Source organism: Variovorax boronicumulans, assembly GCF_040544675.1.
GTDB lineage: Bacteria > Pseudomonadota > Gammaproteobacteria > Burkholderiales > Burkholderiaceae_C > Variovorax > Variovorax boronicumulans_D.
On the sequence record NZ_JBEPKK010000001.1, the window covers coordinates 557,287 to 669,491 of the forward strand.

102 protein-coding genes (2 of these 102 only partly in view) are annotated in these 112,205 nt (G+C 67.2%); 50 read left to right on the forward strand and 52 right to left on the reverse strand.

Translation table 11 applies throughout. From position 1 onward, the window contains the following. Positions 1-34, forward strand: partial view of a 3-deoxy-8-phosphooctulonate synthase gene (kdsA, locus tag ABIC90_RS02600; protein WP_354352465.1) — the 3' portion only. The gene continues 818 nt to the left of window position 1, outside the view; the window shows 34 of its 852 coding nt (coding positions 819-852); its start codon lies off the left edge, out of view; the stop codon is at positions 32-34. Position 35: 1 nt separating this feature from the next. Here the strand turns inward: kdsA and ABIC90_RS02605 are convergent, their stop codons facing one another. The 6 genes from ABIC90_RS02605 to eat all read right to left on the reverse strand — a co-directional run bounded on the left by ABIC90_RS02605 (position 36) and on the right by eat (position 5,702). Continuing rightward, positions 36-365 carry a hypothetical protein gene (locus tag ABIC90_RS02605; RefSeq protein ID WP_354352466.1) on the reverse strand — a complete coding sequence of 110 codons (330 nt, stop codon included), beginning with the start codon at positions 363-365 and terminating at the stop codon, positions 36-38. Positions 366-430: 65 nt separating this feature from the next. After that, positions 431-1,684, reverse strand: coding sequence for a type II toxin-antitoxin system HipA family toxin (locus ABIC90_RS02610; protein ID WP_354352467.1), 1,254 nt, complete (start codon positions 1,682-1,684; stop codon positions 431-433). Further along, positions 1,674-2,018 carry a helix-turn-helix domain-containing protein gene (locus ABIC90_RS02615; protein ID WP_354352468.1) on the reverse strand — a complete coding sequence of 115 codons (345 nt, stop codon included), beginning with the start codon at positions 2,016-2,018 and terminating at the stop codon, positions 1,674-1,676. The genes ABIC90_RS02610 and ABIC90_RS02615 overlap by 11 nt, the downstream gene beginning before the upstream one ends. 64 nt (positions 2,019-2,082) lie before the next feature. Next, positions 2,083-2,868, reverse strand: coding sequence for an ethanolamine ammonia-lyase subunit EutC (gene eutC, locus ABIC90_RS02620; protein WP_354352469.1), 786 nt, complete (start codon positions 2,866-2,868; stop codon positions 2,083-2,085). Beyond that, positions 2,865-4,259, reverse strand: coding sequence for an ethanolamine ammonia-lyase subunit EutB (locus ABIC90_RS02625; protein WP_354352470.1), 1,395 nt, complete (start codon positions 4,257-4,259; stop codon positions 2,865-2,867). The genes eutC and ABIC90_RS02625 overlap by 4 nt, the downstream gene beginning before the upstream one ends. Positions 4,260-4,277: 18 nt before the next feature. Next, positions 4,278-5,702: an ethanolamine permease gene (gene eat / locus ABIC90_RS02630; RefSeq protein WP_354352471.1), complete on the reverse strand. Its 1,425-nt coding sequence runs from the start codon at positions 5,700-5,702 to the stop codon at positions 4,278-4,280. Between the two features lie 135 nt (positions 5,703-5,837). Here eat and ABIC90_RS02635 point away from each other — a divergent pair, with 135 nt between their 5' ends. Further along, positions 5,838-6,248 carry an FKBP-type peptidyl-prolyl cis-trans isomerase gene (locus tag ABIC90_RS02635; RefSeq protein ID WP_354352472.1) on the forward strand — a complete coding sequence of 137 codons (411 nt, stop codon included), beginning with the start codon at positions 5,838-5,840 and terminating at the stop codon, positions 6,246-6,248. Here ABIC90_RS02635 and argE read toward each other — a convergent pair whose 3' ends face one another. From argE to ABIC90_RS02675, 8 genes are all read right to left on the reverse strand, one after another. Next, positions 6,249-7,370, reverse strand: coding sequence for an acetylornithine deacetylase (argE, locus tag ABIC90_RS02640; protein ID WP_354352473.1), 1,122 nt, complete (start codon positions 7,368-7,370; stop codon positions 6,249-6,251). A 296-nt stretch (positions 7,371-7,666) separates the two neighbouring features. Then, entirely contained in the window at positions 7,667-8,215 is a 549-nt protein-coding gene (locus tag ABIC90_RS02645) for a Rieske 2Fe-2S domain-containing protein (protein ID WP_354352474.1), read from the reverse strand. Positions 8,216-8,244: 29 nt separating this feature from the next. Further along, complete coding sequence (locus tag ABIC90_RS02650; protein WP_354352475.1) at positions 8,245-8,970, reverse strand: alanyl-tRNA editing protein; 726 nt, start codon at positions 8,968-8,970, stop codon at positions 8,245-8,247. Positions 8,971-8,991: 21 nt separating this feature from the next. Beyond that, entirely contained in the window at positions 8,992-9,903 is a 912-nt protein-coding gene (locus ABIC90_RS02655; RefSeq protein ID WP_354352476.1) for a DMT family transporter, read from the reverse strand. An 82-nt stretch (positions 9,904-9,985) separates the two neighbouring features. Next, positions 9,986-10,285 carry a DUF1330 domain-containing protein gene (locus ABIC90_RS02660; RefSeq protein WP_354352477.1) on the reverse strand — a complete coding sequence of 100 codons (300 nt, stop codon included), beginning with the start codon at positions 10,283-10,285 and terminating at the stop codon, positions 9,986-9,988. A 59-nt stretch (positions 10,286-10,344) separates the two neighbouring features. Then, the gene (locus tag ABIC90_RS02665; protein ID WP_354352478.1) at positions 10,345-11,163 is read right to left on the reverse strand and encodes a hypothetical protein; all 819 of its coding nucleotides are present in this window, start codon (positions 11,161-11,163) and stop codon (positions 10,345-10,347) included. Positions 11,164-11,211: 48 nt separating this feature from the next. Continuing rightward, positions 11,212-12,204: a class I SAM-dependent methyltransferase gene (locus ABIC90_RS02670; protein ID WP_354352479.1), complete on the reverse strand. Its 993-nt coding sequence runs from the start codon at positions 12,202-12,204 to the stop codon at positions 11,212-11,214. Between the two features lie 232 nt (positions 12,205-12,436). Beyond that, complete coding sequence (locus tag ABIC90_RS02675) at positions 12,437-13,276, reverse strand: AraC family transcriptional regulator (protein ID WP_354352480.1); 840 nt, start codon at positions 13,274-13,276, stop codon at positions 12,437-12,439. A 286-nt stretch (positions 13,277-13,562) separates the two neighbouring features. Between ABIC90_RS02675 and ABIC90_RS02680 the strand changes: the two genes are divergently transcribed. Continuing rightward, positions 13,563-15,233, forward strand: coding sequence for an acyl-CoA dehydrogenase family protein (locus tag ABIC90_RS02680; RefSeq protein WP_354352481.1), 1,671 nt, complete (start codon positions 13,563-13,565; stop codon positions 15,231-15,233). Positions 15,234-15,309: 76 nt separating this feature from the next. Here the strand turns inward: ABIC90_RS02680 and ABIC90_RS02685 are convergent, their stop codons facing one another. The 10 genes from ABIC90_RS02685 to ABIC90_RS02730 form a co-directional block, all read right to left on the reverse strand. Beyond that, entirely contained in the window at positions 15,310-16,908 is a 1,599-nt protein-coding gene (locus ABIC90_RS02685; protein WP_354352482.1) for a glucan biosynthesis protein, read from the reverse strand. A gap of 207 nt (positions 16,909-17,115) precedes the next feature. After that, entirely contained in the window at positions 17,116-17,988 is an 873-nt protein-coding gene (locus ABIC90_RS02690) for a class I SAM-dependent methyltransferase (protein ID WP_354352483.1), read from the reverse strand. 100 nt (positions 17,989-18,088) lie between these two features. Next, positions 18,089-19,444 (reverse strand): carbohydrate porin, encoded by a 1,356-nt coding sequence (locus ABIC90_RS02695; protein ID WP_354352484.1) that lies wholly within the window; start codon positions 19,442-19,444, stop codon positions 18,089-18,091. Positions 19,445-19,577: 133 nt separating this feature from the next. Further along, positions 19,578-20,420: a 5-deoxy-glucuronate isomerase gene (gene iolB, locus ABIC90_RS02700; protein ID WP_354352485.1), complete on the reverse strand. Its 843-nt coding sequence runs from the start codon at positions 20,418-20,420 to the stop codon at positions 19,578-19,580. 1 nt (position 20,421) lies between these two features. Then, the gene (iolE, locus tag ABIC90_RS02705) at positions 20,422-21,348 is read right to left on the reverse strand and encodes a myo-inosose-2 dehydratase (RefSeq protein WP_354352486.1); all 927 of its coding nucleotides are present in this window, start codon (positions 21,346-21,348) and stop codon (positions 20,422-20,424) included. A 26-nt stretch (positions 21,349-21,374) separates the two neighbouring features. Continuing rightward, the gene (iolD, locus tag ABIC90_RS02710; RefSeq protein ID WP_354352487.1) at positions 21,375-23,237 is read right to left on the reverse strand and encodes a 3D-(3,5/4)-trihydroxycyclohexane-1,2-dione acylhydrolase (decyclizing); all 1,863 of its coding nucleotides are present in this window, start codon (positions 23,235-23,237) and stop codon (positions 21,375-21,377) included. Beyond that, positions 23,234-25,177 carry a bifunctional 5-dehydro-2-deoxygluconokinase/5-dehydro-2-deoxyphosphogluconate aldolase gene (locus ABIC90_RS02715; RefSeq protein WP_354352488.1) on the reverse strand — a complete coding sequence of 648 codons (1,944 nt, stop codon included), beginning with the start codon at positions 25,175-25,177 and terminating at the stop codon, positions 23,234-23,236. The genes iolD and ABIC90_RS02715 overlap by 4 nt, the downstream gene beginning before the upstream one ends. A gap of 36 nt (positions 25,178-25,213) precedes the next feature. After that, positions 25,214-26,227 (reverse strand): ABC transporter permease, encoded by a 1,014-nt coding sequence (locus ABIC90_RS02720; protein WP_354352489.1) that lies wholly within the window; start codon positions 26,225-26,227, stop codon positions 25,214-25,216. A gap of 34 nt (positions 26,228-26,261) precedes the next feature. Continuing rightward, positions 26,262-27,809, reverse strand: a complete 1,548-nt coding sequence (locus ABIC90_RS02725; protein WP_354352490.1) for a sugar ABC transporter ATP-binding protein — start codon at positions 27,807-27,809, stop codon at positions 26,262-26,264. Beyond that, positions 27,809-28,774, reverse strand: coding sequence for a sugar ABC transporter substrate-binding protein (locus ABIC90_RS02730; protein ID WP_354352491.1), 966 nt, complete (start codon positions 28,772-28,774; stop codon positions 27,809-27,811). The genes ABIC90_RS02725 and ABIC90_RS02730 overlap by 1 nt, the downstream gene beginning before the upstream one ends. Before the next feature lie 160 nt (positions 28,775-28,934). Here ABIC90_RS02730 and iolG point away from each other — a divergent pair, with 160 nt between their 5' ends. From iolG to ABIC90_RS02745, 3 genes are read left to right on the forward strand one after another with little or no spacing between them, the layout of a single operon-like run. Continuing rightward, entirely contained in the window at positions 28,935-29,939 is a 1,005-nt protein-coding gene (iolG, locus tag ABIC90_RS02735; RefSeq protein ID WP_354352492.1) for an inositol 2-dehydrogenase, read from the forward strand. 14 nt (positions 29,940-29,953) lie between these two features. Continuing rightward, entirely contained in the window at positions 29,954-30,988 is a 1,035-nt protein-coding gene (locus tag ABIC90_RS02740; protein WP_354352493.1) for a Gfo/Idh/MocA family oxidoreductase, read from the forward strand. 57 nt (positions 30,989-31,045) lie between these two features. Continuing rightward, positions 31,046-31,921, forward strand: a complete 876-nt coding sequence (locus ABIC90_RS02745; RefSeq protein WP_354352494.1) for a MurR/RpiR family transcriptional regulator — start codon at positions 31,046-31,048, stop codon at positions 31,919-31,921. A 15-nt stretch (positions 31,922-31,936) separates the two neighbouring features. On the opposite strand, the gene ABIC90_RS02750 is transcribed toward ABIC90_RS02745, so the two are convergent. Continuing rightward, complete coding sequence (locus ABIC90_RS02750) at positions 31,937-33,463, reverse strand: CoA-acylating methylmalonate-semialdehyde dehydrogenase (protein ID WP_354352495.1); 1,527 nt, start codon at positions 33,461-33,463, stop codon at positions 31,937-31,939. 106 nt (positions 33,464-33,569) lie between these two features. Here ABIC90_RS02750 and ABIC90_RS02755 point away from each other — a divergent pair, with 106 nt between their 5' ends. Then, entirely contained in the window at positions 33,570-34,514 is a 945-nt protein-coding gene (locus ABIC90_RS02755; protein WP_354352496.1) for a LysR family transcriptional regulator, read from the forward strand. 31 nt (positions 34,515-34,545) lie between these two features. Here ABIC90_RS02755 and ABIC90_RS02760 read toward each other — a convergent pair whose 3' ends face one another. After that, positions 34,546-35,652 (reverse strand): hypothetical protein, encoded by a 1,107-nt coding sequence (locus tag ABIC90_RS02760; RefSeq protein WP_354352497.1) that lies wholly within the window; start codon positions 35,650-35,652, stop codon positions 34,546-34,548. A 163-nt stretch (positions 35,653-35,815) separates the two neighbouring features. On the opposite strand from ABIC90_RS02760, the gene ABIC90_RS02765 reads away from it, so the two are divergent. From ABIC90_RS02765 to ABIC90_RS02805, 9 genes are read left to right on the forward strand one after another with little or no spacing between them, the layout of a single operon-like run. Beyond that, a complete protein-coding gene (locus tag ABIC90_RS02765) occupies positions 35,816-36,232 on the forward strand; it encodes a YjfI family protein (protein ID WP_354352498.1) in 417 nt (138 codons plus the stop codon). A 12-nt stretch (positions 36,233-36,244) separates the two neighbouring features. Then, positions 36,245-36,958 carry a PspA/IM30 family protein gene (locus ABIC90_RS02770; RefSeq protein WP_354352499.1) on the forward strand — a complete coding sequence of 238 codons (714 nt, stop codon included), beginning with the start codon at positions 36,245-36,247 and terminating at the stop codon, positions 36,956-36,958. After that, the gene (locus ABIC90_RS02775) at positions 36,955-37,311 is read left to right on the forward strand and encodes a hypothetical protein (protein ID WP_354352500.1); all 357 of its coding nucleotides are present in this window, start codon (positions 36,955-36,957) and stop codon (positions 37,309-37,311) included. The genes ABIC90_RS02770 and ABIC90_RS02775 overlap by 4 nt, the downstream gene beginning before the upstream one ends. 33 nt (positions 37,312-37,344) lie before the next feature. Beyond that, positions 37,345-37,989 (forward strand): ubiquinone biosynthesis protein, encoded by a 645-nt coding sequence (locus ABIC90_RS02780; RefSeq protein WP_354352501.1) that lies wholly within the window; start codon positions 37,345-37,347, stop codon positions 37,987-37,989. Positions 37,990-38,040: 51 nt separating this feature from the next. Continuing rightward, positions 38,041-40,209, forward strand: coding sequence for a hypothetical protein (locus ABIC90_RS02785; RefSeq protein WP_354352502.1), 2,169 nt, complete (start codon positions 38,041-38,043; stop codon positions 40,207-40,209). Between the two features lie 13 nt (positions 40,210-40,222). Beyond that, on the forward strand, positions 40,223-40,768 hold the full coding sequence (locus tag ABIC90_RS02790; RefSeq protein WP_354352503.1) for a zf-TFIIB domain-containing protein: 546 nt from the start codon (positions 40,223-40,225) through the stop codon (positions 40,766-40,768). 12 nt (positions 40,769-40,780) lie between these two features. Further along, positions 40,781-46,024: a DNA repair ATPase gene (locus ABIC90_RS02795; RefSeq protein ID WP_354352504.1), complete on the forward strand. Its 5,244-nt coding sequence runs from the start codon at positions 40,781-40,783 to the stop codon at positions 46,022-46,024. Next, the gene (locus ABIC90_RS02800; RefSeq protein ID WP_354352505.1) at positions 46,025-46,723 is read left to right on the forward strand and encodes a phospholipase D-like domain-containing protein; all 699 of its coding nucleotides are present in this window, start codon (positions 46,025-46,027) and stop codon (positions 46,721-46,723) included. It begins immediately after the preceding gene. After that, positions 46,723-47,496, forward strand: coding sequence for a hypothetical protein (locus ABIC90_RS02805; RefSeq protein WP_354352506.1), 774 nt, complete (start codon positions 46,723-46,725; stop codon positions 47,494-47,496). Before ABIC90_RS02800 ends, ABIC90_RS02805 begins: the two co-directional genes overlap by 1 nt. A gap of 10 nt (positions 47,497-47,506) precedes the next feature. On the opposite strand, the gene ABIC90_RS02810 is transcribed toward ABIC90_RS02805, so the two are convergent. Then, complete coding sequence (locus tag ABIC90_RS02810) at positions 47,507-47,653, reverse strand: hypothetical protein (protein WP_354352507.1); 147 nt, start codon at positions 47,651-47,653, stop codon at positions 47,507-47,509. Positions 47,654-47,926: 273 nt separating this feature from the next. Here ABIC90_RS02810 and ABIC90_RS02815 point away from each other — a divergent pair, with 273 nt between their 5' ends. From ABIC90_RS02815 to ABIC90_RS02825, 3 genes are all read left to right on the forward strand, one after another. Next, positions 47,927-48,484 (forward strand): sigma-70 family RNA polymerase sigma factor, encoded by a 558-nt coding sequence (locus tag ABIC90_RS02815; RefSeq protein ID WP_354352508.1) that lies wholly within the window; start codon positions 47,927-47,929, stop codon positions 48,482-48,484. A gap of 82 nt (positions 48,485-48,566) precedes the next feature. After that, positions 48,567-49,610: a FecR family protein gene (locus tag ABIC90_RS02820; RefSeq protein WP_354352509.1), complete on the forward strand. Its 1,044-nt coding sequence runs from the start codon at positions 48,567-48,569 to the stop codon at positions 49,608-49,610. A 70-nt stretch (positions 49,611-49,680) separates the two neighbouring features. Further along, positions 49,681-52,107 (forward strand): TonB-dependent siderophore receptor, encoded by a 2,427-nt coding sequence (locus ABIC90_RS02825; protein ID WP_354352510.1) that lies wholly within the window; start codon positions 49,681-49,683, stop codon positions 52,105-52,107. A 15-nt stretch (positions 52,108-52,122) separates the two neighbouring features. Here the strand turns inward: ABIC90_RS02825 and ABIC90_RS02830 are convergent, their stop codons facing one another. Continuing rightward, positions 52,123-52,689 carry a LuxR C-terminal-related transcriptional regulator gene (locus ABIC90_RS02830; protein WP_354352511.1) on the reverse strand — a complete coding sequence of 189 codons (567 nt, stop codon included), beginning with the start codon at positions 52,687-52,689 and terminating at the stop codon, positions 52,123-52,125. 106 nt (positions 52,690-52,795) lie between these two features. On the opposite strand from ABIC90_RS02830, the gene ABIC90_RS02835 reads away from it, so the two are divergent. The 4 genes from ABIC90_RS02835 to ABIC90_RS02850 all read left to right on the forward strand — a co-directional run bounded on the left by ABIC90_RS02835 (position 52,796) and on the right by ABIC90_RS02850 (position 57,119). Further along, positions 52,796-53,608, forward strand: coding sequence for a CoA transferase subunit A (locus ABIC90_RS02835; RefSeq protein WP_354352512.1), 813 nt, complete (start codon positions 52,796-52,798; stop codon positions 53,606-53,608). A gap of 1 nt (position 53,609) precedes the next feature. Continuing rightward, a complete protein-coding gene (locus ABIC90_RS02840; RefSeq protein WP_354352513.1) occupies positions 53,610-54,248 on the forward strand; it encodes a 3-oxoacid CoA-transferase subunit B in 639 nt (212 codons plus the stop codon). A gap of 194 nt (positions 54,249-54,442) precedes the next feature. Continuing rightward, entirely contained in the window at positions 54,443-56,602 is a 2,160-nt protein-coding gene (locus tag ABIC90_RS02845; RefSeq protein ID WP_354352514.1) for a TonB-dependent receptor plug domain-containing protein, read from the forward strand. A 19-nt stretch (positions 56,603-56,621) separates the two neighbouring features. Beyond that, positions 56,622-57,119 (forward strand): TlpA family protein disulfide reductase, encoded by a 498-nt coding sequence (locus ABIC90_RS02850; RefSeq protein ID WP_354352515.1) that lies wholly within the window; start codon positions 56,622-56,624, stop codon positions 57,117-57,119. Between the two features lie 43 nt (positions 57,120-57,162). Here ABIC90_RS02850 and ABIC90_RS02855 read toward each other — a convergent pair whose 3' ends face one another. After that, the gene (locus ABIC90_RS02855; protein ID WP_354352516.1) at positions 57,163-58,065 is read right to left on the reverse strand and encodes a LysR family transcriptional regulator; all 903 of its coding nucleotides are present in this window, start codon (positions 58,063-58,065) and stop codon (positions 57,163-57,165) included. Positions 58,066-58,255: 190 nt separating this feature from the next. Between ABIC90_RS02855 and ABIC90_RS02860 the strand changes: the two genes are divergently transcribed. Genes ABIC90_RS02860 through mmsB form a run of 4 tightly spaced genes read left to right on the forward strand, consistent with a single transcriptional unit; the run spans position 58,256 to position 63,029 of the window. Next, positions 58,256-59,779, forward strand: coding sequence for a CoA-acylating methylmalonate-semialdehyde dehydrogenase (locus ABIC90_RS02860; RefSeq protein WP_354352517.1), 1,524 nt, complete (start codon positions 58,256-58,258; stop codon positions 59,777-59,779). A 12-nt stretch (positions 59,780-59,791) separates the two neighbouring features. Continuing rightward, entirely contained in the window at positions 59,792-60,946 is a 1,155-nt protein-coding gene (locus ABIC90_RS02865; RefSeq protein ID WP_354352518.1) for an acyl-CoA dehydrogenase family protein, read from the forward strand. A gap of 35 nt (positions 60,947-60,981) precedes the next feature. After that, a complete protein-coding gene (locus ABIC90_RS02870) occupies positions 60,982-62,097 on the forward strand; it encodes an enoyl-CoA hydratase/isomerase family protein (RefSeq protein ID WP_354352519.1) in 1,116 nt (371 codons plus the stop codon). A gap of 35 nt (positions 62,098-62,132) precedes the next feature. Continuing rightward, complete coding sequence (mmsB, locus tag ABIC90_RS02875) at positions 62,133-63,029, forward strand: 3-hydroxyisobutyrate dehydrogenase (RefSeq protein WP_354352520.1); 897 nt, start codon at positions 62,133-62,135, stop codon at positions 63,027-63,029. A 69-nt stretch (positions 63,030-63,098) separates the two neighbouring features. On the opposite strand, the gene ABIC90_RS02880 is transcribed toward mmsB, so the two are convergent. Then, the gene (locus ABIC90_RS02880) at positions 63,099-63,398 is read right to left on the reverse strand and encodes a hypothetical protein (protein ID WP_354352521.1); all 300 of its coding nucleotides are present in this window, start codon (positions 63,396-63,398) and stop codon (positions 63,099-63,101) included. 268 nt (positions 63,399-63,666) lie between these two features. Here ABIC90_RS02880 and mltA point away from each other — a divergent pair, with 268 nt between their 5' ends. The 3 genes from mltA (at position 63,667) to ABIC90_RS02895 (ending at position 66,463) form a co-directional block, all read left to right on the forward strand. After that, positions 63,667-65,352 (forward strand): murein transglycosylase A, encoded by a 1,686-nt coding sequence (mltA, locus tag ABIC90_RS02885; protein WP_354352522.1) that lies wholly within the window; start codon positions 63,667-63,669, stop codon positions 65,350-65,352. A gap of 53 nt (positions 65,353-65,405) precedes the next feature. Further along, positions 65,406-65,861: a hypothetical protein gene (locus ABIC90_RS02890; RefSeq protein WP_354352523.1), complete on the forward strand. Its 456-nt coding sequence runs from the start codon at positions 65,406-65,408 to the stop codon at positions 65,859-65,861. A 146-nt stretch (positions 65,862-66,007) separates the two neighbouring features. After that, positions 66,008-66,463 carry an SH3 domain-containing protein gene (locus ABIC90_RS02895; RefSeq protein ID WP_354352524.1) on the forward strand — a complete coding sequence of 152 codons (456 nt, stop codon included), beginning with the start codon at positions 66,008-66,010 and terminating at the stop codon, positions 66,461-66,463. Positions 66,464-66,571: 108 nt separating this feature from the next. Here the strand turns inward: ABIC90_RS02895 and ABIC90_RS02900 are convergent, their stop codons facing one another. Beyond that, complete coding sequence (locus tag ABIC90_RS02900; RefSeq protein ID WP_354352525.1) at positions 66,572-66,730, reverse strand: hypothetical protein; 159 nt, start codon at positions 66,728-66,730, stop codon at positions 66,572-66,574. A 143-nt stretch (positions 66,731-66,873) separates the two neighbouring features. Then, the gene (locus tag ABIC90_RS02905) at positions 66,874-67,800 is read right to left on the reverse strand and encodes a LysR family transcriptional regulator (RefSeq protein ID WP_354352526.1); all 927 of its coding nucleotides are present in this window, start codon (positions 67,798-67,800) and stop codon (positions 66,874-66,876) included. Between the two features lie 102 nt (positions 67,801-67,902). On the opposite strand from ABIC90_RS02905, the gene metE reads away from it, so the two are divergent. Then, positions 67,903-70,248, forward strand: a complete 2,346-nt coding sequence (metE, locus tag ABIC90_RS02910) for a 5-methyltetrahydropteroyltriglutamate--homocysteine S-methyltransferase (RefSeq protein WP_354352527.1) — start codon at positions 67,903-67,905, stop codon at positions 70,246-70,248. A 157-nt stretch (positions 70,249-70,405) separates the two neighbouring features. Continuing rightward, positions 70,406-71,158, forward strand: a complete 753-nt coding sequence (locus tag ABIC90_RS02915) for a hypothetical protein (protein WP_354352528.1) — start codon at positions 70,406-70,408, stop codon at positions 71,156-71,158. Here ABIC90_RS02915 and ABIC90_RS02920 read toward each other — a convergent pair. After that, positions 71,100-72,611, reverse strand: a complete 1,512-nt coding sequence (locus tag ABIC90_RS02920) for a short-chain fatty acyl-CoA regulator family protein (RefSeq protein ID WP_354352529.1) — start codon at positions 72,609-72,611, stop codon at positions 71,100-71,102. The genes ABIC90_RS02915 and ABIC90_RS02920 overlap by 59 nt on opposite strands. Positions 72,612-72,725: 114 nt before the next feature. Here ABIC90_RS02920 and ABIC90_RS02925 point away from each other — a divergent pair, with 114 nt between their 5' ends. The 5 genes from ABIC90_RS02925 to ABIC90_RS02945 all read left to right on the forward strand — a co-directional run bounded on the left by ABIC90_RS02925 (position 72,726) and on the right by ABIC90_RS02945 (position 77,200). Continuing rightward, positions 72,726-73,139 (forward strand): acyl-CoA thioesterase, encoded by a 414-nt coding sequence (locus tag ABIC90_RS02925; protein WP_354352530.1) that lies wholly within the window; start codon positions 72,726-72,728, stop codon positions 73,137-73,139. Further along, positions 73,136-74,302, forward strand: a complete 1,167-nt coding sequence (gene prpC, locus ABIC90_RS02930; protein ID WP_354352531.1) for a bifunctional 2-methylcitrate synthase/citrate synthase — start codon at positions 73,136-73,138, stop codon at positions 74,300-74,302. The genes ABIC90_RS02925 and prpC overlap by 4 nt, the downstream gene beginning before the upstream one ends. 45 nt (positions 74,303-74,347) lie before the next feature. Further along, positions 74,348-75,811 carry a bifunctional 2-methylcitrate dehydratase/aconitate hydratase gene (locus ABIC90_RS02935; RefSeq protein WP_354352532.1) on the forward strand — a complete coding sequence of 488 codons (1,464 nt, stop codon included), beginning with the start codon at positions 74,348-74,350 and terminating at the stop codon, positions 75,809-75,811. Positions 75,812-75,815: 4 nt separating this feature from the next. Continuing rightward, positions 75,816-76,694, forward strand: a complete 879-nt coding sequence (locus ABIC90_RS02940) for an isocitrate lyase/PEP mutase family protein (RefSeq protein WP_354352533.1) — start codon at positions 75,816-75,818, stop codon at positions 76,692-76,694. Positions 76,695-76,858: 164 nt separating this feature from the next. Next, the gene (locus ABIC90_RS02945; protein ID WP_354352534.1) at positions 76,859-77,200 is read left to right on the forward strand and encodes an alpha/beta hydrolase; all 342 of its coding nucleotides are present in this window, start codon (positions 76,859-76,861) and stop codon (positions 77,198-77,200) included. Between the two features lie 94 nt (positions 77,201-77,294). Here ABIC90_RS02945 and ABIC90_RS02950 read toward each other — a convergent pair whose 3' ends face one another. The 6 genes from ABIC90_RS02950 to ABIC90_RS02975 all read right to left on the reverse strand — a co-directional run bounded on the left by ABIC90_RS02950 (position 77,295) and on the right by ABIC90_RS02975 (position 81,435). Next, positions 77,295-77,876 (reverse strand): DNA-3-methyladenine glycosylase I, encoded by a 582-nt coding sequence (locus ABIC90_RS02950; RefSeq protein WP_354352535.1) that lies wholly within the window; start codon positions 77,874-77,876, stop codon positions 77,295-77,297. Between the two features lie 22 nt (positions 77,877-77,898). Then, the gene (locus ABIC90_RS02955) at positions 77,899-78,216 is read right to left on the reverse strand and encodes a chaperone modulator CbpM (RefSeq protein ID WP_354352536.1); all 318 of its coding nucleotides are present in this window, start codon (positions 78,214-78,216) and stop codon (positions 77,899-77,901) included. 2 nt (positions 78,217-78,218) lie between these two features. Beyond that, on the reverse strand, positions 78,219-79,181 hold the full coding sequence (locus tag ABIC90_RS02960) for a DnaJ C-terminal domain-containing protein (protein WP_354352537.1): 963 nt from the start codon (positions 79,179-79,181) through the stop codon (positions 78,219-78,221). Positions 79,182-79,227: 46 nt separating this feature from the next. Next, the gene (locus ABIC90_RS02965; RefSeq protein WP_354352538.1) at positions 79,228-79,872 is read right to left on the reverse strand and encodes a histidine phosphatase family protein; all 645 of its coding nucleotides are present in this window, start codon (positions 79,870-79,872) and stop codon (positions 79,228-79,230) included. 37 nt (positions 79,873-79,909) lie between these two features. Then, positions 79,910-80,548, reverse strand: coding sequence for a CDP-alcohol phosphatidyltransferase family protein (locus tag ABIC90_RS02970; RefSeq protein ID WP_354352539.1), 639 nt, complete (start codon positions 80,546-80,548; stop codon positions 79,910-79,912). 143 nt (positions 80,549-80,691) lie between these two features. Further along, positions 80,692-81,435 carry a glutamine amidotransferase gene (locus ABIC90_RS02975; RefSeq protein WP_354352540.1) on the reverse strand — a complete coding sequence of 248 codons (744 nt, stop codon included), beginning with the start codon at positions 81,433-81,435 and terminating at the stop codon, positions 80,692-80,694. 149 nt (positions 81,436-81,584) lie between these two features. Here ABIC90_RS02975 and bla point away from each other — a divergent pair, with 149 nt between their 5' ends. Continuing rightward, positions 81,585-82,475 (forward strand): class A beta-lactamase, encoded by an 891-nt coding sequence (gene bla / locus ABIC90_RS02980; RefSeq protein ID WP_354352541.1) that lies wholly within the window; start codon positions 81,585-81,587, stop codon positions 82,473-82,475. Positions 82,476-82,484: 9 nt separating this feature from the next. On the opposite strand, the gene trhA is transcribed toward bla, so the two are convergent. Then, on the reverse strand, positions 82,485-83,108 hold the full coding sequence (trhA, locus tag ABIC90_RS02985) for a PAQR family membrane homeostasis protein TrhA (protein WP_354352542.1): 624 nt from the start codon (positions 83,106-83,108) through the stop codon (positions 82,485-82,487). Positions 83,109-83,318: 210 nt separating this feature from the next. Here trhA and ABIC90_RS02990 point away from each other — a divergent pair, with 210 nt between their 5' ends. After that, positions 83,319-84,320 carry a sialic acid TRAP transporter substrate-binding protein SiaP gene (locus ABIC90_RS02990; protein WP_354352543.1) on the forward strand — a complete coding sequence of 334 codons (1,002 nt, stop codon included), beginning with the start codon at positions 83,319-83,321 and terminating at the stop codon, positions 84,318-84,320. Positions 84,321-84,387: 67 nt separating this feature from the next. On the opposite strand, the gene ABIC90_RS02995 is transcribed toward ABIC90_RS02990, so the two are convergent. Then, positions 84,388-85,797: a GTPase/DUF3482 domain-containing protein gene (locus ABIC90_RS02995; protein WP_354352544.1), complete on the reverse strand. Its 1,410-nt coding sequence runs from the start codon at positions 85,795-85,797 to the stop codon at positions 84,388-84,390. Further along, positions 85,794-87,188 (reverse strand): DUF2868 domain-containing protein, encoded by a 1,395-nt coding sequence (locus ABIC90_RS03000; protein WP_354352545.1) that lies wholly within the window; start codon positions 87,186-87,188, stop codon positions 85,794-85,796. The genes ABIC90_RS02995 and ABIC90_RS03000 overlap by 4 nt, the downstream gene beginning before the upstream one ends. Before the next feature lie 458 nt (positions 87,189-87,646). On the opposite strand from ABIC90_RS03000, the gene tssE reads away from it, so the two are divergent. Then, a complete protein-coding gene (gene tssE, locus ABIC90_RS03005; protein ID WP_354352546.1) occupies positions 87,647-88,234 on the forward strand; it encodes a type VI secretion system baseplate subunit TssE in 588 nt (195 codons plus the stop codon). Between the two features lie 41 nt (positions 88,235-88,275). After that, on the forward strand, positions 88,276-90,156 hold the full coding sequence (tssF, locus tag ABIC90_RS03010) for a type VI secretion system baseplate subunit TssF (RefSeq protein ID WP_354352547.1): 1,881 nt from the start codon (positions 88,276-88,278) through the stop codon (positions 90,154-90,156). Between the two features lie 21 nt (positions 90,157-90,177). Here the strand turns inward: tssF and ABIC90_RS03015 are convergent, their stop codons facing one another. Continuing rightward, a complete protein-coding gene (locus tag ABIC90_RS03015; RefSeq protein ID WP_436318163.1) occupies positions 90,178-90,762 on the reverse strand; it encodes a TetR/AcrR family transcriptional regulator in 585 nt (194 codons plus the stop codon). 98 nt (positions 90,763-90,860) lie between these two features. Between ABIC90_RS03015 and ABIC90_RS03020 the strand changes: the two genes are divergently transcribed. Beyond that, positions 90,861-91,289, forward strand: a complete 429-nt coding sequence (locus ABIC90_RS03020; protein ID WP_354352549.1) for a VOC family protein — start codon at positions 90,861-90,863, stop codon at positions 91,287-91,289. Between the two features lie 49 nt (positions 91,290-91,338). Here ABIC90_RS03020 and ABIC90_RS03025 read toward each other — a convergent pair whose 3' ends face one another. Next, positions 91,339-93,243: an ABC transporter ATP-binding protein gene (locus ABIC90_RS03025; protein ID WP_354352550.1), complete on the reverse strand. Its 1,905-nt coding sequence runs from the start codon at positions 93,241-93,243 to the stop codon at positions 91,339-91,341. Positions 93,244-93,298: 55 nt separating this feature from the next. Beyond that, complete coding sequence (locus ABIC90_RS03030; protein WP_354352551.1) at positions 93,299-94,228, reverse strand: LysR family transcriptional regulator; 930 nt, start codon at positions 94,226-94,228, stop codon at positions 93,299-93,301. A 100-nt stretch (positions 94,229-94,328) separates the two neighbouring features. Between ABIC90_RS03030 and ABIC90_RS03035 the strand changes: the two genes are divergently transcribed. Then, positions 94,329-95,159 carry a DODA-type extradiol aromatic ring-opening family dioxygenase gene (locus tag ABIC90_RS03035; protein ID WP_354352552.1) on the forward strand — a complete coding sequence of 277 codons (831 nt, stop codon included), beginning with the start codon at positions 94,329-94,331 and terminating at the stop codon, positions 95,157-95,159. On the opposite strand, the gene ABIC90_RS03040 is transcribed toward ABIC90_RS03035, so the two are convergent. Next, a complete protein-coding gene (locus ABIC90_RS03040; RefSeq protein ID WP_354352553.1) occupies positions 95,138-96,625 on the reverse strand; it encodes a glycosyltransferase family 2 protein in 1,488 nt (495 codons plus the stop codon). The two genes, ABIC90_RS03035 and ABIC90_RS03040, sit on opposite strands and share 22 nt — an antisense overlap. Before the next feature lie 136 nt (positions 96,626-96,761). Here ABIC90_RS03040 and ABIC90_RS03045 point away from each other — a divergent pair, with 136 nt between their 5' ends. Continuing rightward, entirely contained in the window at positions 96,762-97,322 is a 561-nt protein-coding gene (locus ABIC90_RS03045) for a cytochrome b (protein WP_354352554.1), read from the forward strand. A 21-nt stretch (positions 97,323-97,343) separates the two neighbouring features. Here ABIC90_RS03045 and ABIC90_RS03050 read toward each other — a convergent pair whose 3' ends face one another. Then, positions 97,344-99,551: a prolyl oligopeptidase family serine peptidase gene (locus ABIC90_RS03050; protein WP_354352555.1), complete on the reverse strand. Its 2,208-nt coding sequence runs from the start codon at positions 99,549-99,551 to the stop codon at positions 97,344-97,346. Positions 99,552-99,716: 165 nt separating this feature from the next. On the opposite strand from ABIC90_RS03050, the gene ABIC90_RS03055 reads away from it, so the two are divergent. Beyond that, the gene (locus ABIC90_RS03055; protein WP_354352556.1) at positions 99,717-100,637 is read left to right on the forward strand and encodes an alpha/beta fold hydrolase; all 921 of its coding nucleotides are present in this window, start codon (positions 99,717-99,719) and stop codon (positions 100,635-100,637) included. Between the two features lie 3 nt (positions 100,638-100,640). Here the strand turns inward: ABIC90_RS03055 and ABIC90_RS03060 are convergent, their stop codons facing one another. Both ABIC90_RS03060 and ABIC90_RS03065 read right to left on the reverse strand, forming a co-directional pair. Then, on the reverse strand, positions 100,641-101,558 hold the full coding sequence (locus tag ABIC90_RS03060; RefSeq protein WP_436318167.1) for an aldo/keto reductase: 918 nt from the start codon (positions 101,556-101,558) through the stop codon (positions 100,641-100,643). 85 nt (positions 101,559-101,643) lie between these two features. After that, positions 101,644-102,780, reverse strand: coding sequence for an ABC transporter substrate-binding protein (locus ABIC90_RS03065; protein WP_354352557.1), 1,137 nt, complete (start codon positions 102,778-102,780; stop codon positions 101,644-101,646). Positions 102,781-102,896: 116 nt separating this feature from the next. On the opposite strand from ABIC90_RS03065, the gene ABIC90_RS03070 reads away from it, so the two are divergent. Next, positions 102,897-103,826, forward strand: coding sequence for a LysR substrate-binding domain-containing protein (locus ABIC90_RS03070; RefSeq protein WP_354352558.1), 930 nt, complete (start codon positions 102,897-102,899; stop codon positions 103,824-103,826). Here the strand turns inward: ABIC90_RS03070 and ABIC90_RS03075 are convergent. Both ABIC90_RS03075 and ABIC90_RS03080 read right to left on the reverse strand, forming a co-directional pair. After that, the gene (locus ABIC90_RS03075) at positions 103,797-104,423 is read right to left on the reverse strand and encodes a 2-hydroxychromene-2-carboxylate isomerase (RefSeq protein WP_354352559.1); all 627 of its coding nucleotides are present in this window, start codon (positions 104,421-104,423) and stop codon (positions 103,797-103,799) included. The two genes, ABIC90_RS03070 and ABIC90_RS03075, sit on opposite strands and share 30 nt — an antisense overlap. Further along, positions 104,420-105,253 carry a CmcJ/NvfI family oxidoreductase gene (locus tag ABIC90_RS03080; RefSeq protein WP_354352560.1) on the reverse strand — a complete coding sequence of 278 codons (834 nt, stop codon included), beginning with the start codon at positions 105,251-105,253 and terminating at the stop codon, positions 104,420-104,422. Before ABIC90_RS03080 ends, ABIC90_RS03075 begins: the two co-directional genes overlap by 4 nt. Positions 105,254-105,428: 175 nt before the next feature. Between ABIC90_RS03080 and imuA the strand changes: the two genes are divergently transcribed. The 4 genes from imuA (at position 105,429) to ABIC90_RS03100 (ending at position 111,983) form a co-directional block, all read left to right on the forward strand. Continuing rightward, positions 105,429-106,238 carry a translesion DNA synthesis-associated protein ImuA gene (gene imuA / locus ABIC90_RS03085; protein ID WP_354352561.1) on the forward strand — a complete coding sequence of 270 codons (810 nt, stop codon included), beginning with the start codon at positions 105,429-105,431 and terminating at the stop codon, positions 106,236-106,238. Beyond that, entirely contained in the window at positions 106,207-107,574 is a 1,368-nt protein-coding gene (locus tag ABIC90_RS03090; protein ID WP_354352562.1) for a Y-family DNA polymerase, read from the forward strand. Before imuA ends, ABIC90_RS03090 begins: the two co-directional genes overlap by 32 nt. Beyond that, entirely contained in the window at positions 107,567-110,962 is a 3,396-nt protein-coding gene (locus tag ABIC90_RS03095) for an error-prone DNA polymerase (protein WP_354352563.1), read from the forward strand. Before ABIC90_RS03090 ends, ABIC90_RS03095 begins: the two co-directional genes overlap by 8 nt. Positions 110,963-111,041: 79 nt before the next feature. Then, complete coding sequence (locus ABIC90_RS03100; protein WP_354352564.1) at positions 111,042-111,983, forward strand: hypothetical protein; 942 nt, start codon at positions 111,042-111,044, stop codon at positions 111,981-111,983. Between the two features lie 22 nt (positions 111,984-112,005). Here ABIC90_RS03100 and ABIC90_RS03105 read toward each other — a convergent pair whose 3' ends face one another. Continuing rightward, positions 112,006-112,205: the 3' portion of a phosphotransferase enzyme family protein gene (locus ABIC90_RS03105; protein WP_354352565.1), read on the reverse strand. Its footprint extends 814 nt past the window's final position; 200 of the gene's 1,014 nt are visible here — the last part of the coding sequence; its start codon lies off the right edge, out of view — the gene reads right to left on this strand; it ends in the stop codon at positions 112,006-112,008.

The window sequence follows — 112,205 nt, forward strand, 5'->3', positions numbered from 1 at the left end:
GAAGTCCTTCGCGCCCCTGCATATCCGAGCCTGAGTCAGGTCTTGCCGTCAGCCCGGTTCAGCTTCAGCCGGCGAATCTCGGCAAGCTGAAACCTGAAGGCATCAACCGCTTCCTTGGCCTTGGGTTCCCAGGTGTCGGTCTTCATGTGCGCGAGAACCGCTTCCAGCGCATCGCCGAGTTGCCCGATCTGCCGTCCGTAGCTTCCGACGTCATCCAGGATCTGCTGTTCCAGACCAGGGTCCGACGACTTGCCCATGTTGATGTTGATGAACCCCAGCTGTCCGTTGCTAATGCGGGTCAACCAGGTCCAGGGATTGATTTCCTGGCGCACATTGCCGGAGAGCGGCAAGTAGAAGTTCGGCATCGGAATCCTCCTGCGCAACCCGGCGGGCTGCTGCAACGAGGTCAAGCAAGAAGCTCGCCGAGCCGCTAAGCGCCGATGCGTTCCGCTTGCTGCTCGATGAAGGCCGCGACCCGCCGCACAAGCCCCCCGTCGCCGCCTGCTGCCGCCACGCTGCCCACCGCATGAACAGCGACCGTCTCGGCAATGGCAGCGATGATTTCTTCCGCAGCAGCCGCTGTCAGTCCGAAGTGCGGCGCCGCCTCGCGCGCCAGCGCAAGGCTCGATGCATGCTGCCCCGCAAGAATGGCCAGCTCCTGATACCCCGTGTGACCACCCAACTGCATCACCAGGTCGAAGGCCGGCGCCAGGCGCCACTGTCCGTCTTCGCCCTGCAGCGCGCCGTGGTTCTTCACGTGATCGTCGCTGTTGCCCACCACAAGGTTGAACACCATCCGCCTGAACAACTCGGCCAAGTCTTCCTGGGGCTGTGCCGAAATACGCCGCAGCAATTGCGCCAGTTCGACGTAGCTGCCCCGGCTGGAGTCATAGGGCACATCGAGCAGCGCCGAAGCCGAGAGGTAGTGAAAGCGGCGCTCGTCGGTCACCGGACCTGCGCGGTCGAAGCGCTCGACCAGCAGGGCGTGTCCTGACGCCAAAGGCTGCAGCAGAAAAGGCGGCACTGCGATGCCGCAGGCGTCGGCCAGCCAGAGCGTGGCCGCTTCGATCACTTCGACGTCGTGGTCGTCGCCGCGCGATGCGAACTTGGCGATGCAGCGCCGGCCCTCCAGCACAAATGCAGCCTTGGGGCGCGCACCGCCCAGGCTGCCGCCGCGCAGCAGCAGATGCATGTCGGGGCCGATGTCCATGCCATCCTCGACGCGGCGCGAGGCTTCGGCGAGCGCCTGAAGCGACCAGAGCGTGGCGGGCGGCTCCCCGCTGCGGATGGGCAGCGTTTCGGCAAACACCATCGCGCCGATGCGGTCCTCGTTGGTCAGGAGCAGTGCGTCGATGTCCGAGAGCGGCCGGCCCGCGCGAATTTCGAGCACCTTGCGACCCCAGCTGTCGGGCAGCGCATCGCGCAGCGTGAGCGGCATGGCGCCGCCGTCGCGGATGCGGCGCTCGGCGAGCCCGAAGGCGGCATCGCGCAGCGGCAGGTGCACAGGGTTGAGCGCAGCGGCTGCCGGATCTTCGAGGTAGCGCCGGCCATAGGCGAACTCGCCGGACTCCACAACGCCGCGGCGCGCGACCTTCATCAGGCCGGCCGGTTGCACCTCGTCGCCGGTGCGATGCGAGAGGCCGACGTAAATGCGCCGCTCGGCGTCGTGGCTGTCAGAAGTCACGCTCGTCCTCCGCAATCACCCCCGTCGCGCCTTGCGTGGCCGACCTGCGCACACGTCGCTTCGCCGCCAGTCCCGTAGGAGCCGGGGCCACGCTGTCTAGCGAGTCGATCTCGCCCAGAAGCCACAGCGCATGGGCCAGCAAGCCGATGCTGGTGCCGGGCTTGCCCGATTCGAGTGCGCGCAGGGTGTTGGGGGAGCACAGCAAGCGCTCGGCCATTTCGGCAATCGTCCATTCGCGATGCACCCTGTGCGCGCGAAGGCGCAGGCCCAGTCCTTCAAGGGGCGCGATGGTCTGCGAGGGCAGGGCGGAAAGGCTGTGGCTGCTTCTTGGCATCAATAAAATGACTATTAAACGGCTTAAAGATCATTTTATTGCGTATTGATTCATCTGGGAAGGCCTATCGCATGAGCCCCGGCGTCCGCGCATCGCGCTGCTCCAGTACCGCAAGGTCGCTCTCGTCCTTGAGCCCCACGCCTGTCAGCCCCCGGCGCAGCGACTCGCGCATCAACCAGGCCAGCTTGAACGCGGCAGCTTCGCAGGGCAGGCCTTCGGGCCGCACGTTCGAGATGCAGTTGCGCGCCGCGTCGTTCAGCCCGCGCTTGGGCGAATGCGTGAGGTAGATGCCCAGGCTGTCCGGTGAGCTCAGCCCCGGCCGCTCGCCGATGAGCATCACCGACAGCATCGCGCCGAACAGCTCGCCCACTTCGTCGGCCAGGGCCACGCGCGCCTGCGTGGCGATGACCACGGGCGCGTAGCGGGTGTCCGCCGGCAGGTGCGAGCGCAGCGCGGCCAGGAGCGGCGCGGCATGCCGTGCCACCGCCAGCGACGAGAGCCCGTCGCCGATGACGATGCATACGTCGCAGCCGTAGCGCCCGATGCCGCGCAGGCGTCCGTCGTCCGCGTCGTCGAGCTGGCGGCCCAGATCGGGGCGGCGCAGGTAGGTGGTGCGGTCCGCCGCACGGCTGCGTGCGCGGGCCACTTCCCAACGTTGTGCGCTCAGCGTGGCTTCGAGCGCGGCTACATCGAGCGCCGCATGGATCGCATCGCGCGCCATCGCATGCGCCCAGCCGAAGCGCAGCGTTTCATCGGTGGGCATCCCGGCGCCGGCTCGGCCGAGGGCCAGGCGTGCGGGGGTGGCGGAGCGCCATTGCGCCCAGGGGTTGGGGGTGACGGCGTCTGTCATCGCGCAAGGGCCTTGAGGCCGCTCATGTCGGCGAGCAAGCGGTTGGAGGAGGGCGGCGCAAGCTGGCCTGCCGCATCGGTGATCTGCATGCGCTGCAGCCAGGCCTCGAACTCGGGCGCGCGCTTCAGGCCCAGCGTCTGGCGCATGAAGAGCGCATCGTGGAACGAGGTGCTCTGGTAGTTGAGCATCACGTCGTCCGCGCCCGGAATGCCCATGATGAAGTTGATGCCCGCGGTGCCCAGCAGCACGAGCAGGGTGTCCATGTCGTCCTGGTCGGCCTCGGCGTGGTTGGTGTAGCAGATGTCGCAGCCGATGGGCAGGCCCAGCAGCTTGCCGCTGAAATGATCTTCGAGGCCCGCGCGAATGATCTGCTTGCCGTCGTACAGATACTCCGGCCCGATGAAGCCGACCACCGTGTTGATGAGAAAGGGCTTGTAGCGCCGCGCCAGCGCATAGGCGCGTACCTCGCAGGTCTGCTGGTCGACGCCGAAGTTGGCATTGGCCGAGAGCGCGCTGCCCTGGCCGGTTTCGAAGTACATGACGTTGTCGCCGATGGTGCCGCGCTTCAATGCAAGCGCTGCGGCATAGGCCTCGTCGAGCAGCTCGGGCGTCACGCCGAAAGAAAGGTTCGCCTTCTCGGTGCCCGCGATCGACTGGAACACCAGGTCCACCGGCGCGCCGGCTTCGGCAAGCTTGAGCGTGTTGGTCACATGCGTGAGCACGCAGCTCTGCGTGGGGATCTCGAAGCGCTGGATCACCTCGTCGAGCATGTGCAGCAACTGGCCCAGCACCGGCATGCTGTCGGAGGCGGGGTTGAGGCCGATCACCGCATCGCCCGCGCCGTACAGGAGCCCGTCGAGCGTGGACGCGGCCACGCCGCGCAGGTCGTCGGTCGGGTGGTTGGGCTGCAGGCGCACCGCCAGGTGACCGGGCAGGCCGATGGTGTCGCGAAAGCGCGTGATCACGGTGCACTTCTTCGCGACCGACACCAGGTCCTGGTTGCGCATGAGCTTGGACACGGCCGCGACCATCTCGGGGGTGAGCCCCGGCGCGAGCGCGGTGAGCGTGGCGGTCGTGGCTTCGTCGGACAGCAGCCAGTTGCGAAAGTCGCCGACCGTGAGGTGCGACACGGGCGCGAACGCGTCCGCATCGTGACTGTCGATGATGAGCCGCGTGATGTTGTCGCTCTCGTACGGAATGAGCGCTTCGGTCAGGAACTGCTTGAGCGGCGTGTCCGCCAGCACATGGCGCGCGGCCATGCGCTGCTGCGCGGTGGCCGCACCCACGCCCGCCAGGTAGTCGCCCGAACGCGCCGGACTGGCAACGGCCATGACCTGCTTGAGGTCGTCGAAGTTGAAGACTTGTCCCGCGATGGTGGTGCTGTATCGCATCGTCTTTCGCATCGCCCTTCAGGCGTGGGTGGTGGGCGAAGAAAGCATCTCGTCCGGCGCGGCCGCCTTGCGCTGCGCCGAGGTCATGAGAAAGTAGCCGTAGGCCGCAGCCATCAGCACCAGGAACAGCACCGTCAGCATGAAGTTGAACCACACCATCGCACCCAGGCACACCACGCCCAGCCCGAGCGCAATGGCCGGAAACACGGGGTAGAAAGGCGCGCGGTAGGGGCGCAGCAGGCCGGGCTCGCTCTTGCGCAGCTTGAAGAGCGCGGCCATCGAGATCAGGTACATCACGATGGCGCCGAGCACCGCCATGGTCACGATGTTGGCGGTGAGCGTCTGCCCGCCGAATTGCACCCACTCGTCGCTGAAGATGGCGATGACGCCGACCACGCCCCCGGCCAGCAACGCGCGGTGCGGCGTGTGGAAGCGCGGGCTCAGCCCTGCAAAGTAGGCGGGCAGATAACCGGCGCGCGCCAGCGCAAAGATCTGCCGCGAGTAGCCCATGATGATTCCGTGGAACGAGGCGATCAGCCCGAAGAGCCCGATCCACACCAGCATGTGCAGCCAGCCGCTGTTCTCGCCCACCACCACCTTCATGGCCTGGGGCAGCGGGTCGTTGATGTTGGCGAGCTTGCGCCAGTCGCCCACGCCGCCCGCGAAGATCATCACGCCGAAGGCCAGTACCACCAGCGTGACGATGCCGGTGGTGTAGGCGATGGGAATGGTGCGGTGCGGATCGCGCGCCTCCTCGGCCGCCATGGCCGCGCCCTCGATGGCCAGGAAGAACCAGATGGCGAAAGGGATGGACGCGAAGATGCCCGAGATGGCCGCGCCGTTGAGCACGTCGCCGCCGGCCCAGCCGTTGGCAACGAAGTTGGCCAGTGTCCAGCCGGGCGTGACCACCCCCATGAACACCAGGAGTTCGAAGATGGCCAGCACCGTCACGAAGAGCTCGAAGGCCGCCGCGATGCCCACCCCCACCCAGTTCAGCGCAATGAAGATCACATACGCCCCGAGCGCGAACCACTTGGGGTTGATGCCGGGAAACTGCACGTTCAGATAAGCACCGATGGCCAGTGAAATGGCCGGCGGCGCAAAGACGAATTCAATGAGCGTCGCATAACCCGCCACGAAGCCGCCCGTCGGGCCGAACGCGCGCCGCGCATAGGCAAAGGGCCCGCCCGCGTGCGGGATGGCGGTGGAGAGCTCGGTGAAGCTGAAGATGAAGGTGGTGTACATCGTCGCCACCAGCAGCGTGGCGACCAGAAAGCCGAGCGTGCCGGCGGTGTTCCATCCGTAGCTCCAGCCGAAGTACTCCCCCGAAATGACCAGGCCCACGGCAATGCCCCAGAGTTGCAGGGGGCCGAGCACCTTCTTCAGGTGACCGGTGCCGGATGGCGCGGACGATGCGGCCGGCGAGGCTTCGGTGGAACGCATGGGCTTCCTCTCTCTCTTGTGAATGTTGACAGTGCGCATTCACCAAAGCAAGGGCCGTTCCATTAGATACATCGACGTACAGCGGCCGCGGGGGCGCTGGCCATAATCGAGTCCTTTCAATCCCCGAGGTGTTTCGTGAAGTCCTTTTTCTGTGCCGCTCTCGTGTCCGTCCTTGCCGTTCCCGCAGCCTTTGCGCAATCCGCCCCGGTGACCACGCCCAGCGGCCTGATCTACCAGTCGCTCAAGGAAGGCACCGGCGCATCGCCCGCCGCCACCGACGCCGTCAAGGTTCACTACCGCGGCACCTTCCCCGACAGCGGCAAGGAATTCGACAGCTCCTACAAGCGCGGCGAGCCCACCGAGTTCCCGCTCAACGGCGTGATCCCGTGCTGGACCGAAGGCGTGCAGAAGATGAAGCCGGGCGGCAAGGCCAAGCTGACCTGCCCGCCGTCCATTGCCTACGGCGCGCGCGGCGCCGGCGGCGTGATTCCGCCGAACGCCACGCTCAACTTCGAAGTGGAGCTGGTGTCGGTCACCAAGCGCTGATCAACCGCGCGTTGCCACCGCCGCCCATGCGCCGGCCGATTGCATGAAGCGATCGGCCGCATGCAACTGGCTGGCGCTGATCCATTCGTCCGGCTGGTGCGCCTGGGCGATGGAGCCGGGCCCGCACACCACCGTCGAAATACCGACCTGCTGGAAGAAGCCCGCCTCGGTGCCGAACGGCAGGTCCGCCGCCGGCCAGAGCGCGCCCAGTTCGCGCGCCACCGAGACCGCCGCGTCGTTGTCGTGCGCCGACAGCGCCGGCACGCCGGCCACCTGCTCGGCCTGGACCGTGACGCCCGCCGGAAGGTCCGCCAGGGCATCGCGGACCGCATCGCGCACGCGCCGCACCGCCGCTTCGTCGTGCGGCCGAAACTCCCACAACACCTCGCAGCAGCCCGGCACGATGTTGAGGGCGGTGCCGCCGTCGATGCGGCCGATGTTGAGCGTGGCCTCGCTGCCCTCCGCGGCAAAGCCTCGGCGCAGCCCGGCCAGGCAAGTGACCAGGTAGGCGGCGGGCTCGATCGCGCTGGCACCGAGCGAGGGGTCGCTCGAGTGCGCGGGCAGCCCGCTGAACAGCGCCCGGTGCCCGAAGAAGCCGCGGTGCCTCACGCCGATGCGCATCTCGGTGGGCTCGCCGATGATGGCCAGCGCGGGCGCCTGCACCTGCGTCTTCAGGCGGCTCAAGAGCTGGGGAACGCCAAGGCATCCGATCTCTTCGTCGTAAGAGAACGCGAGGTGGATCGGCCGCTTCAAAGGCCGCCGCTGCCACGACGGCACGGCAGACAGGCAGGCGGCAATGAAGCCCTTCATGTCCGCCGCACCGCGGCCATGGAACCGGCCGTCGCGCTCGACCAGCGTGAAGGGGGCGGAGCGCCAGTGCTGGTCGGCCACCGGCACCACATCGCTGTGCCCCGAGAGCACCATGCCGCCCGCCGTGTCGGGCCCGATGCTGGCCAGCAGGTTCGCCTTGCATCCGTCTTCGCTGTGCACGAGCTGCACGTTCGCCCGGTGCGTCTCCAGGTAGTCGGCGATCCAGTGGACCAGGTCCAGGTTCGATCGATGCGAGGTCGTGTCGAATGCCACCAGGGTTCGCAGGATCTCGACGGTGGTCATGACAGTCATGTGCGGGTCGGGTGGTCTCAGTGGAACGGGGCGTGGGCTAGAAACAGCAGGAGTCGGTGTAGATATAGCAACAGCGCCACGGGGTCGACATCGGGCACCGTGCGCGTGAAGCTCAGGACTTCGGGGCTGGCTTGGCGGAGTGATTGCGTCATGGAGTGGCCTCGCTATGCGGCCAAGCATGGCAGGGGGCGACGCGGCGATATTGGCGAAAATTTGAAGCTGAAAGATGGGGCGCGAGACGGCGGCAATGCGTGTGAGGCTGCCTCCGGTCAGGCCGGTCAGGCCGGTCACTTCGGTCACATGGCGTCGAACAGCCTTCGGTACTCGTTCAGTGCAAGGCGCTCGATCGAAGGCGCGGCCCCGTCGTCTTGTGCAACCGCTTCCATCGCCGGGAGAACCTCCGGTATTGCAGGCTCCGCGCCGGGAATCAGGCAGGTCCAGGCAAGACCGTGGCGTTCCACCGCGGGAAACATCGTCAAGCTGAAGCATTCCGTGCCCTTGGGCGCCAGCTTCTCCGGCACCTTGCGGCACTGCCCGTCGGCGCCGAAGCGCAGGCCGTGGTAGGCGCACACCAACTCGTCGCCTTCGATGCGCCCTGCGCTCAGCGGCAAGCCGCGATGCGGGCACAGGTCGCGGCCGATGCAAATGCCGTCGGGCAGGCGATAGATGGCCAGCCGCAGGCCCAGCAGGCTCACCTGCCTCGGCTTTGCCGCTACCGCGTCGACGCGGGCGACCGGAAACCATTGCCGGGCCAGCGCGGTCCAGTCCTGCCCGGAGAACGCGCAGTCCGGCGGCAGGAATCCTTCGGGCAGGGGGAGGGCGCGCGGGGCGTGCGGCTCGTCCATGGGTGTATGGGTGCGCGTAGGCGCGCCGCCTACCTGACAAGCCCGATCCGGATCCTTCGGTTGTGCTGTCCCTTGTTCTCGATCTTCAGGATGCGCAGCGGCGCCGATTGCGAGGTGTTCGACAGATGGGTGCCGCCGCAGGCCTGCCGGTCCAGCCCCACGATCTCGATGATGCGCGTGGTGCCGTCGTCCTGGGGCGGCGGTGCGACGGAGCGGCTGCGCAGCACGCCGGGTTCGCGTGCGAGTCCGGCCGCATCGACGTACACCGCATTCACTTGCAGCCCGTCGGAGATGAGGGTGTTGAGCGCCGGCTCGAGCTTGCGCAGATCGTTGTTGTCGACGTCGGGCAGGTCGAAGTCGATGCGGGCCGTGCCGTCGGCCGCCATCTGCACGCCGGTGACCAGCGAGCCCTCGAAACGCTGATAGACCAGTGCATTGAGGATGTGCAGGCCGGTGTGCAATTGGCTCATCATGGAACGGAAGTCGGCGTCCACGCGGGCGCTGAGCTTGTCGGGCGGAATCGCACCGATGTCGGCTTCGTCGAAGCAATGCCATGCATTGCCGCCCGCCATTTCGATGTGGCTTATTTTTATTTCGCCGCCATTCCATTGCAGCGTGCCGCGATCGGCCAATTGCCCGCCGCCGCCCGGGTAAAAGAAAGAGCGATCCAGGAGAACGGCATTCGGGCGACGCGCAATGACGTCGGCTTCGAAGTCGAAACAATCGGGTTGGGTATGGCAAAGATAACGTGACATGATTTTCGGGGTGCAAGATGCCTATGAAAAACGGCGGGCCGTGACAATGCCGATCAGAATGATCGCGCCTCCCACGAATTCGGGAATGCTCAGGTATTCATGAAATAAATAAGCGCCGAGCACGGTTGCAATGACCGGCTGCACCAGCAACGTGATCGAAGAAAGCGCGGCCGGCAATTTGGCCAGCGCATAGGCAATGAGGCCCTGCCCCCCCACATGGGACACGACCGCCAGCGCCAGCAGCATCAGCATGCCGTGAAGCGTATGCGGAACCAGCGATTCGCCACGCAAGAGCGTGATGGGCAAAAGAACGATCAGCGTGCCGACGCTGCTCCATGCCATGACGGTCATCGTTCGGTAATTCGAGCGCACCAGGCTGACCGCCAGAAGATAGGAACCGTAAAAAACGGCTGTCAAAAGGCCGAGCAGATTTCCGGTCATGTAGTTCGAACCGAAATCGAGCCGATGGCCGATCAGGATGAATGCCCCGGCCAATGCGAACAGCATGCCGAACATGAAGCCGGAGTTGAATTTTTTACCCAGAAACAGATTGGACCCAAGCACCACGAAAATCGGCGCGAGATTGGCCAGAAGGTTCGAATTGGCCAGCGTGGTCAGTGTCATCGACCAGTGATAAAGCGCCAGATTCCCGGAGAAAATAAATCCCACAAGAATGAGCTTGATCGGAATGGTCGGCATTTTTTCGGGCGCAGGCACGTCGGCTCTCACAGGCTCGGCCCTGGCCGCCAGCATATCGAGCAGAAAGAAAATCGGAATTGCCAGCGCCACCCGATAGACCGCGCTGGCCGTCGGGGGCAATTCACTGTGGCGAAGAAAAACGCCGCCCAGCGCCAACGCCGCTGCGCCGAGCAAAAGCGCAACGAAGGACAGGAAATTGTTTTTTGAAGCAGCAGGCAGTGCAATGGTCGTCATGGTTGATTCCGGCACGACCGAGTCTCCATCGGTCATGCCAGTTGGTTTGTTCTAAATATCAGAAAAATTCCGGACCGAAGCGCTAATGCCCTTCGAATCCCTCGATCACCATCAGCTGCATGTCGACTGCAGCGTCCTTTCGCAATCCTCGCGCGAAGGTGTATTCCGGCGATTCGTAGAATTTTCTTGCCGCATCGGCCGATTTGAATTCGACAAGAACCACGCGCCGATCATCCAATGCGCCTTCCAGATGCATGCACTCGCCGCCTCGTGTGAGGAATTTGCCTCCGAATTTTTCTACGATCCCGGGCGTGAGCTGCTTGTATTGGTTGTATTGATCCGGATCCACAATGGACATCCGGCCAATCAGATAGGCGACCATATGCAGCCTGATTCGGTACTTGAAACGCTGTTCAGGCGCAAAAGCCGACAAGCCGTCCGCTATACATAGGCCACTTTTCTTTGCTGGGTGGCAACACCGGATTGCAGCAGGGCCGCATCCAGAACGTCCCACAGGCCGGTCAGCGAATCCAGAAAATCGTCCGCGCCCTCGATCACGAGGTGGGCGTATTCGGTCTTCAAGGCGAGTTCGACCGCGGTGCGGGCGTTCTGCTCGTGGTGCTGCTCGGCGCCGACTTCGCCCCAGTGCTCCAGCAGGTAATGCATTTCGGGCACCTCGAGGTCCACGTTGTAGATGCCGCTGTCCACGAGGCAGTATTTTTCGCCCGGAATCAATTGCTGGTTGGAGATCATTTCCAGTGCCAGCGTGGTGCCCAGGTTTCGGTAGGTGTTGTCGATGTCCGTCATCTTGCGGTGATCGAAGACGCCGATGGCCTTTCTGACCTGCGCGGTCATTCCGGTTTCCATGTCGTAGCCGGGCAGGGAGCCGAGCAATTGATTGGAAAAATCCTTGAGCTTCGCCTCGACCTGCTCCTGGTTGTAGAGATCCGAAAACACCGGCTTCTCGGCCGATTGGTTGACGATATATCCCGCCATCGTCGCCAGCTCGGGGCCGTGGCCCGATTCGCTTTCTACAATTTCCTCGAGCAATTCGCTTTGCCTGTGCAGCCCGTGCGCCTTGAGCGCATCCGGAAAATTCCATCCAGGACGCGTCGATGCGCAGAAACTCTGGATCTGGTGAAAAAGAGCTCCCACCACAGGAGGCTCGGGCTCGATCTTGACCCAATTCTTGAAAATCGGGTGCGAATAGCATCGATGACTTTTAACTCTCTCAACCAGATCGGAAATGGTAACGCTCATTTCGTACTCCTAATTACAGGTGGTTAAAAAACTGGCCTAAAAAAATGGCTATTTGCTTGCCATTAGCATTCGCCCCCCGGGGTGATCGAGAACTTCGACCCGCACATTCGAAAATCCTGCGCGGAACAGTTTTTCAGTCCATTCCTCTTCGCTCAGAAGCTTCCTGGACATGAAATGGTTGTGCAAATGGTTGAATGCCGCGGCGAACGGCTTTTCCCAGTTGGACGGCGCAACGGGAATGGCATCCACGATGATCAGCGTGCCCTTGATGGCATGGGCGCAGCATGCGCGCAGCAGGGCGTCCAGGGTTTCTTCTTCGGCGGGAAGAAGATCGTGCATGACGAATCCCGCATGAATGATGTCCGCATCCCTGATCAGCGACGCGTCTTCCACCAGGACCTGAATAGGTGCGGTCACGAATTGAAGACGGTCGCTCATTCCTGCCTCGTCGGCGGCACGAACGGCTTGTTCGGTGGCCGATGCGCTGAGGTCGATGCCGATGCCGACGGAGCCTGGGATTTTCCTGAGCATGCGAATCAGGAATCCGCCCGAGCCGGAGCCGAGGTCCACGATTTTTCGGGGGGCCATGGCGACAATGGCATTTTCGGGCTGCGGATAAAAGGATTTTTCGCCCATCCATTTCGATGTGCGGGCCACCAGGCCACCGCTGCGCGGGTATTTGATTTGCGCCTCTTCGTTGTTTTCCGAGAATTCCTTGGCGTTATTGATCAAGGGGGCGCAGGCGCGCAGCGCCCACGAGAGATAGCCGACTTCGTTGATCAATTCGTCGAAATTGCTTCCCGCCTTGTAGGTCGCCGGCGCATCCGTACTCAAGACCTCGATGATTCCTGCCTTGCTCAGGGAATCCAAGTACGCGGAAATCACGGACTCCTTGATTCCACAGGACTCGGACGCCGTGGCAGCATCCACGACCGGTGAGTTCTGGATCATTTCGATGATTCCATATTCGGCGCCTATTTCCAGCAGGATGGCGGAGCCTGCAAGTGAAGAGCCGGTAATGCCGCGATCGACGTTTTGCATGAGTCACCTGTGAGTTCAAAGTTACTGAAAACCAATTGATTACTTTGCAATGAGCTGCGAACCATTGATTGCACGATAAAGAGCGCCCCGACCCCCGTATTGGCAAAAATTGCAGTTGCGGGCCATTGCGCCGAAAAAGCGCATGCGCGCGCGGCCCTGTCGTTTCGGGCGCGGCATAAAAAAGGAACGGGGAGTGGTCAGCGCGCCGAACCGGCGCCGGGCTGGCGGGTTCTCAGCAGGTCCGGGCGCGCACGTACTGCAACGGTGTCATGCCGAAGGTGCGCTTGAAATGCCGGGTGAGGGCGCTCTGGTCGTAGAAGCCGCTTGCCACGGCCGCTTCGATCAGTGGCCGGCCCGCGGCGAGGTGGACGATGGCGGCCCGCAGGCGCAACTGCGTGAGGTAGGTGTGGGGCGTCAGTCCGATCGTGCGGTTGAATGCGCCGATCAATTGAAAGGGCGTCAGCCGGGCCGCTGTGGCCATCTGTTCCAGGGTCAATCGCTCCGAGAAGGCGTCGCGCAGAAGTTCGAGCACCGGCGCAAGCACGCGCGCATCGGTGGGTCCCTGGAGCACGCGTTGGCCCGGCTGTGCGTGGTTGTGGAAGAGCGTGCCGAAGCTGTGGACGAACAGCTCCTGCTGGCGCAGCGGATCCCACTCGGCGCTGTGGCCGTCGAACGCCCGGTGAAGCTCCAGAAAGCTGGCGATGAGGTCCGGGTCGCCGAAGATGTTGGAGCCGAAGTACCGGGGTTGGTCGATGCCCAGCGTGGTCATCAGGTGCCTTGTTCCGGGGTCGGCCAGGTAGATGGAGCGGTACCGCCAGCGCGCGCTGCCGCCCATGCGGCCCGAGTGGGGCTCGGCCGGATTGAACACCAGGAGCGCCTGCTGGTGGGCCATGCCCGTGCGGCCACGGCTCTTGAACTCCGCGCCGCCCACCTCGGTGACCGCAATCACGTAGGAATGGTGCACATGCGGTGCGTATTCATGCGTGGTGAAGTCCGCATGCAGCATGTCCATGCCCGGAATGCCGGGCACATGCCAGTAGCGCGATGTATTCAGAGGGTCCAGCTTGGCCAACGAAAACCTCCGTTTGGATCAGCACAGTTGCAGCGCGTGGCGCATTCAACCGATGGCGTGGCACCCGAATGGTGAGCCCAAACCGTTCATTCCCGTGATTACAACGCGATCCTGGGGGGCGAGGGCCGCCACCCGATCGCGGTACGTCGGTCAAGCAAAGCCTGTGCCATTCGGCCGGCCCGGTGCGCCGGATGCGCGCCCGGTGTGGACCCGGGAAAGATCAGGTTCACGAATCCCTGGGAATGCTTCACCATGCCTCCAGCGCCGCCACTTCCCGGAGAGCTTCATGACCATGCCGATCGCAAGCACCGAAACGCACAAGGTGCTCAACCAGGCCGATCCTTGCGTCGGCCACAACGCGTTCACGGACGATGTGGCGTTGCGCGAACTGGTTGCGCGCCATGCGGCCTGGAGCATTCCGAACGCGACGGCGCTCGGCGCATTGGCAGGCGATGAAGAGGTGCAGGACCTTGCACGGCTGGCCAACGAGCACTGCCCGCAACTGCGCACGCACGACCGCTTCGGCAATCGCCTGGACTGGGTCGAATTCCATCCCGCCTGGCATCGGCTGATGGCGCTGGGCTTCGCGCATGGCGTGCCCAGCCTGGCCTGGACGACCCCCGAGCCGTCGGGTCACTTTGCACGCGCGGTGCTCAGCTACCTGTGGAACCAGGTCGAGAACGGCACCGGCTGCCCCACGGGCATGGCCTACGCGGCATGCGCCGGCTTTGCGGGGCGGCCGGAGTTTGCGATGTGGCGCGAGAAGACGCTCTCCGGGCACTACGACCCGCGCCGTCTTCCGCTCCCGCAAAAGACGGGCGCCGTGATCGGCTATGCCATGACCGAGAAGCAAGGCGGCAGCGACCTGCGCCAGACCCAGACCATGGCCGCCTTCGTCGGCACCGAGAACGGCGCCAGCATCTACAGCGTGACGGGCCACAAGTGGTTCTTTTCGGTTCCCACCTCGGACGGCTTCTTCACGCTGGCGCAAACGGCATCGGGCGTCAGCTGCCTTTTCGTTCCACGCTTCCTGCCCGACGGCAGCGCCAATCGCGTGGCCGTGCAGCGCCTGAAAGACAAATGCGGAAACCGCTCCAACGCATCGAGCGAGATCGAGTTCGACAAGACCTGGGCGATGCTGGTGGGCGAGGAGGGACGCGGCGTCCGCGAGATCCTGTCGCACGCGCACCTGACGCGGCTGGACTTTGCCGTGGGTTCGGCGGGCCTGATGCGCCAGGCACTGACGCTGGCGATCCACCATGCAGCCACGCGCGACGGCTTCGGCCGGCGAATGGCCGACCTGCCGATGCAGACGAACGTGCTGGCCGACCTGGCGCTGGAAAGCGAAGCGGCCATGTTGTCGGCGATGCGCGTCGCCCGGGCGACCGACGGCATGGCATCGAGCGAACGCGAACGGCTCTTCGCTCGCGTGGCGACGCCGGTGGTCAAGTACTGGAACTGCCAGCGCGCGACGCATGTCGTCTACGAGGCGCTGCAGGTTCACGGCGGCAACGGCTTCATCATGGAGAACCCCATCGCGCGGCTGTACCGCGAGGCGCCGCTCAATTCGATCTGGGAAGGCACGACGAACATGATGTGCATGGACGTGCTGCGGGCACTGGGCCGCGAAAAGGGCGTGCTCGAAGTGTTCCTGGACGAAATTGCCCCGCCGGAGATCGACGACGCAGCGCATCTGAGGTTCATCGCCAGTCTGCGCGCCGATCTTTGCGGCAGCGCGATCGACGAGGGCAATGCGCGCGCCGTCGTGACGCGCATGGCGCTCGCGCTCCAGGCGAGCGAGATGCTCAAGAACAGCGATGGTGCCGTGGCGCAGCGTTTCGTGGCGTCGCGCCTGGGCGGCCGGCACGCCGGCGTCATGGGGACATTGCAGGCGGGAGCGGACCTGCGCCAGATCGTCGCGCGCGCGGCCTGCACGAGGTCTTCGAGCGAGATGTGATCCAGCCTACAGGCTGCATCGCGTCGCGCTTGTGCCCGACGCTTGCAAGCTGCCCGGTCATTGGACGCCGATGTGCTCAGCCCGGCTGGAACTGATACAGCCAGGTCTCCGTCAAGGTCTGGTCCCCGTTCTTCAGGTAAAGCCGCATGTCGACCGGCTCGTTGCCTTCGGGCGTGTAGTCGAACTGCGCCCGCCAGTGGCCGGGCACGCCGTTGGGCACGGCCTCGGCGAACACGTACGAGAACTTGCCGCGCGGCGCGGTGAGCATCACCTCGGGCTTGACACCGAAGGGGATGGTGGCCAACGGCTGGCCGATGAACTCGACCATGAACTTGCGCACGCCCTGCGGGCGCGGCTGGCCCGGCTGGCCGCCGCGTCCGATGCGGGTGGCCACGCAGTGCGCGAGCGGCGACGGAAAGGGCTCCTGGTCGGTCCAGTGCAGCCGGTACTGCAGGCTGTAGCTCGCGCCGGCCTTGGCATCGGCCTTGGGCACCCAGAACGCGACGACGTTGTCGTGGATCTCATCGTCGGTGGGGATCTCGATGAGCTGCACCGAGCCTTCGCCCCAGTCGCCCAGCGGTTCGATCCAGAGGCTGGGGCGCTTTTCGTAGTTGACGCCGTCCTGGTAGTGGTCGAACGCGCGGTCGCGCTGAAGGAGGCCGAAGCCGCGCGGCTTGGTGTCCGCGAAGGCGGAGGCGCGCGTTTGCGTGGGGTTGTTGAGCGGGCGCCAGATGCGCTCGCCCGCGCCGTTCCAGATGGCGAGGCCGTCGGAGTCGTGCACCTCGGGGCGCCAGTCGATGGCGGTGGGCTTGGTGGTCTCGGAGTACCAGTACATCGAGGTGAGCGGCACCAGGCCCAGGCGGGCGACGTCGCGGCGCAGGAAGAGGCGCGAATCGATGTCCATGATGACGGCCTTGCCGCGCTGCATGACGAACTTGAAGACGCCCGTGACGCTGGGGCCTTCGAGCAGTGCGTAGACCGTCATCGAGGTGGTGTTGCCTGCGGCCGGCGTCTCGAAATAGAAGCGGGTGAAGGTAGGAAATTCTTCGGGCTTGTCGGGCACCGCCACGTCCAGCGCGAGGCCGCGTGCCGACAGGCCGTACTGGTAGAGCTCGCCGATGGCGCGGAAGTACGAGGCGCCGAGGAAGGCGACCCAGTCGTTCTTCTGCCAGTCGAGCTTGGCCTGGTCGCCCAGGCGGCTTTCCTGCAGGCGAAAGCCCGCAAAGCCCGCGCCCGGCGGCAGCGCGCGCGCGGGGCTGTCGGGCGGCATCGAGAAGTAGTCGGGGCGGTAGAGCACCTCGCGCGCAAAGGCATCGCCGCCGGCGTTCTCCAGCACGTGCATGCGCACCGGCGTCTGGAAGAAGCGGCCCAGGTGAAAGAAGGTGACCGGAAAGGCCCCAGGGCCTTCGCGGAAGAGCGCGTTGGCGGGGTTGAACTTGATCTTGCCGTGCGCGTCGTAGTCGATTTTTTCGAGCACATCGGGGGCGAGCGGTGCAGCGGCCACATAAGGCTGCGCGGCCAGGCGCTTGGCCTGTGCGAGGAGGCGGTCGAAAGAAAAGGGCGCGGGTTGGCTCAGTTGCAGGCCGTTGGCGGCCAGCGCCTCGGCGGGCAGTCCAAGGGCGGCGAGTGCGGCGGCGGCACCACCAGCGGCGAGGAAGGATCGGCGATCAAGCATGTGTTTCTTGAGGGTTTCGAATGAGTTTTGGGGGGAGTGGGGAAGCGAGGCGGGTTCCGAACAATCATCCCGGCGCAGCGAGAGACGCGGAAAACATTCTCCTCGACACGAACAGCAAGCAGCATGCCGCATCCGGCCGGGTTGCGCGCGTCAGCCATTCCGCGCAACCAAAGCCGGACAAAACCGGCGATTCGGAAAATTGTGCGTTTATGTTTCGGCGCCGTTTGCGGCACCTTTTGCCGTGCCCGCCGCATCCCCCGCGCGCAGCGCATACACGGCATAGAGCGGCACGCCGAAGACCATCCGGAACATCGGCCCGAACAGCGTGAACGCAAGACCCAGGCCTTCGAGCACGCGGAAGGTGCTGTCCAGGTGCAGGCGCGGGTGAGACTGCGTCAGCTCGGCCGGCCGGCGCAGGCCCCACAGAAATTCAGCGCCGGTGGGCCGCACCGACGGATGGTTGCGGGCGTGGCCGGTGGCGATCCAGCACATGGCATCGAAGGCCAGCACCGAGCCTGCGGGCGCGCGTTCGCCGAAGGTGGCGAACACCGCCTGCACGGTCTCGGGCTTCAGGTACATGAGCACGCCCTCGGTGAAGAGAAAGACCGGTTGCCCCTTGCGCTTGCGGGGCAGGGCGAGCCGGTCCCACCAGTCGGGCGAGGTCAGGTCGAGCTCGCGCAGGTCGTGGCGCGGGTTGTTCTCGGGGATCAGCTCGCGGCGCAACTCGAGCACCTCGGGCAGGTCGGCATCGGTCATGCGCGACTTGTCGTCGTCCAGCCATTGAAAGTAATGGCTCAGGCCGCAGCCCAGGTTCACCACATGCGCGCCGGGATGCTGCTTCAGAAAATCCTGCGCCAGGCTGCGAAAGCGCCGCGTGCGCGAGAGGATGCCGTAGATGGTGGTGCGGTCTTCGGGCAGCGCGTGCCCGTCGTCGCGGATCTTCTCGAGGATGCCGGCGGCGTAGGCGTCCCGCACGGCCACCTGCGGAAAGATCGCATCGCCCGACGCGCGCGCGGCCAGCGGAATGCGCAAGGTCGAAGGTACGGCCGAGAGCGGGCGTGCGGGTTTTCTTGTTGTCATGAATGCAGGAGCGGGACCATGAGCAAAGTCTGGCCGCTCTTGCATGCGGGGGCAAGTCAGTCTTTCGTTCCGCCGGCGATGGGTAGGCCGGCGTGCGGCGTCACTCCCACCAGGCTTCCATCTGGACGCCGAAGGTGGTCGCGCTCCTGCGGCCGTTGGCGCCGAAGCTGGCGGCGTTGGCGTCCCCCGCGGCCTTGTTCCAGCCGGCGCGCGTGGCGTAGATGCGGAACTCGGGCCGGGTCCAGAAGTTGGTGTCCGGCGAGAACGCCACGGCGATCGTGCCCTTGTTCAGCGTCTGCCGGGGCTGGTTGTCGGTGCTGCGGCGCGTGGTCGCGACTTCGGCCAGCAGCTTGGTGTAGCGGGCGATGCCGTAGGAGACGCGTCCGCCCAGCGAGAAGTCCTTGACCTCGGGGCCGTTGTCCGCGCGCGTGGTCTGGTAGCCGATGAGGCCCTGCCCGCCGAAGCGCCCGATCTGGAAGTCCACCGAGTCCAGAATGCGCCGCTGCCTGGCGCCCGCCTGCGGCGTGACCACGGTGCGCTCCACCAGCGGCGCGAAGAGCAGCATGTTGTCCACCCCGAAGCCCGGCGGCAGCAAGAGGCCCGTGGTGGTGCTGCTGCTGTCCAGGTTGTAGAACTTGCCGCTGAGCGAGGCGTGGCCGCTCGATGCCTGCAGGATCACCGTGTTGTTCAGGCCCGGCACCAGGAAGTTCTTCTGGATGTGCATGAGCCCCAGCGCACCGCCGTCGCGCCCCTTGGCGAAATCGCCCGACACCAGCCCGCCCGTGACCGTGAGCTTGCCGTCGGGGTTGGTCGGGATGTCGCGCCACTGCAGGTTGATGCGCTTGGCGTTGTTGGGGTTGCCGTTCTTGTTGTCCACCGAGTCCGCGGTGTGCAGCGCCACGTTGAGCCGGCCCAGGCCGCCCAGGGGAATGTCGTCGATGCCGGCGCCGAAGTTGTCGCCGTCCTCCACCACCCACTTGTCCACGATGTGCACGTCCTGGATGCGGCGGTAGCGCTGGCCGGCCCAGAGGGTTGCGGTGTTGCCGAAGATGCCGCCGAGCGAAAAGTACGCTTGCGCGGTGCCGCTCTTGCCGTTGTAGATGGTGGGCATGTAGAACACGCCCCAGTGGATGCCGTTGCCCAGGTCGAATTTCTTGCCGATGCCGAACTCCAGGTAGTTGTCGCCCTCGTTGCCCAGCCGGTACTTCTGCAGGTCGCCGCCCAGCGAATAGCCGCCCTCGAGCCTGCCCTTGCCGGCGCTGTAGAAGCCGCCGCGGCCATAGCCCCAGAACTCCAGGCCGGTGGCCTCGTTGATCTTCTTGACGAATTCCTTGGTGGGGTCCTTGGCCTCGGCCTGCGGGGGCTCGTCGGTTTGCTGGGCCTGCGCATGGGCCTGCACGCCCAGGCCGGCCAGCAGCATGACGGCAACGGGCAGGCGGCGGTGTTTTGTTCTCATGAAAAGTCTCCTCGGTTCCTGGTGGTTGGTTGGGTGGGTGGAAGTCGTGCGATTTCTTCAGGCAAAGGCATCCCCCCACCGGCCTTGGCCGGTGTTTGGCGATGCATCTGCAGAAGAGGGGGGGGAAGGGCCGCTAGCTGCGCTTGGCTGCCAGCTGCTCCTGTGCGTCCGGGCGCAACATCCACTCGTGCGCCGGATCGTTCTTGAAGACCCAGTAACGGCCGGGTCCGGCCATCACGTTCAGGTAGTACAGGTCGTAGCCGTGCGGCGCGACCACCGGGTGGTAGCCGCGCGGCACCATCACGGTGTCGTGGTTCTCCACGGCCATGGATTCATCGAGGCTGCGGTCGTCGGTGTAGACGCGCTGGAAGGCAAAACCCTGCGGCGGGTTCAGCCGGTGGTAGTAGGTTTCCTCGAGCAGTGTTTCCTCGGGCAGTGCATCGCGGTCGTGCTTGTGCGGCGGATAGCTGGAGGCGTTGCCTGCCGGCGTGATCACCTCCACCACCAGCAGATGCGCGGCGCGCGGATCGTCGTGCGGCAGGATGTCGCAGACGTGGCGCGTGTTACTGCCCTTGCCGCGCACCGAGCGCTTCATCGCGGCGGTGTCGAGCACGCAGGCTTCGCGCTGCTGGCTGCCGGCCGGCGCGGTGCACAGCGCCACCTCGGCATCGCGGACCGCCTCGATGCCTACAGCGGCCCCGCCCGGCACATAGACCGCGGCGGGAGCGACGGGCTCGAACACGCTGTCGCGCGTGCCCAGTTGCGTGTAGCGCCGGCCGTCCACCTCGATGTCGACGGTGCCGGTCAGCACCACCAGGCAGAGTTCGCGGTCGCCGGTGGCCAGGAATTCGGTCTCGCCCTTTTTCAGGCGCAGCACCTTGAAGCCGACGTGCGTCCAGCCGGCGCGCTCCGGCGTCACATCGACCACGGTGCGGCCTTGGGCCGCGGCCTTCACGAGCAATGGACTGAGTGCCATGTCAGTGCGCCTGCGCCTGTGCCGCGGCCATCCTGTCGACGATGCCGCGCAGGGTTTCGTAGCCCTTCTTCGCGAAGGCATAGCTGGGCGCGACCGCCGGGTCCTGCTCGGCCTCGACCACGAGCCAGCCTTCGTAGCCGGCCTGGTGCAGCACCGTGAGCACCGCCTCGAAATCCAGATCGCCGTCGCCCGGCACAGTGAAGGTGCCGTTGAGCACGCCGTCCAGGAACGACAGGCCTTCGTTGCGCGTCTGGCGGATCACGCCCGCGCGCACGTCCTTGCAATGCACGTGTGCCACGCGGCTCACATGCTTCCTGAGCAGCGCCGCCGGGTCGCCCGCGCCGCCGTAGTAGGCGTGGCCGGTATCGAACAGCAGCGACACGCACGCCGGATCGGTCAGCGCCATCAGCGTGTCCACGTCCTGCGGCGATTCGACATACGCGCCCATGTGGTGGTGATAGGCCAGGGTGATGCCGTACCTGGTCTTCAGGTGTTCGCCGAATGCGTTGAGCCGTGCGGCGTAGGCGGCCCATTGCGCCTGGCCCGCAAAGCGCGGGCGCTTGGACAGCGGCGTGTCCATGCGGCCCTGGATGGAGCCTGCGACTTCGCCGTAGACCACGACCTTGCAGTCGTTGAAGCGAAGCTTTTCCATGTGGGCGGCGCAGCGGTCGATTTCCGCAGCGACCGTGCCTTCGGCGAGATGGCCGGAGTACCAGCCCGAGACGCAGGCCAGGCCGTATTCGGCGAGCGTTGCCTTCAAGGCGGCCGGTTCCTTGGGGAACTTGTTGCCCAGCTCGAAGCCGGCGTAGCCGATCTCCGCGCCTTCGCGCAGCGCGGTGGACAGCGGCGTTGCACCGCCCAGCGCGGGCAGGTCGTCGTTCATCCAGGAGAGGGGGTTGATGCCGATTCGGACGTTCCAGGTGGTCATGGCGTGCTTGTTTCCAGCAGTGGGGTTCAAAGTTTCTGATCTCGTTTGGCGGCTTCGTAGCGCGCGCGGGCTTCGTTGACCTCAGCGCGCGCGGAGACTTCGGGGATCGCCACTTCCCACCAGCAGCCGCCGTCGGGGGTGGTGCGTTCCTCGGTGGTGTCGATCACGATCACCTGGGTGCCGCTGGCGGCGCGGGCCGCTGAAAGGGCCTTGCGAAGGGCGGCGATGTCTTGCACATGCACCGCCTGCGCGCCCATGCTGCGGGCGTGACCCGCGAAGTCGATGGTCGAGGCATTGCCGCCTTCGGGAATGCAGTCGTCCAGCATGTTGTTGAACTGCGGCGAACCGCTCGCGCGTTGCAGGCGGTGGATGCAGCCGTAGCCCCGGTTGTCGAGCACCACCACGATCAGTTTGCGGCCCAGAAGCACCGAGGTGGCGATCTCCGAATTCATCATCATGTAGGAGCCGTCGCCCACCATGACGATCACCTCCTTGTGCGGCCGTGCGAGCTTCACGCCCAGCCCCCCGGCGATCTCGTAGCCCATGGTGGAGTAGCCGTACTCCATGTGGTAGCCGCCGGGCGCGCTTGTGCGCCAGAGCTTGTGCAGCTCGGCAGGCAGCGTGCCGGCGGCACACACGACGATGTCGTCGACCGGCGAGTCGGGCGCCGAATCGCGCACCGCGCCGATCACTTCGGCGTCGTAGGGCAACTCGTCCTGGGGTGTTGTGGTGGTCAGTTCGGTCACGCGTGCCACCCAGCCGGCTGCGAGGGTGCGGGCGCGCGACGTCCATTGCGGCGCGGCCTGCCAGCCCGCCAACGCGACTTGCAGCTGCTCGAGGCCTGCGCGCGCATCGGCCACCAGCGAGGTGCAGCCGCGCTTGGTGGCGTCGAAGGCCTGCACATTCAGGCTCAGCATGGGCACATGGCCCAGCAGGCTGTTCGAGCCGGTGGTGAAGTCTTGCAGCCGTGTGCCGACGGCAAACACCAGGTCGGCTTCGCGTGCCATGGCGTTCGCCGCGGGCGAGCCGGTCACGCCGATGGCGCCAAGGTTGAGCGGATGGTCCCAGGCCATGCTGCCCTTGCCGGCCTGGCTCTCGGCCACGGGCACGCCATGGGCCTCGGCGAAGGCACGCAGCGCGTCCCAGGCCTGGCTGTAGAGCACGCCGCCGCCCACGACGAGTAGCGGCCGCTCCGCGGCGCGCAGCAGGTGGGTGGCACGCGCCAGTTCGCCGCTGTCGGGCGCCGCGCGCCTGAAGCGCAGCGTCTCGGGGTGCAGGAAGTGCTCGGGGCAGTCGAAGGCCTCCGTCTGCACGTCCTGCGGCAGAGCCAGGCACACGGGCCCGCAGCTGGCCGGATCGACCAGGGTCTGGATGGCGCGGGGCAGGGCCGAGAGAATCTGCTCGGGCCGCACGATGCGGTCGAAGTAGCGCGTGACCGGCCGCAGGCAATCGTTGACGCTCAGGTCACCGTGCCCGAAATTCTCCAGTTGCTGAAGCACCGGGTCGGGCGCACGCGAGGCGAAGATGTCGCCGGGGAGCAGCAGCACCGGCAGGCGGTTGACATGGGCCAGCGCCGCGGAGGTCACCAGGTTGGTCGCGCCGGGGCCGATGGAGGTGGTCACCGCCATGATCCGTTGGCGGAACTGGGCTTTGGCATACGCGACCGCGGCGTTGGCCATGCCCTGTTCGTTGTGTGCGCGCAAGGTCGGCAGCGCATGGCGTTCGGCGGCCAGCGCTTCGCCCAGCCCGGCCACGTTGCCGTGCCCGAAGATCGAGAACACGCCGCCCACATAGGGCTCGACCGTGCCGTCGGCCATCTCGACGCGCAGGGCGGCCAGGTGGCGCACCAGCGCCTGTGCCATCGTGATGCGTTGGGTCTTGTTTGTCATGGGTGCGATCCGTCCCAGGCTTCGACCAGCTGGGCAAAGTTGCTCGCCACCGCGCTCACCAGCGCCTCGTCGCCGATCTCCTGCCGCAGCCAGCGCAGGCTCGGCGCGACCCACAGCGTGCGGCCGATCATGAAGCCCTTGACGATGGGGTTGGTGGCATCCGCGAAGTTGCGGGCCAGCTGAGGGAGCGGCAGGTTGAGCCCGAGGATCACGACGCCGCGGCACTGCGGGTCGCGCTCGGCGACCATCTGCGCCAGCCGGTCCCACGCGGCCGGCGCCATGGGCAAGAGCTTCCACCACTCGGGCCTGAAGCCCAGGTTGTAGAGGCGCTCGATGGAGCGCAGCACCGCCGTGTCGCGGGCGTTGTCGGTGTCCTCGGCGGGCAGCTTGTCCGCGGGCGGAATCATTTCGAGCAGCAACTCGTGGCCGCTCGCGCGGGTGGCCTCCCACAGCTCCCCCAGGCGGGACTCCTGCTCCAGGCGCAAGGGCGCCGGGTCATCGGGGTGGTAGTAGACCAGGCACTTGACCGTCTGCTCGATGGGCCATTGCGCCAGTTGCGAACCGATGGACAGCGTGCCGTCGAATCGCAGCGGATACGACAGCGGCAGTTCCACCGGCCGGCCTACCCACCAACCGCGTCCCGTGGCGGCGGCGAGCGCGTCGCTGCCGTAGCTGCCGTCGATCAGCACGCCGACGCGGCCTTGCAGCGCGTGGCTTTTCTCCACACGGGCCGCGGCCTCGACCAGCAAGCGCTTGAGACGCGGCAGGCGCGACTCGTCGGTGCCGGCTTCGCGTGCGAGGTCTGCAAACTGGGCGCGATGATCGAAGGCCAGCACCGCCGGCGACGGCCACTGCACGCGTGCGGCGGTGGTCCGGTGCAGATGGGCGAGCTGCGTGTCGGCATCGACCTTCGGGTTACGGCCGCCGCTGAACCAGTGGTCCAACTCGGCGGGCGTCGGCATCGCGGACGAACAGGCGTGGCGCGAGACGACGATCGCGCCGCAGGCGTTGGCGAGCCGCGCGGCCTCGTCGAAGCTCTGGCCCCGCAGCAAACCGGTGAGCAAGCCGGCGGCGAACGCATCGCCTGCGCCGAGCACATTGAGCACCTCGACCTGTTCGCCGCGCACGGTGGGCGCATCTTCGATGCGCGCCGGCACCGCGCCCGGAATGAAGCAGCAGCCGGCCGCGCCGAGCTTGACCACCATGGCCGCCGAAGTGACGCCGCGCACCGCGCGCAGCGAAGCCATCAGGTCGCCGGGCACGCCGCCGGCGATGAGGAATTCTTCTTCCGTGCCGACCAGCAGGTCGAAGCGCGGCAGCATGGCCTGCAGCCGCTGCGTCACCGCTGCATCGGGTACGAACCGGTTGGCGCCTTCGCCGCGCTTGGTAAGGCCCCACAGCACGGGGCGGTAGTCGATGTCGAGCACCCGCAGCACGCCGTGCCGCGCGGCATGGTCGAGCGCGGCGACGGACGCGGCCTGCACCGTCGGCGTGCTCAGGTGCGTGCCGGTGATGAGCAATGCGCGGCATTGGGCGATGAAGTCGCCGTCGATCTGCGCGGCGTCCAGCGCCATGTCGGCGCAGTTCTCGCGGTAGAAGAGCAGCGGAAAGGTGTCGCGGTCCTTGATGCCGAGCAGCACCAGCGCGGTCAGGCGCTGCGGATCGATCTGGATCTGCGAAACGTCGCAGCCTTCGCGCTGCAGCGCCTCGACCAGGAAGCGGCCCATCTGCTCGTCGCCCACGCGCGAGATCATGGCGGCGCGCAGGCCCAGGCGGGCCGCACCGAACGCGATGTTGGCGGACGAGCCGCCCAGGTAGCGCGAGAAGCTGGTGGCGTCTTCGAGCCGGCTGCCGATCTGCTGTGCGTACAGGTCGACCGCGAGGCGGCCCAGGCACACCAGGTCGTGGCGGCGTCCTTCGGGAATCTTCAGTGTCTGCATGTTTTCTCTGTGGTTGTCTGGTCTGTCTTGTGGTGTTCAGTGCTTGCCGCTGCGGCGAGACTTGGCATAGGTGTCGAAGGCGACCGCGATGACGATGATCACGCCGATCACCACCTGCTGGTAATAGGCCGACACGTTCAGCATCACCAGGCCGTTGAGCAGCACGCCCAGCAGGATCGATCCGATGATCGTGCCGCCCACGCCGCCCAGTCCGCCGAAGAGGCTGGTGCCGCCGATGACCACGGCCGCGATCACCCGCAGCTCGTAGGAAACACCGGCCACCGCCTCGGCCGAGCCCAGTCGCGCCGCCAGCAGGAAGCCGCTCAGACCGGCCAGCAGGCCCACCACCACGTACACGCTGACGACGATGCGCTTGACGTCCAGGCCCGAGAGCCGCGCGGCTTCGGGGTTGCCGCCCACGGCATAGATGGAGCGCCCGTAGCGCGAGTAGCGCAGCGTGATGTAGCCGGCCGCCGAGACCAGCGCGAACACGATCACCGGCACCGGAATGCCCAGCACGTCGCCACGTCCCCACCAGCGAAAGCCTTCGTCGAAGCCGCTGATCGGGCCGCCGTCGTTGAGGATCAGCGTGGCGCCGCGCCAGATCGTCATGCCGCCCAGCGTGACGATGAAGGGTGGCACGTTGAGCTTGGTGACGGTCTTGCCGTGCAGGTAGCCCGCGGCCGTGCCGACCGCGCAGGCGATGAGCAGCGCCGCGAGCCAGCTCACCGGAAAGGTGTCACCCAGCATCACCACCACCGAGGCCGCGCACATGGCGGAAAACGCGAGCAGCGAACCGACGGCCAGGTCGACGCCGCCGGTGAGGATCACGCACGTCATGCCGACCGCGATGATTCCGTAGATCGACACCTCGGTGAGGATGTTGGAGATGTTGCGCATCGAAATGAAGCGCGGGTTCTGCGACGCGAACAGAACGATCAGAAGCACCAGGAACAGCAGCACGCCGTACTTCTCGAGGAAGCCGATGACGTCGTGCTTGCGCGCCTTGTGCGCTTTGGAGGGGGGCGCCGTGGCGGCGGTGGAAGTCATGGGTGTCTCTCCTTGGTCTGTTTTCAATGCGGACTCAGGCCGCCATGGCCAGCTCGGCCTCGGGACGGGCGCCCAGGGCCATGAGGTTCATGAGTTGTTCCTCGGTGGCTTCGCTGCCCGGCGTGGAGCCGGTGATGGCGCCGTTCATGAAGGTCACGATGCGGTCGCTCACCGCCATGACCTCGGGAAGCTCGGACGAAATGACGATCACCGCCACGCCTTGCGCGGCCATGTCGAACAGCACCTGGTGCACCTCGGCCTTGGCGCCGACGTCGATGCCGCGCGTGGGTTCGTCCACGATCAGCACCTTGGGGTTGAGCGCCATGCAGCGCGCCAGCAGCACCTTCTGCTGGTTGCCGCCCGACAGGGTGCCGATGCTCACCTTGTCGCTGGACATCTTGATCGACAGCTTGCGGCGGTACTCCTCGATCATCCGGGTCTCGGCCGCCTCGTCGACGAACCACCGCATCTTGCTGAGGCGCCCGAGGCTGGGCAGCGTCATGTTGTGGCGGATGGAGTGCGAGAGAAAGCAGCCCTGCTGCTTGCGGTCTTCCGGCACCAGCACGATGCCCGCGTCGATGCCGTCCCGGGGCGAGCGCAGCACCACCTGCTGGTTCAGCACGCGCACCGTGCCGCTGTCGCAGGGGTCGGCACCGAAGATCACGCGCGCCATTTCGGTGCGGCCTGCGCCGACCAGCCCGGCGAAGCCGACGATCTCGCCTGCGCGCACATGCACCGACATGTCGCAGAGCGAGGTCGCGCTGGTGCCCGAGACGGCCTTCAGCCGGCTCACGCCCTCGACCTTCAGCACCACCTCGCCGAGCACGCCGGACGATTCGCGCTTCACGCCCACCACCTCGCGCCCGACCATGTGGCGCACCAGGTCGTTCACGGTGGCGTCGGCCACTTCGCCGGTCGTCACGTAGCGGCCGTCGCGGAACACCGTGAAGCGGTCGCAGATGGTCTTGACTTCGTTGAGCTTGTGCGAGACGTAGATGATGCCCAGGCCCCGCGACTTCAGGTCGCGGATGATGTCCAGCAACTGCTCGACCTCGCGTCCGCTCAGCGCGGCGGTGGGCTCGTCCATGACGATCAGCCGCGCCTTGACGGTCATGGCCTTGGCGATCTCGACCATCTGCTGTTTCGCGACGCTCAGCGAGCGCACCTCGTCGCGCGGGTCGAGGTCGATGCCCAGGTCGCGAATGACCTTCTCGGCATCGTCGTACAGCCGCGACCAGTGGATCAGCCCGTTGCGCAGCGGCTCGCGGCCGATGTACATGTTCTCGGCCACCGAGAGGGCGGGCAGCAGGTTGAACTCCTGGTAGATCGTGACGATGCCGGTGCGCTGGCGCAGCATCGGCGAGTCGGCGGGCGAGAGCGCCCGGCCTTCGAACTCGATGCTGCCTTCGTCGGCCGGCTGCGCGCCCGCCAGGATCTTCAGCAGGGTGGACTTGCCCGCCCCGTTTTCACCGAGCAGCGCATGCACTTCGCCCGCGACCACGTCCAGCTGCACCCCGTCCAGCGCCTTGACGCCCGGAAAGGATTTGCGGATGCCGCGTACCTTGAGCAACGGGGCCGTCATCACTTGAGCTCGCCGGACCGCGCAGCTTCGGAGAGGTTGGCCTTGGTGATCAGGATCGGCTCGATGCCGACCGACTTGATCTCGGTCTTGTTGCGGATGTTGGCCACCAGCAGCTGCAGGGCGGTGCGGATCTGCTTGCCGGGGCTTTGCTCCACGGTGAGCGTCATTTCTCCGTCGCGCACTTTCCTGAGCGCATCGGGCGATGCGTCGTAGCCCAGCACCTTGATGCCCTGCTTGGAAAGGCCGGCCGACTGGATGGCTTCGACCGCGCCGAGCGCCATGTCGTCGTTGGCCGCCAGGATCACCTGCGGCGGCTTGCCGGTGAGCGAGGTGAGGATGTTCTGCGTGACCGTGAGGCCCTGGTCGCGCGCCCAGTTGGCGGTTTGCTCGGCCACGATCTTGTACTTGGGGCCTGCCTTGGCAAAGGCGTCGTGCACGCCCTTGGCGCGGTCGATGCCCGAGCTGCTGCCGGGCTGGCCGGTCAGGAAGACGATGCTGGCGCCGTCGGGAAAGTTCTTGACGACCCACTCGGCCATCATGCGGCCGCCCGCGACGTTGTCGGCGCCCACGTGGGGGATGGGGCTCTTCGCGCCGTCGACGCGGCGGTCCACCGTGACGACGGGAATCTTGTCGCCGAGCACTTCGTTGAGCGCCGGCGTCATCGCCTTGGCGTCGGTGGGCGCGATGATGATGCCGTCCACGCCCTGCGTGATGGCCACGGAAACGTCGGCGGTCTGCTTGGGCGAGCTGGCCTGGCCGTCGACCACGTTGAGCTTGACCTTGAGCTTCTTCGCCTCGTCCTGCAGCTCGCGGTTCATGAACACGAAGAACGGTTCGGCCATGTTGTGAAAGAGCGCGGCAATGCGTTCGTTGTCCGCGAACGCGGGCGAAGAGGGCAGCGCGAGCGATGCGGCGGCAAGCGTTGCCGTTGCGAAGAGGGCTTTGCGAAAAGGGGTTCGGGTCACTGGCGGTCTCCTTGTTTTGACGGAGGCGATCTTAGAAAAGCGATTCCAGAAATGCAAATGTTTTTCTATTTATTATTTAAGTAGAAACCCTGTTCTATTTGAATCCGCGCCTCCGGACAATGAGGTTCCGCATCACTCGACACCCTTTATTTCCGTGACCATGAAACAAGTTGCCGTCTTCGGCGCCGGCCGCATCGGCCAGATCCACGCTTCCAACCTTGCCGCGCTGCCCGGCGTGCAATTGCGCTATGTCTGCGATCCGGCGCTGCAGAGTGCGGCATCCCTGGCGCATGCGCTGGGCGCGCAGGCGGCATCCATCGAGGAAGCGCTTGCCGATCACGCGGTCGATGCCGTCGTCATCGCTTCGCCCACCACCACGCACAGCGACCTGATCCTTCGCGCGGCGCAGGCCGGCAAGCACATCTTTTGCGAGAAGCCGGTGGACCTGTCGGTGGCGCGCGCCGAGGCCTGTGCCGCGGCCGTGCGGCAGGCCGGCGTGGCTTGCATGATCGGGTTCCAGCGCCGCTTCGATCCCACCTTCAATGCACTCAAGTCGCGCCTGGACGGCGGCGAGATCGGCGTGCCCGAAGTGCTCATCGTCACCAGCCGCGATCCCGGTGCGCCGCCTGTCGAATACCTGCGTCAGTCCGGCGGCATCTTTCGCGACATGCTGATCCACGACTTCGATGTGTTCCGCTGGATCCTTGCCGACGAGGGGCGCGACGAGGCCGTGTGGCTGAGCGCCACCGGCGCGTGCCTCACCGACCCTGCCATTGCCGGGGCGGGCGATATCGACACCGCCATCGTGAGCATCCGCACGCGATCCGGCCGGCTGTGCCAGATCAACACCTCCAGGCGCGCGGCGTACGGCTACGACCAGCGCTTCGAGGTGTTGGGTTCCAAGGGCCTGCTGGCAGCCGGCAATCACCGGCCGACGGAGGTGATGCGCATGGATGCCGCGGGCGTGGCGGCCGACAACCCCGAAGCCTTCTTTCTGGAGCGCTATCGCGCCGCGTACCGGCTCGAAGTCGCCCATTTCTTCGAGCAGCTGCAAAGCGGCGGTGTGTTCCGCACCTCGGTGCACGACGGCGTGGCCGCGCAGAAGCTGGCCGATGCGGCCGCGCTGTCTTTCGAGCGCGGCCAGCCCGTGACTTTCGAGGCATGACCGGGGACATCTCGATGAGCCTCACTCCGCGCAACCCCCCGCTTCGCATCGGCATCGCCGGCCTGGGCCGGCTCGGTCGGCGCCACGCCGAAAACCTTGCCTACCGCGTCCGCCATGCACGCCTGACCTGGGCCTGCAGCCCCGTCCCGTCCGAGCTCGACGAGGCCCGTACCGAACTCGGCATCGAACAGACCACCAGCGACTTCGACCGCATGATCCAAGCGCCGGACGTCGACGCGATCGTGCTGGTCACGCCCACCGCCCTGCATGCGCAGCAGACCATTGCGGCGCTGGAGGCAGGCAAGCATGTCTTCGTCGAGAAGCCGCTGGCGCTGGACGTGGCCGACTGCGAGCGCGTCGAAGCAGTTGCCGCGCGGCATCCGGACCGCGTCGCAATGGTCGGCTTCGTGCGCCGCTTCGATGCCAGCTACCGCCGCGCGCATGAAGACATGCGCCAGGGCGCGATCGGCCGGCCTTTTCTGGTGCGCTCGCAGACCTGCGACATGAACGACCCTTCGGGCTTCTTCGTGCGCTATGCGGCGCAGTCCGGCGGCATCTTCATGGACTGCAGCGTGCACGACATCGACCTGGCGCGCTGGATGCTCGGCAACCCGCGCGCCGTGCGCGCCTTCGCCACCGGCACCATCGCCATGCACCCCGGCCTTGCCGAGCACGCGGACGTGGACAACGGCCTGGCGATGGTGGACTTCGAGGGCGGCGGGCGTGCGGTGTTCTACGCCTCGCGCACCTTCGCGCACGGCCACGAAACGCAGACCGAGGTCATCGGCACCGGCGGCAAGCTGCTGATCGGCCACGGCGCCGAGCGCGACCGCATCGTCACCAGCGACAGCCACGGCGTGCGGCATGCGTCGACGGCCGATTTCTTCGAGCGTTTCGGCGATGCTTTCGTGCACGAGATGAACGCCTTTGTCGCGGCCTGCCGCGGCGAAGCGTCACTCGGCCTGACGCTCTCCGACGCCACCGAGGCCACGCGCATCGGCCTGGCCATCACCCGGTCGCTGCGCAGCGGCCAGGTCGAGATGCTTTGAGGAAGAGCGGGCAGGGAAGAGGGGCGGTGGGCGGACGGGGCTTGGTATCCTGACCCCATGACCACCGCAGCCCCTTCCGTCACCTCTGTCGAGCAGCTGCTCAAAGCCCTGGAGAGCGAGTACAAGGGCCTGAGCAAGCAGCTCAAGCTGATCGGCAAATACATCGAGGCGCACCACGGCCGCCTGGGCCTCGAGGGCATCCAGGACGTGGCGGCCGCCTGCGGCGTGCAGCCTTCGGCCGTCGTGCGCTTTGCCAAGCACTTCGGTTTTTCGGGTTTCACCGAAATGCAGAAGCTGTTTCGTCAAGCCATTGCCCAGCAACTGGCCCCCGACCGCAACTACCAGGCGCGGATCCGCGACGTGATCCAGACGGGCGCGCCGCTGATCAGCGTCGATATTGCGCAGGAGTTCCTGAAGGGCAGCATCGGCGGGCTCCAGGGGCTCATCGACGGCCTGGCGCAAAGCGACCTGGACAAGGCCGTCGAGTTGCTGGCCGGGGCGGATGCGATCTGGCTCCTGGGCATGCGCCGTTCGTTTCCGGTGGCCGCCTATCTGGACTACGCACTGCAGCACACCGACAAGCGCATCTTTCTGCTGGACGGTATCGGCGGCATGCAGGCGGGCCAGTTGCGCTCCCTGCGCGAGGGCGACGTTTTGCTGGCGGTTTCTTTTCCGCCCTATGCGCCGGAGACGCTGGAGGTCTTGCGCAATGCCCGCGAGCGAGGGGCCCGGATCATCGCGATCACCGACAGCCGCCTGAGCCCGCTGGCGGAACTGGCCCAGGCCGCGCTGTTTGTGCAGGAGAGCGCCACCTTCGGGTTTCGCTCGCTCACCGGCACGATCGGCCTGGCGCAGAGTCTTTTCATTGCCCTGGCCTACCGGCTGGAGCTGAACCGGGCGCCGGATGCCGAGCGCCTGGGCGCCGGGCACTGAAAGCGCTTACGTGGCTTACTTGGCGGTAGGCATCACGAACTCGGCACCCTTGCCGATGCTCTCGGGCCAGCGCTGCATGATCGACTTCTGCTTGGTGTAGAAGCGCACGCCTTCTTCGCCGTATGCGTGCATGTCGCCGAACAGGCTCTTCTTCCAGCCGCCGAAACCATGCCATGCCATCGGCACCGGGATCGGCACGTTGATGCCGACCATGCCCACCTGGATGCGGCGGCTGAATTCGCGCGCCACGTTGCCGTCGCGGGTGAAGCAGCTCACGCCGTTGCCGAACTCGTGGGCGTTGATGAGGTCCACTGCGTCCTTGAAGTTCTCGACGCGCACGCAGCTGAGCACCGGGCCGAAGATTTCTTCCTTGTAGATGCGCATCTCGGGCGTGACGTGGTCGAACAGCGTGCCGCCCATCCAGAAGCCGTCGCCGCAACCGTCGCCGGCCTTGTTGCCGTCGAACACACGGCCGTCGACCAGGAGCTTCGCGCCTTCCTTCTCGCCCTGCGCGATGTAGCCGGTGATGCGCTCGTGCGCCGCGCGCGTGACGATGGGGCCCATCTCGGCCGCGAGGTTGGTGCCGTTGAGCACCTTCAGGGTCTTGGTGCGCTCGATGAGCTTGGGGATCACCTTGTCGGCCACGTCGCCCACCAGCACCGCCACGCTGATCGCCATGCAGCGCTCGCCGGCCGAGCCGTAGCCTGCGCCGATCAGCGCATCCACCGTCTGATCGATGTCCGCATCGGGCATGACCACCATGTGGTTCTTCGCGCCGCCCAGGGCCTGCACGCGCTTGCCGTGGCGGGCGCCGGTTTCGTAGATGTAGTTGGCGATGGGCGTGGAGCCCACGAAGCTGATGGCCTTGACGTCGGGGTGCTCGATGAGCGCATCGACCGCGACCTTGTCGCCCTGCACCACGTTGAACACGCCGTCCGGCAGGCCCGCTTGCTTGAACAGCTCGGCGATGCGCAGCGACGCGCTCGGGTCGGTCGGGCTGGGCTTGAGCACGAAGGTGTTGCCCGCGGCAATGGCCACCGGGAACATCCACATCGGCACCATCACCGGGAAGTTGAAGGGTGTGATGCCGGCGACCACGCCCAGGGGCTGGCGCAGCGTCCAGTTGTCGATGCCGGTGCTCACCTGGTCGGTGAAGTCACCCTTGAGCAGCTGCGGAATGCCGCAGGCGAACTCGACGATGTCGATGCCGCGCGAAACCTCGCCCTGCGCGTCGGTAAAGACCTTGCCATGCTCGGCCGTGATGATGTGGGCGAGCTCGTCCTTGTGCTCGTTGAGCAGCTGCAGAAACTTGAACATCACGCGCGCCCGGCGGATCGGCGGGGTGTCGGACCAGGCCGGGAAGGCGGCGCTGGCCGCGGCAACGGCGGCGTCGACGTCGGCGGTGCTGCCCAGGGCGACCTTGGCGGTGACCGCGCCGGTCGCGGGGTTGGTGACCTCCTGCGTGCGGCTCGATTCGCCGGCCGCATGCTGGCCTGCGATGTAGTGGGCAATCAGTGCGGGCGTCGAGGTGGAAGAGGTCACGGAGAGATCCTGGAAGTTGGGAGTAAGCGCAAGTCTAGGAACGCGGAGGGCGCCTGCCTATACTCCAGCGCTGAATTGTTTGTTCGCCAAACTGAACAATGGAACCATGGATACGAAAAAAGCCGAGTCGCTCTGGGCGCATCTGCATTGGTTGATCGTGCTCGGCCAGCAGGGCAGCTACACCGCCGCCGCCGCGCGGCTGGGCGTGAGCAAGGCCGCAATGAGCCAGCGCATCACCGAGCTGGAGCGGGCGATCGGCGTCACCCTGGTGCGGCGCACCACGCGCAGCATGCGGTTGACCGAGGCCGGCCAGCGCCTGGTGGAGCAGACCCGCGAGCCCTTCGAGCAGATCGCGCACAGCTTTCTGAATGCGCGCGACCTGGCGGGCGAGCCGCGCGGCCTGGTCCGGGTGACCGTGCCCGTGGCCCTGGGCCGGCAGCAACTGCTGCCCCGGCTGACCGAATTTCTGCTGGCCCATCCGTCGATCCGCATCGAGATGGAACTGTCGGACCGGTTGAGCTCGCTGGCCATGGAAGGGTTCGACCTGGCGATCCGCCATGCGGCCGCGCCGCCCGACACGCACGTGGCCTGGCGCCTGTGCGCAACGCATTCGGTGCTGGTGGCGAGCCGCGCCTATCTGCGGCGCAAGGGAACGCCGCTCACGCCACAGATGCTGACGGCGCACGACTGCCTGCACTACCCGCGCGGGCAGGAAACCAACGTGTGGTCGTTCGAGCGGCGCGGCGGCCGCGGGCGTGCGGCCGAGCGCGTCACCGTGCCCATCGACGGGCCGCTGGCGGCCAACAACAGCGAGGCGCTGCGCGATGCCGCGCAGGCGGGCCTGGGAATTGCGCTCTTGCCCGACTTCAGCGCGCAGGCGGCCCTGCAAGCAGGCAAACTGGTCGAGGTGTTGCCGGACTGGCGGCCCACGGGGGCCTTCGCCGAAGAGATCTACGCCATTCGTCCTTACTCGCTGCACATACCTCGGGCCGTGACCTTGTTCGTCGAGCACATGCGCGAAGCGCTGAAGGCGGGATTCCAGGTGGCTTGAGGCGCGTCGTTCCGGAAGGGGGGCGGATCGGTCAAGCGGTTGCCGCGCCCGCATCGAACCAGCGATCGGGCGCGGGTGACCAGCGGGGATCGGGTTCCCGCTCGAGCAACGCACAAGCCAGCACCCCCAGGTCGGCCCCGAAAACCTCATTGGCCGCATCGGCGCCACCATCCTCGTGCCGCGCATCGGTGGCGAAGCGCGCGAAGAGGCCCCAGTCCTTGGCCAACTGTTCGACCATGATGCGCGCGAGCTCATAGGACAGCAGGTTGCCGTCGTCGGTCCTGAAGAACGACTCGCCCGACCAGAACGCCTGGATCGTCGCCTCGTCCCAGAACGCCAGGTGCTTGCGTCGCAATTCCTGCGGCGTGTGCTGCGCCGCGCCCGGGCCCGTGAGCCTGCGTTCGGTGTTGACCGCCAGCCCTTCGTCCAGCCACCTCGGCAAGTCGAGATGGGACAGGGCGCTGTGCGTCATCTCGTGGGCGATGACAGGCTCGATGGCTGCAAGGTCCGCTCGCTTGGCCAGGAAGTGCGGACACCCGGCATCGATGAACATGCCGCCGCTCAATGCAAACTCGCCCTGCTCGGGGTAGTAGCCCGACACATAGCCGTAGTAGGTGTCTTCGTCGTCCACGACCAGCAGGATGCTCCTGTCGTCGGCTTCGAACGACGCGATGCCTGCAAGCACTCGCTGAATGCGCTTTCGCGCGGTCTCTACATAGGCCGCGGTGGCGGCGGCCACGACGTGTTCCAGCGAGGAGAGCACCCAGGCCCGCTCGGATTCGTACAAGTGAAAGTGCGGGCCCAGGGCGTCCCTCAGATGGAGCAGCCAGGCGCGTTTTCCCAGCGCCATGGCTTGCCGTTGGAGGCCTGGGTCATTCAACGATGAAGCCCATTCGCCGAGCGCTTGCCAATCGAGCAAGGGAAGGCCGTTGGATACGTCCAGGTTCGGGCGCAGCGGAAACGCCGGCGCTTCGTCGAGTGCTATTTCAGCGGGCGCGTCGTCGTCGACGAAGCCCGCGGGCGGCGTGCTGGGGTGTGCGGGCAGGCGGCGCCTTGCAATCCGGGCGCCCACGCGGGGAACGAGCCAGACCATGGCGATCAGCAGTGCGAATGCTGCGAGGACAAGCAAGGTAGGCATCGACGCGCCTCAGGCAAAAAGAAGACCAGCATATCCACGCGCGCCAGTGCCGAAAGTCATGGGCATAGGCCAAAAGATTCTTTGACATGTTATGTCGGAGCGCCTACAGTGGGTCCGTCGAAGCGCGGCTCGCTTCCAACGGTACACAACCACAAGGAGAGGTATGCAATCACTGCTCGATCAACTCAAGGGGCTCGATGCGCTGGCCGGTGCCGCAATGGGTGGGCTGCCTGTGCAGCTGCAGCCCATTCCGGGTAATACGCCGGTGGTCCAGGTGAGCATCGAAGGGCGCGACGAGCTGCCCATCTTCATCACGAGTTCGGACATGCAGATCATCTGCATCTGCTATTTGTGGACCGAAGAAGAAGTGAAGCCCGAACGGCGCACCGAACTGCTCGAATCGCTGCTCGACCTCAACCCTTCGGTGCCCTTGTCGTCCTTCGGGCGCGTGGACGGCCGCTACGTGCTCACCGGTGCGCTGGGGCGCAATGCGAGCGTGGAAGACGTCGCGCGAGAAGTGGCCGTGCTCAGCGACAACGCGCTCGATGCCCTGGACGCCTTGTCCGAATTCCTGAACTAAGCGGAGATCACCATGACAGTCATCAAGAAGCTGGTCACCTTGCTGCGCGGCAGCGCGCGTGAAATCGGCGAGAGCGTGGTCGACAGCAACGCCACGCGCATCTACGAACAGGAAATCATCGACGCCAAGCACAGCATCGAAAAGGCCAAGGGCGACCTCACCGGCGTGATGGCCAAGGAAATGCAATCGGCCCGCCAGATCGAGCGCCTGAAGAACGAGGCCGCGCGCTACGAAGGCCTGGCGCTGGAGGCGCTCAACAAGACGCAGGAAGGCCTGGCGCTGGACGTGGCCGCCAAGATCGGCACCATCGAGCAGGAACTCGAGGAGCAGGCCAAGGCCCATGCCTCCTACTCGCTGCAGGTCTCCAGGCTCAAGGACCTGATCAAGTCGGCCGAGGCGCGCATCCGCGAGCACGAGCGCGAAATCGGCATCGCCAAGACCACCGAGAGCGTCTACCGCGCCACGCAGTCGATCTCCGAGAACATCGGCAGCGGCGGTTCGCGCCTGGCCAATGCGCGTGAGTCGCTCGAACGCATCCGCGCACGCCACGAAGACCTGGCCGACCGCATGACCGCCGGCCAGGCGCTCGAGAACGAACTGGGCCACCAGGCGCTTGAGAAAAAGCTGGCCGCCGCGGGCATCGGCAGCGACGCGGACCGCACCGGCAAGGTGATGGAGCGCATCCGCGCCCGCCAGGCCAACCCGAGCGGACCGGCCTCCGAATGAACGTGCGGGTCAAGCCGGTTCGCTGGCAAGGCTCGGACGAGGCGATACGCGCCGTACAGGTGGCGTTCGACGTGGAAGAGGCCGTGCTGGAGGCGGTGCGCGCGGCGGCTTTTGCGCAGCACGTGTCCACCTCCGACCAGATCCGGCAGGTGCTGGGCCTGGCGACCACGTCCAAGCCCAAGCGCCCGCGCCTGACGGTGTCCCTCAGTGGGGCAGACTATGCGTTTCTGGCGCAGCGCTACGGCCTGGCCGCCGACGACCGCCTGGCCATCAAGGAGAGGGCCACGCGCGACCTGATTGCATTTGCCAGTGGGAAGAAGAAGGCCGGCGCAGGGAAGCCGAGCCGCAAGTAAAACAACAAAACAACCCGCACGCGGGAGGGATCAATGGGCAATTTCATGGATGCGGTGGTGGGCTACCCCACCGCGATCTACACCGTGCTGCTGGGCGTGGTGCTGATCTACTGGGTGCTCGCGGTGCTGGGCATGGTGGACATCGAGCACAGCGGCATCGACATCGACCTGCACACGCATGCCGACGGCGACAGCGGCGACGTCGGGCAGCTCGCAAGCTACGTTGTGGCCTTCGGGCTGAACGGCGTGCCGTTTTCGGTGGCCGTGAGCCTGCTGGTGCTGGTGTCCTGGACGGTCTCCTGCCTGGGCGGCGAGTGGCTGCTGCCGCTGGTGCCGACGATGCTGCTCAAGGTGGTGGCCGGCACGGTGCTGCTGGTGGCCAGCGCGGCCATCGCCATTCCCGTCACCGCGGTCGCCATCCGGCCGCTCAGGGGCCTGTTCGTGAGCCACACCGCCGTGAGCAATGCCGCGCTGGTCGGCCAGACCTGCCGCGTGATCACCGGCGTGGTGAACGAGAAAGACGGCCGCGCCGAAGTGGCGCGCCGCGGCGCCAGCCTGAACATCCGCGTCTGGGCGCCCACGCCCAACACCCTCAAGCGCGGCTCGCACGCGCTGATCCTCGAATACGACGAGGTGGCAGGCCGCTACCTCATCGCGGCGCACGAAGACCTCGTCTGACCGCGCGCACCCCCTCAACGTTCGTTCGCTCTTAAAGCATCTGGAGAAAAAATGGAGCCCATCATCTTTGCCGTGGTCATACTGGCCGTGGTCATCCTCGGCCTGTTCGCGATGTTCGCCAAGTTCTATCGAAAGATCGAGCAGGGCCATGCACTCATCGTGAACACGCTGCGCGCCGAGCCCGAGGTCACCTTCACCGGTCGCATGGTCTACCCGATCATCCACAAGGCCGAGCTGATGGACATCTCGGTCAAGACCATCGAGATCGACCGCTCCGGCAACGAAGGCCTCATCTGCCGCGACAACATCCGCGCGGACATCAAGGTGAAGTTCTTCGTGCGCGTCAACAAGACGGCCGACGACGTGCTCAAGGTGGCGCAGGGCATCGGTTGCGCGCGCGCATCGAACCACGAGACGCTCGAGGAGCTGTTCTCGGCCAAGTTCTCCGAAGCGCTCAAGACGGTGGGCAAGTCGATGGACTTCGTCGACCTCTACCAGGCGCGCGACGGCTTCCGCGACCAGATCATCAGCCAGATCGGCAACGACCTCTCGGGCTACGTACTCGAAGACGCCGCCATCGACTACCTCGAGCAGACGCCGCTGTCGGAACTGGACGCCAACAACATCCTCGATGCGCAGGGCATCAAGAAGATCACCGAGTTGACGGCCTTCGAGCATGTGCGCACCAACGAGCTGCGCCGCAACGAGGAAATGCAGATCAAGAAGAAGAACGTCGAGACGCAGGAAGCCCTGCTGGAGCTCGAACGACAGCAGGCCGACGCCACCTCGCGCCAGCATCGCGAAATTGCCAGCGTGCGCGCCCGCGAGGAAGCCGAAACCTCCAAGATCCAGTCCGAAGAGCGCACCAAGTCCGAAACCGCGCGCCTGCTCTCGGAGCAGACCGTGTCGGTGCAGCAGGAAAACGTCCAGCGCGAAAAGGAAGTGGCCGAGAACAACCGCAAGCGCGCGGTGGCTATCGAAGAAGAAAAGGTCACGCGTGCCCGCGACCTGGAGATCGTCGACCGCGAGAAGGAAGTGACGCTGCAGCGCATCGAAAAGGACAAGGCCGTCGAAGTGCAGAAGAAGGCCATTGCCGATGTGATCCGCGAGCGCATCGTGGTCGAGCGCACGGTGGCCGAGCAGGAAGAAGCCATCAAGGAGCTGCGCGTGGTGGCCGAGGCCGAGCGCACCAAGAAATCCGTCGTGATCATGGCCGAGGGCCAGGCCGACGAGAAGATGGTGATCGACGTGAAGGCGGCCGAAACGCAAGAAAAGCGCGCCCGTCACAAGGCCGCCGAAGAGCTCACGCTGGCCGACGCCAAGCTCAAGGTGGCCGAGCGCGACGCCGAATCGAAGAAGCGCGAAGCCGAGGGCGTGGAAGCCCTCTCGGCCGCACCGGGCCTGGCGGCCGCCAAGGTCGAGATCGCCACCGCGCAGGCGCGCCTGGCCACCTTCGAGGCCGAAGCCTCGGGCAAGGAGAAGCTGGGCTTGGCCGACGTGCATGTGCGGCAGGCCGATGCCGACGCCATCCTCAAGGCCGGCCAAGCCGATGCGCAGGTGATCGAAGCGCGCTCGCAGGCCGAAGCCGCCGGCATGCGCGCCAAGTTCGACGCCGAAGCCTCGGGCAAGGAAAAGCTGGGCCTGGCCGATGTGAGCGTGCGTACCGCCGATGCAGAAGCCACCCTGAAGTCGGGCCAGGCCGATGCGCAGGTCATCGAAGCCCGCTTCAACGCCGAGGCCAAGGGCCTGCACGAGAAGTTCGAGGCCATGAAGTCGATGAGCCCGGAAACCCGCGACCACGAAGAATTCCGCATGCGCCTGGAAAAGTCGCACATCGAGACCATGAAAGGCATCGACGCGCAGACCGCCATCGCCAAGGAGCAGGCCGACGTGCTGGGTACGGCGCTCGCCAACGCCAAGATCGACATCGTGGGCGGCTCGGGCGACTACTTCGACAGCTTCGTGCGCTCGCTCTCGGTGGGCAAGGGCATCGACGGCGTCATCTCCAAGAGCCAGGCGGTACAGGTCGCCTTCAAGGACCAGCTCTCGGGCGATCGCGACGTGGTGAAGGACGTGCGCGACATCGTGGGCGCGCTGGGCAGCGCGTCGGGCGAGATCCAGAACCTGAGCGTGGCTTCCCTCATGAGCAAGATCGCCGCCGACGGCACCGAGAGCCAGAAGTCTGCATTGCAGAACCTGATTTCCACCTTCCGCCATTGACCGGAGCGCGCGCATGAATCCGAACCTGAAGTGCGGCTGCTCCGCGCATGCGGCGATGCGGCCCGTGGCGCTGGCCGAGGCGTTGCTGGGCGTGCAGTGCGCCGATTGCCACGGCATGGTGATGGCCATGGACGACTGGCGCGCCTGGAAGGCAGCAGACCCGAAGCGCGTGCCGCACGAGGTCGATGATGAAGTCATCGAGGTGTTCGACCTCGCCGCCGTGCGGCACTGCCCCGAATGCGACCGACTGATGCAACGCCTGCGTGTGAGCGCCGGGCCCGACTTCCGCATCGACCGCTGCGTCGCCTGCCAGAACCTCTGGTTCGACGCGGGCGAATGGCGCGCCATCGTGAGCCGCGGCCTTGCAGGCCGGCTCGATGAATTGCTGTCCGACGGCCACCAGCGCCGGCTGCAGACCGAGGAGGTGCGCGAAGTGCGCCTGGCCGCGCTGCGCCGCCGCTACGGCAACGACTGCATCGACGAGCTGGACCGCATCCGCGCCTGGCTCGACGCCCAGCCTCACCGCGACGAACTGCTCGCACTGCTGCGCGCGGACTGACCGCGCCGATCCATGCAATCCACCGACGAAACGGGAACGCCGTCCGGCACCCAGTCCGCCACAGACCCGACCGAAGCGCTGGTGTCCGGCAGCGGCAGCTACGACCTGCTGAAAAAGCGGCTCGAAACCCAGGGCGAGGGCCTGCTCAAGAAGACGCAAGCGCTCAACGAGCAGCGCCTGGCCGAATTCGGCCGCTCCGACCAGGCCCTGATACTGCGCACCCGCGCGCGCACCGAGAACAACGCCGCGTCGCGCGACATCGTGCGCATCGGCGATCTGCTGCTGTTCGGCTACAACGTCTTCATTGGCCTGCGCAAGGAAACGGCCGTGAGCGACGTGTTCGGCCTCTACCGGCTCGCGACGCCCGGCGAAGCGGCCACCGAAAACGACGAACTGCAGCCGGTGCCGCTGGCCGGGACCTTCCTGGAAGACACGCGCTTCGTCTCCGACTTCCGCGAGCTCTACGCCTACTACAAGCAGGCCACGATGCTGCAGCTGCGCGTCACGCAAGACAAGCTCCTGGCCTCGTTCCAGATCGGCCAGCAGCTGCACGACGTGCGCGTGTTCCGCTGGGCCATCGAGCGCGACGGCGGCATCAGCTACATCGACAACCGCGGCGAGCGCGACATCGCCTTGCCCGCGAGCCACGACTTCGAGTGGACCGTTGCCACGCGCGAGGACCATGTGGGCGGCAAGCATCCGCATGTGAACGTGCTGGACACGGTGTTCGTCGAAACGCTGGGCGGCGACTTCACGATCAAGATCGAGAACAACACCGAGAGCGGGCTCGGCATCTACAGCGAGCCGGTGGAGGACAAGAGCCAGTCGCTCACCGACGCCGAGATCGCCTGGGCCAAGCTGGGCATGCTGATATTGCTGCGGGTGAAGCCCTACCGCGAGCAGGTCACGCGCTACCTGGTGTTCAACATCCGCACCCAGCAGGTCGAGCGCATCGACGCCATCGGCGGCTCCTGCGTGCAGCTGCCCGAAGACCACGGCATCATCTTTCCGGGCGGCTACTACCTGCAATCGGGCGAGCGCAAGCGCTTCGACCTGCCGGGCGAGGTGGTGGAAAACCTGCGCTTCAAGCGCATGCTGCGCTCGCCCAACGGCGAAGACGTGGCCTATGTTTTCTACGATCCGAAGCCGGGTCGCTATGCGATCTTCAACTACAACCTGATCGACAAGAAGCTCGCCACGCCGATCATCGCCAACGGCTATGCGCGTTTTGCCGACGGCCGCATCCTGGTGTCCCAGGACAGCGAGGGCGAGCCCACGCGCGTGCACCCGATGCAGCTGTGGCAGACGCCTTTTGCCAGCGAAGAACATGTGAGCGCGCAGCCGCCCGCGACCGGCTTCTTCGGCAAGATCGGCAACGCCGAGCTGGTGCGCGGTGTGAGCGACCTCATGGGCATTGCCCGCGCGGTGCGCGAACAGGCGCCGACCAAGGCCGCCTACGAGGATCTGATCCGCCAGTGCACCCGCGTGAGCGATGCCTACTTCTGGCTCGACGCGCCCGAATCCGCCGGTCTCATGGCCGAGCTGCGCAGCATTGCCGATGTGGCGCGCAGCACGCTGGCCGAGTTCGAGAAAGTCGACACCATCCGACGCGAAACCGCGCGTGCATTGGCTCGGGCCGAAGACGAGCAACGCGCGTTGATGGTCGACATTGCAAGCACCATCTGGCGCGCACCCGACGACTTCGTGAAGGCGCTGGGCCGCCTGCGCGAGCGGCGCGGCGCCTTGCAGATGCTCAAGGAACTGCGCTATGCCGACCTTCCGCGCATCGCCGCGATGGACGCCGCGCTGGAAGCCGAGCAGCAACGCATCGGCGAACGCGCAATGCAGTTCCTGGCGGCCGACACCGCCTTCAACGGCCAGCGTCAGGCGCTCGACAAGCTCGCGCTCGAGTTGCCCAACCTGGCCACTTCGCCCGCGCTCGGGCAGATGCTCACCACGCTGGACGAACAGGCCGCCGGCCTCGACCTGCTGACCGAGCAGCTGGGCAGCCTGCCGGGCGGCGACGCGGTGATCCGAACCTCGATCCTGGACCGCATCTCGCTGATCTACGCCGACATCAACCGTATGCGCGCCGATGCACGCATGCGGCGCAAGTCGCTGGGCGCGACCGAGGCGCGCGCGGAGTTCGGCGCGCAGTTCAAGCTCTTCAGCCAGGCGGTCGAAAACGCGCTGGAGTTTGCCGACACGCCCGAGAAGTGCGACGACGCGCTCACGCGCCTCCTGGCCCAGCTGGAAGAAATCGAAGGCCGCTTCGCCGAGCAGGAAGACTTTCTGGCCGACATCGCCGAGAAGCGCGAAACGGTGTACGAAGCGCTGTCCGCACGCAGGCAGAGCCTGGTCGAATCTCGCCAGCGCCGTGCGCAAAGCGTGGTCGATGCGGCGGGGCGCATCCTCGACGGCATTCCGCGCCGCATTGCGCAGCTGGCCGACCTCACGCAGGTTCACAGCTACTTCGCGGCCGACCCGATGATCGGCAAGCTGCGCACGCTGATCGCCGATTTGCGCACGCTGGGCGCGGCGGTGCCGGCCGACGAGCTTGATACGCGCCTGAAGACCGCGCGCGACCAGGCCCTGCGTTCGATCCGCGACAAGCGCGAGCTGGTGAGCGAAGGCGGCGACACGCTGCGCCTCGGCCGCCACGCCTTCACCGTGCACCGCCAGCCGGTCGACCTGACGCTGGTGGCCCGCGACGAAGGCATGGCCTACCAGGTCACGGGCACCGACTACCTGAGTCCGGTGGACGAACCCCGTCTGCTGCCGCTGCAGCGCTACTGGAACCAGTCGCTGGTGTCCGAAACACCGGATCTCTCGCGCGCCGAATACCTGGCCGGCCGTCTTCTGGAGGCCTTGCTCGACGGGAAGGCCGAGCGCAACTGGACCGAGGTGCTCACGCTGCTGGCTGAAGACCCGCTGCATCCGAAGTTGCTGGAGATGGTTCGCCGCTTCGCCGCGGCGCGGTACCAGGAGGGCTACCAGAAGGGCATTCACGACGACGACGCATTGCGCCTGCTGGGCGCGCTCGTCGCGATGCAGGACCAGGCCGGATTGCTCGCCTGGGGGCCGACCGAACGCGCGCTGGCCTTGCTCTACTGGCAGCACGGCCACCTGATCGCCCACCGCGAATCGCTGCTGCGCCGCGCGCGCGCCGCGATGCAGATGCAGACCCTGTTCGGCCGACGCGACGCGCTCGAGCAGCTCGAAGCCGACACGGCGCGCGCGCTGAATCATTTCTCGCGCGACGTGGTGCCCGACATGTTGCCGCTGGCGGCGGACGCGAACGAAGAAGAACGCGATGCGCACGACGGCCGTGTGTCCACGCTGTGCGACCAGGCGGCCGCCTACCTGGTGCGCGAACTGGCAGGCGAGCACGGCGGCGAAACCTGGGCCGTCTCGGGTGCGGGTGAAGACCTGGCCGCCGCCTTGCTGCGCGAACTGGAGCGCGGCGGCCGCCGCGACGCCTGGCAGCACGACCTGGATGCCGCACCGCCGGCGGAGCGCTGGCGTCTTTCCCGCGACTGGGTGCGCGCCTACGCCGTTCATCAGGCGCCGCAGATGCTCGACTGGGTCGACGACGCAGCCAGCGTGCTGGCCATTCCGTTGCAGCGCACCCGCGTCAACGCGGCCCTCGACCGTACGGTCGAAGGCCTGCGTGGCGAGCATCCGCGTGTGGCCGATGGACGCATGACGCTGAACCTCAACGACTTCTGGCGCCGCTTCCTGTTCCACACCATGCACGCGGTGCCGGGCTACGAGGCGCTGCACAGCCTGCGCCACGAGCTGCTGGAGCGCGAGAAGGCGCGGCTCAAGCTCGGCCAGTTCCAGGCCAAGCCGCTCTCGACCTTCGTGCGCAACCAGCTGATCGACGAGCTCTACCTGCCCATCATCGGCGACAACCTCGCCAAGCAGATCGGTTCGGCGGGCGAGGGCAGCCGCACCGACCGCATGGGCCTGTTGCTGCTGATCTCGCCGCCCGGCTACGGCAAGACCACGCTGATGGAGTACGTGGCCGACCGGCTCGGGCTGATCTTCGTGCGCATCAACTGCCCCGCGCTCGGCCACGGCGTGACCGCCATCGATCCGGCCAACGCGCCCAACAGCGCGGCGCGGCAGGAGCTGGAAAAGCTCAACCTGGGCCTTGCGATGGGCAGCAACGTGATGCTGTACCTGGACGACATCCAGCACACCAGCCCCGAGTTTCTGCAGAAGTTCATTGCGCTGGCCGACGGCACGCGCCGCATCGAGGGCGTGTGGAACGGCGAGCCGCGCAGCTACGACATGCGCGGCAAGCGCTTCGCGATCGTGATGGCGGGCAACCCCTACACCGAGTCGGGCGACGTGTTCAAGATTCCGGACATGCTGGCCAACCGGGCCGACATCTACAACCTGGGCGACGTGCTCTCGGGACGCGAGGCGGCGTTTTCGCTCTCGTACATCGAGAACAGCCTGACCTCCAACCCCACGCTGATGCCGCTGGCCTCGCGCGACCCCAAGGACGTGCAGCTGCTGGTGAAGATGGCGCAGGGCCACGACGTGCCGAGCAGCGCGCTCTCGCACGCCTACAGCGCGGTAGAGCTCGAGGAAATCAAGGCGCTGCTGCAGCGCCTGTTCAGGGCGCGCGACCTGCTGCTCAAGGTCAACCTGGCGTACATTGAATCGGCCGCGCAGCAGGAGGCCTACCGCGCCGCGCCGCCGTTCAAGCTGCAGGGCAGCTACCGCAACATGACCAAGCTCGCGGGCAAGATCACGCCGCTGATGCGCGACGACGAGCTCGATGCGCTCTTGCGCGACCACTACCGCGGCGAGGCGCAGACGCTGACCACGGGCGCCGAAGAAAACCTGCTGCGCCTCGCGCAACTGCTGGGCAGCCCGACGCCGGAAGAAAGCGCGCGCTGGACCGTCATCTGCGACGAGTTCGTGCGGCAGCGCAAGCTCGGCGGCGCCGACGTCGACGGCAGCCAGCGCATCGCGAGCAGCATGCTCGACGTGGCGCGCGCGGTCGATGCGCTCAAGCCCGCGCCGCCCCCTGAAGGCGCCAGCGAAAGCCAGCGCCTGGCCGACGCCATGCTGCAGATCGCGGTGACCTACCGGGAGCTGATCCTGCCGCTGGTCACTGCCACCGAACGCCGCCTCGAACTGGACCGGTCGATCAGGCAGGACATGGAGCGTCTGGCAGCCGAGGTGCAGGCAAGTCGACCGGCCCCCAGGCGTGCTCCCAAATCCGACAAGGATCATTGAATGTCCGCATTGCCCGAACTGCTCGCCCAGTTGGATGCCACGCTGGCCGATGCGCGCCTGAGCGACGACGAGCGCCGCGTGCTGGTCCACACCCTGCGCGAAGCCTCGCCGCCCGAAGACGGCCTGCGCCAGCTGCGCAACCGCGCTTTCGACCTGGTGCGCGCCCGCACCGCCGACCCCGAGCAGCTGTCGCTGCTCAAGTGGCTCGAAGGCGTGGTCCGCGCGATCGACATCGGCCGCTCGCCGGATGCCGTCACCGTGAGCTCGCAGGCCTTCTTCAGCCCGGGCACGGCGTGTCTTCAGGCCATCAACCAGCAACTGAAGGCGGCCAGGCGCTCGGTCGACCTGTGCGTGTTCACGCTGTCGGACGACCGCATCACGGCGGAAATCCTGGCCGTGCACCGGCGCGGCGTGGCGGTGCGCTTCATTACCGACAACGACAAGGAGTTCGACCGCGGCAGCGACGTCGGCCAATTGCGCGCGGCCGGCATCCCGGTGGCGGTGGACCGCACCGAGGCGCACATGCACCACAAGTTCGCGATCTTCGACGGCGCGCGGCTCATCAACGGCAGCTACAACTGGACGCGCAGCGCCTGCGAATACAACGAGGAAAACGTGATCGTCAGCAACGACCCGGCGCTCGTGCGCCGCTTTGCGGATGAGTTCGACACCTTGTGGAAAGACCTTCAGGCCGCCTGATGCCAAGACGAATCGACTACGACTGGGAACTGCCGCCCCAGATGCAGCAGCGGCTGGGCGGCTCGACCTACGGCGCCCAACGCATCATTCACGAAGAGGGCCACCTGACGGTGATCCTGCACGAGCCGCCCGCCGGAACCGGCGCGGAGCGCAAGCCCGCCGTGTTCCTGCGCAAGCCCGACGGCGCCTGGCTGCACAAGGGCAACAACCCCGGCGAGCGGGCGCTCGCCAAGCTGCTCGAAAGCTACCGCACGGCCTTCAGTACGTTCGAGATCCGGCACCAGTCGGCAGAGACCTCCCAGGATCTGTTCCAGATCCTGGGCCCGCTGATTCCGCTTTCCCGTGCGGCGAGGAACATGCAGGACACCCTGCAGGCCGCACGCGATGCCGTCAAGGACGACCCGATGCTGATCGACCTGCGCGACCACGCGGTCGAGATCGCGCGCGGCTTCGAGCTCCTGTTGGCGGACACGCGCATGTCGCTCGACTATCGGCTTGCGGATGCGGCGGAGGCGCAGGCGCGATCGGCCATGGAGATGAGCCGCGCGCAGCACAAGCTCAACACCATCGCCGCGCTGACCTTTCCGCTGATGGCCATCGGTGCGGCCTTCGGCATGAACCTGCACAGCGGCGCGGAAAACCTGCCAACCTGGGTGTACTGGGCGATCTTCGCGGCCGGCATCTGCCTGGGCGTGATGCTGCGCGGCTGGGTCAAGGCCCCTGTCGCACAGCCCGTTGCCGCCAGACCCCCGGCGGCGCTCAAGAAGAAATAGAAAGAAGGCCTCAGTTCCTGACGCCGAGCACCGACAGGATGATCGCCGCGAGGGTCAGCGTCACCGGCAGGCGGTGCGTGGCAATGGCGTGGACCTGGGCGGCCGACAGCCGGGTTTGCTGAAGGAGGTTCTTTTCGGAATGAAGCGCTGTGGACATATCAAGTTCTCCTGAAGTGGCTGCGAACGGCTTGTTCGCATGGGTTCCACGATAGGCCTGCGAGCGCGCAGCGGCACGGCGCTTTCGCAGACACGGCGTTTCCGTTTTCGAAACGATCCGCGGGGCGGGTGCTGGAACTTCCCGCCGTGTCCGGTGATCGCGTGGCCGATAATCGGCGCTCACCATGTTCTGATCCCATCAGGCCAGCCACGCTCCGTCGAAGCCAGCCCGTCCCTAGGACTTCGACCCATTCATTCCGGCTGTGGCGGCCCCGTGTTCGAGCGTTATTACCGCGAACTCCTGAGTTTTCTGTCCCGCAAGGTGTCCGACCGCGCAACCGCGGCCGACATGGTGCAGGAGAGCTACGCACGCGTGTATGCGGCGCAGCAGGCTGGCGAGCCGGTGCGGGAGCCGCGTGCGCTGCTGTACCGCACGGCGCGCAACCTGGTCATCGACCAGGGCCGGCGCAGCGAGGTTCGCGCCCGCTATGCCGAGCCGGAAGACGACATGGCCTCCGACGAGGCGGACAACACGCTCGGCCCGACGGCCTTCGAGCCCGATGCGGCGCTCGCGTCGCAGCAGATGGTCAATACGATCCTGGCCGCCATCGACCGGCTGCCGCCGCGATGCCGCGAGGCTTTCATCCTGCACAAGTTCGACGGGCTCGCGCATGCCGAGGTGGCGCGCCGCATGGGCGTCAGCGTGAAGATGGTGGAGCAGCACGTCAAGAATGCCGTCGCAGCGTGCAGGCGCTGCCGGCAAGAGGTCGAGGAAGGCGCCTCGACTGCGGCAGCCCCGCTGCAAAGAAGAAGAAAACGCGATCACGAATGAACAAGTACAACGAAACACGGTGGCTCCGGGCAAGGCACGTAGGGTTGGAGGCGGCTCGTGCGTCTACCGGAATGAAAGCCCCATGACCTCACCGCAACGCGTCCTTCCGGACCCCGGCCTCGACGACGAGGCCCTGGACTGGTTCGTCCGCCGCACCGGCGGCGGATTCGGCGCGGGCGATGAGGCGGTGTTCCAGGCCTGGCTGGAGGCCGATGCCGGCCACCGGAGCGCCTATGCGCGCCTGCAGGACGATGGGGCGGCGATCGATCGCTTGCCCGCCGCGGGCCTTCGTATCCTTCGCGCCAACCTGAAGGCCGATCTGGCAGCCGAGCGCGCGGATGCCCGGCCGTCGCGCCGCCGCTTTCTGGTGCCGGCTTTCTCCGCAGCCGCCGTCGCCGCGGTGGCTGGCGTCGCAGGGGTCATGGGCTGGAACCATTGGCAGGCCCAGCCGGTGTTCGCGCAAGACTTCAGCACGCCGCGCGGTCAGCAATTGCAGGTGCGCCTGCCCGACGACAGCTACCTGCGGCTCGACACGGCAACGCGCGTGCAGGTCACCTACTACCGGCAACGTCGCGAGGTGAAGCTGGTTGCGGGGCAGGCCGTCTTCAGCGTGCACGGCGATGCGGCGCGGCCGTTCGACGTGCTGGCGGGGCCGTTGCGCATCACGGTCGTCGGCACGCGGTTCTCGGTGCGGCATACGCCCGGGCTACCCGGCGACGACGGGGTGCGCGTGGCGGTGGAGGAAGGGCGCGTGCGGGTCCGTCGCGTGGGTGCCGATGCGTCGGCAGCGGCGTCCGCAAAAGCGCTCGACCTGAGCGCGGGCCAGCAGACCGTTGGCGATGCCCATGGCGTGCTCGCACCCGTTTCCCCCATCTCGACGGCCGGCATCGCGCCCTGGCGCGACAACCGCCTGAGCTTCGACAACGCCCAGCTCGACCAGGTGCTGGCGGAGCTGGAGCGCTACGGCGACACCCGCCTCGTGATCCGCGATGCCGCGGTGGCGAGTCTGCGTGTCACGGGCACTTTCAACCCGGCACGGCCCGACAGCTTCATCCGGGTGTTGCCGCAGGCGGCCCCCGTGCGCCTGCGCGATGCCGATGGCGCGATGGAGATCGTGCGCAGGTGACATAGGGTTCGGCCGACTTCGCGCGTCTACCCGGGTGAAGAAGCAACTCACCCTCAGGAGAAGATACGAAATGAACCGTCCCGTGTTCCGGCCCGCACCCGTGGTCCTGGCCATTGCGCTGGCCCTCGGCATCCCCGCCGCTCATGCACAGCAAGGCGCGAGCGCGCAGCCGAAGGCGCCCATGTTGCTCGACATCGCCGCGCAGCCGCTGGGCCAGGCGCTCAACGACTGGGCGCGCCAGACGCGCATCGAGCTCATCGTGCCGCCGGCGCTGGTGGCCGGGCGAGCTGCACCGGCCGTGGCGGGCAGCCTGACGCCCGTCCAGGCGCTGGAGCGGCTGCTCGCGGGCAGCGGCCTCGTCGCGGAGCCAGACGGCCGGGCCGTGGTGATCAGGGCCCGGCCGTCCGGCGCGGCGTCCACTTCGACGACGTTGCCGGCGGTGGTGGTCGAAGCCGAGGCGGAACGCGAAACCGCGAACGGCCCGGTGCGCGGCTACCTCGCCACGCGCAGCGCGACTGGCACCAAGACCGACAGCCCGATCATCGAAACGCCGCAGTCGATCTCGGTGGTCACGGCCGACCGCGTGCAGGCCATCGGTGCGACCACGCTGAAAGATGCGCTTGGCTACAGCCCTGGCGTCGGCACCACGCCCTACGGGACCGATTCGCGCTACGACTGGATCTCGGTGCGCAGCTTCGACGCCTACAGCCCCGGCTTCTACATGGACGGACTGCCGCTGCGCAACAACGGCACCTTCGGCGTCTGGAAGACCGACAACTACGGCGCCGAGCGCATCGAGCTGCTGCGCGGTCCGTCTTCCGTGCTGTACGGCCTGGGCAATCCGGGTGGCGTGGTCAACGTGGTGAGCAAGCGTCCCACGGCCGAACCCCTGCACGAGTTGCAGATGCAGGTTGGCGACCACAACCGTCGCCAAGTCGCGGGCGATTTCTCCGGCCCGCTCGACAGCGAAGGCAAGCTGCTCTACCGCATTACCGGCGTGCTGCGCGATGCCCGGCTTCCTGCGGGGAAGATGCCCGACGACTACAGCTACATCGCCCCCTCGCTGACCTGGAAACCATCGAGCGACACCACGCTGACGTTGCTCTCGCAGTTCAGCCGCACCCGTGCGGGCGTCTACACGCGTGTTCGGCCTGCGGCGGGTTCGCTGGTGCCGAGTGCCATCGGCACCTACCTGCCGAGTTCGCTCTTTGTCGGCGATCCCAATTTCGATCGTTTCCACCAGGACCAGGACATGATCGGCTACCAGTTCGAGCACCGCATCAACGACACATGGACCGTGCGCCAGAACGCCCGCTACGGGCGCCTGAAGATGGACTACGCCCAGCTGCAGGCGCCGAACTTCGCCACGTTGAATGCGGACGTGCCGAACGATCCGTCCAATTTCCAGTTCCTGTCCAGGACCCTGGCGGGCAGCCGGGAACGGATCTCCGCCTTCGCCATCGACAACCAGGTGCAGGCTGATTTCAGGATCGGCGACTGGCAGCACAAGGTGCTCGCGGGCCTGGACTACCAGCGCACACGGGTCGATGCGGTCAGCATCAGCGGAGGCAGCGCGCCTCTTCTCAACATCTATGCGCCGGTCTATGGCGGCGTGTTCGAACTGCCCGCACCGTACGGCGACGGCATCAACCGCACGACCCAGACCGGGGTGTACCTGCAGGATCAGATCAAGTGGCGCGACAGCTGGGTGCTGACGCTCGGCGGGCGCTACGACCGCGCCGATAGCAACGCCTACGACCGGCTGGACCACACGACCGCGCGCACTGCCGACCACAAGTTCACCAGCCGTGCGGGCCTGGTCTACCTTGCGCCGAACGGTTGGGCGCCGTATCTGAGCTACGCCGAGTCGTTCGGGCCGAGCGGCGAAGTCAATCCGGAGACGGGTGACCCGTACAAGCCCGAGACGGGGCGCCAGTACGAGGCCGGGGTGCGCTACCAGCCGCCGGGCCGCAAGGAGAGCTACAGCGCGGCCATCTTCGACCTGCGGCGCAAGAACTACATCACCTACGACGGCAACTTCATGCCGCGACAGACCGGCGAGGTGTCGGTGCGCGGCCTCGAACTCGAAGCCACGGCCGAGTTGGCTTCGCGCCTGAACCTCACGGCTTCCTACAGCTACACGCCAAGGGCGATCGTCACGGTGAGCGCCAACCCCGAGCAGATCGGCAAGCAGATGACCGCCGTGCCCCGCAACCGGCTGTCGGTGTGGGCGGACTACCGCTTCGGCAACGGCGTGAAGGTCGGACTGGGGGCGCGCTACGTGGGTTCGACCCGCGGCGATGGCGAAAGCTCGCCGGCACCGCTGCCCGCAGTGACGCTGTTCGATGCCATGGTGGGTTACGACATCGACCGCTGGAGCCTGGCCCTGAATCTGCGCAACCTGACGAACAAGACCTACATCGCCAACTGCGGTTACGGCAACTGTTACTACGGCTATCCGCGCACGGCCGTGGCCACGGCGACCTACCGCTGGTAGCGCGCGCCAGGCCGCTCAGCCCGCGATGAGCTTCTGAACCAGCTCCGCGGTGGTCGCCGCCGTGTACTTGCGCATCAGCCGCGCCCGGTGCAGCTCGACCGTGCGGTGGCTGATACCCAGCGCCTTGCCGATTTCCTTGGAGGTCAGCCCGCGCATCACCTGCGCCGCCACCTCGCGCTCGCGCGGCGTGAGTTCGGCCTTGACCGCGCGGCGCGAGCCCAGGTCCTCGAAGGTCCAGATGCCGGCCTCGTGCGGCGCGGCGCGGTTCATCGCGTGGCCGGTGACGTGGCACCAGAAAGTCTCGCCGGCGATGGCGCCGTGCAGGCCGCCCAGGCGCTTCATCATGCGGTTGTCGGCGTAGTTGCCGTTGGCGTTGAGGAACGGCTCCATGCGCTTGCCGATGCGCTCGAACTCGGCCACGCTCGGATAGAGGATGCTGAACGAATGCCCCACCAGTGCGGAGGGCGTTGCGCCGAAGATCTCGCACACCCGCTGGTTGCAGGCCACGATGGTGCGGTTGCTCGAGACGACCATGCCGACGGGTGCATGTTCAAAAGCCAACCGGTAATCGATCTCGGGCATCGGGGGTCACCATTACGAAATACTACGTATATGGGTACGTAGTATCGTTGACGGGTTTCCCCCATCCCCCACCCACCCACTCTCACCATTCCATCAAGGAGCCCGAGTGAACAAGATTTATCCCTCCGCCGACGCGGCACTCAAGGGGGTCGTGGCCGACGGGCAGACGCTCGCGGTCGGCGGCTTCGGTCTCTGCGGCATTCCCGAAGCGCTGATCGACGCGCTGAAAGACTCCGCCGTGCAGGACCTCACCGTCATCTCGAACAACGCAGGCGTCGACGGCTTCGGCCTCGGCAAGCTGCTCGAGACGCGCCAGATCAAGAAAATGATCGCGTCTTACGTGGGCGAGAACAAGGAGTTCGAGCGCCAGTACCTCGCGGGCGAACTGCAGCTCGAATTCACGCCCCAGGGCACGCTGGCCGAAAAGCTGCGCGCGGGCGGCGCCGGCATTCCGGCCTTCTTCACCAAGACCGGTGTGGGCACGCAAGTGGCAGAAGGCAAGGAACTGCGCGAGTTCGACGGCGAGACCTACGTCATGGAACGCTCGCTGGTGCCCGACGTGGCGCTGGTCAAGGCCGACGTGGCCGACAAGTCGGGCAACCTGCGCTTTCGCCTCACGGCGCGCAACTTCAACCCGGCCGCCGCCATGGCCGGAAAGATCTGCATTGTCGAGGTCGAGAAGATCGTCGAAGTGGGCGAACTGGCCCCCGACGACATCCACCTGCCGGGCATCTACGTGCACCGCATCGTGCTCAACGCCACGCCCGAGAAGCGCATCGAGAAGCGCACCGTGAGCGCCTCGGCACCGGTCGATGCGGCCGCGGCCAAGGTCGAGGCCCAGGCCGTCATTGCGCAAGCCGCCGCCGCCACCGAACTGCCCGTGCCGACCGTCCCTGTCGGCAAGAAAGAAGGAGCCTGAAATGCCCTGGACCCAAGACCAGATGGCGGCCCGTGCCGCCCAAGAACTCGAAGACGGCTTCTACGTCAACCTGGGCATCGGCATTCCGACGCTGGTGGCCAACCACACCGGCACCAAGGAAGTGTGGCTGCAGAGCGAGAACGGCATGCTGGGCATTGGCGCTTTCCCGACCGAAGACGCGGTCGACGCCGACCTCATCAACGCCGGCAAGCAGACCGTGACCACCATCCCCGGCTCGGCCATCTTCGGCAGCCACGACAGCTTTGCCATGATCCGCGGCGGCAAGATCAACCTGTCGATCCTGGGCGCCATGCAGGTGAGCGCCGAAGGCGACCTCGCCAACTGGATGATCCCCGGCAAGATGGTCAAGGGCATGGGCGGCGCGATGGACCTGGTGGCCGGCGTCAAGCGCGTGATCGTGCTGATGGAGCATGTCGCAAAGAAGAAGGACGGCACCGAGGACCTGAAGATCCTCGAGAAGTGCACGCTGCCGCTGACGGGCGTGGGTGTGGTCGACCGCATCATCACCGACCTGGCGGTGATGGACGTGGTGCCTGAAGGCCTGAAGGTCGTCGAACTCGCGCCGGGCGTGAGCTTCGATGCGCTGCAGGCGAAAACGGGTGCCAAGCTGATCCAGTAAGACTGCGAACGCCATCATCGAGAAGGGCAGGGCCGCGCGAGCGGTCCTGCCTTTTTGCTTTGGGCGCCCGCCGGCGCGGCACGTTCTTCGCGCCGGTGTGAAATTTTGAGTATTTCTCCGAGTGTTTAAAACGCAATCCTGTTGCATTCGCGGAGAATGCGAGTAATTCGTATTTGCAACACAGGGAGAGAAAAATGACAAAGAACGCTTTGGCGTTGCGGCGTGCGCAACTGCCCGGCATGGCCGTGTTCGCCGTACTGGCCGCCACACTCGCGCATTCGGAGGACATCCACGCGCAGTCCGCCACCACGTCGCAAACGCTGCCATCGGTCACGATCGATGCGCGCACCAACCAGGGCTCGATGCGGCCGGGCGCCCTGAGCGACGAACTGGTGCGCACCGAATCGATCAGCGCCCGCAGCATCGAGCGCTCGGGCGCCACCAACATCAACGAAGCGGTCGACAAGCAACCCGGCATCGCGGTGCAGGTGGAGTGCTCCATCTGCAACGTACGCAACGTGCTGCTGAACAACCTGCCCGGTCGCTACACCACCCTGCTGATCGACGGCATTCCGATCTATTCCTCGGTGTCCTCGGCCTATGGACTGGACAGCGTGAGTGTCGATGGCCTGGAGCGCATCGACATCGCGCGCGGAGCCGGCGCCAGCCTCATCGCACCTGAGGCGCTGGCCGGCACGGTCAACCTGGTGACCCGGCGGCCGACCGAGCTGGCGGCCAAACTGCGCACGCAGGCCGGCAGTTTCGGCTCGCGGCAGGCCGATGCCTATCTGGCCAAGCCGCTGGATGGCGGCGCGTTCACGCTCAGCGGCAGCTACAACCGGCACAACTCGGTCGACGCCAACGGCGACGGCATCTCCGAGTACACCGGCTACGACCGGCGCATGCTCGGAATCGGCGGCTTCGTGGACGACCTGGGCGGCTTCAAGATCCGCAGCCGGATCGACCTCGTCGATGAAAAGCGCGGCGGTGGCGCGCTCGGCCGCGACTACGCGGCAATCAAAGCCAGCAACAGCGGCAATCCCTTCAACTTCACGCGAGGGCCGAACGGCTCGCCTTTTGTCGACGGCTGGGTGATTCCCGAAAACGGCGAGTTCATGCCGTACGACAGCGGACGCGGCGGCTTCTCCGAAATCATCTTCACCAAGCGCAGCCAGTTCGTTGCGTCGGGCGAACGCCGGCTCGGCGACGGCACGCTGCGGCTCGCACTGGGCGCCGCGCACCATCGGCAGGACAGCTTCTACGAACTCGCGACCTACCTTGGCGACCAGAAGCAGTACTACGCCGAGGCCAGTTACCAGGTGCCGGTGGGGACGTGGCTCCTGACCTCGGGCGCCAGCTACCGCTACGAAAATCTGCGCAGCCACGGCAGCACGGACGCCGGCGCCCTGGTCAACGGCATCGACAACTACACCTTCAAGGTGCCCGGCGCATTCGTGCAGGCGTACCGGAGCTTTCTGGACGACGCGCTCGAGGTCAATGCCTCGCTGCGCTACGACAGGCACAGCGCCTATGGCGGCATCGTCTCGCCGCGTTTCAATGCGCTGTACCACCACACGCCGCTGCTCGCGAGCCGCTTGAGCATCGGCAAGGGGTTCCGCGCGCCGACCAGCTTCTTCGAGCAGGACCACGGCATTCTCGACACGCTGCGCATCGACCGCCGCATCACGAAGCCCGAGGTTTCCCACAACCTCGGCTACGCGTTGAACTACGCCGACGACCGGCTGGCCGTGACCGCCTCGTACAACTTCAACCGCATCAAGAACTTCGCGCTGCTCGACCCCGGCCAGTTCGATGAGAACGGCGAGCCCGTCACGCTGTTCACCAGTGCCGAGAAACCGGTGACGGTGCAGGGGCTGGACCTGAACCTGTCCTACCAGCTCACGCCCGCGCTCACCGTGTCGGGCGGCGGCGAGCTGTACGCGTACCGCTTCCCGGCGGGCACGTTGATCTTCGCGCGGCCCAAGGCCCGGGCCTTCTTCGGGTTGGACTACGAAAGCGGTCCGCTGGACCTGACCGCCAAGCTGGTCGTCACCGGGCCGATGGACCTGAACAGGTTCCATGACGACGGCAGCGGCAGCCAGAACCGCTTCAACTTCGACGGCACGCCCAAGCGCACGAAGAGCCCGACCTTCGCCACGCTCGACGTGCGGGCCGAATACGCCGTCAACTCCCGCCTGTCGCTGTATGCGGGCGTGGACAACCTCTTCAACTACCGGCAATCGAAGAAGGAGGGTTTCCTGTGGATCTCCGGCAGCGGCGCCCAGGACGTGACGCACCTGTGGGGGCCGAATCGCGGGCGCTTCGTGTATGCCGGTGCGAAGTTCTCGCTCTGACGGTGTGCCGGGTCGTGTCATGCGCGCGGCCGTCGCCGTCGCGCTGGCCATGGGCCTGGCATTCGGTGCCAACGCGCGCGGCCCGGAGGGACAGACGTGGGACTTCACACTTCCAACGCTCGACGGCGACCGCTTTCTCTCGCTCGGCCGTATCCGCGGACCGGTGCTGGTGAACTTCTGGGGCCGCGACTGCCCGCCCTGCATCGCCGAGCTGCCGCGCCTGCAGGCCTTTGCGCTTCAGCACCCTGAGTGGACCGTGCTGCTGGTGTCGACCGACGTGCCCGCCGTGGCCCGGCGTGCGTTGAGCGACCGGGGCATTGCGCTTCCGGCCGTGCGCGCCGGGGCGAATGTGGCGGGCTTGATGAGAGCCGCAGGCAATGTCAGCGGAGGGCTGCCTTACTCCGTGGCCGTGAACGGCGCGGTGATCTGCCGCGCGATGGCGGGCGAGCTGTCGGCGGAGGATCTGGGGCAGTGGGCGCGGGCCTGCAGTCCTGGGGACGCGCGCGGCGGGCGTTGATGGCCGGCAAGGCGGCACCCGGCGACAGGCTCAGTTCGTCGAATCAGCCAACAACGCCGCCATGCAAAAGAATCCCACGCTGCGCCAAAGCGGTTTCGCGCAGGAATTCCCACACTGCCTGCATCCGTGCCAGATGCTTGGTTTCCGCCGGCATCGACATCCAGAAGGTCCGCGTGAAATTCGCCTGGCCGGCCAGCACCGGCCGCAGCGCCTCGTCCTGCTCGGCCACGAACGCTGGCAGTACCGCAATCCCCGCACCCGCCGCCACCGCGCTGTGCTGCGCGAGCACGCTGGTGCTGCGCAGCGCGAACGCGTCGGGCCGGTGCAATTCATCCAGGTACTGCAGCTCCTTGCTGAACAGCAGGTCGTCCACATAGCTGATGAAGCTGTGGCCGCGCAGGTCCTCGCGGGTCTTGATCGGTTTGTGCGCGGCCAGGTACTTCTTCGACGCGTAGAGCCCCAGCGTGTAGTCGGTGAGCTTGGTCACCACCACCGGCCCGCGCGCCGGCCGCTCCAGCGAGATCACGATGTCGGCCTCGCGCCGCGACAGATGCACCAGCCGCGGCATCGCGAGCAGGTCGATGGTGAGCTTGGGGTGCTTGAGGGCGAAGAGCGCCAGCTCCGGCGCCAGCACCACCGTGCCGAAGCCTTCGGTGGCGCCGATGCGCACAAGGCCCGACAGGCCCTCCTGCGAAGCCGGCGCGGTGCTCTCCACGGCCTGGAAGGCACTCTCCATTGCCTCGACCTGCGGCTGCAGCCGGCGGCCCGCTTCCGTCAGCCGGTGGCCACCGGATTCGCGCGAGAAGAGCGGGGCGCCGACCTCCTTTTCAAGCGCCTGGATGCGCCGCGCCACCGTGGTGTGGTCCACCTCCAGCCGGCGCGCCGCGCTCATCAGCGTGCCCGAGCGGGCCAGCTCCAGAAAGTAGCGCAGGTTGTCCCAGTCCATGTGCTTGTGTGCCCTTCAGTGATTGCGCCCTCTGATCGAACGAAGGTGTGAAGGCTCTGCATTTTTGCAAAGCCATGGCGCATATTTGTCTATTGTCATGGCAAATCTGCAAAGCTAGGATGCGTGCTGCACCGGCCTCGACCGGCATCGCCTTTTCAGATTCCCAGAGATTCACAGGAGACAAACCCCCATGGACGCCACCACCACCCCCTCGACCCAGGTCGCCACCGTCAAGCTCTTGATCGGCGGCAAGCTCGTCGAATCCAAGACCACCGAATGGCGCGACATCGTCAACCCGGCCACGCAGCAGGTGCTGGCCCGCGTGCCATTCGCAACGCAGGACGAGCTCGATGCCGCCGTGGCCTCCGCCAAGGAAGCCTTCAAGACCTGGCGCAAGACCCCCATCGGCGCGCGCGCCCGCATCTTCCTGAAGCTGCAGCAGCTCATTCGCGAGAACATGGGCGAGCTCGCCGCGATCCTCACCGCCGAGCAGGGCAAGACGCTGCCGGATGCCGAAGGCGATGTGTTCCGCGGCCTCGAAGTGGTGGAGCACGCCTCCAACATCGGCAACCTGCAACTGGGCGAACTGGCCAACAACGTCGCCAACGGCGTGGACACCTACACGCTGCTGCAGCCGCTGGGCGTGTGCGCCGGCATCACGCCGTTCAACTTCCCCGCGATGATCCCGCTGTGGATGTTCCCGATGGCCATCGTCACAGGCAACACCTTCGTGCTGAAGCCCTCCGAACAAGACCCCATGGTCACCATGCGCCTGTGCGAACTCGCGCTCGAAGCCGGCATTCCGCCCGGCGTGCTGAACGTGGTCCATGGCGGCGAAGCCATCGTCAACGGCATCTGCGACCACAAGGACATCAAGGCGATCAGCTTCGTCGGCTCGACCAAGGTCGGCACGCATGTCTACAACCGCGCCACGCTGAATGGCAAGCGCGCGCAATGCATGATGGGTGCGAAGAACCACGCCATCGTGATGCCCGACGCGAACAAGGAGCAGACGCTCAACGCACTCGCAGGCGCAAGCTTCGGTGCCGCGGGCCAACGCTGCATGGCGGTGTCGGTGGCGGTGCTGGTGGGCGAGGCCCGCAACTGGGTGCCCGAACTCATTGCCAAGGCGAAGACGCTGAAGATCGGCGCCGGTACCGAAAAGGGCGTGGACGTGGGCCCGCTGGTTTCCTGCGCCGCTTACGACCGCGTCAACAGCCTCATCGAACGCGGCGAGGCCGACGGCGCCAAGCTGGTGCTCGACGGCCGCAAGCCCACTGTGCCCGGCTACGAGAAGGGCAACTTCGTCGGCCCGACGATCTTCACCGGCGTGAAGCCCGGCATGACGATCTATGACCAGGAAGTGTTCGGCCCGGTGCTGTGCATTGCCGATGCCGAGACCATCGACGAAGCCATCGAGCTGATCAACAGCAACCCGAACGGCAACGGCACGGCGATCTTCACGCAGTCGGGCGCAGCCGCCCGCCGCTTCCAGGAAGACATCGACGTGGGCCAGGTCGGCATCAACGTGCCGATCCCGGTGCCGGTTCCTATGTTCTCGTTCACCGGCTCGCGCGCTTCCAAGCTCGGCGACCTCGGCCCGTACGGCAAGCAGGTCATCATGTTCTACACGCAGACCAAGACGGTGACGGCACGCTGGTTCGACGACAGCACCGTCTCGCAAGGCGTCAACACCACGATCAGCCTCAAGTAAGAAGTCCGCCGGATGGACTTCGAACTTTCCGAAGAGCAGCGCGCCTTTGCGCAGAGCGCGCGCGACTTTGCACAGGCCGAGTTCGCGCCTCATGCGGCGCAGTGGGACGCGGAGGCGATCTTTCCGAAAGAGGCCATCGCCAAGGCCGGCGAGCTGGGCTTCTGCGGGCTCTATGCGCCCGAGCGCATCGGCGGCCTCGGCCTGCCGCGGCTCGATGCGGCGCTGGTGTTCGAGGAGATGGCCGCGGTCGACCCCTCGACCACGGCATTCATCACGATCCACAACATGGCGACCTGGATGCTGGGCACCTGGGCGACCGACGCGGTGGCGCAGCAGTGGGGCGAGGACCTCACGAGCGGGCGCAAGCTCGCGTCGTACTGCCTCACCGAGCCCGGTGCCGGGTCCGATGCCGGTTCGCTCAAGACGCGCGCCGAACTGCAGGGCAACGGATACGTCATCAACGGCGGCAAGGCCTTCATCTCGGGCGCGGGCGCGACCGACGTGCTGGTGCTCATGGCGCGCACGGGCGGCGGCGGCGCGGGCGGCATCTCGGCCTTTGCCGTGCCGGCCGACGCACCCGGCGTGAGCTACGGCAAGAAGGAACACAAGATGGGCTGGAACAGCCAGCCCACGCGCACCATCAACTTCGACAACGTGCGCATCCCGGCCGACCATCTGCTGGGCAAGGAAGGCGAAGGCTTTCGCATTGCCATGAAGGGGCTGGACGGCGGGCGCATCAACATCGCGACCTGCTCGGTGGGCGCGGCGCAAGGCGCGCTCGATGCGGCGCGCCGCTACCTGCACGAACGCCAGCAGTTCGGCAAGCCCATATCGAGCTTCCAGGCGCTGCAGTTCAAGCTGGCCGACATGGCGACCGAACTGGTTGCGGCCCGGCAGATGGTGCGGCTTGCCGCATCGAAGCTCGACGCAGGCCATGCCGACGCCAGCACCTACTGCGCGATGGCCAAGCGCTTTGCGACCGATGCGGGTTTCAACGTCTGCAACGACGCGCTGCAGCTGCATGGCGGCTACGGCTACCTCAGCGAGTTTCCGCTGGAGCGGCTGGTGCGCGACACCCGCGTGCACCAGATCCTCGAAGGCACCAACGAGATCATGCGCGTGATCGTTGCGCGAAAATTGCTCGAAGGCGACAGCGACATCCGCTGAAGCTTCCGACGCAACGCATTCAAGAATCCCAATCCATGACCGACTCCGTAGTTCTCTTCGACGAAATCAACACCGCCAGTGGCAAGCGCTTCGCCGTCGCCACGCTCAACGCCCCGGCCTCGCTCAACGCACTCTCGGTGGACATGGTGCGTCTGCTCACGCCCAAGCTGCGCGAATGGGCGGCAGACGACGGCATCGTCGGCGTGCTGATGCAAGCCGCTGGCGAGAAAGCCTTCTGCGCGGGCGGCGACCTGCGCCAGCTTTATCAAACGCTGCTCGAATGCGGCCCCGCGCGCAACACCTACGCCGAAGACTTCTTCCGCGAAGAGTACGAGCTCGACCACCTGATCCACACCTTCCCCAAGCCCTTCCTCTGCTGGGGCCACGGCATCGTGATGGGTGGCGGCGTGGGCCTGATGTCGGGCTGCTCGCACCGGGTGGTGACGACGCAGAGCCGCATCGCGATGCCCGAGATTGCCATCGGCCTGTACCCGGATGTGGGCGGCAGCTGGTTCCTGCGCCGTACGCCGGGCCGCACCGGCTTGTTCCTGGCGCTGACGGCCGCGAACCTCAATGCCGCCGATGCGATCTTCTGCGGCCTCGCCGACGTGCTGGTGCCGCAGGAACGCAAGAGCCAGGTGCTCGAAGCCATCGCTGCGGCCGCATGGGCGGGCGAGAGCAAGGCCGACCGGGCCACGCTGTCGCGCCTCCTCGCGAAGGCGGGCGAGGGCGCCGAGATGCCCGCATCGAAGGTGCGCGAGCACTACGACACCATCAACGCACTCATGGCCGGCGACGATCTGCTCGACATCGCCAACCGCCTGCGCAACCTGCAGAGCGACGACCCCTGGCTGCAGTCCGCCTCCAAGACCTTCATCAAGGGCGCGCCGAGTTCGGCCGCGCTGAGCTTCGAACTCTGGCAGCGCGTGCACCGCATGTCGCTGGCCGAGGTGTTCCGGCTCGAATACTGGGCGTCGCTCGGCTTCTGCGCGCACAAGGACTTCGCCGAAGGCATCCGCGCGGTGCTGATCGACAAGGACCGCAATCCGCGCTGGAACCCCGCGACCCTCGAAGAGATCACGCCCGCCTTCATCGAGGACCACCTGCGTCCGCGCGGCGAGATGCCGGCGGAGCTTGCATCGCTGGTCTGACATCGCATTCATAAAAGACAACGGAGACAACACACATGAAGATCGCATTCATCGGCCTGGGCAACATGGGCGGCCCGATGGCCCTGAACCTGCTCAAGGCCGGCCACACGCTCAGCGCTTTCGACCTCTCGGCTGACGCCTGCAAGAAGTTCGGCGCCGAGGGGCTGCCGATTGCCAGGTCGGCGGCCGAGACGGTGGCCGATGCCGAAGTCGTCATCAGCATGCTGCCTGCCAGCGCGCACGTCGAGGGCCTCTTCCTCGGCGGCGCGGGCAAGACCGGCCTGCTGGAGAGCATCAAGGCCGGCACGCTGGTGATCGACAGCAGCACCATCGCCGCGGCCACATCGCGCAAGGTGGCTGAAGCGGCCGCTGCCAAGGGCATCGCGATGATCGATGCGCCCGTGTCGGGCGGCACCGGCGGTGCGATTGCCGGCACGCTGACCTTCATGGTCGGCGGCGAGACGGCGGACCTGGAGCGCGCGCGCCCGGTGCTCGAAAAAATGGGCGCCAACATCTTCCACGCGGGTGCCGCAGGCGCGGGCCAGACCGCGAAGATCTGCAACAACATGCTGCTGGGCATTCTGATGATCGGCACCTCCGAGGCCCTGGCGCTCGGCGTGGCCAATGGGCTCGATCCCAAGGTGCTGTCGGAAATCATGCGCCGCAGCTCGGGCGGCAACTGGGCGCTCGAAAAGTACAACCCGATGCCGGGTGTGATGGAGACGTCGCCCGCCTCGAAGAACTACGCGGGCGGTTTCGGCACCGACCTGATGCTCAAGGACCTGGGGCTGGCGCAGGAGAACGCGGCCGCCGTGCGCGCCGCCACGCCTCTGGGTGGCTTGGCGCGCAGCCTGTATGCGGCGCACAGCCTGGCGGGCCACGGCGCGCTGGACTTTTCCAGTGTGCTGAAGCTCGTGCAGAAGGCCGGCTGATGACCTGGCGGGGCGCCCCTGCGCCCCGGCTTTGTCTTGCGCAGTCTCGATCTGCGCGTGAACCCGAGCTCAGGGCCGAGGTTCGCCGGTAAGGCCCAGCTCACGCCTGCACCGCAAGTCCGTCATGCGGACCACCTGCGGCGCGGTATCGATCGAGCGTCCGGTTGCTTCCACGGCTCCCCACTGGTTCATTACGAGGTCGACGCCATACTTCTGCGGCCATTGCTTGCCGATGGCGCGTTCGATGCAATGCTGAACGTCGAGGTAGCGCTCGGCCATTGTTGTGGTGGCGGTGGTCTGCGCCGACACCGGCGAGGCGCTGAAAGCCACGGCGGCAAGGGAGACAAGGGCGGTCAGGCGAGCAAGCATTGAAATTGAAGATCCGGATGGCGATGGAGCGGCGGTAGTTTAGCCAGCTCGCTACGTCGTTCGGGGTAGACCGTCGTGCAGATGGTCAGGTACCCCAGCCGTGCCTATTCTTGAGGTCCACCCCGACCCTCGGCCCTGGTTGCCAGGTGCCCGTCACCTTTCAGCGGGTCGGATCGCTGCGGCGAAACAGATCGCGCACCGCCGGACATGGGCTGCACCGCAACTGCATCGCGGCGCTGCAGACGATCACCCCCGTGAAGGATTCCCCATGAAATCTCATCTCTGCTTTGCATCTGCCCGTTGGCGAGTCGGCGGCGCGACGATCGCAGCCGCGCTCGCCGGCTGCGGCACGATCGGGGCCTGGACCCCCTTCGGTGCGCGTGATGCCACAACTTCCACGGCATCGTCGCCGCCTGCGTCATCCGCCTCATCTGCGCCATCCACGCCGTCGCAACTGCCGCCGAGCACCTCGGCCGCCGACGTCGATGCCAGGCGCCCGCCACCCGGCGCATCTGCCGCGGCGCCCTCGCCGGCGAGCGGCCACGTCGCTGGCCGATCGCGCACCTTCTCGACCAAGCTCGCCACCTATACATCCGTCGGCTTCGATGCGGTCCCCGGATGGCGCCAGGACGATTTTTCAGAAAGCTGGCCGGCTTTTCTCGGGAGTTGCAAGGTGCTGACCCAGCGCGGCGCCGAGTGGCGGCAGGTATGCGATCGCGCGCGCAAGGTAGACCGCGGCAACGACGTGGCGATACGCAACTTCTTCGAGACCGACTTCGCCGCCTACCAGATCCGGGACGACGACAGGCGCCCCGACGGCGTGGTGACCGGCTATTTCGAGCCCGAGATCACGGGCAGCCGGCAGTACGAGCCGCCCAACATCTATCCGGTGTATGCGCAACCCCAGGACATGCTCTTTGCGGACGCGCGCAAGCTGCCCCCGGGCAACGGCATCGTGGCAGCGCGCGTGAGGGGGCGCAACGTGGTCGTTCAAAGTGGATTGAGCACGCGCGACATGGGCGCGCCGGGCCTGTATGCGCTCGACCTGTCCGCCGTCACGCGGGATACCCTGGACCGCAAGGTCCGCCTTCGGATCGAAGGCCGGCGGCTCTTGCCCTATTTCACCCGCGAGGAGATCGAGACGAAGGGCGCGCCCAACGCCAAGGTGCTCGCGTTCGTGAGCAGCGCGGCGGCGCTTTACGAGATGCAGATCCAGGGGTCCGGGCGCATTCGCCTGAGCAACGACGAAGTGATCCGCGTGGCCTACGCGGAGCAGAACGGCCAGCCCTTCAGGCCCAGCCTGGCGCAATCGGCCTCGGGCAAGGCGCGCAGCCCGGTCAAGGTGCGCGGTTCGTCGATCGAGCTCGAACTGGACGACGGCGATGAGGACGACGACGTGGATGGCGATACCGATGTCTCGGTTATTCGCACGCGCGGCTTCACGCTGGCACTGCCCAAGACCAGCGGCGCGGTGATGGTGCCCGGACGACGCACTGCCGGGAGGGCGACAGGCTCGGGCATCAAGGATCCGAGCTACGTGTTCTTCAAGGAAGCCGGCGCCACGGCCGGCGGTCCGGTCGGCGCGCTGGGCGTACCGCTGTCGGCGGGGCGGTCCATTGCGGTGGATCCGCGCAGCACGCCTTTGGGCTACCCGGTCTTCGTCTCGACCCGCACCCCCGGAAGCGGCGTGCCGATGCGCCGTCTGACGATTGCGCAGGATACGGGCGGCGCGATCCGCGGCGCTGTCAGGGCGGACTACTTCTTCGGAAACGGGCAGCAGGCCGCGACCCAGGCGCGTCGCATGAAGGAGCGCGGTCAACTGTGGGTATTGCTGCCGCGCGGGCTGGCCGTGGCCGCAGCCGCCAGTTCGACGATTCGCACCCGGGGAGCTGCCGTGGGCGCCGACTTGCCCGAATGCCTGGTGCCCGCGGAAGGCAGCTGCGTCGACGATTGATGCACAGGCGCCGGGAAACGGCGGCGACGTACGCGCTCAAGGAGAATGTCGCGATGAATCGCACCGTCGCACGGATCACCTCGGCGCTGCTGGCGTCGATGGCTCTTGCCTTGCTCGTGGCATGCGGCGACGGATACCCCCGGGCCGATCGACCCAGCGACAGGCGCATGAACGCCTCCACCCACCTGCAGTTGTTGAATCGTTCTCTCGCAACCAAGCAGCGCAAGCTGACGATGCGCGACGCTTGCCATCTGGTGTTGTCGAAGCCGGGTGCTGCGAAGCGAGAGGGCGTTCTGCTGCCTCTGCTGTCTACCAATGTCGTCGTGGGCACGGACTCTGAAACCGGCCGATTTCTCGTGAAGCTGGTCGAGATCGCAAACGGAAAGGCAAGCACGCGTCTGCGCCTTGCGGTTGGGGAGTGGCTCGATGCAGTGGCTTGGCGCTCGCATTTCCAGCAACTGCAGATACGTTGCGCGGCAACACAGGCATCCACAACGCCGCCTGGATAGCCGCCCGGGAGTTCGCCCGGTTGCGCGGCAAGCCTTGGGAAAGTGCGAAACGAGGGGGAACTTTGGTGAATGCACAGCCCCAGAGGGGGACCGCGCACGAGCGCGGCAGATCGTTCACGACTTTTTGCTTTGAAAGGCCTTCGTCAATGTCACTGGTTCGCCATCTCTCCGCATTGCTTCTCACAGGTTTCCTGTTCTTCCTTGTCACGCCCCTGGTGCAGGCGCGCGAGATGGTCAGTGTTGCGCGGGGGGAGGTGAACATGCGCTCCGGTCCCGGCACGCGGTACGACGCGCAGTGGGGGTTGAGCCGGGGCTATCCGCTCTCGGTGGTGGGGCGCAAGGGCGGCTGGATCAAGGTCGCGGATTTCGAGAACGACAAGGGTTGGGTGCTGCGCTCGCTGACCAACCGCACGCCCCATCATGTCGTCAAGTCGAGTGTTGCGAACATTCGCAGCACGCCAGGCACACGCGCACGCATCGTCGGCAAAGCGGTTTACGGCGATGTACTCCGGACCTTGGAGCGCCGCGGCGACTGGGTCAAGGTTCGGCACGAGCGGGGCACCACCGGATGGATTGCACGCCGGCTCGTTTGGGGCTGGTGATCGCCTAGCATCCGGGCCGTGCGGATTCGCGGGCTCCGATGGTGCGTTTGCCTCGCGCCGCACAGATGTGAAAAGCCCGTCGACACAGGCTGTGGCAGGCCTCCCGATTCAGCCCAACCAGGTCTTCACGGCCCACAGCACGCCCACGACAGCCGCGACCAGCATGACGAAAAGCATCCAGGCCCGGGTGAACGCCTGCGTCTCGGTGATGGCGACGGCGGCGGTCGCGGGAGGGGTGTCAGGTGTGGCGGGTGGTTGTGGGTTCATTCCCGACTCTACCCCGCCGCGTCGGGCGATGCGGGTTTTGCCGGCAACCCAGTTCGTACCAGCGCATGTCGTTGCCTTCGTTGTGAGCGCAATGCCCGACAGCAGTTCGAAGATCTAGGCCGCTCACGCGTGTTCGTGTCGCGTCAGAGCAGTTCGATCCCCGGCAGGCTCTTGAAGCAGCTCTCGCGCGTGATGTGCACGAAGTCAGCGAGCCATGGCTGGTCCGAGGTGCCCTGCGTGCAGGCCATGTAGAGCCGTCCCGTCAGCCCCTTGCTGCCGACGCGGCGCGCCGTGACGTAGCCGCGGTCGAGGTAGTTCTGCACCGCCCACAGCGGCAAGGTTGCCACGCCGCGTCCGCTCGCCACCAGCTGCAGCATCGCCACCGTGAGTTCGGTGGTGCGACGGTGTGCGGGCTCCACGCCGGCCGGTGCCAGCACCTGCCGCACGATGTCGAGCATCTCGTCGGGCACGGGGTAGGTGATCAGCGTCTGGTCGGCGAAGTGCCTGGCCGTGAGGTGCGTCTTGGCCGTGAGCGGGTGGTCGTTGGCGAGCAGCGCCACGATCTCGAAGCGGAACAGCGCGTGGTAGTCCACCGTTTCGTCGGGGTCCTCCTCGGACACGATGGCCACCTCGGCGCGGTTCTGCATCACGAGCGCGATGGGGTCGGGGTGGAAGCCCGAGACGATGTCGAGCTCGATCTCGGGCCAGCGCTGGCGAAAGGCGTCCATCGCGGGCATCAGCCAGTCGAAGCAGGTGTGGCACTCGACCACGATGCGCAGCTGCCCGCTGCGCCCCAGCGCGAGCCGTGCCACGTCGCGCTCCGCTTCTTCGATCAACGGCAATGCCGTGTCCGCCAGTTGCAGCAGCCGAAGACCGGTGGTGCTGAACTGCGGGGGCACCGACTTGCGCTCGAAAAGCTGCGCACTGTAGCGGTCTTCGAGCAGCTTGATCTGGTGCGACAGCGCCGACTGCGTGAGGTTGAGCAACTGCGCCGCGCGCACCAGGCTGCCGGTGTCGCGCAACGCGATGAGCGTGCGCAGGTGGCGTATCTCCAGGATCGATTGCAACATGAATGAGATTCAAGTGAATGGGCAAAAGGTTTCGTTTGAATCATATTCTCCAAACGCCGACCATTGCGGATTCTCAAGATTCAAGCGACAGGATTACCCGCAATGACCACCCGTACCCACACCCTCGGCTTTCCGCGCATGGGCGCCAACCGCGAGCTGAAGTTCGCCCTCGAAAAGCACTGGCGCGGCGAGATCGACCGCGCCGCGCTCGAGGCCGTCGGCGAACAACTGCGCGCGCGCCACTGGCAGGCCCAGCGCGATGCGGGGCTGGCTTACGTCACCGTCGGCGACTTTGCCTACTACGACCAGGTGGCCAACCACATTCAGCTGCTCGGCTGCGAACCGGCGCGCTTCGGCTTCAAGGGCGACGAGGCCGAGCTGTCGCGCTACTTCAAGATGGCGCGCGGCGTGGAAGATCAAGCCGGACATGTGCATGACCAGAACTGCAAGCACGGCACCGAAGGCACCTTCGCGCTGGAGATGACCAAGTGGTTCGACACCAACTACCACTACCTCGTGCCCGAGTTCAATGCGGCCACGCAGTTCAAGCTGGCCTCCACGCGGCTCTTCGACGAGGTGGCGCAGGCGCAGCAGGCCGGCCATGCGGTCAAGGCCGTGCTGCTGGGCCCACTGAGCTTCCTGTACCTGGGCAAGGAAAAGCAGGTCGGCTTCGACCGCTTCTCGCTGCTCGACCAACTGCTGCCGGTGTACGAGCAAGTGCTCGCGCGCCTGAAGCAGCAGGGCGTGGAGTGGGTGCAGATCGACGAGCCCATCCTCGGCCTGGACCTGCCCGAGGCCTGGCGCAATGCCTTCGAGCGCGCCTACTGGCAGCTCGCGCGCAGCGCGCCCAAGCTGCTGCTGGCCACGTATTTTTCGCCGCTGTCCGAGAACTTGCGACTGGCGTGCCAGCTGCCATTGGCCGGCTTGCACGTGGATGCGGTGCGCGCGCCGCAGGAGCTCACGGGCGTGGCCGACTGGCTCGCCGCGCACAAGGTGCTGTCGGTCGGCATCGTGGACGGCCGCAACATCTGGCGCACCGACCCCGATGCGGCGCTTGCCACGCTGCGCCCGGTGGTCGACAAGAACCGCGGCGAGCTGTGGATCGCGCCCTCGTGCTCGCTGCTGCATGTGCCGTTCAGCCTCGCGGCCGAGACAAAGCTCGATGCCGAGCTCAAGTCGTGGCTCGCCTTCGCTGTCGAGAAGCTCGATGAGCTGCGCGTGCTCGGCGCAGTGCTCGACGGCAACGAGGTTTCCGTCGCCGCTGATCTCAAGGTCGCCCGCGCCGCGGTGGCCGCGCGCCGCGCCAGCCCGCGCGTGCACCGCGCCGACGTGGCGTTGCGCCTGGCGCGCCGCGTGGCCGGCGACGACGCCCGCGCTTCGGCCTTCGCGCAGCGCCAGTCGGTGCAGCGCTCGCGATTTGCCTTGCCCTCGCTGCCCACCACCACCATCGGCTCGTTCCCGCAGACCCCGGACATCCGCGCCGCGCGCGCCGCCTTCAAGCGCGGCGAGCTCGATGCGGCCGGCTACCGCGACAAGATGCGCGCCGAAATCGCGCTGGCCGTGCGCAAGCAGGAGGAGCTGGGCATCGACGTGCTGGTGCATGGCGAGGCCGAGCGCAACGACATGGTCGAGTACTTCGGCGAGCAGCTCGACGGCTTTGCCTTCACCGCCAACGGCTGGGTGCAGTCGTACGGTTCGCGCTGCGTGAAGCCGCCGGTGATCTTCGGCGACGTGGCGCGACCGGCCGCGATGACGGTCGAATGGACCGCCTACGCGCAGAGCCTCACCAAGCTGCCGATGAAGGGCATGCTGACCGGCCCAGTCACGATCCTGCAGTGGTCTTTCGTACGCGATGACCAGCCGCGCGCCACCACCTGCGAGCAGATTGCCTGGGCGATCCGCGACGAAGTGGTGGACCTTGAAGGCGCCGGCATCGGCATCATCCAGATCGACGAGCCCGCGATCCGCGAAGGCCTGCCGCTGCGCCGCGCCGGCTGGCCCGCGTACCTGAAGTCCGCCACGCGCGCCTTCCGCATCAGCGCGTCCGGCGTGCGCGACGAGACGCAGATCCACACGCACATGTGCTATTCGGAGTTCAACGACATCCTGCCGGAGATCGCCGCGATGGATGCCGACGTGATCACCATCGAGACCAGCCGCTCCGACATGGAACTGCTGCGAGGCTTTGGCGGCGAGAACGATTCGGGCGGCTTCCGCTACCCGAACGAGATCGGCCCGGGCGTCTACGACATCCATTCGCCGCGCGTGCCCTCGGTGGACGAGATCGTGCGGCTGATGCGCAAGGCCGCGGACGTGGTGCCGCACCGCAACCTGTGGATCAACCCCGACTGCGGCCTCAAGACGCGCGGCTGGCCCGAAACCGAGGCGGCGTTGTCGAACATGGTCACAGCCGCGAAGCTGCTGCGCGAGGAGCTGGCAGCGGCGTGAGCGGCTCGGGTCGGGAGAGAAGGGGGCGAGCGCCAATAATGGCGCCATGACCGTCTCTCTCCACGTTGCGAAACGTTTCTCCCTTGCTCCTTTTCTTCTGTTGTCGCTGCTGCTCGCACCAGTTTTGGCCGGGGCGCAGGATCGCGCGCAGGCCTTGATGCAATTCGAAGGCGTGCAGGCGCGCTATCAGGCCGCGTATGCGCCCGGTGCCGTGTCGCGCGATGCGCGACAGTTGCTCGACCCGCCGGACCAGGCCATCGCCGACAAGGCGCTCGCGGCGCTGGACACCGCCGCCGCGCGTTCGTTCGACGTCAAGGCCTCGGTCGCTGCGATCCAGCAGGAGGTGGCTGCGGCGGGCAAGGGCGGCGCCGCACCGGGCCCGCAGGTGCAGGAGGCCGTGGCGCGCTTCGCCAAGCTGCGTGCCGACTACGCTGCGATGGACGACGCGGCCAAGATCGAGTTCTTCAACCGCGAGCGCGCGAAGCCGGCCGACCCCGCACGCACCGAATTGCTCGAACGCATGGCGGTGGCAGACGTCCGCGAAGTCGATTTCTCCAGCCAGCTGCTGCTGAGCTCCGTCGTCAAGCAACTGGCCCGCGGCAACGCCGGCCAGTTCACCTCGCTGCCCGATCGCACGCTCGACATGGCAGTGGACACGCTGTGGTCGCGCGGCATCACCTCGCCGCGTCCGCGCAACCTGTTGACGGTGGCGCGCGAGTTCGAAAAACAGGTCACGCAAGCGCTGCTCGCGGCGCTGCCCGACGCGGACGTCGCCTCCCTGCTCGCTTGGCGCAACGATCCGCAGGCCGCGGCCGAGCGCGAGGCGCTGGTGGGCACCTACCGTGCCGAGGTCAAGGGGAGCGGCGCCGTGGCGATCCGGACGCTGGTGCGCGGCTGGCCCCGCTCTTGAGCGCGGTGCGCGCCGTGCCATACCTGTCGGGCGCCGCGGCATAGGGCATGAAGCGGCTCTGGTTCTCGTCCACGTCGAGCGGCCGGCCCACGAACGGAAACGCCCGCTGCGGGCAGGCCTCGCGTTCGCACACCTTGCAGCCCGCGCCGATGGGCGTCGGCACCTCGGGGTCGCGCAGGTCCATGCCCTTGGAATAGACGAGCCGCGTGGCATGGCTGATGTCGCAGCCCAAGCCGATGGAGAAAGTTTTGTTGGGCGAGCCGAAGCCGCGGTAGCCGTGCGACACGGTGCGCGCGATCCAGAGGTAGGCGCGACCGTCGGGCATGCGCGCGAGCTGCGTCAGCACGCGGCCCGGCTGCGCGAAGGCCTCGTACACGTTCCATAGCGGACAGGTGCCGCCGGTTTTCGAGAAGTGGAAGTGCGTGGCCGACTGGCGCTTGGAGATGTTGCCGGCGCGGTCGACGCGGATGAGGAAGAAGGGAACGCCGCGCGCCTCGGACCGCTGCAGCGAGCTCAGGCGGTGGCAGATGGTTTCGAAGCCCACGCCGAAGCGGCGCGCGAGCTGGTCGATGTCGTAGCGCAATTGCTCGGCCGCTTCAAGAAACACGCCATAAGGAAGCAGCAGTGCGGCGGCAAAGTAGTTCGCGAGGCCGATGCGTGCCAGCGAACGCGCGGTGTCGCTCGACAGCGGCGCCTGGGCAACCAGCGTGTCGATCATGTCGCCGAGTTCGAGAAAGGCCAGTTGCGTCGCAAGCTGGAAGGCGTGCTGGCCCGGCTCCAGATAGCGCGAGAGCCGGAGCACGCGCGTGGCCGGGTCGAAGCGGCGTTGCGCGCCGCCTTCGTCGTCTTCGGCCGGAATCACCTGCACGCCGTGTGCTTCGAGCAGGCGCTGTGCAAGCCGGTCGCCGGGGTTGCCTTCGCGCAGCCGCCACTCGGCGGAGAAAGCCTCGGCGGCGTCGTCGAGCGGGGCGATGTGGTTCTGGTGCGCGAAGAAGAAATCGCGCACTTCCTCAAAGGGCATCGGCCGTGCCTGCGGCATGCGCGCGAGGTCGCCGCGGCCATCGCCGAGTTCGCCGGCCAGCGCTTCGAGGCGCTCCATCGCATCACGGTGCCGCTGGTGCAGCGCGATCAGTGCGCGGCCCACTGCGGGCATCTGCGTGGCGACTTCGCGCAGCTCGGCGAGCGCGACCGCATCGCCGCCCGGGTTGTCGGCCAGCGCCTCGCGCAGGCTTGCGACGAGGCGCGCTTCTTCGTCTTCGGAAAAAGCCTGGATGTCGACGCCCAATGTGGCGTGCAGGCGCAGCAGCACCGGCACGGTGAGTGGCCGCTGGTTCTGCTCGATCTGGTTGAGGTAGCTGGGCGACAGGCCTAACTGCTGCGCAAGCGCGAGCTGGCTCAGGCCGCGCTCTTCACGCAGGCTCCGCAGCCGTACGCCCATGAAGGTCTTCTTCATCGCCATCTCCATTCTTCGATGTTCGCAAGATTCGCAAAATCTGGGCGCTGTCTTCGCAATCATTCGCCAATTCAGTCCTTCATTATGGTCACGATCTTGCGTAAATTGCGAATCATGCAAAACGCACGCGGCACCGTCCGATCGATCGAGGTGGTATTCCCCGAACACACCAACCACTACGGCACGCTGTTCGGCGGGCAGGCGCTGCAGCTGCTGTCGAAGGCGGCCTTCCTCAGCGGCCGCGGCTTCGTGCGCGGCGACGTGGTGATGGCGCGTTGCGGCGAGGTGCTGTTCCATGCGCCCGTGCGGCTGGGCAGCACGCTGGTGCTGGAAGCGCATGTGTCGCGCGTCGGCCGCAGCTCGCTCACCGTGCGCGTGGCCGGCAGCGTGCAGGACGTGGCCACCGAGGCGCTCAAGCGTGTGCTCGATGGCGAATTCGAGATGGTGGCCGTGGATGCCGCCGGACGCCCGGTGCGGTTGGCGAACACGCCGCGCCTTCATGAACAGACATTCGAGGAGACCGTATGACCCTGACCGCAGACAGCCCGCTGGCCACAGGCTTCAAGCCCAAGAAATCCGTCGCACTCTCGGGCGTGACCGCGGGCAACACCGCGCTGTGCACCGTGGGCCGCACGGGCAACGATCTGCACTACCGCGGCTACGACATCCTGGACATCGCCGATGTCTGCGAGTTCGAGGAAATCGCGCACCTGCTGGTGCACGGCAAGCTGCCGACCGCCTCCGAACTGCGCGCCTACAAGGGGCGCCTGAAGGCGATGCGCGGCCTGCCCGCGAGCGTGAAGGAAGCGCTGGAGCGCCTGCCCGCGAGTGCGCATCCGATGGACGTGATGCGCACGGGCGTCTCGGCGCTCGGCTGCGTGCTGCCCGAGAAGGACGACCATTCGCTGCCGGGCGCGCGCGACATCGCCGACCGCCTGATGGCCTCGCTCGGCTCGATGCTGCTGTACTGGTACCACTGGTCCACGCAGGGCCGGCGCATCGAGGTGGAGACCGACGACGAATCGATAGGTGCGCACTTCCTCCACCTGCTGCACGGCCGCGCACCCTCGGCGAGCTGGGAGCGCGCGATGCACACCTCGCTCAACCTGTACGCCGAGCACGAGTTCAACGCCTCGACCTTCACCGCCCGCGTGGTGGCGGGCACGGGCTCCGATGTGTACTCGGCCGTCACCGGCGCCATCGGCGCGCTGCGCGGACCCAAGCACGGCGGCGCCAACGAGGTGGCCTTCGAGATCCAGAAGCGCTACGACACGCCCGACGAAGCCGAGGCCGACATCCGCCGCCGCGTCGAGGCGAAGGAGGTGGTCATCGGCTTCGGCCACCCGGTCTACACCGTGTCGGACCCGCGCAACGTGGTCATCAAGCGCGTGGCGAAGAAGCTCTCGGACGAGGCCGGGTCCACCCGCATGTACGACATTGCCGAACGGCTCGAAACCGTCATGTGGGAGGCGAAGAAGATGTTCCCCAATCTCGACTGGTTCAGCGCCGTGAGCTATCACATGCTGGGCGTGCCGACCGCGATGTTCACGCCGCTCTTCGTGATCGCGCGCACCAGCGGCTGGGCGGCGCACATCATCGAGCAGCGGCAGGACAACAAGATCATCCGGCCCAGTGCCCACTACACCGGGCCCGAAGACCTGATCTTCGTGCCCATCTCGGACCGCCGCTGAGGCATCCAGACCGCTTCGTACCGTTTACCGCAACAGAGAAGAACCATGTCCGCTCCCATCAGCAACGTCCGCCCCGAACCCGACCCGGTGCTGGTCGACATCGTCGACTACGTGCTCGCGCACCAGCAGATCACCAGCGCGCTCGCCTATGAAACCGCGCGCCACTGCCTGATCGACACGCTCGGCTGCGGCCTCGAAGCGCTTGAGTACCCGGCCTGCACCAAGTTGCTCGGCCCGGTCGTGCCCGGCACGGTGGTGCCCCACGGCGCGAAGGTGCCCGGCACGCCGTATCAGCTCGACCCGATCCAGGCCGCGTTCAACATCGGCACCATGATCCGCTGGCTCGACTTCAACGACACCTGGCTCGCGGCGGAGTGGGGCCATCCGAGCGACAACCTGGGCGGCATCCTCGCGACGGCCGACTGGCTGAGCCGCAATGCGGTGGCCGCGGGCCGCGCGCCGCTGACCATGCGCGACGTGCTCACCGGGATGATCCAGGCGCACGAGATCCAGGGCTGCCTCGCGCTCGAGAACTCGTTCAACAAGGTCGGGCTCGATCACGTGGTGCTGGTCAAGGTTGCATCGACCGCCGTGGTGGCGCGTCTCATGGGCCTGTCGCGCGACGAGATCATCAACGCCGTGTCGCTCGCATGGGTCGATGGCCAGAGCCTGCGCACGTATCGCCATGCGCCCAATACCGGCAGCCGCAAGAGCTGGGCTGCGGGCGATGCGACGAGCCGCGCGGTGCGCCTGGCGCTGATCGCGAAGACCGGCGAGATGGGCTACCCGAGCGTGCTCACCGCCAGGACCTGGGGCTTCTACGACGTGCTGTTCAAGGGGCAGCCGTTCAAGTTCCAACGGCCTGCATCCGAATGGGGCAGCTATGTGATGGAGAACGTGCTGTTCAAGATCAGCTTCCCGGCCGAGTTCCACAGCCAGACGGCGGTGGAGGCGGGCATGACGCTGCATGGGCAACTGCAGAAGTCCGGCAAGACGGTGGACGACATCCGCCGGGTGACGATCCGCACGCACGAGGCGTGCATCCGCATCATCGACAAGAAGGGGCCGCTGAACAATCCGGCGGACCGCGACCACTGCATCCAGTACATGGTGGCGGTGCCGATGATCTTCGGGCGCCTGACGGCCGGCGACTACGAGGACAGCGTGGCGAACGATCCGCGCATCGACGCGCTGCGCGACAAGATCGTCTGCGTGGAAGCCCCCAGGTTCACCGCCGACTATCACGACCCCGAGAAGCGCAGCATCGCCAATGCGCTGACCGTCGAGTTCAAGGACGGCACAAGTTTTTCGGAGATCGTTGTCGACTACCCGATCGGCCACAAGCGCCGCCGTGCGGACGGCATTCCCTTGCTCGAAGCCAAGTTCCGGACCAACCTCGCGCGCAGCTTCGCGCAGAAGCAGCAGCAGGCGATCCTGGATGTGTCGCTCGATGCGAAGAAGCTCGAGGCGATGCCGGTGAACGAGTACGTCGATCTCTACACCGCCTGAAGCCATGCGCGTGAACAACGAGTCGCCGAAGAAGGCGCTGCGCCGGCTGGCCGAGGCGCGCCGCGGTGCGCTGGTGCCGGGCGCATTCAATGCGATGTCGGCCCGCATCGTCGAAGACCTCGGCTTCGAGGCGATCTACATCACCGGTGCGGGCGTGACCAACATGTACCTCGGGCTGCCCGACCAGGCCTTCATGGGGCTGCACGAGATTGCCGAGCACACCGCGCGCATCCGCGATGCGGTGAGCCTGCCGCTGCTGGTCGATGCCGACACGGGCTTCGGCAATGCGCTCAACGTGCGGCACACGGTGCGCATGCTCGAGCGCGCTGGCGCCGACTGCATCCAGCTCGAAGACCAGGTCAGCCCCAAGCGCTGCGGCCACTTCGCGGGCAAGGCGGTGATCGACACCGGCGAGATGCTCGGCAAGATCAAGGCGGCCGTCGACGCGCGACAGGACAGCGACCTGCTCATCATGGCCCGTACCGACGCGGCGGCCGTGCATGGCTTCGAGGCGGCCATCGAGCGCGCACATAAGTTCAGCGAGGCCGGCGCGGACATCCTCTTCGTCGAGGCCGTCACGCAGGCCGATGAAGTGCGCGCGTTGCCCCGGCGCCTGGGCAAGCCGCAGCTCATGAACATGGTGATCGGCGGCAAGACGCCCACCTTCGGCGCCGAGGAGCTGGGCCAACTGGGCTACGGCTTCGTGCTCTACGCCAATGCCGCGTTGCAGGGCGCGGTGGCTGGCATGCAACGTGCGCTGACCGTACTTCGCGACACGCGGCGCCTTGATGAAGACCCCCAGCTGGTCGCGCCGTTTGCGGAACGGCAGCGTCTTGTAGGCAAGCCGCTGCTTGATGAACTAGAGAGAAAGTACGCAAATTAGCCGGGTTTTCGGCGGCAAGATCCGCACTTGACTTAGCCTTGTCAGCAAGTTCCGCTTCATTGTTTCAATTTCGTGAACGCTGCGATTCGATTGTGCGGGGGTTTACCCTAGTCATTCGGGCGCAAAATTCATGTCATCCCAAGCGAACACATAAGGAAATTGAAATGAAGACCTCGAACATCCTCGCCGCCGCCGCTCTGTCCCTGCTCGCCGCCGCTGGCGCTCATGCAGAAACCTACGAAGGCGTGCAGCCCCTGACCTCCGGCTACAGCCGCGCTGAAGTGGCGCCCCAGGCCGTTGCCGCTGCCCGCGCCGGCAACGTGTACGGCGACGGCGTGTCGTCTGCCGTGGCTCCCGCACTGGTTGCTTCGACCGACCGTGCCATCGTTCGCAGCGAAGCCGTCGCCGCCGCACACGCTCCGGGCCAGAACCTGCGCCGCGAAGCCTTCGCCGGCAGCGTCGTGCCTTCGCAAGCACGCAGCTTCACGCGTCAAGCCGGCCTGTAATCTGATGGCGGCGCAAGCCGCCTCAGGCAGCAAGCCAAACAAAAAAACCGGACCGTGCGAAAGCACGGTCCGGTTTTTTTGTTTGTTTATTGGGCTATGTGTTCTTCGACCCGTGCCGGTGGCAGTCGGGCGCATGGTCGTCCACGATGCCCGTGGCCTGCATCCACGCGTACACGATCACCGGGCCGACGAACTTGAAGCCGCGCTTCTTGAGCGCCTTCGAAATCTCTTGCGACAGCGGCGTCTGGGTCGGCACGACGCCGGTTGTGTTGACGATGGGCATGCCGCCCGCCATGCCCCAAACGAACGCTGAAAAATCCTCGCCCGCCGCCTGCATCGCCAGATAGGCGCGCGCATTGCCGATGGCCGCCTCGATCTTGGCGCGCGAGCGCACGATGCCTGCGTCCTGCATCAGGCGTTCGACATCGTCGGCCGTGAACTTGACGATCTTCTCCGGCACGAAGCCCTCGAAGGCCCTGCGAAAGGCCTCGCGCTTGCGCAGGATGGTGAGCCACGAGAGGCCGGCCTGGAAGCCGTCGAGCATCAGCTTTTCCCACAGCGCGCGGCTGTCTTTTTCGGGCAGGCCCCATTCGGCGTCGTGGTAGTCGGCCAGCAGCGGGTCGGTGCGGGCCCAGGCGCAGCGGGTCTTGTCGGCTGTGGTGCTGGTCGTGGTCATCGAGATGAAAAGTGCCTCGCGTTCAACGCAGGCCGTGCGCCTGCAGTGTGGCCTTGAGCCGCCGCACCTCGTGCTGCAGGTCCAGGATGAGCGCGGCGGCGTCGAGCCCCACGCCGAAGTCGCGTTCCAGCCGGCGCGCCTCCAGCGCGCATTGCAGGTCGGTGCTCGAGAACTGCCAGCGTTCGGGCGGCGCTTCGGCGGCCGTGATCTGCACGATGCCGACCTCGACCAGCTGCACCACCCAGGCAGTGTCGGCGCCGACGGCGTGGGCCAGTTCGGTCAGGGCGAGCGGCTGCGAAGCGCTGACGGCGGTTGCGGTGGTGAAGGAAACAGTCGCCATGGTCAGACTCCCAGATGCTGGCGCGGGTTGAACGCAGCGGCGGCCTGCGCCAGCTGCTCGTAGGCCTTGCGCGCCTCGTCGTTGTCGGCCGGCGGCAGCGCGATGTCGATCAGCAGGTACATGTCGCCCGGTGTCTTGCCCTTCAGGCCGCGACCCTTGAGCCGCAGCTTCATGCCGCTGCGCGCATTGCGCGGCACCGTGACCTCGACGATGCCGCCGCCCGGCGTGGGCACCTGCACCTGGGCGCCCAGCGCCGCTTCGGTGGGGGTGACGGGCAGCGTCATGTAGATGTCGCGCTCTTCCACGCGGTAGAGCTTGTGCGGCGCAAGGCGCACTTCAAGGTACAGGTCGCCGGCCGCCTCGCCGCCGTGGCCCGGCATGCCCTGGCCCGCAAGACGGATGAACTGGCCCGGATGCACACCCGGCGGGATCTTGACGCTGAGCGTGCGGTTTTCCCACTGCGGCCGGCCTTGCGCGTCCAGGGTCTGCGCGCGCAGGGTGATCTCGCGCTCGGCGCCGTTGAGCGCGTCTTCGATGGCGATCTCGATGGCTGCGTGGTGGTCTTCGCCGCGCGCACGGTAGTTCTGCCGCGTGGCACCGCGCCGCTCGGCCTCGCCGAACACCGACGAGAAGAATTCGCTGAAGTCCGCATGGTCGGCCGGGCCCTGGCGCGGGCCGCGGTGGAACTCGTAGCCCGAGTCCCAGCCCGGCGGCGGCTGGAAGTCGCCCTCGGGGCTGCCGCCGCGCGCCACGCGATCGGCCAGCGCGTCGTAGGCCGCGCGCTTTTCCTTGTCGCGCAGCACGTCGTTGGCCTCGTTGATTTCGCGCATGCGCGTCTCGGCGTCGGGCTCCTTGCTGACGTCGGGGTGGTACTTGCGGGCGAGCTTGCGGTAGGCCTTGCGCACCTCGTCTTCGGACGCGGTGCGTTCGATGCCCAGTGCGCTGTAGTAGTCCTTGAATTCCATGGCGGTGCGGGTTCGATTCGTTGGACGGCGTACCGGGCGGTGCTGGCTATGCCAGTGCCGCGTCGCCGCCCGCGTGCCGCAGCAGCGGCGTGATGGACCATGTGGTGCCGCTGCGCGCAAAGCGCAACGGCTGCGCGTTGCCGAGCACCTGCGTGTCGATGGGCACGCGCAGCAGCGCGGCCAGCGCATACAGGGTGCCGCCGTGCGCCACCACCAGCACCGGCGCGGGCTGCCGCAGGGCTGCATCGAGTGCGGCGCGCTTGCGGGCGACGAACTGCATGAGCGTCTCGCCGCCCTCGGGCTGGCAGGCCCAGTCGATGTTGGCGGACGAGGTGCCGATCAGCGCGCCGAAGTTGCGCTCGCGCAGCTCGGCCTGCGCCGTAGGCACCAGCCTGAGCGCCGTCCCCACGGTGTGCGCCGTGTCGAAGGCGCGCCGCGCATCGCTGCAGACGATGGTGCGTATGGGCTCGCCCGCCAGCAGCTCGGCCGCATGCGCCGCTTGCCGCAGGCCCAGCTCGCTCAACGGCTCGTCGACCGCCTGGAAGATGCGCAGCGCGTTGCGGCCGGTCTGACCGTGGCGCAGGAAGTAGAAGTGATCGCAGTCCGGCGCGAGCGGCTGGGCGGCGGCGATGTGCACCAGCTGGTCGAGGCCGCCGGCGGCGGTGTGAGTAGAGGAGCTTGCTTGGGACATGGGATCGACAATGCGTGGCTTCAACCGAGCTTCATGCTCAGAACTTGGGAATGCGCAGCGTCTTGCTGATCATCAGCGTGCCCGAGAGCGCGAACAGCAGCACGAGCGGATGCAGTTGCCACGGGCCCAGCACCCACGCGCCGCCCCACACGGCAGCGCCGATGCCGCCTTGCGACGCCGCATAGGCCAGCACGCCCACCAGCACCACGCTGGTGGGGATGGGTGTGCCTTCGAAATACTTCACCTTGTCGGCGCCTTCGGAGAGCGCCTCGGCCGTGACGTTGTAGCGGGCGAGCCGGCTCACGCCGCAGCACACGAAATAGACCAGGAGGATGCAGTCCCAGCCGCCGTCGAGCCCCGCCGCGAAGGCGAGTGCGGCGGGCGCGACGCCGAACGAGATGATGTCGGCCAGCGAATCGAGCTCGCGCCCCAGCGCCGAGTGCGTCTGGCGCCAGCGCGCGATGCGGCCGTCGAACACGTCGAAGATGAAGGCCGCCGGCGCGAGCGCCGCCGCCCAGTAGAACTGCGCGAGCGACTGGCTCGCCATGTAGGCCATGGCCAGGAACACCGCGCCCACGCCGCAGGCCGCATTGCCCAGCGTGAACACGTCGGCCAGGTGGAAGCCGCGGATCATTGAAAAATGCCTGCGGGCCGGTGCGGGGGAGGGTGTGGTCATGAAGAGGCAGGGAAGGGCGTCGAATGACGCGTGAATCGCACCATAACCGAAGCAGGGCGCGCTTCTTGTAGTCGCGCTCCGACGCGCGGACCCGTGTGGGCCGGCATCAAGGCGCCGAGTGCGCGATGGTGGCGTGCTGTCGGTCAGGCCGCGTCGTGCGCTTCGGCGATGCGCGCAAAGCGTGCGAGCAGCGCCGCGGCCGCGGGAGTGGCGGCGACGCTGTCGCGCAGCGTGGCGGGATCGATGCCGCCTGGCTTCAGGTGGTCGGCGGCCAGATGGTCGATGTAGCCGCGCATCGCCTCTGCATCGAACTCGGGGTGGAACTGCACGCCCCAGGCCTTGTCGCCCACGCGAAAGGCCTGGACCGGCTCGTGCGCGTTGCCGGCCAGCCGCACCGCGCCTTCGGGCAGGCGCAGCGCGCTTTGCAGGTGCACCACCTGGGCCTGAAACTCTGCCGGCATGCCCTGCAGCAGCGGGTCGGCGGCTGCGGCTTCGTCGAGCGTGACGGTCACCGTGCCGATCTCGATGCCGTTCGGATGGTTGCCCGCCTCGCCGCCGAGCGCATGCGCAAGCAGCTGGTGGCCGTAGCAGATACCCAGCACCGGGGTGCCGTGCGCCACGAGCCGCGCCAGCCATTCGGCGGTGCGCTCGCTCCAGGGTTCGCGGTCTGACACCATCGCGTGCGAGCCGGAGACCACGGCGCCCGACAGCGTGCCCGGCGCGGGCAACGCATCGCCGCGGCGCGGATCGATCACGAGGATCGGCAGGGTCTGGGTGGCGAGGCCGGCGGCGATCCAGTGCTCGAAATCGCCGTGGTGCTCGCGCAGGGCTTCGAAGGTATCGCCGAGCTTGACGATGACCAGGGGGTGCGGGCGGTGGTTGTCCATGGCTGAATCATGCCTCGCGACGACGCGGGGCACGCCGCCTGCCGGTTACAGCCGATACACGCGAGACGCCGATGAAGGCCATGGCGCTTGGGCCTCGGCGGCGGCGCTCCTACGATCGGGCTTCGTTCCACCCATTCGCTTCGAATCCCATGAATCCACTCGTACATCGCCGCACCCTCCTGCTCGCCGCCTCGGTCCTGCCGCTCGCGAGCGCCTGCACCGCATGGTCCGCCAAGGGCGCGCAACAGGATGCCTCGGCACAGCTCACCGCGCTCGAAAGCGCATCGGGCGGACGGCTCGGTGTCGTCGGCTTCAACACGGCCAGCGGCGCGCGCCTGGTGCACCGCGGCGACGAGCGCTTTCCGCTCTGCAGCACCTTCAAGCTCGTGCTGGCCGCGGCCGTGCTCGAACGCAGCGCGAAGGCGGGCGGCGCCGGCCTGCTCGCGCGCCGCATCAACTACAGCAAGGGCGACCTGATCGCCCACTCGCCCATCACCGAGAAGCACGTCGCCACCGGCATGACGGTGGCCGAGCTGTGCGCCGCCACCCTCCAGTACAGCGACAACGCCGCGGCCAACCTGCTGATGAAGATGCTGGGCGGCCCGCCCGCGGTGACAGCCTTTGCGCGCGCATCGGGCGACGAGGCCTTCAGGCTGGACCGTTGGGAGACCGAACTCAACACCGCCATTCCCGGCGACCTGCGCGACACCACCACGCCCGCGGCCATGGCGGCCAGCGTGCAGCGGCTGGTGCTGGGCGATGCGCTCGGCGCTGCGCAGCGCGACCAGCTCAAGGCCTGGCTGCTGGGCAACACCACCAGCACCGAACGCTTCCTGGCCGGCGTGCCCGCGGGCTGGAAGGTGGGCGACAAGACCGGCGGTGGCTCCTACGGAACGAACAACGACGTCGGCGTGCTGTGGCCGCCCTCGGGCGCACCGCTGGTGCTGGCGGTCTACCTGACCTTTCCACAGGAGGATGCGAAGGTGCGCAACGATGTCGTGGCGTCGGCCACGCGCATCGCGGTGGAAGCCTTGCGCTGATCCGCGCGCCTACAGCACGAACCAGCCCACCGCCACATAGTGGCTCGCCGTGCCCGCCAGCACGAACAGATGCCACGCACCGTGCGCATGCCGAAAGCCGAAGCGGTTGCGATAGAACACGGTGCCGGCGGTGTAGAGCACCCCGCCGATCAGGAGCCACGCGAGCCCGCCGCCGTCGAGCCGCGCCGCCAGCGGCACGGCAGCCAGCACGCCGACCCAGCCCATGCCGATGTAGAGCGCGAGCGGCGGCTTCTGCGGCACGTCGGTCCTGGGCGGCTGCAGCTCGCGCCAGATGCCGTAGAACGCCGCCCCCCAGATCGTCGCCAGCAGCAGCCAGCCCCAGAAGCCCTGCAGCGTGACCAGCGCAAAGGGCGTGTAGGTGCCGGCGATCAGCAGGTAGATCGCGCAGTGGTCGGCGCGCTCCCACACCCGCTTCAAGCGGCCGCGCGTGCTGTGGAACAAGGTGGAAGCCGCATACAGCGCCACCGCCGAGAGCGAGAACACCAGCGCGCCCGCAATGCGCGCGGGGTCGCCGGTGGGCACGGTCTTGGCGAGCAGCAGCGCCGCCGCCGACAACGCCAGCACCAGGCCCAGCAGGTGGCTGTATCCGTTGAGTCGCTCGCCGGGGTACATGCGTGGATGTTGTGGAAGCTGAAAGCCCGGGGATGCTAGGTGGGGGCCGTGACGGCACGGTGACTGCATCGCCCTCGGTCGGGCAAACCCGCCTACCACTTTTGTTTCAAATCCTTACGATCCGTTCGCCGGGTCTTTCCGGCGGTCGACCGCTTGCACTGGCGCGCAATTTGCACTGGGTTGACCTTCTCAAACAGAGGGAGAGAGTTCATGAAAAGCTTCTTGCCGTGGCGCCGGGCGGGCGTCGTGCTGATGGCGTTGGGTGGCGCGGTGTTCGGTGCCTCCGCTCAGGCCCAGGTGCTGCAGCTGAAGTGGGGCCACGTCTTCGAGCCCACCAGCATCTTTCACCAGCAGGCGGAGCTGGCGGCCCGCAAGATCGGCGAGCAGTCCGAAGGCAAGATCAAGATCGAGGTGGTGCCGTCTTCCAGGCTGGGGCAGGAGGGCGACTTCGCCCTGATGCTGGCAAACGATTCCATGCAGATCGCCTACGTGGGGCAGGCCACGCTGGCCGAGGGCTATCCGCCGCTGCGCCTGGGCAGCTACCCCTTTGCCTTCAAGGACCTGGACCACATGCGCAAGTACCTCGCCAGCCCGCTGCTCGCGGAGCTGATGAAGGGCTACAACGAGAAGAGCGGCAACCGCATGGTCGCCTCGGTGTACTACGGCGCGCGGCAGGTCACGTCGAGCAAGCCGCTGCTGCGTCCCGAAGACTTTCGCGACCTGCGGCTGTACGTGCCCGACGCCTCGGCCTACCAGCTGTTTCCCACCGCACTCGACGCCAAGCCGGTGACGCTGCCTTTCATGAGCCTCTACGGCGCGCTCAAGAAGGGCGAGGTGGAGGCCCAGGAGAACCCGCTGGGCACGGTCAAGGACAAGCGCCTCTACGAGGTGCAGAAATACGTGCAGCTCACCGGCCACATCTACGACACGCTGGGCATCGTGATCGGCAAGGCCGCCTGGGAGAAGCTCACGCCGCCGCAGCAAGCGATGGTCGAGAAGACGCTGGTGGAAACCGCCAAGTGGACCAATGTGGGCGTGATCGCCGGCGAACTCGAAGACGAGCAGTTCCTGCGCGGCAAGGGCATGACGGTGTCGCCGGTCAACCGGCAGGCGTTTCTGGAGCGCATCGTCAAGCGCTCGACGCCGGAGCAGTTCGGGGCACGGCCGGGCGACTACGCCAGGCTGCAGGCGCTGAGCACGGCCGCGCACTGAAAGACAGCCGGCCGCCCGATGGCCGCGCCCTCGGCTGCAATCGAGAACGAAGCCTCCGGACCTGAACTCAAGCGGCGAAAGCGCGTTGCAGGCTGAGCGAGAGCTCGGCCACCAACGCTTCACGCTGCGGCGAGGGACGCCAGAAGCTGCGCGTTGCCACACCCGTCGTTTCCCACTCCGGGTGGTTGCGTGCCGGCTGCACGCCGCGCACCGCGGCGGCTGCCGCGCGGGTGGGCGCATCGCCGTTCTCGGGCGTCTGGGCGCTGATGCGTTGCGTGGCCGCATGGCCGCGCTGTTCCAGCGCCTGCGTGAGCTTGAGCTGCCAGGCCACCAGCGTGAAGAGCACGCCGTCTTCCACCGTGAGCTCATGCACGTCGCGCAGCTTGTTGGCGAGCTTGCGGCCCAGCGGCCCCCAGCCTTGCGACACCGCGCCGCCGATGGCGCCGCCCAGGGCCGCGCCCGCGCCCAGCGAGAGGCCGGCCACCGCCAGGTCTGCCACCACGCCCACGGCCGCGCCGATGACGGCGCCCTTGCCCAGGCGCAGGCCGGCATCCTTCATCGCCTCGGGGCTGAAGAAGTCGAGCGTCCAGCGGCCTTCGATGGCCTGCAGCGGCGCCTCGTCGGCATCGCCCTGGCGAAAGCCGTAGAGCGCGAGCAGGTCGTCGGTGCAGCGCTGGGCCTTGTCGAACACGGCCTTCTGCAGCGCGGCGACGAGGGCCTGGCGCCGCGCCGTGTCGGCGAACTCGGTGGCCGACACGGTGCGGCGTATGGAGGCCGCATCGACCAGCAGCGCCGCGATGCGCGTGCAGGCGGACGCGCGGCGCTGGGCGGCTTCGGTGTCCAGGAAATCGACCACGGCATGCAACTGCTCACGGCGGTCGCGCAGCAGCGTGGCCAGGTCGTTGTACAGGTCGCGCTCGGCGCCGACGAAGGGCGACGCCGCGTCGAAGCGCACCTGCACATGCAGGCCGTAGGCCGAGAGCAGCTCTTTCCACGCAGGCTCGCGGCTGGCCGCATCGCGCACGAAATTCAGCACCGGCATCACCGGCCGCGCGCAGGAGTTGAGCAATTCGATCTCGTCGCGAAACTTGGGCAGCACCGGCTCGCGCACGTCGATGACCAGGAAGGCGGCGTCGATGTCGCGCATGGTGCGCAGCACCTTGGCTTCCTGCTCGAACACGCCGTGCGCTTCCGGCCCCTGCAAGAACTGGTGGATGCGCTCGGGCGGCGTGGCCTGTGCGTCGAAGCCCGCCAGGTGCTCGCGCAGCGCCACCGCGTCTTCCAGGCCCGGCGTGTCGAAAAAACGGACAGCGGCCTTGCCGTCGACGTCCAGGTCCACCGATTCCACATGGCGCGTGGTGCCCGGGCGCTGCGACACCTCGCCGAATCCGATGCGCCGTGTGAGCGTGCGCAGCAGCGAGGTCTTGCCCGCGTTGGTGTGGCCGACGACGGCGATGCGGATGGCGTCCTGCGTCATTGCGTGGGGCCCAGGCCTTGCGATGCCGTGGCCAGCCGGTCGCTCGCCGGGACGTGTTCCAGGCCGGTGTCGCGCAGCCAGTCGGTCCAGCGGCGGGTGGCGCTGTCGTCGGGCGCATCGGCCAGCCACAGGCGGCATTCGCCGCAATGCGCGAGCACTTCGCGAAGAAAGCGCTCGGTGCCGCGGTCGGGGCTGGATGCGGCATGGCACACCAGAAGCACGGCGCGCGGTCGGGCGTGTGCCAGCCGGTCGAGCAGGGCGCGCCGGGCCGGGGCGCTGCCGTCGATGCGCAGCACCTCGGTGGCATCGGCCGGCAGGCCGGCGGGCGGCCATGCGGTGTCGGGCGGCAGCTCGAAACCGATGACGAAGAAGGCGTCCTGCAGTTCGGAGGGCGAAAGGCCGGCCGGTGCGATGCCGCGTGTGCGGCCGGGGTCGGCATCGACGATGGCGGCCGGCGCGAGCGCCGAAAAGCGGTCGAGCAGCTTGCGGTAGTAGGGCTCGCGCCAGTCGGGCTGCAGCGCCTTGCGGCGGCTGCGCCACACGGCGGCACTGAGCAGCACCAGCGCCAGGCGCGGCAAGAGGCCGTACACCACGATGCAGCCGGTCAGCCACATCGCCCAGGTGCGCTGGCCGGCAGCGCCCGGCGAGGCAGAGAGCACCATCGCCGCATCGGGCACCGGAAAACCCAGTTGCGACGGCGCCCAGCCCAGCACCTGCACCGCGCGCACGAAGAAAGCCGGCTCGAGGATCGTGGTCTCCCAGCTCAGCGTGTAGCTGCGAAAGGCCAGCGCGAACAGCATCGCGGCCAGCACCACCGCGAACGACAGCGACCAGATGCCATGGCTCACCAGCCCGAAAAACCAGGGCAGCAACTTCGCACGGGTCAACAGCCCCGTGGCTGCGCGCACCAGCACCGGCGCCTGCCCGCGCTTGCCGCCGGCCACGCGCGCGGTGAGGGACAACCAGATCCAGCCCAGCGACGCCGTGCCGAACGCGCCCGGCGGCAGCCACAGCCCCACCAGCCAGAACAGCAGCGTGAGCGCATGCAGGCCCAGCAGGCTCACCAGCGCGACGATCACATTGATATGGCGCTCGCCGCCGCCGACCACGTTGCCCGCGAGGCCCAGGCCCGCAAGCACGATGAGCGCCACCAGCGCGAGCAGCACCCAGGGCGCCCATTGGCGGGCGCGCGTCAATTCGGATTGGAGCCCGATGCGTTCGCCCAGTTGAAGCGCGCGTTCGGTGATGCGGGCCGGGCCGTCGGGCATGCGCGATGCGGCGGTGCGCAGGGCTTGGGCGTCGTCGAGCGGGCCGGCCTGTTCGGTCCATCGGATCGCCTCGGTGATCACCGCATCCGGAAAAGCAGATTCACGCAGCGCGGTGTTGGTCAACAGGGTCCCTTCGCAAGTGGTGCCCGCACGGGGCCGGGGCGCGCGAATTATGCCCGGCGCTGTCGAGGGCGCATGAGGCGAATCGGGCAGGCGCCATGAGAAACGGGGCCGCGAGCGGCCCCGTTCTTTCAGGGATGTGTTGCAGCAGGCGAGTGCCTGGTCTCAGCGAAGGCCGAAGAACGAAAGCACTGCCACTACGACCACGACCAGACCGACGATATAGATGATGGAATTCACGCAAGGACTCCTCGTTGATGGGATGAACCAAGGATCGGGCCTGGGCCGGTTCTGCGATGTCGGCGAGGGGCGGCCAGTGCTGTAGGACTTGCGAAGCCGCGGCGCATGAAAAATCTCCGGTTTACACGGCTTTGTCGGCGAGGAGGAGGCCGGTTTGACCATTGTTTGCAATGGGGCGGCGATATCCACGCAAGACTCTGGCCCTCTCACGAAGGCCCGCCATGCGACCCAACGAATTGCCTCCGTTCACAGGCTCCCATCCCGCGCACCCCGGCGCCCGTTCGCTCCGCCCGGCCGATGCGCCCGCCACGCATGCCAACGCGCAATTGCTGCCCACGCTGTTCGACCGCCTGCGCGACGAGGCCCCGAGCCAGGCCAGCGAGCAGCCTTCTGACTACGCCGTCACGCCCGCCCGCATGCGCGACATCGTGCAGCGCGACCTGGCCTACCTGCTCAACACCACCAACGCCGAAGACCTCATCGACCGCGCCCGCCATGCCGATGCGGCCTCGTCGACAGTCAACTTCGGCGTGCCGCCGCTCGCGGGCAGCTACCTGTCGGAGCGCAAGTGGGCCGACATCGAACGCATCATCCGCCGCGCGATCCAGGACTACGAGCCGCGCCTGCTGCCCGAGACGGTCACGGTGGTGCCGCTGATGAAGGAGGGCGGCGCGGCCGGTGACTACAACGTGCTGCTCTTCGAGATTCGCGCGCTCATCAATCTGCGGCCCTATCCGCTCGCGTTCACCGTGCAGAGCGCGGTCGATCTGGAAACCAACCGCATGCGCGTGGTGTCTTCGGCCCGCTGAGCTTTCTCGCCCAACAACTTCATTCAGGAAAACACGCTGCCATGGACCCGCTCCTGCTCGACTACTACAACAAAGAACTGGTCTACATGCGCGAGGCCGCGGCCGAGTTCGCAAGCTCGCACCCCAAGATCGCGCGGCGCCTGGGCATGCACGGCATCGAGGTGGCCGATCCCTATGTGGAGCGGCTGATCGAGTCGTTCAGCTTTCTCTCGGCGCGCATGCAGATCAAGCTGGACGCGGAGTTTCCGCGCTTCACCCAGCGGCTGCTGGAGGTGCTGTATCCCAACTACCTGAGCCCGACGCCGTCGATGGCGGTGGCGCAACTGCACCCCAGCGTGAAGGAAGGCGACTTCACGCGCGGCTTCGTGGTGCCGCGCGGCACGGCCTTTCATGCGCGGGTGCCGCCGGGCGAGGAAACGCCGTGCGAGTTCCGCTCCAGCCAGGACGTGACCCTGTGGCCCATCGAGATCGCCCAGGCCAGGCTCACCGGCGCGCCGCCCGACATTCCGGCGCTGGAGCGCTACCTGCCGCCGCATGTGCAGGTCGCGGGCGCACTGCGCCTGCGTTTGCGCACCGTGGGCGAGATGGGGTTCGGTGCGCTGGTCGGGCTCGACCGCCTGCCCGTTTATTTGCGTGGCAACGAACAGGTGGCCTCGCACCTGTTCGAACTGCTGCACACCTCGGCGGTGGCCGCCTTCGTCGGCGAGCCGGGCAAGCTGATGGACAAGCCGCATGTGGTGACAGACGGCGCGCTGGTGCACGAGGGCCTGGCGCCGGGGCAGGGGCTGCTGCCGCTGGCCTGGAACACCTTTCACGGCCACAACCTGCTGCACGAGTACTTCGCCTGCCCGGAGCGCTTTTACTTCTTCACGCTGACGCAGCTGGCGCCGGGCCTTGCGCGCGTTCATGGCAAGGAAGTCGAAATCCTCGTGCTGCTGAGCAAGCCGCCGGGCTCGCTGGGGACGCTGGTCGATGCGGGGCAGTTCGCGCTGTTCAGCACGCCGGTGGTCAACCTCTTCGAGCGGCGCACCGACCGCATCGAACTCAACGCGGCGCAGCCCGAATTCCATCTGGTGCCCGACCGTTCACGGCCGCTGGACTTCGAGGTCTATTCGGTGCAACGCATCGCGGGCCAGCAGGCGCAGACCACGGCCGAGATGGAATTCCGCCCGCTCTATCAAACGCTCAACGAAGACGAAGGCAACCACGGCCGGTATTTTTCGGTGCGCCGAGAGCCGCGTCTGGCGTCCGACACCGCGCGCAAGTACGGCACCCGCACGCCGTACATCGGCACCGAGGTGTTTCTCTCGCTGGTCGACCAGCACGAGGCGCCGTATCCGGAAAGCCTGCGCTACCTGTCGGTGAGGGCGATGCTCACGAACCGCGACCTGCCGTGCCTGGTGCCGCGAAACGGGCATTCCGACCTGGCCGTGGCCGATTCGATTCCTGTGTCGGCGGTGGGACTGATCCGTCCGCCGAGCACGCCCAAGTCGCCGTTCGCGCAGCGCGAAATCGCGTGGCGGCTGATCCGCCAACTGGGCTTCAACCACCTGCCGCTGGCCGACATGCCGCACCGCGAAGGCGCCCAGGCGCTGCGCGACATGCTGCGGTTGTTCGTGTCGGCCGACAGCGACGTGCTGCGCCGGCAGATCGACAGCCTGGTCGGCTCGCGCATCGAGCCGGTCACGCGGCGCCTGCCAGGATCGGGCCCGCTGATCTACGGGCGCGGCGTGCAGTGCACCCTGAGCGTGGATGAAGAGGGCTTCTCGGGAACCAGTCCGTATCTGCTCGGGCTGGTGCTGGAGCACTACCTCTCGCGGCATGTGAGCATCAACGTGTTCACGCAGACGGTGCTCGAGTCGATGCAGCGCGGCACCGTCGCCAAGTGGCCGGTGCGCATGGGTGGGCGCGGCATCGTCTGAGGCCGGATCGGCCCTTCAGCGTCAGCGCTTTTTTTCCGGGCCGAGCGCCTGCACCAGCAGCCACTGCATCGCCGAGCGGATTTCCTTCGCATCGGCCCCGCCGTCGATCTCCAGCGCCGCGCGGTCGAAGGCCGCGGAAAGCAGCCGGGCGAGGGTGTCCAGCGACACGGCGCCCTTGCCCAGGCCGGCACGCGCCAGGCCCTGGCGCAGCGAGTTCGCCGAAGTGGCGTCGTCCATCGCCATCATTTCGGCATGGCCCAGCACGGCCGGCCCGTCGATCAGCAGCAGCCGCGTGCGGCCCGGCACGGTCATCGCAGTCAGATAGGCCTCGCTGCCGTCGAGCAAGGCCTGGCGGGGCGTGAGCTGCTCGGGCGCGGCCGCTTCGATGTCGGCGGCCACGGCCTCTTCCTCGCGCAGCAGCACCTGCCTGAACAGGTCGCGCTTATCGGTGAAGTGGTGGTACAGCGCACCGCGGGTAATGCCCGCGGCCACGGCGATTTCGGGGGTGGAGGTGTCGCCGTAGCCCTTGCTGACGAACAGGGCGCGGGCCGCCTCGATGAGCGCGAGGCGGGTGGCTTCCGTGCGTTCACGGTTGGTTCTGGACACTGGCGGTGAGGATGAAATGGTCATTTACATACAGCCTGTCTGTAGGTTAATATCTGCGCGTACATGCAGTCTGTATGTTAATTGAAAGGACCCACACCATGAAAGTGACCAGCTATTACCCCGTGCTCATGACCAACGACGTGGCCGCGACGGCCGGCTTCTATCAGGCGCACTTCGGCTTCACGCCGTTGTTTACCAGCGACTGGTATGTGCATTTGCAGATGGAGGGCGAGCCGTCGATCAACCTCGCCGTGCTCGACGGGCGGCACGAAACCATTCCCGCGGCCGCGCGCGGCCAGGTGGCCGGCGGCATGCTGCTGAATTTCGAGGTGGACGACCCCGATGCGGTTCACGACCGCCTGAAAGCGGCGGGCCTGCCGATTCTCTTGCCGCTGCGCGACGAGGCCTTCGGCCAGCGCCACTTCATCACGAGCGACCCGAACGGGGTGCTGATCGACATCATCAAGCCGATCCCGCCGAGCGGCGAATTCGTGGCGCAGTACGAGGCGGGCGGACTGCCGACCTGATGAACGCGCGGCGCTGCAGAGCCGTTCGCAGCGCGAACCGTCCCGCAGCTCAAGCCAGCGCCGCTTCGCTTCCCTCGTCGAGCGCATCCCCCAGGAACCCGCCGCTCTGGTGCGCCCACAGCCGCGCATACAGCCCGCCCTGCGCCATCAGCGTGCGGTGGTCGCCTTCTTCCACCACGCGGCCTTCGTCGAGGACGATCAAGCGGTCCATCGCCGCGATGGTCGACAGCCGGTGCGCAATGGCGATCACGGTCTTGCCTTCCATCAGCGTGTACAGGCTTTGCTGGATCGCGGCCTCGACCTCGGAGTCGAGCGCGCTGGTGGCTTCGTCGAGCAGCAGGATCGGCGCGTCTTTCAGCATCACGCGCGCAATCGCCACGCGCTGGCGCTGGCCGCCCGAGAGCTTCACGCCGCGCTCACCCACGTGCGCCGCATAGCCGCGCCGTCCGCCGGCATCGCCCAGGGTCTGGATGAAGTCGTGCGCCTCGGCGCGCTGGGCGGCCGCCTCGATCTGCGCCGGCGTGGCATCGGGCCGGCCGTAGGCGATGTTGTCGGCCACCGAGCGGTGCATCAGCGAGGTGTCCTGCGTGACCATGCCGATGTGGGTGCGCAGCGAATCCTGCGTGACGTGCGCGATGTCCTGCCCGTCGATCAGGATGCGGCCGCTCTCCAGGTCGTGAAAGCGCAGCAGCAGGTTCACCAGCGTCGACTTGCCCGCGCCCGAACGGCCCACCAGCCCGATCTTCTCGCCGGGCCTGACCGTGAGGTTCAGGCTGTCGATGACGCGGCGGCCCGCGTCGGCATAGCGGAAGCTCGCGTTCTCGAAACGCACCTCGCCGCGCGGCACCTCGAGCACGCCGGCATCGGGTGCGTCGAGCACGGTGCGCGGACGCGACAGCGTCTTCATGCCGTCCTGCACCGTGCCGATGTTCTCGAACAGGCTGGTCATCTCCCACATGATCCAGTGCGACATGCCCTGCAGTCGCAGCGCCATGGCGGTGGCCGCGGCCACCGCGCCCACGCCCACGGTGCCGTTCGACCAGAGCCACAGCGCCGTGCCCGCCATGCCGGCCGTCAGGCCCATGCTCAGCGTGTGGTTGACGATTTCGAAGGCGCTCACCAGCCGCATCTGCCCGTAGCCGGTGTGCATGAACTCGCGCATCGCATCGCGCGCAAAGCCCGCCTCGCGGTGCGTGTGCGAGAACAGCTTGACGGTCGCGATGTTGGTGTAGGCGTCGGTCACGCGGCCGGTCATGAGCGCGCGCGCGTCGGCCTGCGCCTTGCCGACCTTGCCCAGGCGCGGCACGAAAAACGCGAGCGCCGCGATGTACAGCGCCAGCCAGATCACGAAGGGCCACACCAGCTGCGCGTCGAGCACGCCCACCAGGATGATCATGGTGGCCACGTACACGCCCATGGCCACCAGCACGTCGGCGAGCACGAAGATGGTGTCGCGCACCGCGAGCGCGGTCTGCATCACCTTGGCCGTGATGCGGCCCGCGAACTCGTCCTGGTAGAAGGCCATGCTCTGGCCCAGCATCAGCCGGTGGAAGTTCCAGCGCAGGCGCATCGGCAGGTTCACCGCCAGCGTCTGGTGCTTGACGATGGTCTGCAGCGCCACCACCGCGATGCTGACAACCAGCACGCCCGCCATCCACAGCAGCGCGTCGCCGCGATCGGCCCACAGGCGCGACGGCACCTGGCCGCCGAGCCAATCGACGACACGCCCGAGGATCGCGAACAGGGCCGCCTCGAAGATCGACATGACGGCCGTGAGCAGCGCCATGGCGGCGATCTTGCCGCGCACGCCGTGCGTGCAGGCCCAGAGGAAGGCGAAGAAGCCTTGGGGCGGCAGCGGCGGTTCGGCGGCGGGGTACGGGGGAAGCAGTTTTTCGAAGAAGCGGAACAAGGACACGGTCTCCCAGAGAGCCATGGACTTTAGCCGCGACCGCATGACCTTGCACCTGAAAGGTGCGCTCCCGCTGGCTGCCTGGCGTGCTGCCTCGCCGCTATCCGGCGCCCTGTTTCTTGTGCCGTGTTGCCTTGGGTTCCACGCCGCCCAGCCGCTCGCCCAGAAAGTCGATGAAGGTACGCAGCTTCGGCGCCATGTACTGCCGGCTGGTGTACACCGCGAAGAGCGTGATGGGCGGTGCTTCGTAGGCCGGCAGCAGCCGCACCAGCCGGCCTTGCGCCAGGTCGTCGTCGATCAGCCACAGCGGCATGAACGCGATGCCCATGCCCGCATGCACCGCGTGCAGCGTGAGCGTGGTGTCGTCCGAGCGCATCGCGGGCGTGAGCCGCAGCGGCAGCATCCGCCCGCCCGGTCCCTTGAGCGAGAGGTTGTCCAGGTTCACGTAGCTCGGCACGATGGCGCCCAGGCGCGACAGGTCGGCGGGCAGGGCGGGGCAGCCGCCCATGCGGCGCAGGTAGTCGGGCGTGCCCGCCAGATGAAAGGGCACGCGGCACAGCGGCCGGGCGATCAGCGCGGGCGAGAGCTCCTGCGTGGCGCGCAATGCGACGTCGTAGCCGTCGGCGGCCAGGTCGACCTTGCGGTTCTCCAGGTGCATGTCGACCAGCACCTCGGGAAAGCGCTCGCGGTAGTCGGCGAGCACGCGCGCGAAGCGCGGCGTGGCGCACCACACCGGCGCGCTCACCTTGAGCTGGCCGCGCGGCGTGTCGCTGGTCTGGCCGATGGCGGCCTCGGCGGCGTCGAGCAGGTCGAGCGCGCGCCGGCTCTGTTCGTACCAGGCGGTGCCGGCTTCGGTCAGGCTCAGGTGGCGGCTGGAGCGGTGCAGGAGGCGCGCGCCCAGCGACTTCTCGAGCTGCGCCACATGCTTGCTCGCCATGGGCGGCGACATCGACAGCCGCCCGGCCGCGGCCACGAAACTGCCGGCCTCGACGACCTCGCGGAACACGCGCAGGCTGGTCATGCGGTCCATGGATAGTTTCCTCTGGAGAACTGATTCCATGCATCGTAGCCTGTCGATTTCTCTTGAAGAAATGTCTACAGTGGGCCCAACGCTTTCAAGGAGCATCGACTTGACCCACGACGACCCGAACAGACTCAGCCGCCTGCCGACCTACTTCATCTCCCATGGCGGCGGCCCCTGGCCCTGGATGAAGAAGGAGATGGGCCCCACCTACGACCAGCTGGCCGCATCGCTCGCCGACATGCCGCGCCAGATCGGCCGCACGCCCAAGGCCATCCTGATGGTGTCGGCGCACTGGGAAGCCCCCGCCTTCACGGTGCAGGGCAACCCCAGGCCGCCGATGATCTACGACTACGGCGGCTTCCCGGCCCACACCTACGAGGTGCGCTATGACGCACCCGGCTCACCCGAACTCGCGCAGCGCGTGCAGTCCCTCATCGCGGCGGCCGGCCTGCCGGTGCAGATCGACCCCGAGCGCGGCTACGACCACGGCATGTTCGCGCCGATGGCCGCGATCTACCCGAAGGCCGACGTGCCGGTGGTGCAGCTGTCGCTGCGCCGCGGTCTCGACGCGGCCGAGCACTTGGCGCTGGGCCGTGCGATCGCACCGCTGCGCGACGAGAACGTGCTCATTGTCGGCAGCGGCCTGAGTTATCACAACCTGCGCAACTTCGGGCCGCAGGCCCATGGCGTGTCGAAGGCCTTCGACGATTGGCTGGACCAGGCGGTGGTGCAGGGCGCGGCGGGCAACCGCAGCGGACAGTTGCTGAACTGGGCCGCGGCGCCGTCGGCGCGCATGGCCCATCCGCGTGAAGAACACCTGATTCCGTTGATGGTTGCGGTGGGCGCGGCCGAGGCGGAAGCCGGCGAGCGCGTCTATCACGAGGACGCGTTCATGGGCGGGCTCGTGGTGTCAAGCTATCGCTTCGGCGCTGTCTGAGAGCTGGGACGCCCCACACCCTCCGCATCGACCAGCCCCACCCGGGTCTGCCGTCCCCAGGTGCCGCGCCCGGTCAAGAAGGTCCACCATCCCCAGGCCGCGCCCGTGTGTCGAAGGATCTGAAAGGTAAAGGGCTCGACCAGCGCCGCGAGAAAAGCCTGCGCCATGCCGGCTTCGCTGCGGTGCCCCACCCAGCGCCGGTACAGGTACACCGACCAGAGGTGAAAGGCGAGGTCGAGCACGATCTTCGCGCCGATCACGCCGGCCACTGGTGCCAACACGCCGAAGTTGCCGCGCACCAGGTACACCAGCAGCAGCCCGAAAGCCGCGAGGCCGTAGAGCGGCTGCAGCGTGTCGATCGCCTTCACCGGCAGCATCAGCGTGCCCAGCCAGCCGTAGCGCCGGTCGCCCACCATCGCGCGGTACCAGTACTGCGTCTGCAGGAACCCGCCGAACCAGCGGCGGCGCTGCCGCAGGAATGCGCCGGTGCTGCTGGGCGCATCGGTGTGCGCCTGCGCATCGCCGAGCACGCGCACCGTCCACGGCAGGCCGTGCGCCTGGGCATGGCGGTGCAGGCGGTGGATGAGTTCGTAGTCTTCCACCAGGCAGTCGGTGTCGAAGCCGCCGACCGCGCGCACCGCGTCGAGCCGAAAGCCCGCGAAGGCGCCCGAGATCAGCAGCAGTCCGTTGACGCGCATCCACGCATAGCGCGAGAGGAAATTGCGGATGTATTCATAGGTCTGGAACCACTGAAAGCAACGCCCCGCCAGCGTGCGGCTGCACACCGGCGTGATGACGCCGGTGGCCGCGACCAGGTTCGGCTCGGCCGAAAACGCACGGCGCACCGCGCCGATGGCCTCCTTGTCGAGCAGCGTGTCGCCGTCCACCGTGAGCACCGTCTCGGTGGCGATGCATTCGATGGCCGCGTTCAGCGCCACCGCCTTGCCGCCGTGCGGCAGGCGCAGCCAGCAAAGGCTCGCATGCAGCGTGCTGGGCGCGCTCAACGCGCCGAGCGCGGGTTCGGCGAGCCCGTAGTGGCGGGTCAGCAATTCGGCCGTGCCGTCGGTGGAGCCGTCGTCGGCGATCACGATGCGGTCGGGCGCATCGCTCTGGCCGAGCAGCGCGGCGAGCGTGACCGGCAGCACCGCGGCCTCGTTGTGCGAGGCGACGATCACGCCCAGCGTGCTGCGGTGCGCACCGCTCGCTTCAGGCCGCGCGGGCTCGGCGCGAAGCCGAAGAATAGGCAGCGTCTTCCAGCCCACGAACAGCAGCAGCACGGTGTCGTACAGCACATAGACCACGCCCACCGACCATGCGCGCACATCGCCCACGCGAAACGCCATGGCGAACAGCAGCGCCCACAGCACGAGCACGCCCCCATGGATCAGCCAGCTTCGCAGCGGGGTGGCGGGAGGGGAGAGCCGCGGCGATGCGGCCACAAACGCGCGTTGAAGTGAATCGTTCAAGAGAAGATGCCCGGACAACCAGCAAGGTACGCAAGGAACCTGCCAACGGTTTCAAAAGCCTGGCAATGGCCCGGGGACGCCCCGGGACAATCGCAAGTGCTTGGGAATGAGTGCATCTACCCCCGAAAATTCCCGCATGCCCGAACAAAACCGCTACACCCGCACCGCCATCGCATTGCACTGGCTCATTGCCTTGCTCATGGCCGTCAACATCGCGTTGATCCTGCTGGTGAACTACTACCCCGACGAATGGGTGCGGCCCGCCATCGACACCCACAAGTCGACCGGCATCACCGTGCTGGGGCTGGTGATTCTTCGCATCCTCTGGCGCTTCACCCACCGCCCGCCTGCCATGCCGGACACCTACGGGCGGCTCGAACGCATGGCCGCGCATGCGGCGCACGGCGTGCTGTACCTGCTGATGATCCTGCTGCCGCTCTCGGGCTGGATGCACGACTCGGCCTGGAAGGACGCGGCCACACACCCGATGCAGCTCTTCGGCCTGTTCGAGTGGCCGCGCATCGGCTGGATCATGGGCATCGAGCCGGTGCTCAAGGAAACATGGCACTCGGTGCTGGGCGGCGTGCACACCTGGGCGGGCTATGTGTTCTATGTGCTGTTCGCGCTGCACGTGCTGGCGGCGCTGAAGCACCAGTTCTTCGACGGCGAAGCCGAACTGCAGCGGATGCTGCCCTGAACCGACAGCGATCCGCGTGGCTTATGCGGATCGCTCGGCTGGCTCGGCCGACGCTGTAGCGCCCCGCTGCAGCATCCCCATCAGGAAGGTGTGCAACAGCGCCTCGCGCGTTGCGAACAGCTGCGGCGTCGCGCGGCCCAGATGGCCGCCGCTCGCTTCCTCGTACAGCCACGATTGCGCATGGCCCAGCGCACGCATGCGCGCCACCATCTTGCGTGCGTGCGACGGATGCACCCGGTCGTCGTTGCGGTTGCCGATGAAGAGCGTGGGCGGGTAGCCCGTGCCTCCATTCAAGTCCTTCAGTTCCTTCACGCTCTTGAGGTTCTGCAGCGGCGACCAGCGCGCGAGCACCTCGCGCTCCGCGGGCACTGCGGGATCGCCGTATTCCTCGATCCACGACGGCCCCGCCGTGAAGCGCGTGAACTCGAGCATGTCGGTCAGCGGCACGCGCGCGACCGCCGCACCGAAGAGCTCGGGCCGTTGCACCAGCACCGCCGACACCAGCGCGCCGCCGTTGCTCGCGCCGTAGATGCCCAGCTTGCGCGGGCTGGTGATGCGGCGCCGCGCCAGGTCTTCGGCCACCGCGATGAAGTCGTCGAAAGCGGCCTGGCGGCGTGCGCCCTTGGCGGCCTCGTACCAGCCGGGGCCGAACTCGCCGCCGCCGCGGATGTGCGCCAACACATACACGCCGCCATAGCGCAGCCAGTTGATGCCGGGCATGCGCTGGTAGTCGAGCTCCAGCGCAATGCCGAAGCCGCCGTAGCCATAGAGCAGCGTGGGCGCGTTGCCGTCCATGGCCAGCGCGGCGGGGGCGATCACCGTGTAGGGAATCAGCGTTCCGTCGGCCGAGCGCGCTTCCAGCCGCTGCACCTGGAGGCCGGAGGCGTCGAAGAGCGCGGCCTGCCGCTTGAGCGGTGCCCAGGGCCGGGGTTCGGCAAGGTCCATCAGCCCGAAGGTCTGCGGCACCAGCGGGGCTTGCGTGGTGAGCCACACGCTGTCGCCGGGATCCGCGCGGTCGGCACGGATGCCGATCACGCCGGCCGCGCCGTTGTCGGGCAAGCCCACTTCGCGGGCCTCGAAGGTCTCTCCGTTCCAGTGCTGGAACACCAGGCGCGGCTGCAGGTTGTCCGACCACGCCACGGCGAACCCGTCCTGCAGCCGCTCCCATCGAATGAGGCGCTGGCGCGGCGCCGTCGACAGCAGCGCATGAAAGCGCCGCACCGGCTGCGTCGCGGTGGCGATCGGCGTCACGATCACGCTGCCCGCGGGGTGGCGCGTGGTGCCGTCGTCGAACACGCTGCGCAGCCACAGCACGATCCAGCCTTCGCTCAGCCACGCGGTCGCGTCGGTCGGCAGGTCGAGCACGGGCGAGAGCATGTCGCCCTGCAGCAGCTGGTGGCGGTTCTGGAAGAAGCTGATGCGCCGGCCGACCAGCGCCATGGCGGGACGGCCGTCGCGCGGCTCGATCGTGTCGATGGACACGCCCAGGTCGCTGGGCTCGCCGCGCGCCGCCTCGGGCGCCTCGGCCAGCGCGCTGCCGCGGCGCCAGCGGCGGATGGTCATGGGGTAGCCGCTGCGGGTGAGCGCGCCGGCGCTGGATTCGGTGGCGACCAGCACCTCGTCGTCGCCGTACCAGTCGGCCCACTGCTTGGCCAGCGGCAGGCGAAAGCCGCCCGCCACGAACTGCCGGGCGTTCAGGTCGAACTCGCGCACCTCGGTGCGGTCCGCGCCGCCTGGCGACAGATACACCAGCGCGCGTTCGCCGTTGGGGCTGGTCACGTAGGAGCTGAAGGTCCAGGCGCGGCCTTCCTGCCGCCCGAGCTGGTCCAGGTCGATCAGCACCTGCCACGACGGATGTTCCTTGCGGTACTCCGCGAGCGTGGTGCGGCGCCACACGCCGTTGGGTTGGTTGGCGGTGCTGTAGAAGTTGTACAGGTGGCCGCGGTGCGCGCGCACGAACTGGATGTTGTTGTCCCGCGAGGAAACCGAGTCCAGCGTGTCTGCGTAGCGGCGCGCGTAGTCGGGCAGGGCGGTGATCAGCTGGCGGGCCTCGGCCGTGCGCGCCTGCACCCATGCGAGCGCCTCGGGGCCGTTGAGCTGCTCCAGCGCCGCACCGAGCGCGTTGTCCTGTGTCCGGGCAGAAGGCGGTTGGACAAGCGGCTGGGCAAGCGGCTGGAGCGGTTGGGTGAGGGCGATCAGCGCGAGCTGGCGGCGATTCAACAAGGTCATGGATGCGGTGGAGGCGGCCCGCACCACGGCGTCGTGGACTGGCTGGCGGCCTCGTTGTGTTTGTTGAAGGGCGAGCGGCCCGCACAGCGGGTGGCTGGCCGGATTCTATGCAGGGCATGCCGGCGGCCCGCTGCGAGGGCCAAAGCGGCGCGGCAGAATCGGGCGATGCCTTCGACCCACGACAGCCCCGGCTCGCCCGCTTCATCCCTCGCTTCCTCCTTCACGCCGGCCGACGACAGCGACCCCGGCGCCCGCCGCGAAATCGCGCGCATCGACGCGCTCGGCACCCACCACGACCCCGTGCACCAGGGCGTGCGCGTGCGCTGGCGCCGCTTCGGCACCGACACGACGAAGCCGCCCATCGTGCTGCTGCACGGTGGCCACGGCAGCTGGATGCACTGGCTGCGCAATGCGGAGGCGCTGTCGGCCGAGCGCACCTTGCTCTTGCCCGACATGCCGGGCTTCCACGATTCCGACGGACTGCCGCGCGTGGCGCCGGGCGAGGATTCGCTGCCGCCGCTGCTCGAGGCGCTGGGCGGCACGCTCGATGCGCTCGTGGGTGCTGGCACGCCCATCGACCTGGGCGGCTTCTCGTTCGGCGGCCTCACCGCCGCACGCTTTGCGGTGCGACGCGGCGGGGTGCGGCGCTTCGCGCTCATGGGCAGCGGCGGACATGGCACGCTGCGCCGCATGACGGTGCAGATGATCAATTGGCGCGCCGCGCCCGACCGCGCCGCCGAGCGCGCCGCGCTGCTGCACAACCTGGGCGCGCTGATGCTGCACGATGCCTCGGCCATCGACGCGCTGGCCTTCGAGATCCATGACATCTCCTGCCACGGCACGCGGTTTCGCAGCAAGGAGGTATCGCTCTCGGGCGGGCTGCAGAAGGCACTGGACACACTGGCCGTGCCCACACTGCTGCTCTGGGGCGAGTTCGACGTCACCGCCGATCCGCGCCCGCTGGTGGCGCAACTGGTGAGCGAAGGCCCGGGCCGCGAGGGCGCGGTCATCGACGGCGCAGGGCACTGGGTGCAGTACGAGCGCGCCGCGGAGGTCAACGCGCGCTTGCTGAAGTTCTTCGGCTGAGTTTCAAGGCCGCAGCGCGTCGGCGTGCTTGCGCCAGAACGCCGCATCGGGAAAGGTGCCCGCGCCGGCCGCGGCGTTGTCCGCCATGTGCTCGCCGCGGCTGGTGCCCGGGATGGTGCAGGTCACGGACGGGTGGCTCAGCACGAATTTCAGCAGCAGCTGCGCCCAGCTGGTGCAGCCGATGTCGGCGGCCCACACGGGCAAGGGTTGGCCCCGCAGGCGGCGCAGCAGGCCGCCACCGCCGAAGGGCATGTTGACGATCACCGCCACGCCGCGCTCGGCGGCGAGCGGCAGCAGGCGCTGCTCGGCCTCGCGCGCATCCAGCGAATAGTTGATCTGCAGAAAGTCGAGCTTCTCCGCACGCAGCACCGCCTCGACCTCTGCGTAGGCCGAGGCGGTGTAGTGCGTGATGCCGATGTAGCGCACGCGGCCCTTGTCTTTCCAGCCGCGCAGGGTGGCCAGGTGCGTGCGCCAGTCGACGAGGTTGTGCACCTGCATCAGGTCCATCTGCTTCGTGCGCAGCCGCGCGAACGACTGCTCCATCTGCGCGATGCCGGCGTCGCGGCCCGAGGTCCAGACCTTGGTGGCGAGGAAAGGCTTGCCGCCCGGTTTTGCGGCGGCCAGCAGTTCGCCGGTGGTTTCCTCGGAGCGGCCGTACATCGGCGAGCTGTCGATCAGCCTGCCGCCGGCCGCGAAGAGCGCATCGAGCACGCCGGGCAGGCGCTTGTATTCGTCGGTGCCGGGGCGGTGGTCGAAGCCGATCCAGGTGCCGCAGCCGACGACCGGCAAGGCCTCCTGCGTGGAAGGGATGGGGCGGGTGGTCATCTGTATCGCGGGCTTGCCCGGTTGCTGGGCGAGCGAGGGGAGCGCGGCGCTTGCGCACAGGGCCGCCCCGAGCCGGAGCAGCTGGGCGCGCGCCACTGCGGGTGTGGCGCCGAACCGGGGCGCGTTCGTTGAAGGTGTCACGAACGAATTCTGCGCCCGGCAGGCGTCGGGGCGAAAGCGCTCAGCGCAGGTAGCGCCCGTCGGCCTTGAGCATCGACAGCTCCGAGAAGGTCAGCCCGCGGTGCTCGCCGGGCCGGTACGACACCGCGATGCCGCCGAGGTCCAGCGTCTTGAACGACTCCAGGCCCTTCTGCAGCGACTCCGGCGTCGGGTTGGCACCCGCGCGCTTGAGGCCTTCGACCATGACCTTGGCGGTGACGTAGCCCTCCAGGCTCGCATAGCTGAAATCGTTCACGCCGATCTTCTTCATCGCCGCCTGGTACTCGGCAATGACCGGCATCGCGCTGTTCCACGGGTAGGGCACGACCTGCGAGATGACCACGCCGGCCGCGTCCTTCTGGAGGTCCTGGAACAGCTTCTGCCCGTTCAGGAAGGAGAACGAATAGAAGGCCGTCTCGCCCCCCGTCGCGCGGTAGGCCTTGATGAACTTGGCCGCCACGTCGTTGGTGGCCGACAGCACCACCGCCTTGGGCTGGAGCTTGGCCAGCTCGGCGGCGCGTTCGGCCGCATCGGAGCCGTCGTTCTTGATGGCCACGCTGCCGACCATCTTGTCGCCGCGTTCGGCAATGAACTTCTGGGTGCTCTCCATCGCCGAGCGCGCGCCGGGGTTGTCGTTGTGCGCAAAGGCGATGCGCGACAGGCCGATGGTGAACAGGTGGTTCACGATGCGGCTGTATTCCTCGTCGAAGCTGATGCGCACCGGAAAGCCGTAGTCGGTGAACTTCACCACCGGGCCCGCGCCCGTGTACGGACCGACGACCGGAATCTTCAGTTCGTTGGCCGCCTTCAGCGCGCCGACCGCCGACGAGGTGCCGATGGGCATCAGCACGCCGATGGCGCCGTCGCGCGCGAAGGTCTTGACGTTCTCGGCGCCCTTGGCGGGGTCGTAGGCGTCGTCGAGCTGACGCAGTTCCACCGGCCGGCCGTTGATGCCGCCGTTCGCGTTCAGCGTGGTGAACATGGCACGGATGCCGACCAGCGGTTCGGTCGACAGGGACGCCAGCGGGCCGGTCTGCACGTAGGTCTGGCCGATCAGGATCGGCTTGGTTTGCGCTTGCGCCGCGGGCGACAGGCCGAGCACGAAGGCGGCGAGGGCGGCGAAGGCGGAAGCCAGCAGATGCGTCTTTTTATGTTTCATGGTTACAAACTGTTAATAAAAGTGATCTTAAGGGGCTAGGCCCTTCGGGTAAATCGTTCTTTGGTTGCGGTGCAGCACGCGCAAGATCAGAATTCGTCCTCATATTCACCATGGGAATGCCACTCTCGATCCTCCGACTGTCCTCGCTGGACCTGGTGCGGGGCTTCGTCGCGGTGGGGCGGCGCATGAGCATCTCGCTCGCGGCCGAGGACCTGTGCCTCACCCAATCGGCAGTCAGCAAACAGATTCATGCGCTCGAAGGGCAACTGGGCGTGAAGCTGCTGGTGCGCGGCCACCGTTCGATCTCTTTCACCGCCGAGGGCGAGCGGCTCTTTCGCAGCGCGGATGGCGCGGTGCAGCAACTGCAGGACGTGATGGGCGGCATCCGCCAGGCGGGCGAGCAGCGCCCCGTGACGCTCAGCGCCAGCATCGGCATGACGGGGCTCTGGCTGCTGCCGCGCCTCAGCCGGGTGCAGAAGCTGCTTCCGGGCGTGGACGTGCGCGTCTCGGCCAACAACCGGCTCGCCGACCTGCGCAACGAGGGCATTGACCTCGCGATCCGCTACACCACGCCCGCGCTGGCGCCGGCCGGGGCGCTGCGGCTCTTTGGGGAAACGGTGGCGCCCGTGGCGCATCCCTCGCTCGGGCGGAAGACGCTGCGCGCGGCCAAGGCCGTGTCGCGGCTGTGCCTGCTCGACTTCGACGATCCGCAGCATCCTTGGCTGCAGTGGAGCGGCTGGCTGGCCTCGGTCGGCTGGGCCGATGCGAAACCGCAGGCCGTGCTGCACTTCAACCAGTACGACCAGTTGATCCAGGCCGCGCTGGCCGGACAGGGCGTGGCGCTGGGGCGGCTCGAACTGATCCGGCCGCTGCTCGACGAAAAGCGCCTGGTGCGCGTGGATTCGCCGGCGCCAGCACAGGCCTCGGGGCATGCGTACTGGCTGATCCAGGCCGAAGACGAGCCGCGCGAAGAGGTGCACCATGTGGCGGCCTGGCTGCTGGCCGAGGCGCGGCAGTCACGCGATGCCGTGGATGCCGCTTCCTGAGCAGAAGGCCATCGCCTCGTCGAGGCGGTCGTTGCCCCAGAACATCTCGTCGCCGGCGAGGAAGGTGGGGGCGCCGAAGATGCCTTTCTCGACGGCGATTTCCGTCTGGCGCCGCAGCCGCGCCTTGTTCGCATCGGAAAGCGCCTCTTCGATGATCCGGTGCGCTGGAAGATCGAGTGCGGCCAACAGGTCGCGCATGGCCTGAGGCGAATCGATGTCGCGGTCTTCGGCGAAGTTCATCGACATCGTGCGTCGGCAGAACTCGCCCATCCAGGGCTGCGCCGCGCCGACGAGCGCGATGCGCAGCGGCAGCACGGCGCCCCTCGGAAACTGCGTGGGCCGCTGCCACGGCAGGCCGTACCGGCGGCACTGGCGGGCCATGTCCTTCCACGTGTAGTCGCCTTTTTCCTTCTGCAGCACGAAGGGTGACGACGCCCAGCCGAAGGATCGGAAGATCGGCCCGAGCAGAAAGGGCTGCCAGCGGATGCGGACGTGGCGGCGGGCCGCTTCGCCCTCGATGCGCATCATGCTGAGATAGCTGTAGTTGCTGCCGAAATCGAACCAGAAGTCGAGCACGGGAAGGGCGCGCGGCGTCATTCGAACACCACCAGGCAGCGGGCCTCGATGCTTTCGCGCAGTGGCGCGTCGGCGGGCGCATCGGGGTGGTCGAAGGCCGCGTGCGGCGTGTAGCGCGAGACGCCGCCCAGTTGCGAGTCGTACTGCTTGAAGACCAGCGCCTCGTGCCGGTCCATTGCCGAAAAGTAAGACCAGCAGTGCGCGGGCGAATGCGTGGCCAGGTAGATCTCGCCGGTGCGGCGCGGGTAGCGGACCTCGGCATTTACCAGGTCCTTCGCCATCACCGAGCGCGCATCGCAGACGGCCAGCGGCGTGTCAAGCACCGGCCCCTTGATCGAGCGCCAGATGTTGACGATGCAGTAACGCCTCACGGCCGCGGCTTCGTCGGGGTCGGTCAGCACCATGCCGAGCCGGCGGCGGCCGGAGTCTTCGGTGTAGTCGTTGTGGATGCGGCCATTGGCGGCCGCCTTGCCGTTGGTGGCGCGGCGGCCGAAGCTCAGCGCGGTGCGGTCGGCCTCGCGCTGGCGCACCAGGTGATCGAACACATGGGCCCGCGTGCCGCCCGTGACCGCGAGCGCCAGTTCGGCGACTTCGCGGTGGTAGATGGCGGTGACCTCGGCATTGTTGAGGAAATCTGAGACGGCCGTGGGCGCGTCGCGCAGCACGAAGCCTTCGCGCTCGATGTCGGTCGGCGTCGCGGCTGCGCGGGCATCCGCGATCGGCATGGGGCGCAACTCGTAGCTGCCGCTTTCCCAGGGCGTGCCGGGCGGCGGCGCAAAGGTGTAGCTGAAGGGGCGCAGCGCGGAAGGTTGCAGGTAGTTCAGGCCGGCGGTGACGGTGGGGTTGTTCATTCGGGGCTCCTTGGTCTTAAGGGGCATTGGAGCGAAAGCGCGGCGCCGGCTCAAACGACTTCTGCGCGCCTTGGCATGAGCCAAAGGAATATGAAAAGGCCTGCCGAGAAGAAAGCCTTCTTCCTTCTTGTGAGTCATGAAATACTGTATAAAAATACAGTGGACACCTCCGATCATGGGCCTCCCTTTCCTCGACTCCTTTTCCTCCGCCGCCGCCGGCCGTGGCGTCTGGCACGCCGACGAGCTCGGCCTGGCCGACGCGCAGGTCGCCGCCACCGGCCATGCCGCGCTCGACGCGCATCTGCCGGGCGGCGGCTGGCCGGTGGGCGCCATGACCGAGCTGCTGCAGCGCGCGCCCGAGGCGCATGTCTGGCGGCTGCTGTTGCCCGCGCTGGCGCAGGCGGTCCAGGGGCGCGGCGGGCCGGTGGTGCTGATCGGTGCGCCCTATGAGCCCTGCGGGCCGTCGCTTGGGGCGCAGGGCCTGCCGGTGGAGGCGCTGATGTGGGTGCGCAGCGATGCGCCGGCCGCCCGGCTGTGGGCCTGCGAGCAGGCGCTGCGCTGCGCGGACGTGGCCGCCGTGCTGGCCTGGTTGCCGCAGGCGCGGGTGGGCGAGCTGCGGCGGCTGCAGTTGGCCGCTGCGCAGCATGAGGTGCTGCTGTTCGTGTGCCGGCCCGAATCGGCCGCGCAAGGGGCTTCGCCCGCGCGGCTGCGCATTCAGGTGCAAAGCTGCGAGACGGATTCATCGCAGATCGAACTGCACATCCTCAAGCGCCGCGGCCCGCCGCTGGCGTCGCCGGTGATGCTGCCGGCCCGCAACGAGCGCATGACCGCGCTGCTGGCGGCTGCCCGGCTGCGGCGCAAGTTGCGGCTGCAGCAGCAGGGCACGGTGCCGGTTGGCGACACGGCAGCGTCCGCGACCGTGATCCGCATCGACGCGTGGAAAGGAGGCCCCCATGCACTGGATCGCATTGCGGTGGTCGCTTGAAGCCGACGCGCCCGACGCACCGCAACTGCCCACGCCCGAAGCCCTCGGCTGGTGGGCGCTGCAATACACGCCGCACGTCGCCTGGCAGGACGAGGCGCTGATGCTCGAAGTCTCCGCCTGCGAGCGCCTGTGGGGCGGCCGGCTGCAGCTGATGCGCCAACTGGTTGCCGCCAACCCCGCCCCCGATGTGCGCATGCTGGGTGCGCAGGGCGCCACGAGCCTTGTCGCGCTCGCACGCTTGCGTATGTTCGAGATCAATGAGCCACGGCCCAAGGATGTGCCGGCCGGCCTGCCGCTGGAAACGCTGACCGCCGCGCATCCCCATCTCGACCTGCTCGCCCGCCTGGGCTGCCGCACCTGGGGCGACGTGGCAGCCTTGCCGCGCGGCGGCCTTGCGCGGCGCTTCGGCGTGGGGCTGCGCGAGGCGCTCGATGCCGCCTGGGGCCTGCGCCCCGAGGGCCACAGCTGGCTCACGCTGCCCGATGTGTTCGAGCAGAAGCTGGAGCTGCCCGCGCTGGCCGAGACCGGACCCGAGTTGATGTGGTCGGCCAACCGCCTGCTCTCGGCGCTGCAGATCTGGCTGCGCGCCCGGCAGCGCGGCGCGCGCGCGCTCGAGCTGCAATGGACGCTCGATCTCAAGCGCTTCAACGGCGTGAACCTGCCGCCGCACCAGCAGGTCACGGTGCGCACGGCCGAGCCCACGCAGGACATGGCGCACCTGCGCCGCCTGCTGTCCGAAAAGCTCGCCCTCGCCACGCTTGCGGCGCCCGCCAGCTGGCTGCGGCTGCGCACGCTCGAAACCGATCCTTGGGCCGGCGCCAGCACCAGCTTCTTGCCCGAAGACAACCGCAAGGGCGACAAGCTGCACGAAATGGTCGAGCGGCTCAGCGTGCGGCTCGGGCCGCAGCAGGTGGTGGTGCCCTGCGCGCACGCCGACCACCGGCCCGAGCGCAAGCAGGCCTGGCAGCCCGCGCTGCAGAAGGACAAGGCACCGGGCAAGCTGCCCGAGAAGGCCCGCAAGGAAACCAAGGCCGCCCTGGCCGCGGCTTCGCAGCCCGATGCGGTCTACCCGCCGTGGCTGTTGCCCCAGCCCCTGCTGCTGGAGATGGACGGCGAGCGCCCCTGCTACCGCGGCCCGCTGAGCAAGCTGATCGGGCCGCAGCGCGTCGAGGCCGGCTGGTGGGGCGGCAAGGAAGAGGGCGGCCAGCCCGCGATGCGCGACTACTACGTCGCCGAAAGCCCCGAGGCGGGGCTGGTGTGGATCTTTCGCGAACGGCCCTCGGCGCGCTTTTCTTCGGGCGAGGTGCGCTGGTACCTGCAAGGCTTCTATGCCTGAACTGAGCGACAAGCAGGAACGCAAGCGCCAGCCGGCCAAGGTGCATGCGCTGCCGCGGCGCGACCGGACTCCGCAGGATTCGCCGGGCGCATCGGGTTCAGCGGGTCCATCGGGTCCAGGGGGCTTGCCCGGGTATGCCGAACTGCACTGCCTCACCAACTTCAGCTTCCAGCGCGGCGCGTCCACGCCCGAGGAGATGGTCGAGCGCGCCTACCAGTTGGGCTATGCGGCGCTGGCGATCACCGACGAGTGCTCGGTGGCGGGCATCGTGCGCGCGCATGTCGCCTTGCGCGACTTGCCGGCCAAGCTGGAGGAGTACGAGCGCGAGAACCCCGACGAACCCCCGATTCCGCGCAACCCCGGTTTCCGCCTGCTGTTCGGCAGCGAGTTCCGCTTCGAGCACTTCAGGCTCGTGGCAATCGCCAACGACACCGAGGGCTGGGGCAACCTCTGCGAGTTCATCACCGCCGCGCGCAACACCGAATTGCCCAAGGGCGAATACCGTGTGAGCTGGGACGGCAGCGACGTGGCTTCGCTGCAGCACTGCCAGCTTCTCTTCGTGCCGCATCGCCACCCGGGCGGCGCGATGGATGTCGCCACGCTGCATGAAGACCTGCTGGCCGCCAAGGCGCTGTATGGCGACAACCTCTGGCTGGCCGTGGAAATGCTCAACGAACTCGATGACGACCTGTGGTTCGTCACGTTGATGCAGGCGGGCGAGCAGGCCGGCGTGCCGTTGGTGGCGGCCGGCGACGTGCACATGCATGCGCGTTCATGCAAGCCGATGCACGACGTGCTCACGGCCGTGCGCGAAGGCAAGACCGTGGCCGAGTGCGGCTTTGCGCTGCAGTCGAATGCCGAGCGGCACTTGCGGCAGCGGGTGCGATTGGCGGAGCTTTACCTGCCCGGGATGCTGGCGAACACGCTGGTGGTGGCCGGGCGGTGCAGCTTCGATCCGAAGGTCATCCGGGAGAACTACAAGTACCCGCTGGAAATGCTGGGGAGCAACGAGACGGCAACGCAGACCTTGGCGCGCAAGACGTGGGAAGGCGCAGAGGAGCGCTACCCGAACGGCATTCCCGATGCGGTGCGTGCGCAGTTGCATAAAGAGCTGGACCTCATCCACGAGCTCGAATACGAGATGTTCTTCCTCACGGTGGAAGACATCGTGCGCTTCGCCAAGTCGAAAGAAATCCTCTGCCAGGGCCGCGGCTCCTCGGCCAATTCCGCCGTCTGCTATTGCCTGGGCATCACCGCGATCGACCCTGAAAAGGGCCATCTGCTGTTCGAGCGCTTCCTCAGCCGCCATCGCCACGAGCCGCCCGACATCGACGTCGACTTCGAGCACCAGCGGCGCGAAGAAGTCATCCAGTACATCTACGAGAAATACGGCCGCGAGCGCGCCGCCATCGCCGCCGTCGTCATCTGCTATCGCTCCCGCAGCGCGTTGCGCGACGTGGGCAAGGCCATCGGCATCGACGAGCGGCTGGTCGATGAATTCGCCAAGGACCACTACTGGTTCGACGATGCCGTGCTCGGCGAACAGCTGAACGCCGCCTGCGAACGCGCGGGCGTGAAGGAAGACCCGCTCAAGCTCGTGCAGTGGATCGAGATGACGCAGCGGCTCAAGGGCTTTCCGCGTCACCTGAGCCAGCACGTCGGCGGCTTCGTGCTGACGCACACCCGGCTCACGCGGCTGGTGCCGGTCGAGAAAGCGTCGATGAAAGACCGCTCCGTCATCCAGTGGGAAAAAGACGATCTCGAAGCCATGGGGATGCTCAAGGTCGACGTGCTCGCGCTCGGCATGCTCAGCGCGATTCGCCGCGGGCTGGACCACATGAATCGATGGCGCGGCTCGGCGGTGCGGATGCACCACATCCCCAACGACGACCCGAAGGTGTTCGACATGGTCTGCGACGCCGACACCGTCGGCGTGTTCCAGATCGAGAGCCGTGCGCAGATGTCGATGCTGCCGCGCCTGAAGCCGCGCACCTACGAAGACCTGGTGATCGAGGTCGCCATCGTGCGGCCGGGGCCCATCCAGGGCGGCATGGTGCATCCCTATCTCAAGCAGCGCGAGCGGGTGCGCAAGGGACTGCCGATCCTCTATGAAAAAGATGAACTGAAGCCCGCGCTGGAACGCACGCTGGGCATTCCGATCTTCCAGGAGCAGGTGATGCAGATCGCGATGATCGCCGCCAGGTTCACCGCCGACGAGGCCGATCAGCTGCGCCGCGCGATGGCGGCATGGAAGCGCAAGGGCGGGCTCGGCAAGTTCCACGACAAGCTGGTCAAGGGCATGACCGACAACGGCTACAAGGCCGAGTTCGCCGAAGCCATCTTCAAGCAGATCATGGGCTTCGGCGACTACGGCTTCCCCGAAAGCCACGCCGCGAGCTTCGCGCTGCTGGTCACCGTGAGCAGCTGGCTCAAGAACTACGAGCCCGCCTGCTTTCTCGCGGCGCTGCTCGACTCGCAACCCATGGGCTTCTACAGCCCCTCGCAACTGGTGCAGGACGCGCGCCGCCACGGCGTCGAGGTGCAGCCTGTCGATGTCACGCACAGCGATTTCGACACCACGCTCGAACCCCGCGCACCCGATGCGCCGCGCATGCCGCCGGGCACCGACGCGCGCTACGCCGATCGCCTGGGCAACGAGAACCAGCCCGCGGTGCGGCTCGGGCTGAACCGCATTTCGGGCCTCAGCAAAGAGGGCGTCGAACGCCTTCTGAAAGCCCGTGCGCAAGCGCCTTTCACCAGCACCGAAGACCTCGCCCTGCGCGCCGAGCTCGACGGCAAGGACATGGCCGCGCTCGCCGCCGCCGATGCGCTGATGTCGCTCTCGGGCCATCGCCGCCAGCAGGTGTGGGACGCCACCGCGCAGCACCGCTCGCCGGCGTTGCTCAAGGGCGTGCCGATCAACGAGCAGGTGCTGCTGTTGCCCGCCGCGCCCGAAGGCGAGGAGATCGTCGGCGACTACGCGGCGCTCGGCCTCACGCTGCGCCGCCATCCGCTGGCGCTGCTGCGCCCGCGCCTGGCGCGCATGAAGCTCATGAGCGCGGAAGAATTGCGCGCGCAGCCCACCGGCCGCACCGTGCGCGCCTGCGGCATCGTCAAGGGACGCCAGCGGCCCGGAACGGCCAACGGCACCATCTTCGTCACGCTGGAGGACGAGACCGGCAACGTCAATGTGATCGTCTGGAACCATGTCATCGACGCGTGGCGCGAGCCCTTGCTGAAGTCGCACCTGCTCGCGGTGCAGGGCACCTGGCAGCGCGACGACGACAGCGGCGGCAAGGTGCAGCACCTGGTCGCCACCGGCTTCAAGGACCTCACGCCGCTGATGGGCCGGCTCGCGCGGAGCAACACCAGCCGCGACTTCCATTGACCGGCGAGCGGCCGCGATGAATGCAACCGATCGTTCCACGCCTCGCGCCTTCCACGACTTTTCGCTAACCTGTTCCTCCATGTCCGCACTTGCCCTTGCCCCCATCGTCGCCGCGCCCATCGGCCCACCGCCGCCCGCGCCCGATGTGCCCAACCCGGTGATGCCGCCACCGCCGCCGCCGCCCGAGGGCGATCCGCCGCCGGCCTTGCCGCCTGTCACCGACCCCGGTTTTCCGCCGCCCGTGGTGGAGCCGCCGCCGATGCAGACGGCGGCTGGCGCGGTGGCCGCCAACGATGCCGTGCCCTTCGGCAAGCTGCATGCGCGGCGCCTGCGCGAGATCTACCGCTCGGCCGGCTGGCCCTGCTGCGACGGCATCGAGGTCGAGCTGCTGGCGGCCGGATTTCTGGAGCGCGTTCGCACGGCGCATGGTCATGAAACCCTTCGCGTGACCGACACCGGCATCGCCCGCATCGCGACCACGCTCACCCTCAACCGCGCGGCGCTCACACCGCACGAGGCGCTGGTCGAACGCGTTGCGCGCGAGATGACGCGCGGCGGTCGCATCGCATGGCGGGGCCTGGGCCTGCGCGCACGCCTCCCGCCGCTGGAGCCGCTCGAAGAGGGCGGCAAGCCGCGCTGGTGCATTGCGCGGCCCGATGTGTTTTCGATCCGCAACACCAGCGTCGAGGCCTATGCGCACCCCATCGTCCACGAGGTGAAGGTCAGCCGCGCCGACCTGCTGGGCGACCTGCGCAAACCCGACAAGCGCGCGGCGTATCTCGACCTGGGCGGCGAGTGCTGGTACGTGCTGGGCAACGACGCGCGCGGCCGCTGCATCGCCAAGCCCGAGGAGATTCCGCCTGAATGCGGTGTGCTGGTGCTCGAAGGCGAGCGCCTGGTGGTGGCCCGCGCCGCGGTGCACCGCGCCTTCGACCGCATTCCGTTCGCGGTCTGGCTGGCGCTGGCCAAGGCACAGCCGATTTCAGGTTTTGAAGACGATGTGCAGGACCTGCTGATCTAGCTAGCTAGCGGATCAGCCCGGATCAGGTGACGGCTTCGTAGCTCCGGTGCGCGATGGCGACGACGTCGTCGGGCTTGAACTGGCTGGCCATCTGGCGCATGGCTTCTTCGCGGTCTTCGGCGCTTGCTGACGCATCGAAGACCTGGTCGCTGAATTCGAGAATGTCGCGAACGATGCGCTCGTGGCGGTAGTAGGCGAGGGCGACGGGGTCGATGTCGGTGG

Bases quoted from the DNA above. Each gene is read 5' to 3' on its own strand.
- ABIC90_RS02790 (WP_354352503.1), top strand. From the start codon at position 40,223: ATGAATCCGAACCTGAAGTGCGGCTGCTCCGCGCATGCGGCGATGCGG.
- ABIC90_RS02685 (WP_354352482.1), bottom strand. From the start codon at position 16,908: ATGCTTGATCGCCGATCCTTCCTCGCCGCTGGTGGTGCCGCCGCCGCA.
- ABIC90_RS03065 (WP_354352557.1), bottom strand. From the start codon at position 102,780: ATGAAACATAAAAAGACGCATCTGCTGGCTTCCGCCTTCGCCGCCCTC.
- ABIC90_RS02800 (WP_354352505.1), top strand. From the start codon at position 46,025: ATGTCCGCATTGCCCGAACTGCTCGCCCAGTTGGATGCCACGCTGGCC.
- ABIC90_RS02845 (WP_354352514.1), top strand. From the start codon at position 54,443: ATGACAAAGAACGCTTTGGCGTTGCGGCGTGCGCAACTGCCCGGCATG.
- iolB (WP_354352485.1), bottom strand. From the start codon at position 20,420: ATGGCACTCAGTCCATTGCTCGTGAAGGCCGCGGCCCAAGGCCGCACC.
- ABIC90_RS03045 (WP_354352554.1), top strand. From the start codon at position 96,762: ATGCCCGAACAAAACCGCTACACCCGCACCGCCATCGCATTGCACTGG.
- ABIC90_RS02855 (WP_354352516.1), bottom strand. From the start codon at position 58,065: ATGGACTGGGACAACCTGCGCTACTTTCTGGAGCTGGCCCGCTCGGGC.
- argE (WP_354352473.1), bottom strand. From the start codon at position 7,370: ATGACTGTCATGACCACCGTCGAGATCCTGCGAACCCTGGTGGCATTC.
- ABIC90_RS03030 (WP_354352551.1), bottom strand. From the start codon at position 94,228: ATGGACCGCATGACCAGCCTGCGCGTGTTCCGCGAGGTCGTCGAGGCC.
- eutC (WP_354352469.1), bottom strand. From the start codon at position 2,868: ATGACAGACGCCGTCACCCCCAACCCCTGGGCGCAATGGCGCTCCGCC.
- ABIC90_RS02890 (WP_354352523.1), top strand. From the start codon at position 65,406: ATGAATCGCACCGTCGCACGGATCACCTCGGCGCTGCTGGCGTCGATG.
- ABIC90_RS02840 (WP_354352513.1), top strand. From the start codon at position 53,610: ATGCCCTGGACCCAAGACCAGATGGCGGCCCGTGCCGCCCAAGAACTC.
- imuA (WP_354352561.1), top strand. From the start codon at position 105,429: ATGGGCCTCCCTTTCCTCGACTCCTTTTCCTCCGCCGCCGCCGGCCGT.
- ABIC90_RS03070 (WP_354352558.1), top strand. From the start codon at position 102,897: ATGCCACTCTCGATCCTCCGACTGTCCTCGCTGGACCTGGTGCGGGGC.
- ABIC90_RS02765 (WP_354352498.1), top strand. From the start codon at position 35,816: ATGCAATCACTGCTCGATCAACTCAAGGGGCTCGATGCGCTGGCCGGT.
- ABIC90_RS02680 (WP_354352481.1), top strand. From the start codon at position 13,563: ATGACCATGCCGATCGCAAGCACCGAAACGCACAAGGTGCTCAACCAG.
- ABIC90_RS02860 (WP_354352517.1), top strand. From the start codon at position 58,256: ATGGACGCCACCACCACCCCCTCGACCCAGGTCGCCACCGTCAAGCTC.
- iolE (WP_354352486.1), bottom strand. From the start codon at position 21,348: ATGACCACCTGGAACGTCCGAATCGGCATCAACCCCCTCTCCTGGATG.
- ABIC90_RS02920 (WP_354352529.1), bottom strand. From the start codon at position 72,611: ATGAAGAAGACCTTCATGGGCGTACGGCTGCGGAGCCTGCGTGAAGAG.
- tssF (WP_354352547.1), top strand. From the start codon at position 88,276: ATGGACCCGCTCCTGCTCGACTACTACAACAAAGAACTGGTCTACATG.
- iolD (WP_354352487.1), bottom strand. From the start codon at position 23,237: ATGACAAACAAGACCCAACGCATCACGATGGCACAGGCGCTGGTGCGC.
- ABIC90_RS02725 (WP_354352490.1), bottom strand. From the start codon at position 27,809: ATGACGGCCCCGTTGCTCAAGGTACGCGGCATCCGCAAATCCTTTCCG.
- trhA (WP_354352542.1), bottom strand. From the start codon at position 83,108: ATGTACCCCGGCGAGCGACTCAACGGATACAGCCACCTGCTGGGCCTG.
- ABIC90_RS02970 (WP_354352539.1), bottom strand. From the start codon at position 80,548: ATGACCACACCCTCCCCCGCACCGGCCCGCAGGCATTTTTCAATGATC.
- ABIC90_RS02820 (WP_354352509.1), top strand. From the start codon at position 48,567: ATGACCTCACCGCAACGCGTCCTTCCGGACCCCGGCCTCGACGACGAG.
- ABIC90_RS02715 (WP_354352488.1), bottom strand. From the start codon at position 25,177: ATGCAGACACTGAAGATTCCCGAAGGACGCCGCCACGACCTGGTGTGC.
- ABIC90_RS02605 (WP_354352466.1), bottom strand. From the start codon at position 365: ATGCCGAACTTCTACTTGCCGCTCTCCGGCAATGTGCGCCAGGAAATC.
- ABIC90_RS03050 (WP_354352555.1), bottom strand. From the start codon at position 99,551: ATGACCTTGTTGAATCGCCGCCAGCTCGCGCTGATCGCCCTCACCCAA.
- iolG (WP_354352492.1), top strand. From the start codon at position 28,935: ATGAAACAAGTTGCCGTCTTCGGCGCCGGCCGCATCGGCCAGATCCAC.
- ABIC90_RS02935 (WP_354352532.1), top strand. From the start codon at position 74,348: ATGTCCGCTCCCATCAGCAACGTCCGCCCCGAACCCGACCCGGTGCTG.
- mmsB (WP_354352520.1), top strand. From the start codon at position 62,133: ATGAAGATCGCATTCATCGGCCTGGGCAACATGGGCGGCCCGATGGCC.
- ABIC90_RS02780 (WP_354352501.1), top strand. From the start codon at position 37,345: ATGGGCAATTTCATGGATGCGGTGGTGGGCTACCCCACCGCGATCTAC.
- ABIC90_RS02850 (WP_354352515.1), top strand. From the start codon at position 56,622: ATGCGCGCGGCCGTCGCCGTCGCGCTGGCCATGGGCCTGGCATTCGGT.
- ABIC90_RS02810 (WP_354352507.1), bottom strand. From the start codon at position 47,653: ATGTCCACAGCGCTTCATTCCGAAAAGAACCTCCTTCAGCAAACCCGG.
- ABIC90_RS02755 (WP_354352496.1), top strand. From the start codon at position 33,570: ATGGATACGAAAAAAGCCGAGTCGCTCTGGGCGCATCTGCATTGGTTG.
- ABIC90_RS02795 (WP_354352504.1), top strand. From the start codon at position 40,781: ATGCAATCCACCGACGAAACGGGAACGCCGTCCGGCACCCAGTCCGCC.
- ABIC90_RS02665 (WP_354352478.1), bottom strand. From the start codon at position 11,163: ATGAGCGTTACCATTTCCGATCTGGTTGAGAGAGTTAAAAGTCATCGA.
- ABIC90_RS02745 (WP_354352494.1), top strand. From the start codon at position 31,046: ATGACCACCGCAGCCCCTTCCGTCACCTCTGTCGAGCAGCTGCTCAAA.
- ABIC90_RS02720 (WP_354352489.1), bottom strand. From the start codon at position 26,227: ATGACTTCCACCGCCGCCACGGCGCCCCCCTCCAAAGCGCACAAGGCG.
- ABIC90_RS02960 (WP_354352537.1), bottom strand. From the start codon at position 79,181: ATGGAATTCAAGGACTACTACAGCGCACTGGGCATCGAACGCACCGCG.
- ABIC90_RS02760 (WP_354352497.1), bottom strand. From the start codon at position 35,652: ATGCCTACCTTGCTTGTCCTCGCAGCATTCGCACTGCTGATCGCCATG.
- ABIC90_RS02945 (WP_354352534.1), top strand. From the start codon at position 76,859: ATGAAGACCTCGAACATCCTCGCCGCCGCCGCTCTGTCCCTGCTCGCC.
- ABIC90_RS02775 (WP_354352500.1), top strand. From the start codon at position 36,955: ATGAACGTGCGGGTCAAGCCGGTTCGCTGGCAAGGCTCGGACGAGGCG.
- tssE (WP_354352546.1), top strand. From the start codon at position 87,647: ATGCGACCCAACGAATTGCCTCCGTTCACAGGCTCCCATCCCGCGCAC.
- ABIC90_RS02695 (WP_354352484.1), bottom strand. From the start codon at position 19,444: ATGAGAACAAAACACCGCCGCCTGCCCGTTGCCGTCATGCTGCTGGCC.
- ABIC90_RS02865 (WP_354352518.1), top strand. From the start codon at position 59,792: ATGGACTTCGAACTTTCCGAAGAGCAGCGCGCCTTTGCGCAGAGCGCG.
- mltA (WP_354352522.1), top strand. From the start codon at position 63,667: ATGAAATCTCATCTCTGCTTTGCATCTGCCCGTTGGCGAGTCGGCGGC.
- ABIC90_RS02965 (WP_354352538.1), bottom strand. From the start codon at position 79,872: ATGTCCCAAGCAAGCTCCTCTACTCACACCGCCGCCGGCGGCCTCGAC.
- ABIC90_RS02915 (WP_354352528.1), top strand. From the start codon at position 70,406: ATGCAATTCGAAGGCGTGCAGGCGCGCTATCAGGCCGCGTATGCGCCC.
- ABIC90_RS02650 (WP_354352475.1), bottom strand. From the start codon at position 8,970: ATGTCACGTTATCTTTGCCATACCCAACCCGATTGTTTCGACTTCGAA.
- ABIC90_RS02995 (WP_354352544.1), bottom strand. From the start codon at position 85,797: ATGACGCAGGACGCCATCCGCATCGCCGTCGTCGGCCACACCAACGCG.
- ABIC90_RS02975 (WP_354352540.1), bottom strand. From the start codon at position 81,435: ATGGACAACCACCGCCCGCACCCCCTGGTCATCGTCAAGCTCGGCGAT.
- metE (WP_354352527.1), top strand. From the start codon at position 67,903: ATGACCACCCGTACCCACACCCTCGGCTTTCCGCGCATGGGCGCCAAC.
- ABIC90_RS02740 (WP_354352493.1), top strand. From the start codon at position 29,954: ATGAGCCTCACTCCGCGCAACCCCCCGCTTCGCATCGGCATCGCCGGC.
- ABIC90_RS02805 (WP_354352506.1), top strand. From the start codon at position 46,723: ATGCCAAGACGAATCGACTACGACTGGGAACTGCCGCCCCAGATGCAG.
- ABIC90_RS03020 (WP_354352549.1), top strand. From the start codon at position 90,861: ATGAAAGTGACCAGCTATTACCCCGTGCTCATGACCAACGACGTGGCC.
- ABIC90_RS02940 (WP_354352533.1), top strand. From the start codon at position 75,816: ATGCGCGTGAACAACGAGTCGCCGAAGAAGGCGCTGCGCCGGCTGGCC.
- ABIC90_RS02895 (WP_354352524.1), top strand. From the start codon at position 66,008: ATGTCACTGGTTCGCCATCTCTCCGCATTGCTTCTCACAGGTTTCCTG.
- ABIC90_RS02770 (WP_354352499.1), top strand. From the start codon at position 36,245: ATGACAGTCATCAAGAAGCTGGTCACCTTGCTGCGCGGCAGCGCGCGT.
- ABIC90_RS03075 (WP_354352559.1), bottom strand. From the start codon at position 104,423: ATGACGCCGCGCGCCCTTCCCGTGCTCGACTTCTGGTTCGATTTCGGC.
- ABIC90_RS02690 (WP_354352483.1), bottom strand. From the start codon at position 17,988: ATGACAACAAGAAAACCCGCACGCCCGCTCTCGGCCGTACCTTCGACC.
- ABIC90_RS03090 (WP_354352562.1), top strand. From the start codon at position 106,207: ATGCACTGGATCGCATTGCGGTGGTCGCTTGAAGCCGACGCGCCCGAC.
- ABIC90_RS02825 (WP_354352510.1), top strand. From the start codon at position 49,681: ATGAACCGTCCCGTGTTCCGGCCCGCACCCGTGGTCCTGGCCATTGCG.
- ABIC90_RS02950 (WP_354352535.1), bottom strand. From the start codon at position 77,876: ATGACCACGACCAGCACCACAGCCGACAAGACCCGCTGCGCCTGGGCC.
- ABIC90_RS03100 (WP_354352564.1), top strand. From the start codon at position 111,042: ATGTCCGCACTTGCCCTTGCCCCCATCGTCGCCGCGCCCATCGGCCCA.
- ABIC90_RS02870 (WP_354352519.1), top strand. From the start codon at position 60,982: ATGACCGACTCCGTAGTTCTCTTCGACGAAATCAACACCGCCAGTGGC.
- ABIC90_RS03055 (WP_354352556.1), top strand. From the start codon at position 99,717: ATGCCTTCGACCCACGACAGCCCCGGCTCGCCCGCTTCATCCCTCGCT.
- ABIC90_RS02990 (WP_354352543.1), top strand. From the start codon at position 83,319: ATGAAAAGCTTCTTGCCGTGGCGCCGGGCGGGCGTCGTGCTGATGGCG.
- ABIC90_RS02830 (WP_354352511.1), bottom strand. From the start codon at position 52,689: ATGCCCGAGATCGATTACCGGTTGGCTTTTGAACATGCACCCGTCGGC.
- bla (WP_354352541.1), top strand. From the start codon at position 81,585: ATGAATCCACTCGTACATCGCCGCACCCTCCTGCTCGCCGCCTCGGTC.
- ABIC90_RS03095 (WP_354352563.1), top strand. From the start codon at position 107,567: ATGCCTGAACTGAGCGACAAGCAGGAACGCAAGCGCCAGCCGGCCAAG.
- ABIC90_RS03025 (WP_354352550.1), bottom strand. From the start codon at position 93,243: ATGCGGTCGCGGCTAAAGTCCATGGCTCTCTGGGAGACCGTGTCCTTG.
- eat (WP_354352471.1), bottom strand. From the start codon at position 5,702: ATGCGTTCCACCGAAGCCTCGCCGGCCGCATCGTCCGCGCCATCCGGC.
- ABIC90_RS02925 (WP_354352530.1), top strand. From the start codon at position 72,726: ATGCAAAACGCACGCGGCACCGTCCGATCGATCGAGGTGGTATTCCCC.
- ABIC90_RS02625 (WP_354352470.1), bottom strand. From the start codon at position 4,259: ATGCGATACAGCACCACCATCGCGGGACAAGTCTTCAACTTCGACGAC.
- ABIC90_RS02670 (WP_354352479.1), bottom strand. From the start codon at position 12,204: ATGCAAAACGTCGATCGCGGCATTACCGGCTCTTCACTTGCAGGCTCC.
- ABIC90_RS02660 (WP_354352477.1), bottom strand. From the start codon at position 10,285: ATGGTCGCCTATCTGATTGGCCGGATGTCCATTGTGGATCCGGATCAA.
- ABIC90_RS02905 (WP_354352526.1), bottom strand. From the start codon at position 67,800: ATGTTGCAATCGATCCTGGAGATACGCCACCTGCGCACGCTCATCGCG.
- ABIC90_RS02955 (WP_354352536.1), bottom strand. From the start codon at position 78,216: ATGGCGACTGTTTCCTTCACCACCGCAACCGCCGTCAGCGCTTCGCAG.
- ABIC90_RS02655 (WP_354352476.1), bottom strand. From the start codon at position 9,903: ATGACGACCATTGCACTGCCTGCTGCTTCAAAAAACAATTTCCTGTCC.
- ABIC90_RS02785 (WP_354352502.1), top strand. From the start codon at position 38,041: ATGGAGCCCATCATCTTTGCCGTGGTCATACTGGCCGTGGTCATCCTC.
- prpC (WP_354352531.1), top strand. From the start codon at position 73,136: ATGACCCTGACCGCAGACAGCCCGCTGGCCACAGGCTTCAAGCCCAAG.
- ABIC90_RS02900 (WP_354352525.1), bottom strand. From the start codon at position 66,730: ATGAACCCACAACCACCCGCCACACCTGACACCCCTCCCGCGACCGCC.
- ABIC90_RS02645 (WP_354352474.1), bottom strand. From the start codon at position 8,215: ATGGACGAGCCGCACGCCCCGCGCGCCCTCCCCCTGCCCGAAGGATTC.
- ABIC90_RS03080 (WP_354352560.1), bottom strand. From the start codon at position 105,253: ATGAACAACCCCACCGTCACCGCCGGCCTGAACTACCTGCAACCTTCC.
- ABIC90_RS02615 (WP_354352468.1), bottom strand. From the start codon at position 2,018: ATGCCAAGAAGCAGCCACAGCCTTTCCGCCCTGCCCTCGCAGACCATC.
- ABIC90_RS02880 (WP_354352521.1), bottom strand. From the start codon at position 63,398: ATGCTTGCTCGCCTGACCGCCCTTGTCTCCCTTGCCGCCGTGGCTTTC.